The 103,622-nt window shown below is 69.9% G+C and carries 82 protein-coding genes, 3 tRNA genes and 4 pseudogenes; 34 read left to right on the plus strand and 55 right to left on the minus strand.

Annotated features, from left to right (window positions below):
* Positions 1 to 14: 14 nt before the first annotated feature.
* Positions 15 to 653: pseudogene (locus SPR02S_RS56450) on the plus strand (aldo/keto reductase).
* 6 nt (positions 654 to 659) lie between these two features.
* Here SPR02S_RS56450 and SPR02S_RS27265 read toward each other — a convergent pair.
* Positions 660 to 851, minus strand: coding sequence for a DUF397 domain-containing protein (locus SPR02S_RS27265; protein WP_019060188.1), 192 nt, complete (start codon positions 849 to 851; stop codon positions 660 to 662).
* A gap of 3 nt (positions 852 to 854) precedes the next feature.
* Positions 855 to 1,745: a helix-turn-helix domain-containing protein gene (locus tag SPR02S_RS27270; RefSeq protein ID WP_019060189.1), complete on the minus strand. Its 891-nt coding sequence runs from the start codon at positions 1,743 to 1,745 to the stop codon at positions 855 to 857.
* 194 nt (positions 1,746 to 1,939) lie between these two features.
* Here SPR02S_RS27270 and SPR02S_RS56455 point away from each other — a divergent pair, with 194 nt between their 5' ends.
* Positions 1,940 to 2,314: an ATP-binding protein gene (locus tag SPR02S_RS56455; RefSeq protein ID WP_306305745.1), complete on the plus strand. Its 375-nt coding sequence runs from the start codon at positions 1,940 to 1,942 to the stop codon at positions 2,312 to 2,314.
* A 37-nt stretch (positions 2,315 to 2,351) separates the two neighbouring features.
* Here SPR02S_RS56455 and SPR02S_RS27280 read toward each other — a convergent pair whose 3' ends face one another.
* Positions 2,352 to 2,852 carry a GNAT family N-acetyltransferase gene (locus SPR02S_RS27280; protein WP_019060190.1) on the minus strand — a complete coding sequence of 167 codons (501 nt, stop codon included), beginning with the start codon at positions 2,850 to 2,852 and terminating at the stop codon, positions 2,352 to 2,354.
* Between SPR02S_RS27280 and SPR02S_RS27285 the strand changes: the two genes are divergently transcribed.
* Entirely contained in the window at positions 2,841 to 3,584 is a 744-nt protein-coding gene (locus SPR02S_RS27285; RefSeq protein ID WP_158697880.1) for a hypothetical protein, read from the plus strand. The genes SPR02S_RS27280 and SPR02S_RS27285 overlap by 12 nt on opposite strands.
* Positions 3,585 to 3,587: 3 nt before the next feature.
* Here SPR02S_RS27285 and SPR02S_RS27290 read toward each other — a convergent pair whose 3' ends face one another.
* Positions 3,588 to 5,231 carry a M4 family metallopeptidase gene (locus tag SPR02S_RS27290; protein ID WP_019060192.1) on the minus strand — a complete coding sequence of 548 codons (1,644 nt, stop codon included), beginning with the start codon at positions 5,229 to 5,231 and terminating at the stop codon, positions 3,588 to 3,590.
* 154 nt (positions 5,232 to 5,385) lie between these two features.
* Here SPR02S_RS27290 and SPR02S_RS27295 point away from each other — a divergent pair, with 154 nt between their 5' ends.
* A complete protein-coding gene (locus tag SPR02S_RS27295) occupies positions 5,386 to 5,832 on the plus strand; it encodes a gamma-glutamylcyclotransferase family protein (protein WP_019060193.1) in 447 nt (148 codons plus the stop codon).
* A gap of 34 nt (positions 5,833 to 5,866) precedes the next feature.
* Here the strand turns inward: SPR02S_RS27295 and SPR02S_RS27300 are convergent, their stop codons facing one another.
* Positions 5,867 to 6,553 carry a SanA/YdcF family protein gene (locus tag SPR02S_RS27300; RefSeq protein WP_026150904.1) on the minus strand — a complete coding sequence of 229 codons (687 nt, stop codon included), beginning with the start codon at positions 6,551 to 6,553 and terminating at the stop codon, positions 5,867 to 5,869.
* 221 nt (positions 6,554 to 6,774) lie between these two features.
* Here SPR02S_RS27300 and SPR02S_RS56460 point away from each other — a divergent pair, with 221 nt between their 5' ends.
* The 5 genes from SPR02S_RS56460 to SPR02S_RS27325 all read left to right on the plus strand — a co-directional run bounded on the left by SPR02S_RS56460 (position 6,775) and on the right by SPR02S_RS27325 (position 13,754).
* Positions 6,775 to 7,644: a sirohydrochlorin chelatase gene (locus tag SPR02S_RS56460; RefSeq protein WP_019060195.1), complete on the plus strand. Its 870-nt coding sequence runs from the start codon at positions 6,775 to 6,777 to the stop codon at positions 7,642 to 7,644.
* Positions 7,645 to 7,692: 48 nt separating this feature from the next.
* Positions 7,693 to 9,048 carry a deoxyguanosinetriphosphate triphosphohydrolase gene (locus SPR02S_RS27310; protein ID WP_026150905.1) on the plus strand — a complete coding sequence of 452 codons (1,356 nt, stop codon included), beginning with the start codon at positions 7,693 to 7,695 and terminating at the stop codon, positions 9,046 to 9,048.
* Between the two features lie 93 nt (positions 9,049 to 9,141).
* Positions 9,142 to 10,407 carry an NAD(P)/FAD-dependent oxidoreductase gene (locus tag SPR02S_RS27315; RefSeq protein ID WP_019060197.1) on the plus strand — a complete coding sequence of 422 codons (1,266 nt, stop codon included), beginning with the start codon at positions 9,142 to 9,144 and terminating at the stop codon, positions 10,405 to 10,407.
* A gap of 47 nt (positions 10,408 to 10,454) precedes the next feature.
* Positions 10,455 to 12,362: a DNA primase gene (dnaG, locus tag SPR02S_RS27320; RefSeq protein WP_019060198.1), complete on the plus strand. Its 1,908-nt coding sequence runs from the start codon at positions 10,455 to 10,457 to the stop codon at positions 12,360 to 12,362.
* An 81-nt stretch (positions 12,363 to 12,443) separates the two neighbouring features.
* Positions 12,444 to 13,754 carry an RNA polymerase sigma factor gene (locus SPR02S_RS27325; protein ID WP_019060199.1) on the plus strand — a complete coding sequence of 437 codons (1,311 nt, stop codon included), beginning with the start codon at positions 12,444 to 12,446 and terminating at the stop codon, positions 13,752 to 13,754.
* 202 nt (positions 13,755 to 13,956) lie between these two features.
* Here SPR02S_RS27325 and SPR02S_RS27330 read toward each other — a convergent pair whose 3' ends face one another.
* The 4 genes from SPR02S_RS27330 to SPR02S_RS27345 all read right to left on the minus strand — a co-directional run bounded on the left by SPR02S_RS27330 (position 13,957) and on the right by SPR02S_RS27345 (position 19,596).
* Entirely contained in the window at positions 13,957 to 15,885 is a 1,929-nt protein-coding gene (locus tag SPR02S_RS27330; RefSeq protein ID WP_019060200.1) for an ABC transporter ATP-binding protein, read from the minus strand.
* A complete protein-coding gene (locus tag SPR02S_RS27335) occupies positions 15,885 to 17,618 on the minus strand; it encodes an ABC transporter ATP-binding protein (RefSeq protein WP_026150906.1) in 1,734 nt (577 codons plus the stop codon). Before SPR02S_RS27335 ends, SPR02S_RS27330 begins: the two co-directional genes overlap by 1 nt.
* A gap of 163 nt (positions 17,619 to 17,781) precedes the next feature.
* Entirely contained in the window at positions 17,782 to 19,239 is a 1,458-nt protein-coding gene (locus SPR02S_RS27340; RefSeq protein WP_026150907.1) for a xylulokinase, read from the minus strand.
* Between the two features lie 51 nt (positions 19,240 to 19,290).
* Entirely contained in the window at positions 19,291 to 19,596 is a 306-nt protein-coding gene (locus SPR02S_RS27345) for a hypothetical protein (RefSeq protein WP_020684218.1), read from the minus strand.
* Between the two features lie 178 nt (positions 19,597 to 19,774).
* Here SPR02S_RS27345 and SPR02S_RS27350 point away from each other — a divergent pair.
* The 3 genes from SPR02S_RS27350 (at position 19,775) to SPR02S_RS27360 (ending at position 20,178) form a co-directional block, all read left to right on the plus strand.
* Positions 19,775 to 19,847: transfer RNA gene (locus tag SPR02S_RS27350), tRNA-Asn, on the plus strand.
* Positions 19,848 to 19,853: 6 nt separating this feature from the next.
* Positions 19,854 to 19,926: transfer RNA gene (locus SPR02S_RS27355), tRNA-Asn, on the plus strand.
* 178 nt (positions 19,927 to 20,104) lie between these two features.
* Positions 20,105 to 20,178 (plus strand) — tRNA-Ile (locus SPR02S_RS27360).
* Between the two features lie 983 nt (positions 20,179 to 21,161).
* On the opposite strand, the gene SPR02S_RS27365 is transcribed toward SPR02S_RS27360, so the two are convergent.
* Positions 21,162 to 26,129, minus strand: coding sequence for a LamG-like jellyroll fold domain-containing protein (locus SPR02S_RS27365; protein WP_245607625.1), 4,968 nt, complete (start codon positions 26,127 to 26,129; stop codon positions 21,162 to 21,164).
* Positions 26,130 to 27,092: 963 nt separating this feature from the next.
* Here SPR02S_RS27365 and SPR02S_RS56465 point away from each other — a divergent pair.
* The 3 genes from SPR02S_RS56465 to SPR02S_RS27380 all read left to right on the plus strand — a co-directional run bounded on the left by SPR02S_RS56465 (position 27,093) and on the right by SPR02S_RS27380 (position 35,327).
* On the plus strand, positions 27,093 to 33,557 hold the full coding sequence (locus tag SPR02S_RS56465) for an RHS repeat domain-containing protein (RefSeq protein ID WP_052347059.1): 6,465 nt from the start codon (positions 27,093 to 27,095) through the stop codon (positions 33,555 to 33,557).
* A gap of 124 nt (positions 33,558 to 33,681) precedes the next feature.
* Complete coding sequence (locus SPR02S_RS27375; RefSeq protein WP_026150908.1) at positions 33,682 to 34,335, plus strand: hypothetical protein; 654 nt, start codon at positions 33,682 to 33,684, stop codon at positions 34,333 to 34,335.
* A 335-nt stretch (positions 34,336 to 34,670) separates the two neighbouring features.
* Positions 34,671 to 35,327, plus strand: coding sequence for a hypothetical protein (locus SPR02S_RS27380; protein ID WP_026150909.1), 657 nt, complete (start codon positions 34,671 to 34,673; stop codon positions 35,325 to 35,327).
* A 682-nt stretch (positions 35,328 to 36,009) separates the two neighbouring features.
* Here SPR02S_RS27380 and SPR02S_RS27385 read toward each other — a convergent pair.
* The 5 genes from SPR02S_RS27385 to SPR02S_RS56470 form a co-directional block, all read right to left on the minus strand.
* Positions 36,010 to 37,170, minus strand: coding sequence for an ImmA/IrrE family metallo-endopeptidase (locus SPR02S_RS27385; RefSeq protein ID WP_019060207.1), 1,161 nt, complete (start codon positions 37,168 to 37,170; stop codon positions 36,010 to 36,012).
* 33 nt (positions 37,171 to 37,203) lie between these two features.
* Positions 37,204 to 37,947, minus strand: coding sequence for a hypothetical protein (locus SPR02S_RS27390; protein ID WP_158697881.1), 744 nt, complete (start codon positions 37,945 to 37,947; stop codon positions 37,204 to 37,206).
* 321 nt (positions 37,948 to 38,268) lie between these two features.
* The gene (locus tag SPR02S_RS27395) at positions 38,269 to 39,924 is read right to left on the minus strand and encodes a S1 family peptidase (protein WP_078623009.1); all 1,656 of its coding nucleotides are present in this window, start codon (positions 39,922 to 39,924) and stop codon (positions 38,269 to 38,271) included.
* Positions 39,891 to 40,334 (minus strand): CU044_2847 family protein, encoded by a 444-nt coding sequence (locus SPR02S_RS66200; RefSeq protein WP_373283340.1) that lies wholly within the window; start codon positions 40,332 to 40,334, stop codon positions 39,891 to 39,893. The genes SPR02S_RS27395 and SPR02S_RS66200 overlap by 34 nt, the downstream gene beginning before the upstream one ends.
* Positions 40,261 to 41,883: an IS4 family transposase gene (locus tag SPR02S_RS56470; protein WP_078623010.1), complete on the minus strand. Its 1,623-nt coding sequence runs from the start codon at positions 41,881 to 41,883 to the stop codon at positions 40,261 to 40,263. Before SPR02S_RS56470 ends, SPR02S_RS66200 begins: the two co-directional genes overlap by 74 nt.
* A 143-nt stretch (positions 41,884 to 42,026) precedes the next feature.
* Here SPR02S_RS56470 and SPR02S_RS60485 point away from each other — a divergent pair, with 143 nt between their 5' ends.
* The 6 genes from SPR02S_RS60485 (at position 42,027) to SPR02S_RS27425 (ending at position 46,764) form a co-directional block, all read left to right on the plus strand.
* Positions 42,027 to 42,470 carry a transposase gene (locus tag SPR02S_RS60485; RefSeq protein ID WP_158697883.1) on the plus strand — a complete coding sequence of 148 codons (444 nt, stop codon included), beginning with the start codon at positions 42,027 to 42,029 and terminating at the stop codon, positions 42,468 to 42,470.
* Positions 42,392 to 43,276, plus strand: a complete 885-nt coding sequence (locus tag SPR02S_RS27405; RefSeq protein WP_019060211.1) for a hypothetical protein — start codon at positions 42,392 to 42,394, stop codon at positions 43,274 to 43,276. Before SPR02S_RS60485 ends, SPR02S_RS27405 begins: the two co-directional genes overlap by 79 nt.
* Before the next feature lie 2 nt (positions 43,277 to 43,278).
* The gene (locus SPR02S_RS27410; protein WP_043258527.1) at positions 43,279 to 44,499 is read left to right on the plus strand and encodes a hypothetical protein; all 1,221 of its coding nucleotides are present in this window, start codon (positions 43,279 to 43,281) and stop codon (positions 44,497 to 44,499) included.
* The gene (locus SPR02S_RS59045; protein ID WP_019060213.1) at positions 44,496 to 44,975 is read left to right on the plus strand and encodes an effector-associated constant component EACC1; all 480 of its coding nucleotides are present in this window, start codon (positions 44,496 to 44,498) and stop codon (positions 44,973 to 44,975) included. The genes SPR02S_RS27410 and SPR02S_RS59045 overlap by 4 nt, the downstream gene beginning before the upstream one ends.
* Complete coding sequence (locus SPR02S_RS27420; protein ID WP_026150910.1) at positions 44,972 to 46,126, plus strand: hypothetical protein; 1,155 nt, start codon at positions 44,972 to 44,974, stop codon at positions 46,124 to 46,126. Before SPR02S_RS59045 ends, SPR02S_RS27420 begins: the two co-directional genes overlap by 4 nt.
* Before the next feature lie 299 nt (positions 46,127 to 46,425).
* Positions 46,426 to 46,764: an XRE family transcriptional regulator gene (locus tag SPR02S_RS27425; RefSeq protein ID WP_026150911.1), complete on the plus strand. Its 339-nt coding sequence runs from the start codon at positions 46,426 to 46,428 to the stop codon at positions 46,762 to 46,764.
* Between the two features lie 523 nt (positions 46,765 to 47,287).
* On the opposite strand, the gene SPR02S_RS27430 is transcribed toward SPR02S_RS27425, so the two are convergent.
* A complete protein-coding gene (locus SPR02S_RS27430; RefSeq protein ID WP_019060215.1) occupies positions 47,288 to 47,719 on the minus strand; it encodes a hypothetical protein in 432 nt (143 codons plus the stop codon).
* On the opposite strand from SPR02S_RS27430, the gene SPR02S_RS27435 reads away from it, so the two are divergent.
* Positions 47,691 to 47,990, plus strand: coding sequence for a hypothetical protein (locus SPR02S_RS27435; protein ID WP_019060216.1), 300 nt, complete (start codon positions 47,691 to 47,693; stop codon positions 47,988 to 47,990). The two genes, SPR02S_RS27430 and SPR02S_RS27435, sit on opposite strands and share 29 nt — an antisense overlap.
* Positions 47,991 to 48,569: 579 nt before the next feature.
* Here SPR02S_RS27435 and SPR02S_RS66205 read toward each other — a convergent pair.
* The gene (locus SPR02S_RS66205; RefSeq protein ID WP_158697884.1) at positions 48,570 to 48,821 is read right to left on the minus strand and encodes a transposase; all 252 of its coding nucleotides are present in this window, start codon (positions 48,819 to 48,821) and stop codon (positions 48,570 to 48,572) included.
* Positions 48,822 to 48,960: 139 nt separating this feature from the next.
* On the opposite strand from SPR02S_RS66205, the gene SPR02S_RS27440 reads away from it, so the two are divergent.
* The 3 genes from SPR02S_RS27440 to SPR02S_RS27450 all read left to right on the plus strand — a co-directional run bounded on the left by SPR02S_RS27440 (position 48,961) and on the right by SPR02S_RS27450 (position 52,971).
* A complete protein-coding gene (locus tag SPR02S_RS27440) occupies positions 48,961 to 50,478 on the plus strand; it encodes a hypothetical protein (RefSeq protein WP_019060217.1) in 1,518 nt (505 codons plus the stop codon).
* A 98-nt stretch (positions 50,479 to 50,576) separates the two neighbouring features.
* The gene (locus tag SPR02S_RS27445; protein ID WP_019060218.1) at positions 50,577 to 51,266 is read left to right on the plus strand and encodes an HAD family hydrolase; all 690 of its coding nucleotides are present in this window, start codon (positions 50,577 to 50,579) and stop codon (positions 51,264 to 51,266) included.
* A gap of 166 nt (positions 51,267 to 51,432) precedes the next feature.
* The gene (locus tag SPR02S_RS27450; protein ID WP_106437019.1) at positions 51,433 to 52,971 is read left to right on the plus strand and encodes a hypothetical protein; all 1,539 of its coding nucleotides are present in this window, start codon (positions 51,433 to 51,435) and stop codon (positions 52,969 to 52,971) included.
* A gap of 190 nt (positions 52,972 to 53,161) precedes the next feature.
* On the opposite strand, the gene SPR02S_RS27455 is transcribed toward SPR02S_RS27450, so the two are convergent.
* The 12 genes and pseudogenes from SPR02S_RS27455 to SPR02S_RS27505 form a co-directional block, all read right to left on the minus strand.
* Positions 53,162 to 53,980: a universal stress protein gene (locus SPR02S_RS27455; protein WP_026150912.1), complete on the minus strand. Its 819-nt coding sequence runs from the start codon at positions 53,978 to 53,980 to the stop codon at positions 53,162 to 53,164.
* A 346-nt stretch (positions 53,981 to 54,326) separates the two neighbouring features.
* On the minus strand, positions 54,327 to 56,054 hold the full coding sequence (locus SPR02S_RS27460; RefSeq protein ID WP_019060221.1) for a GAF domain-containing sensor histidine kinase: 1,728 nt from the start codon (positions 56,052 to 56,054) through the stop codon (positions 54,327 to 54,329).
* 90 nt (positions 56,055 to 56,144) lie between these two features.
* Positions 56,145 to 56,267, minus strand: a pseudogene (locus tag SPR02S_RS60495) (universal stress protein); the annotation flags it as partial.
* A gap of 25 nt (positions 56,268 to 56,292) precedes the next feature.
* On the minus strand, positions 56,293 to 57,306 hold the full coding sequence (gap, locus tag SPR02S_RS27465; protein ID WP_019060222.1) for a type I glyceraldehyde-3-phosphate dehydrogenase: 1,014 nt from the start codon (positions 57,304 to 57,306) through the stop codon (positions 56,293 to 56,295).
* A gap of 47 nt (positions 57,307 to 57,353) precedes the next feature.
* Complete coding sequence (locus SPR02S_RS27470; protein ID WP_019060223.1) at positions 57,354 to 59,762, minus strand: phosphoketolase family protein; 2,409 nt, start codon at positions 59,760 to 59,762, stop codon at positions 57,354 to 57,356.
* 89 nt (positions 59,763 to 59,851) lie between these two features.
* The gene (locus tag SPR02S_RS27475) at positions 59,852 to 60,727 is read right to left on the minus strand and encodes a universal stress protein (protein WP_043258535.1); all 876 of its coding nucleotides are present in this window, start codon (positions 60,725 to 60,727) and stop codon (positions 59,852 to 59,854) included.
* A gap of 5 nt (positions 60,728 to 60,732) precedes the next feature.
* Positions 60,733 to 61,758: a zinc-dependent alcohol dehydrogenase gene (locus tag SPR02S_RS27480; RefSeq protein WP_019060225.1), complete on the minus strand. Its 1,026-nt coding sequence runs from the start codon at positions 61,756 to 61,758 to the stop codon at positions 60,733 to 60,735.
* Between the two features lie 31 nt (positions 61,759 to 61,789).
* The gene (locus SPR02S_RS27485; protein WP_026150913.1) at positions 61,790 to 62,722 is read right to left on the minus strand and encodes a universal stress protein; all 933 of its coding nucleotides are present in this window, start codon (positions 62,720 to 62,722) and stop codon (positions 61,790 to 61,792) included.
* A 216-nt stretch (positions 62,723 to 62,938) separates the two neighbouring features.
* Positions 62,939 to 63,568 carry a membrane protein gene (locus SPR02S_RS27490; RefSeq protein ID WP_019060227.1) on the minus strand — a complete coding sequence of 210 codons (630 nt, stop codon included), beginning with the start codon at positions 63,566 to 63,568 and terminating at the stop codon, positions 62,939 to 62,941.
* A 195-nt stretch (positions 63,569 to 63,763) separates the two neighbouring features.
* Positions 63,764 to 64,510 (minus strand): pyruvate formate-lyase-activating protein, encoded by a 747-nt coding sequence (gene pflA / locus SPR02S_RS27495; RefSeq protein ID WP_019060228.1) that lies wholly within the window; start codon positions 64,508 to 64,510, stop codon positions 63,764 to 63,766.
* Entirely contained in the window at positions 64,507 to 66,765 is a 2,259-nt protein-coding gene (gene pflB, locus SPR02S_RS27500; protein WP_019060229.1) for a formate C-acetyltransferase, read from the minus strand. The genes pflA and pflB overlap by 4 nt, the downstream gene beginning before the upstream one ends.
* A 150-nt stretch (positions 66,766 to 66,915) precedes the next feature.
* Positions 66,916 to 67,839, minus strand: a complete 924-nt coding sequence (locus SPR02S_RS27505) for a carbamate kinase (RefSeq protein ID WP_026150914.1) — start codon at positions 67,837 to 67,839, stop codon at positions 66,916 to 66,918.
* Positions 67,840 to 68,143: 304 nt separating this feature from the next.
* Between SPR02S_RS27505 and SPR02S_RS27510 the strand changes: the two genes are divergently transcribed.
* From SPR02S_RS27510 to SPR02S_RS27535, 6 genes are all read left to right on the plus strand, one after another.
* On the plus strand, positions 68,144 to 68,608 hold the full coding sequence (locus tag SPR02S_RS27510; protein WP_019060231.1) for a Crp/Fnr family transcriptional regulator: 465 nt from the start codon (positions 68,144 to 68,146) through the stop codon (positions 68,606 to 68,608).
* A gap of 187 nt (positions 68,609 to 68,795) precedes the next feature.
* On the plus strand, positions 68,796 to 69,497 hold the full coding sequence (locus tag SPR02S_RS27515) for a response regulator (protein WP_019060232.1): 702 nt from the start codon (positions 68,796 to 68,798) through the stop codon (positions 69,495 to 69,497).
* A 196-nt stretch (positions 69,498 to 69,693) separates the two neighbouring features.
* Entirely contained in the window at positions 69,694 to 70,743 is a 1,050-nt protein-coding gene (locus tag SPR02S_RS27520) for an Acg family FMN-binding oxidoreductase (protein WP_019060233.1), read from the plus strand.
* Positions 70,744 to 71,076: 333 nt separating this feature from the next.
* On the plus strand, positions 71,077 to 71,694 hold the full coding sequence (locus tag SPR02S_RS27525; RefSeq protein ID WP_019060234.1) for a VOC family protein: 618 nt from the start codon (positions 71,077 to 71,079) through the stop codon (positions 71,692 to 71,694).
* A 112-nt stretch (positions 71,695 to 71,806) separates the two neighbouring features.
* A complete protein-coding gene (locus tag SPR02S_RS27530; RefSeq protein WP_019060235.1) occupies positions 71,807 to 72,316 on the plus strand; it encodes an oxidoreductase dimerization domain-containing protein in 510 nt (169 codons plus the stop codon).
* Between the two features lie 342 nt (positions 72,317 to 72,658).
* A complete protein-coding gene (locus SPR02S_RS27535) occupies positions 72,659 to 73,369 on the plus strand; it encodes an SDR family NAD(P)-dependent oxidoreductase (protein WP_026150915.1) in 711 nt (236 codons plus the stop codon).
* 60 nt (positions 73,370 to 73,429) lie between these two features.
* On the opposite strand, the gene SPR02S_RS65000 is transcribed toward SPR02S_RS27535, so the two are convergent.
* Positions 73,430 to 73,639, minus strand: a complete 210-nt coding sequence (locus tag SPR02S_RS65000; protein ID WP_019060237.1) for a hypothetical protein — start codon at positions 73,637 to 73,639, stop codon at positions 73,430 to 73,432.
* A gap of 63 nt (positions 73,640 to 73,702) precedes the next feature.
* The gene (locus SPR02S_RS56480) at positions 73,703 to 74,218 is read right to left on the minus strand and encodes an FHA domain-containing protein (protein ID WP_019060238.1); all 516 of its coding nucleotides are present in this window, start codon (positions 74,216 to 74,218) and stop codon (positions 73,703 to 73,705) included.
* A 136-nt stretch (positions 74,219 to 74,354) separates the two neighbouring features.
* Here SPR02S_RS56480 and SPR02S_RS65005 point away from each other — a divergent pair, with 136 nt between their 5' ends.
* A complete protein-coding gene (locus SPR02S_RS65005) occupies positions 74,355 to 74,570 on the plus strand; it encodes a hypothetical protein (RefSeq protein ID WP_245607627.1) in 216 nt (71 codons plus the stop codon).
* Here SPR02S_RS65005 and SPR02S_RS60505 read toward each other — a convergent pair.
* From SPR02S_RS60505 to SPR02S_RS56495, 10 genes and pseudogenes are all read right to left on the minus strand, one after another.
* Positions 74,514 to 74,789: pseudogene (locus SPR02S_RS60505) on the minus strand (protein kinase domain-containing protein); the annotation flags it as partial. The gene SPR02S_RS65005 and the pseudogene SPR02S_RS60505 sit on opposite strands and share 57 nt — an antisense overlap.
* 183 nt (positions 74,790 to 74,972) lie before the next feature.
* Positions 74,973 to 75,590, minus strand: coding sequence for a hypothetical protein (locus SPR02S_RS59050; RefSeq protein WP_019060242.1), 618 nt, complete (start codon positions 75,588 to 75,590; stop codon positions 74,973 to 74,975).
* Positions 75,591 to 75,710: 120 nt separating this feature from the next.
* On the minus strand, positions 75,711 to 76,739 hold the full coding sequence (locus SPR02S_RS27565; protein ID WP_019060243.1) for an SDR family oxidoreductase: 1,029 nt from the start codon (positions 76,737 to 76,739) through the stop codon (positions 75,711 to 75,713).
* A 44-nt stretch (positions 76,740 to 76,783) separates the two neighbouring features.
* Entirely contained in the window at positions 76,784 to 78,043 is a 1,260-nt protein-coding gene (locus tag SPR02S_RS27570) for a beta-ketoacyl-[acyl-carrier-protein] synthase family protein (RefSeq protein ID WP_019060244.1), read from the minus strand.
* Positions 78,040 to 78,366: an acyl carrier protein gene (locus SPR02S_RS56490; RefSeq protein WP_019060245.1), complete on the minus strand. Its 327-nt coding sequence runs from the start codon at positions 78,364 to 78,366 to the stop codon at positions 78,040 to 78,042. Before SPR02S_RS56490 ends, SPR02S_RS27570 begins: the two co-directional genes overlap by 4 nt.
* Before the next feature lie 44 nt (positions 78,367 to 78,410).
* Complete coding sequence (locus tag SPR02S_RS27580) at positions 78,411 to 79,655, minus strand: aspartate aminotransferase family protein (protein ID WP_019060246.1); 1,245 nt, start codon at positions 79,653 to 79,655, stop codon at positions 78,411 to 78,413.
* On the minus strand, positions 79,652 to 80,179 hold the full coding sequence (locus SPR02S_RS27585) for a type II toxin-antitoxin system RatA family toxin (RefSeq protein WP_019060247.1): 528 nt from the start codon (positions 80,177 to 80,179) through the stop codon (positions 79,652 to 79,654). The genes SPR02S_RS27580 and SPR02S_RS27585 overlap by 4 nt, the downstream gene beginning before the upstream one ends.
* Positions 80,167 to 81,393 carry a GNAT family N-acetyltransferase gene (locus tag SPR02S_RS27590; RefSeq protein ID WP_019060248.1) on the minus strand — a complete coding sequence of 409 codons (1,227 nt, stop codon included), beginning with the start codon at positions 81,391 to 81,393 and terminating at the stop codon, positions 80,167 to 80,169. Before SPR02S_RS27590 ends, SPR02S_RS27585 begins: the two co-directional genes overlap by 13 nt.
* Positions 81,394 to 81,428: 35 nt before the next feature.
* Positions 81,429 to 82,571: an acyl-CoA dehydrogenase family protein gene (locus SPR02S_RS27595; RefSeq protein WP_019060249.1), complete on the minus strand. Its 1,143-nt coding sequence runs from the start codon at positions 82,569 to 82,571 to the stop codon at positions 81,429 to 81,431.
* A 278-nt stretch (positions 82,572 to 82,849) separates the two neighbouring features.
* Entirely contained in the window at positions 82,850 to 84,199 is a 1,350-nt protein-coding gene (locus SPR02S_RS56495) for a cytochrome P450 (protein WP_019060250.1), read from the minus strand.
* A 245-nt stretch (positions 84,200 to 84,444) separates the two neighbouring features.
* Between SPR02S_RS56495 and SPR02S_RS27605 the strand changes: the two genes are divergently transcribed.
* On the plus strand, positions 84,445 to 84,936 hold the full coding sequence (locus SPR02S_RS27605) for a hypothetical protein (protein WP_019060251.1): 492 nt from the start codon (positions 84,445 to 84,447) through the stop codon (positions 84,934 to 84,936).
* 1 nt (position 84,937) lies between these two features.
* Here the strand turns inward: SPR02S_RS27605 and SPR02S_RS27610 are convergent, their stop codons facing one another.
* From SPR02S_RS27610 to SPR02S_RS27635, 6 genes are all read right to left on the minus strand, one after another.
* Positions 84,938 to 85,780 (minus strand): NAD(P)-dependent oxidoreductase, encoded by an 843-nt coding sequence (locus SPR02S_RS27610; RefSeq protein WP_019060252.1) that lies wholly within the window; start codon positions 85,778 to 85,780, stop codon positions 84,938 to 84,940.
* A gap of 263 nt (positions 85,781 to 86,043) precedes the next feature.
* The gene (locus SPR02S_RS27615) at positions 86,044 to 87,483 is read right to left on the minus strand and encodes a sensor histidine kinase (RefSeq protein WP_026150916.1); all 1,440 of its coding nucleotides are present in this window, start codon (positions 87,481 to 87,483) and stop codon (positions 86,044 to 86,046) included.
* A complete protein-coding gene (locus SPR02S_RS27620; protein ID WP_019060254.1) occupies positions 87,480 to 88,520 on the minus strand; it encodes a rod shape-determining protein in 1,041 nt (346 codons plus the stop codon). Before SPR02S_RS27620 ends, SPR02S_RS27615 begins: the two co-directional genes overlap by 4 nt.
* A 184-nt stretch (positions 88,521 to 88,704) precedes the next feature.
* Entirely contained in the window at positions 88,705 to 90,324 is a 1,620-nt protein-coding gene (locus SPR02S_RS27625) for a carboxyl transferase domain-containing protein (RefSeq protein ID WP_019060255.1), read from the minus strand.
* Complete coding sequence (locus SPR02S_RS27630; RefSeq protein ID WP_019060256.1) at positions 90,317 to 91,771, minus strand: acyl-CoA synthetase; 1,455 nt, start codon at positions 91,769 to 91,771, stop codon at positions 90,317 to 90,319. Before SPR02S_RS27630 ends, SPR02S_RS27625 begins: the two co-directional genes overlap by 8 nt.
* Before the next feature lie 60 nt (positions 91,772 to 91,831).
* A complete protein-coding gene (locus tag SPR02S_RS27635) occupies positions 91,832 to 92,890 on the minus strand; it encodes a MerR family transcriptional regulator (RefSeq protein WP_019060257.1) in 1,059 nt (352 codons plus the stop codon).
* A 137-nt stretch (positions 92,891 to 93,027) separates the two neighbouring features.
* Between SPR02S_RS27635 and SPR02S_RS27640 the strand changes: the two genes are divergently transcribed.
* Positions 93,028 to 93,906, plus strand: a complete 879-nt coding sequence (locus tag SPR02S_RS27640; protein ID WP_019060258.1) for an ATP-grasp domain-containing protein — start codon at positions 93,028 to 93,030, stop codon at positions 93,904 to 93,906.
* Here the strand turns inward: SPR02S_RS27640 and SPR02S_RS27645 are convergent.
* The 8 genes and pseudogenes from SPR02S_RS27645 to SPR02S_RS27680 all read right to left on the minus strand — a co-directional run bounded on the left by SPR02S_RS27645 (position 93,896) and on the right by SPR02S_RS27680 (position 103,611).
* A complete protein-coding gene (locus tag SPR02S_RS27645) occupies positions 93,896 to 94,486 on the minus strand; it encodes a hypothetical protein (RefSeq protein WP_078623014.1) in 591 nt (196 codons plus the stop codon). The genes SPR02S_RS27640 and SPR02S_RS27645 overlap by 11 nt on opposite strands.
* The gene (locus tag SPR02S_RS27650; RefSeq protein ID WP_019060260.1) at positions 94,374 to 95,357 is read right to left on the minus strand and encodes an FkbM family methyltransferase; all 984 of its coding nucleotides are present in this window, start codon (positions 95,355 to 95,357) and stop codon (positions 94,374 to 94,376) included. The genes SPR02S_RS27645 and SPR02S_RS27650 overlap by 113 nt, the downstream gene beginning before the upstream one ends.
* A gap of 32 nt (positions 95,358 to 95,389) precedes the next feature.
* Entirely contained in the window at positions 95,390 to 95,599 is a 210-nt protein-coding gene (locus SPR02S_RS27655) for a Trm112 family protein (protein ID WP_019060261.1), read from the minus strand.
* Positions 95,596 to 96,501: a DMT family protein gene (locus tag SPR02S_RS27660; RefSeq protein WP_019060262.1), complete on the minus strand. Its 906-nt coding sequence runs from the start codon at positions 96,499 to 96,501 to the stop codon at positions 95,596 to 95,598. Before SPR02S_RS27660 ends, SPR02S_RS27655 begins: the two co-directional genes overlap by 4 nt.
* 23 nt (positions 96,502 to 96,524) lie before the next feature.
* A complete protein-coding gene (locus SPR02S_RS27665; protein ID WP_019060263.1) occupies positions 96,525 to 97,265 on the minus strand; it encodes a class I SAM-dependent methyltransferase in 741 nt (246 codons plus the stop codon).
* Positions 97,262 to 98,555: pseudogene (locus tag SPR02S_RS56500) on the minus strand (condensation protein). Before SPR02S_RS56500 ends, SPR02S_RS27665 begins: the two are co-directional and overlap by 4 nt.
* Positions 98,552 to 102,841, minus strand: a complete 4,290-nt coding sequence (locus SPR02S_RS27675; protein ID WP_019060265.1) for a DUF3367 domain-containing protein — start codon at positions 102,839 to 102,841, stop codon at positions 98,552 to 98,554. The pseudogene SPR02S_RS56500 and the gene SPR02S_RS27675 overlap by 4 nt, the downstream one beginning before the upstream one ends.
* Positions 102,838 to 103,611, minus strand: coding sequence for a class I SAM-dependent methyltransferase (locus SPR02S_RS27680; RefSeq protein ID WP_063746273.1), 774 nt, complete (start codon positions 103,609 to 103,611; stop codon positions 102,838 to 102,840). The genes SPR02S_RS27675 and SPR02S_RS27680 overlap by 4 nt, the downstream gene beginning before the upstream one ends.
* Positions 103,612 to 103,622: the final 11 nt, after the last annotated feature.

Genomic DNA, 103,622 nt, shown 5'->3' on the forward strand with positions numbered 1-103,622 from the left:
CTAGGTTCGGAAGCATGCGACACATCAAACTCGGCACGACCGGGCTGGAAGTCTCCGCCATCGCCCTCGGCTCGGCTGCATGAGCTTCGGCGAGCCGGACCGGGGCGGCGCGCCCTGGTCGCTGGATGCGGATGCGCTCCGGCCCGAACGGCGCCGGGCTGTCCCGCAAGGCGATCTTCGCCGAGCTCGACGCCTCCCTGAAGCGACTGGGGACCGACTGCATCGACCTGTACCAGGTCCACCGCTGGGACTACGACACCCCGATCGAGGAAACCCTGGAGGCGCTGCACGACGCGGTCAGGTCCGGGAAGGTCCGCTACATCGGAGCCTCTTCCATGCACGCCTGGCAGTTCGCCAAGGCCCTGTACCTGGCTGACCTGAACGGCTGGACCCGGCATCGGCGTGATCCCGTGGAGCCCGCTGGCGCGGGGCAGGCTGACCCGGGCCCGGGCAAGCGGGGTCTGTCCCCGGCCCAGGTCGCCCTGGCCTGGGTCATGCGCAACCCGGTGGTGACCTCACCCATCGTCGGGGTCACCAAGCCGGCCCAGCTGGCCGACGCGGTCGCCGCGGTGGACGTCGAACTCGACGAGGACGAGGCCGCCTACCTGGAGGATTCCTTCTACAAGCGGCAGCCTGTGGCGGGCTCCCGGTAGTCCGGGCTACCGGCACGACTCCCCTGCGGGCAGGGAGGATTGGAAGGCTCTCCAGGTGGTGGGGTGGAGGCGGAGGGAGGGGCCGTTGGGGTTCTTGGAGTCACGTACGGCGACGGTGGTGGGGATGTTGGTGGCTATCTCGACGCACTCGGCCTTGTCGTTGCTGTAGCTGGACTTGCGGTACTCGAACGTGGGCATGGTTCACAGTCTCTTGCGCAGCTCGTGGAGGAACGAAATGGATTCCCGTTCGCTGAGGGAGCGTTCAGTGATCGTCTCGAACAACTCGGCGTAGGCGGCTGCGAATTCTCCGCCCTCCACCCAGCGTTCGACGAACGGTGCCTCCACGTAGACGACATCCATGGCGCCGGGCTCGGCGAACGACATGATGTTGAACGATCCGTTGAGGCCCGGGTGCGTACCGGCGTCGAACGGGAAGACCCGGAGGCTGATGTTCGACTGGTCGGCCACCTTGATCAGCCCGTCGAGTTGGCTGACGGCTGTGGCCTCGCCGCCGGGAAAGTTGCGGAGGGTCGCCTCGTAGATCACCGTCTCCAGCGACAGTGGAGAGGCGTCGGACAGGCGGCCTTGTCGGGCGAGCCGTGCCGCGATGAACTTTTCGTCGGCCTGGGAACCTCTGATGGTCTCCGTGGCCGCCGGTTCAGTCCTCAACGCCCTTACGTACTCGGGCGTTTGGAGGAGTCCGGGGATGAACGCGGGTTGCCATGCCTTGATGGCCGTCGCGGCGCTCTCCAGTGCGACGTACTCCTGCATGACACCCGGGATGTCGAAGTCGTCCCACCAGCCTTTGGCCTTCCGGCGCTCCCGGTCGACCCTCGCCAGTTCGAGGAGGCCACCGATCTTTCCGAGATCACGGACGCCGTACAGCTCGCACAAGGCCCGGATGTCCGGATCGCGCACGGGAACCCAGCCGCCCTCCAGCTTGGCGACCTTGGCCGTCGAAGCGGAGAGCGCCTTCGCGGCCTGCGGCTGAGTGAGGCCGGCCGTCGTGCGGAGCTGGAGGAGTTCGGCTCCGAGCCTGCGCCCCAGAACGCTGGTCGTGCTGTTGCCCTGACGGGCCTGACTCGCTGTCACCCGGCTGCTCCTTCGGTGCTGTGCGCGGTCAGTTTGCTCGGTGGGGGACCGGGCTGGCAAACACGATTGGTGGATATCTTCCGGGAAGAGCTTGAAAGCCTTGACGCCGCGCCGCTACCTTCGGTGGCGAACCGATCGCAGAGTGGCGCCAGTTGATTCGCGGCGCGACTCGCCCACGCCCGGAGGTGAGCGACATGGTCGCCCCTGAAGTCCCCCTCCATCACGACCGCCTCGACTACACCCCGCTCCCCAAGAGCGTCACCCTCGCCCGTCGCCGAGCCCACCGCCTCCTCACCGAGTGGGGTCACCCCGAACTCGCCCCCGACACCGCCCTGTTGGTCTCCGAGTTGGGCGGCAACGCCGTACTGCACGGATGTCTGCGTGACCGGCTCTTCCGAGTCGAACTCACCCTCACGGAACGCGCCGTACGCATCGCGGTGTCCGACCCGAAGGGTGAGTTACGGCCGAACCTCCGTGAGGTCACCGAGGGCGACATGTTCGGGCGGGGACTGCTGATCGTCGGTCAGATCGCGGACCGGTTGGGGCGTGCGCGAGCTCACCGTGGGTAAGTCGGTGTGGTGCGAGTTGGACGTCGTACGGCAGCACTCACAAGGCCCGCTCCATGCAGACCAGTTGATCCCGCTCGTCCCATGACTCGGTGACGGCGAAGCCGAACCGTTCGTACAGGGCGATGGCTCCGGTCCGCCACTTCCACACCGACAGCCGCACGGTGTCCGCGCCACTCTCCGCCGCGTGCGCAATCGCCGCATCCAGCAGGCCCGAGGCAACTCCCCGACCCCGGAACGCGGGGTCCGTCCAGAGCCTCTTGATCTCCAACTGCCCGTCGGCGGGGGCGGTCACCACCAGACACCCCACCGCGGCGCTCCCGCTGCGAGCCACCAGCACGACATCGTCGGCGAATGCGGTCCGCGGGTCCGAGATCTCCGCCCGGTACCGATCCGGCAGCGCGTCCGCATCGGCAATGGGCTGCCCCTTCTCGGCCTCCGTTCGCAGGTGGTACGCCGTCAGCAGCGCGCCCAGCCCGTCCTCGGCGGAGAGGGTCCGGCCTGGCCGGCGGACGATGGAAACCTCACGTTGATCAGCCATGACGTCAAGTATCCAGAGAATCCAGGAACGGCAAGACCCACCCCAGGCTCGTCCAGGACCCGCCCGATCTCCAACCACCTGCACCGGGTTCCGCTTCCGCTTGTCCGGCACGGTCTGGCGGAGATCTACGCCACGCAGGGCCGGAGCGAGGAGTTGCGGACACTCGCCGGGTCCGAGAACGAGGGCCTGGCGCTCCTGCTGGCCGACACGCTGGCCGGGCAGGACGATCTCGAAGCCAAGGTCGCGGTGATGAAGGTGCGCCTTCAGGTCGATGAGGAGGACGCCCGCGACGAGTTGATCGAGCTGCTGCGCGCGCAGGACCGCATCGATCAGGCCATCACTTTCCTCCAGCGGTACACGCACGAATACGTCGAATGGAACCTGCTGGTCCGTCTGCTTCTCCTCCAAGGCCGTGTCAAGGACGTCCAGTTGATGGCCTACGAGGAAAGTGGCCCCCGTCGCGACGCGCGCTCCATGGTGGCGTACCACTTCGCCGAGCAGGGACGGATCGACGAGCTGCGGAGACTCGTCACGCCTGGCAGCTCTACGGGTCTCGCTCTCCTGCTGGCCCGCGCACTGGTCGCTCGGGGGCGCGTCGACGAGGCGGTCCGGGCCCTCGACCGGGCCGTTGAAGACACGGATGCGAGGTACCCGGCTGCCATCGAACGGCTCACCAAGGCCGAGGCCGACCTGCTGGCCGAGTACGACCGGCCAGATCAGAACAGGAACTGATCGTCACCCCACGCCGACCGCGCTCCACGCCGCGCCCACCGCGCCGTACTCCGAACTCCCCGCCCCGTAAAGGTCCTTGGTCGCGTTGAGGGTCGCCGTCCGGGCCCCCGCGTAGTTCGTCGAGGACGTCATGTAGACCGTCAACGCCCGGTACCAGATGGCCCCGAGCTTGTCCCGGCCGATTCCGCTCACCGAAGAGCTGTTGCACGTGGGCGAGTTGTAGCTCACGCCGTTGATGGTCTTCGCGCCGCTGCCCTCCGCGAGGAGATACGCGAAGTGGTTGGCGACGCCCGACGAGTAGTGGACGTCGAGGTTGCCGACCGACGAGCTCCAACAGTCCGCCGAATTACCGTCCTTGGACGGCTGGTCCATGAACCGCAGCGCCGCCTTGCCGAAGCCCGACCGCACGATCTTCTCGCCGATCAAGTAGTCCCCGGGATCGGAGGAGTTGTTGGCGTACCACTCCACCAGCGTGCCCATGATGTCCGAGGTCGCCTCATTCAGCCCGCCGGACTCGCCCGAGTACGTCAGCGCCGCCGTCTTGGACGTCACGCCGTGCGTCATCTCGTGCCCGGCGACATCCAGCGCCACCAGCGGACCGAGCTGCGTCCCGTCACCGTCGCCGTACGTCATGCAGAAGCAACTGTCGTCCCAGAAAGCGTTGTTGTAGCTGTTGCCGTAGTGGACGCGGTTGTACGACCCCTTGCCGTCGCCCGCGATGCCGTTGCGGCCATGGACGTTCTTGTAGTAGTCCCAGGTCTCGTTCGTGCCGTACTGCGCGTCCACCGCCGCCGATGAACGGTCCGAACTCACCCCCGTTCCCCAGTGGTTGTCGGTGTCCGTGAACACCGTGGACGGGGCGCGGCTGATGCAGATGCCGAGGATGCACAGGTCGGTCTTGTTCGCCGCGTCACCGGTGTAAGTCCCGCCGCGCGTCGCGTCCTTGAGCTGATACGTCGATCCCGACAGCGTCGTCTCCAACGGCACGGTCCCGCTGTACAGCGACTTCCCGTCGCCGGTCGCCGTCTCCACGCTGTCCCAGGCGTCGATCTGGGTGCCGCTGCGGGCGTCGGTCAGCACCGTGCGGGCGACCGGGTTGCCGAGCGAGTCCTTGGCGACCACGTTCGTCCGCCAGGCGAGCTTCGGGGTGCCGTGCAGGGCGTCAACTATCAGCTGGGGCTTGGCGGTCACCCCCTTCAGCACTTCACCGAGATTCGCCGCCCGCAACGCGTTCACCGCCAGGTCCGCCGCCTTCGGAGCGGCCACCTTCGGCGTCACGGACGACAGGGATATGGCGCTCCGGGTCGCGCGGTCGGCGCTCCGGTAACTGCCGTTCGGGGCCAGATGGACCACGAAGTCGCCGCCCAGGACGGGGAGTTGGCGGTACGTACGGTCGTAGCGGACGTGCTGGGTGCCATCCGCGTCGACGATCACGTCACGAACCGACGTGTCCTCCGCGGCCGTCAGGCCCAAGCCCGCCGCATGGGCCACCAACGCCGACGCGGCGTTCGCGATCGCGGTGGTCCGGGACGGCCGGTCGGCCGCGTGGGCGGTGGGGGCGAGGGTGGCGGCCAACAGGGTCGCGGCGCCGGCCGCGACACCGGCCGTGGCGAGACGGGAACCTCGAATGTGCCGTGTCCGACTCATGGCTCTCCTCAAGAACGCAAGTGGGGGGCGTGGGGGCTGCGTTGATGTTGAATGAGATTTAAAGGGGCCATGACATGTCATGTCCATAGCGCGTGCAAAGACTTCAGGGATCAGAGACTTCCGGGATCAAAGCCTTCCGGGATCAAGGAGAGCGATGACGACCCCCTCGACGCCCCTCCCCTTCTTCGTCTACGGCACGCTCCGCCCCGGCGAGCCCAACCACGACCGCTTCCTGCGCGGCCGTACGGAGTCGGAGGAGCCGGGACGCCTCCACGGCGCCGCCCTCTACGACGGCCCCGGCTACCCGTACGCCGTCGAGGCCCCCGGCGCGGTGATCGTCGGCGAACTCGTCACCACGCGCCCCGAGGCCTACCCCCAACTCCTCATCGCCCTCGACCGACTTGAGGACTACGCCCCCGGCGACCCGGCCAACCTCTACGAACGCGTCGAACTCCGGGTCACCCGCGATGCCGATGCCGATGCCGACACCGACGGCACGTCCGTACGCGCCTGGGTGTACCTCGCCGCCCCCACCGTCACCGCCCGCCTCCGCACCCACGGCAAGCTGATCGAGGGCGGCGACTGGATCAACCGCCGCTGAACCACCCCTGAAGGGGCCTCAGTTGCCGCGGGCCTCAGTTGCCGGAGGCCAACGCCCGCGTGATGCCCTTCTCCTTCGGCCCGAGGAAGTGCGGATCGGGGTGGAACATCAGGTCCAGCGCCGCCTTGCCCGCCGCGAAGACCTCGCGGGTGCCGCCGTAGTACCAGGTCGCGTCGTGCGTGTCGTCGACACCGACGCCGTACGAGTCGACCCCCGCCGCGTCGCACAGCGCGACCGCCCGCCGGATGTGGAAGTTCTGGCTGATCAGTACGGCCTTGTCGACGCCGAAGATCTTCTTGGCGCGGACACAGGAGTCCCAGGTGTCGAAACCGGCGTAATCGGTCACCACGCGCGCGCGTGGCACCCCGTGCTTCGCCAGGTAGACACGCATCGCGTCCGGCTCGTCGTAGTCCTTGCGGCTGTTGTCGCCGGTCACCAGGACGACCTTCACCCGGCCCTCCCGGTACAGCGCCGCCGCCGCGTCCAGCCGGTGCGCGAGATACGGCGACGGCTCGCCGTCCCACAGCCCCGCACCGAAGACCACGGCCACATCGGTGCGTGGCGCGTCCTGAAGGGTCCGCAACCGGTCGGCCGTGGACACCCACAGCCAGGTCGCGGGAAGCAGCGCGAGGACACAACCGGCGGCCACCACCTGGACGAACTGCCGCCACCCGGCACGCGTGCGTGGCAGCCGCGGCCGACGAAGTCTCAGGCGGCGCATCAGACGTATCAACGGGGGCCCCTCCGCGTTCGGTTTCGACAGTCACAGACGCGCCGTAACGCCCTCCGGTTCGCCGCCCGCAGTGTGACCGGCTTCACTGTGAACCCGGAAACGGCAGGTCACATCGCCTCACACACCCCGGCACCCCACCGTGAACCCCCCGAAAAGACCCGTGATTCCAGTGCAACGGGGTGGCAACCTCCCCCTGCCACCATCACTTCATGACGGCGTTGATCCCACCTCGCGAGGAACCCACCTTCGGCAGTACGCCCGCCCTCGTCCTGGTGGCCCACGGCAGCCGCGACCCGCGCGCCCTGAGCACCGTACGAGCCCTCATGGCCCGCGTCCGCGAACTCCGCCCGGGTCTCCCCGTCCACCTGGGCCACATCGAACTCAACGAGCCCCGCCTCCAGGACACCCTCACCGAACTGGGCCCCGCGGAAGCCGTCCTGGTCCCCCTCCTCCTGTCCCGCGGCTACCACGTCAAGCAGGACATCCCCGAGCTGGCCGCGAAGGCGAAGACCCCGGCACGCACGCGCGTGGCACCCCCTTTGGGCCCGCACCCCCTCCTAGTAGAGACCCTCTACGACCGCTTGGTGGAGGCGGGTTGGCGCACGCGGATGGACGACAGGACTCGCAGGGCGAGCGCCGTGGTCCTGGCCGCAGCGGGCTCCCGAGACCCGGACTCAAGGCTCGACACCACCCGCACAGCCAACCTCCTGGCCGCCCGCCTGGGCGTCCCCGTGATCCCGGCCTACGCCTCCGCAGCGACCCCCACGGTCCCCGAGGCGATCCGCGCCCTCAGGGCCCGAGGCCACCACAGGGTGGCAGTGGCATCCTGCTTCACAGCCCCGGGTCGCTTCGCAACCCAGTGCGCGGAACAGGCCCCCTGGATCGCATCGGCCCCCCTGGGAGCCCACCCCGCGATGACGAGGCTGATCCTCCACCGCTACGACCAGACCCTGGCAACCAACGGCGCGGTCATCTCCCTAAGGGGCGCGGGGCTGTATCGATGTGCGGCTCCGCCGCGTGAGCGCGACCAGTACAACGCACCCGCACTCGCCCCCAAACCGCACCCGGCAAACGCATAGGCGCCCCGCAACTCCCGAATTGTCACTACCGCCGCTTACTGTCGAAGCATGGAAGGCACCGCAGGCACACGCACAGCAGCACCCCACCCCTACGACCCGACGTCAGTCGACCGCTGGGCAACAGAGCCCGACAAACGCCCCGGCCGCACCGCCTTCCAACGCGACCGCGCCCGCATTCTCCACTCCGCCGCCCTACGCCGCCTCGCAGGCAAAACCCAGGTGGTCACCCCAGGAACCCGCAGTCAGGCCTGGGACGCCAGCCCCCGCACCCGCCTCACCCACTCCTTGGAGTGCGCCCAGGTGGGCCGAGAGCTGGGCGCAGCCCTGGGTTGCGATCCGGACCTGGTCGAAGCGGCTTGCCTCTCCCACGACCTGGGCCATCCCCCCTTCGGCCACAACGGCGAACAGGCACTGAACGAATTCGCGGACGACTGCGGCGGTTTCGAGGGCAACGCCCAGTCCCTCAGACTCCTCACCCGCATCGAACCGAAGCGCTTCGTAAGAAGAGACACGACAGGCGACGGAAGCGCGACGACCGGCGACATGGTGAGCGTGGGCCTCAACCTCACCCGTGCCACCCTCGACGCCGCCACCAAGTACCCCTGGCCGCGCGGAGCGCACCCCATTGACCCCAAGTCCCCGAAGTTCGGTGTCTACGACGACGACCGGCCCGTCTTCGACTGGGTCCGCAAGGGCGCCCCCGGCACCCGCACCTGCTTCGAGGCCCAGGTCATGGATTGGTCGGACGACGTGGCGTACTCCGTGCACGACGTCGAGGACGGCCTGCACGCGGGCCACATCGACCCCAACTGCCTGCACGCCGAACCGGAACGCCAGGAGATCTTCAAGGTGGCCATCGGCCGCTACGTCCCCGCGGACACGGCCCCCGAGGAACTCGCCGAGGCGCTGGACCGGCTCCAGAACGAGCCGTGGTGGCCGCACGGTTACGACGGTTCGGCGGTGGCGCAGGCCCGCCTCAAGGACGCCACCAGCCAACTCATCGGCCGCTTCTGCCTGGCCGCCGAGTCCGCCACGCGCGCGGCGTACGGCACCGGCCGCCTCACCCGCTACGACGCCGAACTCGTCGTACCGCACGAGGCACGGCTGGAATGCGCGGTCCTCAAGGCGGTCGCCGACCGATACGTGATGCAGCGCGCGGAGCAGGAGCGCATCCGCGCCGACGAGCGCATCGTGGTCGCCGAGCTCGCCGAGGTGCTCACGACCCGCGCGCCCGACGGGCTGGAGCCGCAGTTCCGCGCGCAGTTCGACGAGGCGCCCGACGACCGCGCCCGCAAGCGGGTGATCGTCGATCAGATCGCGTCACTCACCGACGCGTCGGCGCGGTCTCTTCACGCGCATCTCACGTCGCTGGGGCACAGTGACGCGAAACAAGCCCGAATGTGACCCTCCGTGGCCTGATCGGGCCACACCCCCTTCCCGCATCACACTGCGTGCGGGAGGCTCGCCTATGGCGGCACCATCACGAGGAGGCATCAAGTGGTCGACGCGGATCAGACGTTCGTCATCATCGGAGGAGGCCTGGCCGGCGCGAAGGCGGCCGAGACGCTCCGAGCGGAGGGCTTCACCGGCCGCGTGATACTGATCTGCGACGAACGCGACCACCCGTACGAGCGCCCGCCGCTGTCCAAGGGCTACCTCCTCGGTAAAGAGGAGCGCGACAGCGTCTTCGTCCACGAACCCGCCTGGTACGCACAGAACGACATCGAGCTGCACCTCGGCCAGACCGTCGACGCCATCGACCGTACGGCGAAGACGGTGCGCTTCGGAGACGACGGCACCCTGGTCCGCTACGACAAGTTGCTCATCGCCACCGGCTCCGAGCCCCGCCGCCTCGACATCCCGGGCACGGACCTCGCGGGCGTCCACCACCTGCGCCGCCTCTCGCACGCCGAGCGCCTCAAGAACGTCCTGGCGTCCCTGGGCCGGGACAACGGCCATCTGGTGATCGCCGGCGGCGGCTGGATCGGCCTGGAGGTCGCCGCGGCGGCCCGCGAGTACGGCGCCGAGGTCACCGTCGTAGAACCGTCCCAGACGCCGCTGCACGGCGTCCTCGGCCCCGAACTGGGCCAGCTCTTCGCCGACCTGCACGCCGAGCACGGGGTGCGTTTCCACTTCGGCGCCCGGCTCACCGAGATCGTCGGCCAGGACGGCATGGTGCTGGCCGCCCGTACGGACGACGGCGAGGAGCACCCGGCGCACGACGTCCTCGCGGCGATCGGCGCGGCCCCGCGCACCGCGCTCGCCGAGGCGGCGGGCCTGGAGCTGGCCGACCGCGCGCACGGCGGCGGCATCGCGGTCGACGAACGGCTGCGCACCTCCGACCCCGACATCTACGCGGCCGGTGACGTGGCCGCCTTCCACCACGCCCTCTTCGACATCCGCCTCCGGGTGGAGCACTGGGCGAACGCCCTGAACGGCGGCCCGGCGGCGGCCCGCGCGATGCTCGGCAAGGACGTCACCTACGACCGCGTGCCCTATTTCTTCTCCGACCAGTACGACTTGGGTATGGAGTACTCCGGCTGGGCGCCCCCGGGCTCCTACGACGAAGTGGTGATCCGGGGAGACGCGGGCAAGCGGGAGTTCATCGCCTTCTGGCTGAAGGAGGGACGCGTGCTGGCCGGGATGAATGTGAATGTGTGGGACGTCACAGAGCCCATCCAGCAGCTCATCCGCTCCCGCGCGCGCGTGGACACCCACGCCCTCGCGGACCCACACGTTCCACTGGACAGCCTGGGCGTCTAGCGGTCCTCGTCGTCACTGGTGTCAGTCCGGCCCCGTAGAATTCACGCGTGGCAGGACGGATCAACGACGAGGACGTGAAGGCGGTTCGGGACGCGGTCCCGATCGACGCCGTGGTGTCCGAGTACCTCCAGCTGCGGAACGCGGGCGGCGGCAACCTCAAGGGTCTCTGCCCGTTCCACGACGAGAAGTCGCCGTCCTTCCAGGTCAGCCCCAGCAAGGGTCTCTTCCACTGCTTCGGCTGCCAGGAGGGCGGCGACACCATCACGTTCGTGATGAAGGTCGACCACCTCACGTTCTCCGAGTCGGTCGAGCGTCTGGCCGCCCAGGCCGGCATCACGCTGCGGTACGAGGAGGGCGGGTACAACCCCGCCAACCAGCGCGGCGAGCGCATCCGCCTGGTGGAGGCCCACAAGGTCGCCGCCGACTTCTACGTGGAGCAGCTCGCCGTCAGCCCCGAGGCGGACACCGGCCGCAAGTTCCTCGCCGAGCGCGGCTTCGACCAGTCCGCCGCCGAGCACTTCTCCGTCGGCTACAGCCCGCAGGGCTGGGACCACCTCACCAAATACCTCCGCGGCAAGGGCTTCACCGACAAGGAGATCCTCCTCTCCGGCCTCGCCCAGGAGGGCCGCCGCGGCCCCATCGACCGCTTCCGCGGCCGCCTCATGTGGCCGATCCGCGACATCGGCGGCGAGGTCGTCGGCTTCGGCGCGAGGAAGCTCTACGAGTCGGACAACGGCCCGAAGTACCTCAACACGCCCGACACCGCGATCTACAAGAAGTCGCAGGTCCTCTACGGCATCGACCTCGCGAAGAAGGACATCGCCAAGTCCTCCCGCGCGGTCGTCGTCGAGGGCTACACCGACGTCATGGCCTGCCATCTGGCAGGAGTGACGACGGCCATCGCAACCTGCGGTACGGCCTTCGGCACCGACCACATCAAGATCCTCCGCAGGCTCCTGATGGACAACGGCTCGGCCCGCGTGATCTTCACCTTCGACGGCGACGCCGCCGGCCAGAAGGCGGCCCTGCGCGCCTTCGAGGACGACCAGAAGTTCGCCGCCGAGACATACATCGCCATCGCGCCCGACAACATGGACCCCTGCGAACTCCGCCTCGCCAAGGGTGACGAAGCGGTCGCCGACCTGGTCCAACCCCGCACCCCGCTCTTCGAGTTCGCGCTCCGCCAGATCGTCGTCCGCTACGACCTCGACACCCCCGCGGGCCGAGCCTCCGCCCTGGACGAGGCGGCCCCGATCGTCGCCCACATCAAGAACAGCGGCGCCCAGCACGAGGTCGCCGTCCAGCTCGCCGGCATGCTCGGCATCCTGGACACCCAGTTCGTGGTCAAGCGCGTTGCCCAGCTGGCCCGTTGGGCCCGTGACCGAGGAGGCAAGGGCCCGGCGCCGACCCGAGGCGGACAACAGCAGCAGCCGTACGACACCACCCCCCGCACCCCCACCGGCGGCCCCGCCCTCACCCTGCGCAACCCGGTCTTCGCCACCGAGCGCGAACTCCTCAAACTCGCCCTCCAGCGCCCCGACTTGGTCTCCCCGGCCTTCGACGCGTACGGCGTCGACGAGTTCACCGCCGCGCCCTACGCGGCCGTACGCGAGGCGATCATCGAGGCGGGCGGCGCCGAGTACGGCCTTCAGGACGCGCAGGACTATCTGGTCCGGGTCCGCGAGGCGGCACCGGACGACGCGGTCCGCGCGATGGTCACCGAGCTGGCCGTCGAGGCGATCATGCGCCGCACGGTCGACGAGAACTACGCCGGCGAGCAGCTGGTCACGGTCCGCCGAAGAGCCGTGGTACGCCGCATCGGCGACATCCAGGGCGCGCTCACCCGCCTCGGCAGCCACGGAGACTCGGCCGAACTGGCCGCCGTACAGAACGAGTTGTGGGTACTTCAGCAGTACGACCAGGCACTCCAGGTGCACGGCGCCTCAGCGCTCTGAGCACGTAGTCACGGAACGGACTCAAAAAGTCACCGCACGCCCCTCGTGGCGGCGATGTGTCGTACTCCACACTGGGTTCCGGTGCCTGAGTCCTCGGAGCGCGGCCGATCCGTCCCCAGCGGGTCCTTCACCCCCGCGGTTCCGCTCATCGAGTACGGGACGGATTGCGGCGAGGCCGCCCACTCCGCCCCTGAAGTACCGCTGCCGTACCCTCTGGCAGCGATCATCCTGGAGGTCGCCCCCGTGCAGACCCAGACCCTCGACCAGACCGAGACCAGCACGACGGACGGCGCGGAACCGGAAGCGGAGACCGATGTCCTCGCGACCGTCCCTCCGCAGAACCGTGCCGCGCACCACCCCGAAACCGTGGAGGCGGAGAGCCCGCCCGAGCTCGAAGAACCGACGGCCGAAGCGGTGGAGACCGCCGAGGCCCCCGAGCCCGAGGCACGGCCCCGCGGCCGGGTCGCCGCCGACAACGGCGCGCCCTCCTCGGACCTGTTCCGCCAGTACCTGCGCGAGATCGGCCGCATCCCGCTGCTCACCGCGGCCGAGGAGGTCGACCTCGCCCGCCGCGTCGAGGCCGGCCTGTTCGCCGAGGAGAAGCTCGGCGGCGCGTCCGACCTGGACAGCCAACTCGCTCTCGACCTGGACAAGTTGGTCGTCATGGGCCGGATGGCCAAGCGCCGCCTGATCGAGGCGAACCTGCGGCTCGTCGTGTCCGTCGCCAAGCGGTACGTCGGGCGCGGGCTGACCATGCTCGACCTCGTCCAGGAGGGAAACCTCGGCCTGATCAGGGCAGTTGAGAAATTCGACTACGCTCGCGGCTACAAGTTCTCGACGTACGCGACCTGGTGGATCCGCCAGGCCATGTCCCGCGCCCTCGCCGACCAGGCCCGCACGATTCGCGTCCCGGTGCATGTCGTCGAACTCATCAACCGGGTCGTCCGGGTCCAGCGCAGAATGCTCCAGGAGCGCGGCTACGAGCCGACGCCGGAGGAGGTCGCCGACCACCTGGACCTCGCGCCCGAGCGCGTCAGCGAGGTGCTCCGCCTTGCCCAGGAGCCGGTTTCGCTGCACGCGCCGGTGGGGGAGGAGGACGACGTTGCCCTCGGTGACCTGATCGAGGACGGCGATGCCACCAGCCCTGTGGAGTCGGCCGCGTTCATCCTCCTCAGGCAGCACCTGGAGGCGGTCCTGTCGACGCTGGGGGAGCGGGAGCGGAAGGTCGTACAGCTCAGGTATGGGCTTGCGGACGGGCGTCCACGCACGCTGGAGGAGATCGGCCGGATCTTCGGGGTGACCCGGGAGCGGATACGGCAGATCGAGTCGAAGACGCTCAACAAGCTGCGGGATCACGCTTTTGCGGATCAGCTGAGGGGCTATCTGGACTGATGCCGTCTGCGGGCCCGGTGGGGGCTGGTCGCGCAGTTCCCCGCGCCCCTGAAGACTCGGGCGCGCCCAGTTCTTTAGGGGATCCCCGCGCCCCTGAAAAGACCTCAGCCGAGGGGCTTTTAGGGGCGCGGGGAACTGCGCGACCAGCCACGACGGGCCGTCACACACACGACGACCCCCCGTGGCACTCTCTATGGATCTTTTAGTCGACCTCGGCCACAGCCTGCGCGAACTGTGCCTTGTACAGCCGCGCATACGCCCCGTCCGCCGCCAACAGCTGCGCGTGCCCGCCCTGTTCGACGATCGCCCCGTTCTCCATGACCAGGATCGTGTCCGCGTCCCGGATCGTGGAGAGGCGGTGTGCGATCACGAACGACGTACGGCCATGGGCGAGTTTGGCCATCGCCTTCTGGATCAACACCTCCGTACGGGTGTCGACCGAAGACGTCGCCTCGTCGAGGACCAGGATCGTCGGGTCGGACAGGAATGCCCGCGCGATGGTGATGAGCTGCTTCTCACCGGCGCTGACCCCCGTACCCTCGTCGTCGATCACCGTGTCGTAGCCGTCGGGCAGCGTACGGACGAACCGGTCGGCGTGCGCCGCCCGCGCCGCCTCCTCGATCTCACCCCGGGTGACCTCGCGAGAGGCCCCGTACGCGATGTTGTCCGCGATGGAGCCGCCGAACAGCCAGGTGTCCTGGAGCACCATGCCGATCCCGGACCGGAGTTCGTCCCGGGACATGCGCGCGATGTCGACACCGTCGAGGGTGATACGGCCGCCGGAGACCTCGTAGAACCGCATGAGGAGGTTGACGAGGGTGGTCTTGCCGGCGCCGGTCGGGCCGACGATCGCGACCGTGTGGCCCGGTGACACCGTCAGCGAGAGGTCCTCGATGAGCGGCTTGTCGGGGTCGTAGCGGAAGGAGACGTGCTCCAGGGAGACCAGGCCGCGGAGTTCCTCCGGGCGTTCGCTCGGCATCGGATCGGGCTGCTGCTCCTCGGCGTCGAGGAGTTCGAAGATCCGTTCCGCCGAGGCGACGCCGGACTGCACCAGGTTCGCCATCGACGCGACCTGAGTCAGCGGCATCGAGAACTGGCGCGAGTACTGGACGAACGCCTGCACGTCACCGATCGAGAGCGAGCCGGACGCGACCCGTAGGCCGCCGACCACGGCCACCAGCACGTAGTTGAGGTTCGACACGAACATCATCAGCGGCTGCATGACCCCGCTGTTGAACTGCGCCTTGAAGCCCGCCTCGTAGAGCGCGTTGTTCTGCTCCGCGAACAGCTCCGCGGACTCGTCCTGGCGGCCGAACACCTTCACCAGGGTGTGGCCGGTGTACATCTCCTCGACGTGCGCGTTGAGCTTGCCGGTCGAGCGCCACTGCTGCACGAAGTGCGGCTGCGAGCGCTTGCCGATGCGGGTGGCGACGAGGAACGACAGCGGCACGGTCACCAGCGCGACCAGGGCCAGCAGCCAGGACACCCAGAACATCATCGCGAGGACGCCGATGATCGTGAGCAGCGAGTTGATGAGCTGGCCCATCGACTGCTGGAGGGTCTGGCCGATGTTGTCGATGTCGTTGGTCGCGCGGGAGAGGACCTCACCGCGCTGGCGCTTGTCGAAGTACGACAGCGGGAGGCGCGACATCTTCGTCTGCACGCTCTCGCGCAGCCGGAACATGGTGCGGTTGACCGCCCGGTTGACCATCCGGGTCGCCACCGCCATCAGCAGCCCGGCCACCAGGAACGTGCCCAGCGCGAGCAGCAGCACATGACCCACCGAGGTGAAGTCGATGCCCTTGCCCGGGGTGAAGTCCGTGCTCTTGAGCATGTCCGCGACCGAACCCTGGCCGCGGTCGCGCATCGCCTGGAGGGCCTGCGCCTTGGTCGTCCCGGCCGGCATCTGCCGCCCGATGATGCCCGCGAAGACCAGGTCGGTGGCGTTGCCGAGGATCTTCGGCCCCACCACGTTCAGCCCGACGCTGATCACCACGCACACCAGCAGGATGCCGATGGTCAGCCGCTCCGGCCTGAACTGGCCGATCAGCCGCTTGCCGGACACCTTGAATTCCATCGAACGGGCGTCGGGGCCCGTCCCGGCCATCATCCGCCCCATGGGCCCGGCCATCAGGCGGCCTCCGCTTCCGTCAGCTGGGAGAGCACGATCTCCCGATACGTCTCATTGCCCGCCATCAGTTCGTGATGGCGCCCCGTCCCCACGACCCGTCCCTCGTCGAGTACGACGATCCGGTCCGCGTCCCTGATCGTCGCCACCCGCTGCGCCACGATCACCACGGTCGCCTCGGCGGTCTCCCGCGAGAGCGCCGCCCGCAGCGCCGCGTCGGTCGCGTAGTCGAGGGCGGAGAAGGAGTCGTCGAAGAGGTAGATCTCCGGCCGCTGTACGAGTGTCCGCGCGATCGCGAGCCGCTGCCGCTGACCGCCGGACACGTTCGTGCCGCCCTGCGAGATGGGGGAGTCGAGCCCGTTCTCCAGCCCCTCGACGAAGCCCTTGGCCTGCGCCACCTCCAGCGCGTGCCACAACTCCTCGTCCGTCGCGTCGGGATTGCCGTAGCGAAGATTGGTCGCCACCGTGCCCGCGAAGAGGTACGGCTTCTGCGGGACCAGGCCGACCGTCTTGGCGAGCAGGACCGGGTCGATGGTCGACACGTCGACTCCGTCGACGAGGACCTCGCCGTCGGTCGCGTCAACCAGGCGCGGGACCAGACTCAGAAGGGTGGACTTTCCACTGCCGGTCGAGCCGATCACGGCCGTCGTCTCGCCCGGGCGGGCCACCAGGTCGATGGACTTCAGTACGGGTTCCTCGGCACCCGGGTAACAGAAGCCGACCCCGCGGACCTCCAGATGCCCGTGCCGGCGCAGCTCGGTGACGGGCGCGAGCGGCGGCACGACACTGGACTCCGTGTCGAGGACCTCCTCGATGCGCTCGGCACAGACCTCCGCGCGCGGCACCATCATGAACATGAAGGTGGCCATCATCACGGACATCACGATCTGCATCAGATAGGCGAGGAACGCGGTCAGATCGCCGATCTGCATCCCGCCACTGGCGATCCGGTGCGCGCCGAACCACACGACCGCGATCGACGACAGGTTCACGGTCGTCATGACCACGGGGAACATGAGCGCGAGCAGGTTGCCGGTCTTCAACTGCATCTCGGTGAGATCGCTGTTGGCCTTGCGGAACCGGTCCTTCTCGTACTCGTCCCGGACGAAGGCGCGGATCACGCGGTTGCCGGTGATCTGCTCGCGCAGCACCCGGTTCACCGCGTCGAGGCGCACCTGCATCGACCGGAACAGCGGCCGCAGCCGTCGCACGATGATCGTCACGCAGATGGTCAGCGTCGGCACCACCGCGATCAGCACCCCGGACAGCGGCACGTCCAGGCCGAGCGCCAGGATGATCCCGCCGACGCACATGATCGGCGCCGACACGAGCAGCGTGAACGTCATCAGGGTCAGCATCTGGACCTGCTGGACGTCATTGGTCGTCCGGGTGATCAGCGAGGGCGCGCCGAACTGGCCGACCTCGCGGGCCGAGAACGACTGCACCCGGTCGAAGATGGCAGCCCGGATGTCCCGGCCGACGGCGGAGGCGGTGCGCGCGCCGTAGTAGACGGCGCCCGTGTTGCACACGACCTGGACCAGCGAGATCCCGATCATCAGGGCGCCGAACGACAGGATGTAACCGGTGTCCCCCTTCACCACACCGTTGTCGATGATGTGCGCGTTCAGGGTGGGCAGGTAGAGGGTGGCGCAGGTCTGCAGGAACTGCAGCAGCACCAGCAGAGTGATGGGTTTCCTGTAGGGCCTGAGATAGGTCCGCAGAAGTCGTATGAGCACGCTGGGTCTCTCGGAGTCGGCGGGTGGAGGGCGGGCGGTGTGCCCCTCGCCCCCATCGTCGGACACTCCACCCGCGTTACCTCAACCGATTAAGCCAACAGCAGTGCCCTACGGCCCCTTATGCACCCTTAAGTGCCTTATTGGCGCCGTCGACTGTGCGTCCCTACGAGCGGAACGCGCCCGGATGGGTCTGTTCCCGTACGGACACGTACTGCTGCCGCACGGCCTGCCCTACGGCCAACTCGTCGCCGGGCTCGAAGACCTGGGCGACCGGTCCCTGCCAGGGCGGCGGGTTGCGCGGGTCGAGGGTGCCCTGGGAGACCCCGAGCGCCCAGGCGGCCTGCCGGGCGGCGCCGAGCGCGGCGTAGTCGGCGGGCTGCGGTACGACGATCTGGGTCCCGAAGAGCGCGGGCGCCGCGGCCTGCACGGCGGGCAGCTCGGCGGCCGACCCGAGCAGGAAGAGCCGCCGTACGGCCACACCCCGCCCGCGCAGCACGTCCAGCGCGTCGGCGAGCCCGCACAGCATGCCCTCGAACGCGGCCCGCGCCAGATGCTCCGCCTTCATCGACTCCCGTCGCAGCCCGGCCAACGTCCCGGCGGTGTGCGGCAGATTGGGTGTCCGCTCACCCTCCAGATACGGCAGGAACACCAGCCCGTGCGCCCCGGGCGTCGACTTCATCGCCAGCTCGGACAGGCTCTCCAGGTCGGACAGCCCGAGCAGTTCGGCGGCGCCCCGCAGGGTCCGTACGGCGTTCAGCGTGGTGACGACCGGCAGATGCATCCCGGTCGCGTCGGCCAGCGAGGTGATCATCCCGCTCTGGTCGACGAGCGCCTCGTGGTGCACGGCCATCACGGACCCGGAAGCGCCGAGCGACACGACCGCGTCCCCGAACCCGATGCCGAGCCCGAAGGCGGCGGCCATGGTCTCGCCGGTGCCGGCGGAGATCAGCAGCCCCTCCGGGGTCGTACCGGCCGCGTCGGAGGGACCGATCACCTCGGGGAGCATGGCCTGGTGGCCGAGGGCGAGTTCGACGAGATCGGGCCGGTAACCACCACTGGCGGCGGACCAATAGCCCGTCCCTGAAGCCCCACCCCGGTCGGTCGTCCTCCGCACGGGCCGCCCGAGAAGCTGCCACACGAGCCAGTCATGGGCTTGTAGCAGCGCGGTCGTCCGCCGGGCGTTGTCGGGCTCGGTCCGGTTCAGCCAGCGGAGCTTGGTGACGGGCTGCGCGGCCTGCGGTACGGAACCCACCGCCTGCGCCCACGCCTCGCGCCCGCCGAGCGCGTCGATCAGATCGGCCGCCGCGACCTGCGCCCGCTTGTCACCGCCGACCATCGCGGGCCGCACGGTGTTGCCCTGCGAGTCCAGCGGCACCAGCGCGTTCTGCTGCGCGGAGACGCCGATGGCCTGCACGCCTTCGAGCAGCCCCCCGCCGGCCGCCTCGCCGAGCGACAACAGCCAGGCCTGTGGATCGACATCGGAGGGCCGCCCGCCGCCCTCGGTCTCGGTTTCGACCGGATGCGGCGCATATCCCTGCCTGAGCACGGACCCCGTGTCCGTGTCACAGACGACGATACGAGTGAAATCGGGCGAACTGTCCAACCCGGCGACTATCCCCATGGCGGAAATTCTGCCGTACGACGGGAGGTGACGGCGCCGGGTCGGGACTCCCTAGGTGTTGCTGGTGCCCCAGTCGTCCTCGCCCGTACCGTTCGCGTTGCGCTCACGCAGAGAACGTACGCGCTGGGCGACCGAGTCGGGGACCCGGTCGCCGACCTTGTCACTGACCGCGTGGTACGCCTTGCCCGCGTACTGGCGCCCCTGCTGTGCCGCCGTCTCGGCGGTGTTGCGGACGGCGGGGTTCTGCGCGACCTGACGCGCCGACTTCTTCAGCTGCTCGTAGCGCTCGCGTCCGGCCCGCGTGCCGAGCACGTAACCCAGAGCCAGTCCGACGACGAACGTGAGCTTGTAGCGCATGACGGCCATCCTTCCCTTGCGTAGGTTCCCCTGCGTGGGCTCCGGGGCTCCGGCGCGGCATCGGTGCCGGGGGAACCGATTGGCGGAGCACCCCCCTGCTTGCGCTAATGTATGTGTCGCAGCGAGCGCACGCCCCCTGGCGAATACCCAGGGAGGTAGGTTCGATGCAACGAGGCATTCCCCTGTAGCTCAATTGGCAGAGCAGCCGGCTGTTAACCGGCAGGTTACTGGTTCGAGTCCAGTCGGGGGAGCTTCGATCTTCCGTAGCTCAATTGGCAGAGCAGCCGGCTGTTAACCGGCAGGTTACTGGTTCGAGTCCAGTCGGGAGAGCGCAGTGAGGAAGCAGTGATGAGGACCCCGTTGGGGTCCTTTTTCATGTCCCCCGGAACCGCTCGTGACGTGCCGCAGTCCTCATGGTCGTGCGAAGTCGACCATCCGAAGCAGGAGATCGTATGAGCGGCTATGCTGCGGCAGACGGCGCGTACAAATGTGCGCGACGCGCCGTAATGGGGCGGTAGCTCAGCCGGTTAGAGCAGCGGACTCATAATCCGTCGGCCGTGGGTTCGAGTCCCACCCGCCCCACCTGTGCAGGCTTCTGACCTGCGGAAACGTTCATTTTGTCCTGTCGGATCGTCAACTTTGCCTGAACGGGCTGAATCCGCTGCTCGCGAGTTCGGCCTCGTTGCCGGTGTCGGTAGTGTGAATGCTCCTGACCTGCACGAATGTTCCAGTTTGCAGTGGTTGACCTTGCGGTACATGGCTCCTGTGGCTGGTTGGGCATTGGATTCTGGACGCTGGCTGGACGCGGGGAAACCGGAAGCATTCGCTCCGGTGCCGAGTCATCCACTCTGCCCGGCGGGTAGCGGAGTGGGCGTGGTGTGGTGGCAACTGGGCTCGCCTGGATCCTGCCGTTGCCGACGTGGCCCGGTCGGCGTGGGGGAGAAACGGCCCGTACTGAAAACGGCCCCAGATCGCACCACCGAGTCGTCCCCCCCCGTGTCTCACGGTTTCGGCGGGGCATGTAAGCCAAGGGGTGCCGACGTACCCCGTTCGGCTGCTCGGACTACGGACTGCCGGTAGCTGAGTTTGTTCCGACGCCCGTTCACCGCCTACGGGAGGCGTGTTCCAGGTACGACTTTGCTTGGCGAGGGAGTGTCTCAGGTGGCGATGAAAAAGGGTGGCCCACCGGGTGTTGCGGGCGGCCTGGCTGAAGATGCCGTTCTGAAGGAGAGCGCCACGATGTGGTCCTCCCCGCGGCCGTGTCCTGCCATAAGTAGCTGTTGTCGTTCCGATCTTGAGGGGCATGCGTCGAACGGGAGTCTCGATCGGGTGGTTGGTGCAGGCTGCGGGCATGAAGACAGGGCCTCTCGGTAGCTCGGGGTTGCGAAGCCAACCGAGATTCGGGAGACCCTGTTGCCGCAGTTGTACGTGCTCACGCCGGTGGTGCTCAACCCGGCTGCACCGACATGTGATTGTGTCGCTACTCAGCAGGTCTTGGGGCTCATGTGGTGCGCCGCCGTGGGTGCTCCTGCCTGTCGGGTTGGAAGCACCCACGGCGGGAGGGATCAGGGGATTTGCTGGTAGAGGGCGGTGACCTGGTTGGGGGTGAGGGTGTAGTTCCAGGCCTGGACGGTGCTGATCAGGCCGGGGAAGAAGTCGTTGTTGGTGCCGTTGTGGAGACTGCGGCCGATGGTGAAGGCGTTGGCGGCGTTCCAGGAGGTGACACCTGTGGCGGTGGCGGCGAGGCTGCCGTTGAGGTAGAGCTGGGCGGTTTTCGTGGTGGCGTCGTAGGTGCCGACCAGGTGGGTCCAGGTGTTGGCGGTGGCCGCCGTTGTTGAGTCGGCGACTGTGAGGGCAGGGTCGGCGGTGTCGGTGTTCGCGAAGGCGAGGGCCCAGCGTGGGCTGCCGGGGTCCGCGTAGTCGTACTGGAGGTAGAAGGGGCTGTTCTGGGTGCCGTCCTGGGCGGCGACGGTGGCGTTCCTGGTGGGCAGTGAGGAGAGTTTCACCCACGCGGAAACGGAGTAGCTGCCGGCCGTGTTGAGCGCCGGCCCGCTGCCGGCGGCGTAGCCGGTGGTGCCGTCGAAGGAGAGGGTTTCGCCGCGGGTGGTGTCGTTGGTCCAGGTGGTGGTGCCGTTGAGGGTGAGGGTGTTGCTGCCGACGCCGGTGGTGTCGTTGACGGTGTAGGGGGTGTCGGTGGGGGCGGTGTCGTTGGCGATGGTGAATCCGTCGCCGTCGTCGAGGGCCCAGGTGTCGTGGGGGGAGAGGATGGCGAGGCCCTCGGCGGCGTACCCGGCGTTGGTGAGGTTGACATGGTCGCCGGCGTCGGCGGCGGTGGCGAGTTTGTCCTCGCCGTTGCCGGTGTCGGGTACGGCGAGGGCGGTGTTGAAGTCGGCGTAGTAGACCGGCGGGGTGGACCAGGGGCTGCCGAGGTCCATGTCGTCGAGCCAGTCGTTGACGTCGGTGCGGTTGGCGTCGACCGTGCTGGTGCAGGGGTCGTTGGCGGTGGCGCCGTCGCCGGTGAAGCCGTCGCAGGGGGTGAGGGAGGTCAGCGTGGTGGAGATGCCCCAGCCTTGGAGTTGTTGGACGAGGGCGGTGTAGCCGTTGGCTTCCAACTCGTCCGGGGTGCTGCCGCCGAGGAGGTCTTCGAGGCCTTCGTAGACCACGACGTTGCTGATGCCGGGCTGGTCGAGGATGTCGCGGTCGATGCGGGAGAGGGCTGAGGGGCCGCCGAGGATCTTGGAGTTGTAGAGCTGCGGGTTGTCGGTCATGAGGTCGTTGGATTCGATGCCCTCGGCGATGGTGCCGTAGGGGGTGGGGGTGGTGGGTTCGGCGCCTTCCAGAGTGTCGGAGACGCGGTTTCCGCTGGTGATGGGGGTGGTGTTGGGCTGGAAGGCGTCGATGAGTCCGTCACCGAGCACCGCTTCGGTCGGGATGTGGCCGGTGGTGACGTCGACGTTGGTGACGAGGTCGGTGAAATAGCCCTGCAGGGTTCCGGTGGTGCCGGCGAAGGGCGTGCCGGTGGTGTCCGTGGTCTTGTCCCCGGCGCCGCTGACGGTGACGTACTGGTAGGCGTTGTTGGCGAAGGAGTGCTGGACCAGGTACGGCACGGAGTTGGTCAGCTGATAGGAGACGAGGAGGTAGTGGTTGGCGGTGACGGGGAAGGTGAGCGGGTCGCTGTAGACGGAACCGCCCTCTGGGATGGCCACCGCCTGGCTGCCGCCGAAGGTGAGGGTGGTGGGGGTGGCGGCGGGCACGGCGGAGATGACACCGGACCCGGAGGCCTGGGCGATGGTGGCGTGGCCGATGGACAGCAGGCTGGAGCCGATGGCGTTGTCGAGCTTGATGCGGACGGTGTTGCCGGAGATCGAGGCGGGCAGGGCGATACGGAAGGTCTGGTTGGAGAAGTTGGCGCCCTGGAAGTTGTACTGGCCCTCGTTGGGGTTGGCCCAGGCGCCGGTCCAGCTCTGGCCGGCCGGTGCGGCGGCTGTGGCGCCTTTGGCCTCGGGTGTGCCTGTGGTGGTGTTGCGGGTGGCCATGCCGAAGATGTGCAGGGACTGGGTGTGGTAGCCGATGTGGTTGCCCACGTCGGGCAGCGTCACCGAGGCGATGGTCTTGGCCGGGTCGATGGGTACGGAGAAGGCGTAGAGCCGGTGCGGGGTGGTGGTCTGCCCGGAGGTGTTGTTGCGATGGGGCAGGACCACGGCGGCGATGGAGTCGGCGCTGACGGTCCAGCCGGGAACGGTCAGGTCGTATGTCGCGGTGGTGCCGTCGGTGTAGGTGACGGTGCCGGTGGCCGCGCAGGCTCCCGTCGGGTCGGTGCCCGAGAAGCAGTACGAGCCGCTCACCGGGGTGTCGGCCGGGACGTAGGGCGCGGTGTCGTCGTTGGCGATGGCTCCGGGGGTGGACAGCCCCGACCAGGTGGAGGTGGCCAGGAACTCCAGCGCGTTTCCGGAGCCGTTGTAGGTGATGGTCTGGTTGGCGGCCAGGACGTTGTCCTTCTGTCCGGCTCCGTAGGCGGGCAAGGTGAAGGTCGCTCCGTCGACCGTGACTTTGCCGGCGCTGGCCCAGCCTGCGGTGGCGAGGTCGGTGGCGGAGTAGCTGTCGCCGCTGCCGTCCAGGTCGGCCTGGGCGGGGGTGGCGTCGGCGCTGATGCCGGTGTTGTTGAAACACGCGGACAGGCTCGTGCAGGTGGTGTTCGGGTCCCCGGCGGCCAGGAACGGGTAGCCGGTGGTGCCGGAGTCGTCGCCCGCGGCGTCCACGGCATACACCCAAAGGGTGTGCGGACCGGGGGAGTAGGGAGTGATGGTCACCGCGGCGGCGTTGCTCGTGGCGGTGACGATCTGGGAAGCGGGCGGGTTGCTGGTGGCGGGCGGTACGTCGACGGAGTAGACGAACTTCGTCGCGCTGGCCCCGCCGCTGGTGGACACGTTGAAGGTGCCGGCGGTGCCGGCCGCGGCGCCTGTGACCCCGTCGTTGTCGGTGTTGGGGTAGAGGTTGTTCTTCGAGGTGACGGTGGGGGCGCTCGGCGCGGTGGGTTCGGCCACGAAGTGGCAGGTCGGGGACTGGGTGTAGGCGGTGGAGTCCTCACCGTCGGTGACCTTGACCTGCCAGTCCACGATCTGGCCGCTGGTCAGCGAGCTGATAAAGCTCGCCGGCAGGCTGTAGGCGGCGTTGGAGCCGCTGGCCAGGTTGTCGCCGCTGAGCCCGGTGTGCAGGGTGGTGGAGCCGTTGATCCAGTACTGGAAGGTCGCCTGCAACTTGTCACTGTCGGCGTCGGAGACCTTCGCCCTCAGCACGGGCGGGGTGCTGGCGATGGTCTTGCCCATGTACGGGTAGTCGGGGCCGGTGGTGTCGCAGGCCGCGTCGTCCGCGCCGGCTACCGCTGCCATCGTCGCTTTGGAGGGGGCAGAGGGAGGGCGGTTGTAGAAGATCTCCAGGCTGGGGTTGTGCGAGAAGCGGGAGAAACCGCCGTCGTCGTGGCCGGCCTCGGCGGAGTCCTCGCTGAGTGTGGCGGTGAAGGTGGCCGAGTGACCGGCGGCGTTGTGCTTGATGGGGGTGAGCACGTTCAGACCGTGGGTCACCGAACCATTCGAGGGGCAGTATGTCGGGTTGTAGGCGCGAGCGAAGGCGACGGAGGTGGAGTAGCTGTTGTAGCCGGGCCGGTTGTTCCAGTCGGTGCCCGATCCGATGCCTCCGGACCAGTGCAGATTGACGGTGTAGGAGCTGGAACAGGACGCGGAGTAGATCTCCGTGGCGTTCACGGTCGCGGTGTTGATGTGCGCGCCGAAAAGGGTGGAGGACAGCTTCCACTGGTAGATCGCATGTTCCTTGCCGGTGTAACAGGCGCCCTCCTGCCAGCCGTTGTAGCCGACCCCCAGGTATCCGTTGTCGGCGAGCGAGCCAGTCTGGTTGTAAAAGGACTTGCTGGGACAACCCTGTTTGACCTCGTCGAAGGCCGGGGCGGCGGGATCGTACGGGTGCCAGTTGAACGTGGGGTCGATGTAGACCGGGAATACCGTGGAGCGGGCCGTCAGCATCCGCGAGTCCGGAACGAGGGACAGCTGTGAGGCGGACACCTTCGTACCCACCGGTGCCTCACGCGCGGCCAACCCGGGGTGCGCGGCGTCCGAGGAGTCCGCGGCGACCTTGGCCGTGCTCGCCGTATGCGCCTTCTTGGCTGCCGAAGTTGGCAGCACGGTGTTGGAGTCCCACATCATCGGGCTGGCCGCGTCCATGAGGTCCCGGCCACGGATGTCACGCAGTGCGAGATCGTCCGAGTTGCCCCGGGCCAGGCGGCCGCCGGTCACCTGGGTACCCAGACGGAGGGTGGCCAGCGCCGGGTTCCGCGCGGCGGCAGGGGACTTGACAACCAGCGTGTCGGTGAAGCCGCCGGCGGCGGTGGCCGAGACCACCAGGTCCACCGAGGGCAGCACGGACCGGTAGGTCGCGGATCCACCCTTGACGACGGGGGCGGGCAGCGTCCCTGGCCAGGAGACGGCCATGCTCACGCCGCCGTAATGGGTGGTGACCAACGGGGCGTGACCACCACCGGAGAAGGACACCGTGCCGTACGCGGTTGCGGCCGGGGACCAGGTGCCGTCGCTGTTGTGGTGCAGTGTCATGTCGACAGCGACCCAGCTTCCGTGCTGCTTTACGCGCACGGGCTCGGGGTTGGCCGACAGTTGGAATCCGCCGCCGGGACTGGCGGTCACCTGCTGGACGGGGGTTGTCAACGAGCTGATCGTGACGGCTTTCCCGGTCTTCTGTGCTGTCGCCGCAGCGGTCTCCATCGCCTCAAGCTGGGGGGCCGACGGACCATAGCCGTTCGACAGCTGAGGCAGATCCGATTGCTCGGACGTGTCGTCGGCGACTGGGGCGGAGGCGCCAGAGGAGTAGAGGGCCGCGCCCCCAGGAGTGTCGGCATAGGCGGGGGGCAGGCTCGCTGTGGCGGCGAGCAGGGCAAGCGTGGCGGTGACGGCGGCTCTGCTCCGGCCGGTGGTTCTGCGTGCGCCGGGTATGCGGTGCCTTCGCATGGGGACATCCACCTCTGTCTGAGACCTGAAGATCCAGTAGTTCACGACGCTAGGAGTACGCCGCTGTCCGTGACCAGAGGGGCACGGTGGGTGGAGGCGATCATTCCGCCCGATTGACGGGGAAACGTTGTCATGTAGGTGACGTAAAGGTCTGGTCATGCCTGCATCGGAGGGTTCATCGAGCGTCAAGGGGTGGGTAGCGTCCGCTCGGATCGAGTGATCGTTATGGACGCAGAGGGGCGGGGCGCTGTGGTTTCTGGTAGACACCGGGGCGGCAAGGCTGCCCCGAACGGGCCGGGCCGCAAGTGCCTGGCCGAGCCGGATTGCACTGCCCGCTCCCACTGTGGCTCTCGCCGCGATGGTCTTATGCGCCGAACTCTTACTGGCAACGCCGGACGCTGTGGCCGTTCAGCACCAGGCGCCAACCCCTGCCTATGACGAGCCGGTACCGGTCTCCGCTGTCGCCTCGCACTGCCACCAGCCCAAGCCCATGCCGGCCTACCGGCCCACGCACGTCTCACGGCCCTCCGGTGCGGCGAAGGTCGCCCTGAGGGGAATTGGGGCGACGACGAAGCAGGCATCCGGTACCGCGATGCGCGCCGGATCGGCCAGGCGAAGACCTCAGCGAAGCGCAACGTCGCGTGAGGTATGTCATCGGATTCCTGTCTCCAGGTCTCGGTCCAAGGGCTGGCCCGGCGGCGAATACAAGTGGCCGTCCGGGACCCCGCAAAGATCAATTCGGCACGCTGACGCCCTATGTGACCAGCCATCCGAAAGTAGCGACATGCCCATGTCGTAAATCTGACGCGAGATTCCCGAGCGGCAATTCCTGGACGGTTGTCCTGGGTGCGTTCCGTTGCGACTTCAAGATCGACTTCATCGACTTCCATCGGCATCCGAAGGAGCAAGTTCTTGCCAAGGACGATAGGTTCACGCGCCCGGACGGGCGGCCGAGTGAGACCCGTGGGCCCCCTGATACGCGGGCTGACCGCCATGACGGCGGCGATCTCCGTGATCGTGGGCCTCACCGGTACGGCCGAAGCGGTCTCGAACCACCGGCAACCCGGCCTAACCCAGGTCAAGCCGGTCCCGGTGACCGCCGTACGCTCCCACTACGGCCCGGTCCGGCACCTGGCCAACTCGCCCTCACCGAAGGTGAAGTGGCCCAGCGGTACCGCTGTCTTCGCTGCCACCGCGATGACCGCTGCGGCCCCGACAGCAACGGGCGGCACTGCCGCGAACACGCATGCGGCATCCGGCGCCCGGCTCCGGGCGGGCAGCCTCCCGGTCTGGCTGGCACCCTCCGCCGGCCTCTCCCTCGGCCACGCCGCGGTGCGTATCCTGCCGCAGCGGACCGGGCAGTCGGCCGGTGTCGACGGAGTGCTGCTCAAGTTGTCCGGGCTGCCGAGCGGCAGCCACGGAAAAGTGAAAGTCGGCCTGGACTACCGGGACTTCTCCGCCGCGTTCGGCGCCGACTGGGGCTCGCGGCTGCGGCTCGTGAAGCTGCCCGACTGTGCCCTGACCACGCCGCGACTCGCCTCCTGCCGCACGCAGACCCCCGTTGCCTCGGCCAACAGCGCCACGGCGCATACCCTTTCGGCCCCGCTCACCCTCGCCAAGAACAGCGTGGTCCTGGCGGCCACCGCCGCGCCGAGCGGAGGTGGTGGTGACTTCGCCGCCACCTCGCTGAAGCCCTCCGGCTCCTGGCAGGCCGGCGGCAGCACCGACGCGTTCACCTGGTCCTACCCGATCACCGGGCCCAGCGTTCCCGGCGGGCTGACTCCCAATCTCTCACTGGGCTACGACTCCCAGAGCGTGGACGGCCTGACCTCGTCCACCAACAACCAGGCCTCGGTCGTCGGCGACGGCTTCTCGCTGCCGAGCAACTACATCGAGCGTTCCTACGGCTCCTGCCACGACAATCCCACCGGCGCCACAAAGACTTGGGACAACTGCTGGTCGTCCGACAACCAGCTCACCCTCTCGCTCAACGGCACCACCACCACCCTGATCAAGGACGACACCACAGGGACCTTTCGGGCCCAGGGCGACTCCGACGAGCGCGTCGAGCGGCTGACCGGCGCGACCAACGGCGCCCAGAGCGGCGAATACTTCCGGGTGACCACGTCGGACGGCACCCAGTACACGTTCGGCCTGAACAGGCTGCCGGGGTGGGCGTCAGGGAACGCGACCACCAACTCGGTGCTGACCGAGCCCGTCTACAGCACCGACTCGACCCAGCCCTGCTACAACGCCACCTGGGCCAACTCCTGGTGCCAGCAGGGCTACCGCTGGATGCTCGACTACGTCAAGGACACCCACGGCGACGTGATGTCCTCCTTCTACACGCCGACCACTGCCTACTACGCGCGCAACCTCGGCAAGACCGCCGACACCCCCTACGTGCGCGACGCGGTGCTCGCGAAGATCCAGTACGGCCAGCGCGACGGCTCGGTGTACTCCACCAGCCCCGCCGCTCAGGTCACCTTCGCCTACAACGGCCGCTGCAACACCTCCGCCACCGGGTGTGCCACCTCCACGCTGACCAGTTCCACCGCGTCCCATTGGCCGGACGTACCGTTCGACCTGAACTGCGCCAGCGGCGCCACCTGCTCGGCCAACTCCCCGACGTTCTGGAGTGAGAACGAGCTGACGGGCGTTCAGACCCAGGCGTTGGTCGGCTCCACCGAGACGAACGTCGACTCCTGGGCGTTCACCTACTCCTTCCCCGCCACCGGGGACGCGACCACGCCCTCGCTGTGGCTGAATTCGGTCACCCGCGCCGGCCAGGACACCTCCGCCGGCGGTTCCACGTCGGCGCTCGCCATGCCGAAGGTGACCTTCTCCGGCGCGCCGTTGTCGAACCGGGTGGACGTGACCGACGGCTACCCGCCGATCACCCGTTACCGGCTCAACACCATCACCACCGAGTCCGGCGGCATCATCAGCGTCGGCTACTCAACCGCCGCCTGCGCGAGCGGCACCCCGAGCGACGCCGGCCAGAACACCTCTCTGTGCTACCCCGGTTACTGGACTCCCACCGGGCAGACCAGCCCGATGCTGGACTGGTTCAACAAGTACGTCGTCACCGCGGTCACCCAGCAGGACCCGACCGGCGGCGGCGTCAACGACACCATCACCACCCGCTACCTCCCCGTGGGCACCCCCGCCTGGCACTACGACGACAATCCGCTGACCCCCACGGCCCAGCGCACCTGGGACCAGTGGCGAGGCTACGGTGGCATGAAGGTCACCACGGGCACCGCGCCCGACCCGGTCACCGAGACCGACTACACCTACTTCCGCGGCATGGACGGGGACACCCTGTCCGGTGGCAAGACCCGCTCGGCGGCCGTCACCGACTCCCGCGGCGATCCGCCGGTGACCGACTCGGCCCAGTACGCCGGTCTGACCTACGAGACGATCCTCTACAACGGGCTGAACAGCGGAAAGGTCGTCAACGACACGATCGCCGCACCCTGGAGCAGCAGCGCTACCGCCGTCCACGCGCTGTCCGGCGGGCTGCCGGCGCAGAAGGCGTTCCTGACCGGCCAGAACGCGGTCAATGTCTTCACGCCGCTGGCGTCCGGGGCCACCCGGGAGACCGAGACCGACTACACCCGCGACTCCCACGGCCGCGTCACCAGGGTCGACGACAAGGGCGACGTATCCACCGCGACCGACGACCTGTGCACCACGGCGAGCTACGCGGACAACACCTCCACAGGGATCTTCGACCTGGTGGACGAGACGAAGACGGTGTCCGTCAACTGCTCGGCCACCCCGACGCTTCCGGACGACGCCGTCAGCGACAAGCGGGTCTACTACGACGGCTCCGGCACTCTGGGCGCCGCACCCACGGTCGGTGACCCCACCTCGACCCAGCAGGCCACCTCGTACAAGGGGTCCACCCCGGTCTACTCGACCATGTCGTCGCTCACCACGGACGTCTACGGTCGGACGCTGACCAGCACCGACGCCGACCAGCGGACCGCCACGACCGTCTACACCCCGACCACCGGCGCCGCACCCACCGCCATCGTCTCCACGGACCCGCTGCAACAGACGCTCAGTCAGACCTACGACCCGCTTCGCGGGTTGATGCTGACGCAGACCACCGCGGCCGGCTACGTCACCAAGGCGCAGTACGACGCGCTGGGGCGGATCACCGCCGTGTTCCGGCCCGGCATCACCGACGCCACGACCAAGTACAGCTACACGCTCGCCGCCGACAAGCCGAGTTCCGTCATCACGCAGACCCTGAATGACGACGGCAGCTACCGCAGCAGCGAACTGCTGATGGACGCGCTGCTTCGGCCTCGCGAGACGCAGATCACCACCGTCGACGGCGGCCGGGACGTCACCGACACCGTCTACGACACCAACGGCTGGGTGGTCAAGTCCACAGCCCCTTACTACACCACTGGCGCCCCCAGCTCCACGCTGGTGCAGGCGCAGGACGGTGACATCCCCTCAGAAAGTGGCTTCACCTACGACGGTGCCGGACGCAAGACCGTGGCCACCGCCTATGCGCTGGGCACCGCCACCTGGAACACCACCACCGTCTTCGGCGGCAACTTCACCACCACCGTGCCCCCGAAGGGCGGCGTGGCCGAAACCACGATCACCGACGCCCGGGGACGCCAGACCGACCTGTACCAGTACCACGCCGGCGCCGCGGCCGACCCGGTCCACGCCGCCGCCTCGGACTACTCCGACACGCACTACACGTACTACCCGGACGGCCACCAGGCCGGCCAGACCGACCCGGCAGGCAACACCTGGACCTGGACCTACAACCTCCTCGGCGACCAGGTCGCGGCGACCGACCCCGACTCCGGTGCCTCCTCGGCGACCTATGACAACGCGGGCCAACTGCTCACCACGACCGACGCCCGGGGCGACCAGGCCCAGTACGACTACGACAAGGACGGCCGCAGGACCGCGGCCTACGACATCACCGGCAACGCCACCGCGTCCACCGCCAACCAGATCGCCGCCTGGACGTACGACACGCTGAAGAAGGGGTACCTCACCTCTTCCACCTCCTACCAGCTGGGCACCACCAGGGCCTCGGTCACCAACACGGTGCTCGCCTACACCGGCATGGGCGAGGTCGCTGCCTCGAAGACCACGCTGGCCAACCTGCCGAGCAACCTGGCACCGCTGGCGCCGTCCGCCGGCTACACGGAGGCCTACACGTACAAGATCACCGGTACGCTGTCGGGCCGGCAGGACCCGGCGGGCGGCGGACTGCCCGCTGAATCCGTCAACTACGGCTACGACCAGTACGGTCAGGTCACCAGCGTCGGCAGCACCGGCACCGCCGCCTGGACGTACGTCTCCGCCATCGGCTACGACGAGTACGGCGACCCGCTCCAGTACTCCATGGGCCCGACCACCAGCTGGGTCGATCTGACCCTGAAGTACGACCCGCAGACCGGCCAGCCCACCGACGCCAAGACCACCGATTCCACCAGCGCCACGGTTGTCGACGACACCAGCTACACCTGGGGGAACTCGGGCGTCTCCAAGGGCGCAGGACTGCTCACCTCGACCACCGACAGCCAGAACGGCGGCTCGGTCACGGACACCCAGTGCTACGGCTACGACTGGGCAGCCCGCCTGACCTCGGCTTGGACCGCCACCGACAACTGCGCCGCCACACCCGACACCGGCAGCAGCGCCACCGTCGGCGGCACCAACCCCTACTGGCAGACGTGGAGCTACGCCGCCGACGGCCAGCGCCAGACACAGACCGACCACGACACCTCCGGCAACAGCGCCGACGACACCACCACGACCTACCACTACCCGGACCCGGGCTCCGCGACCGACCAGCCGCACACGCTCGGCAGCACCACCGCCACCGGCCCGGCGACCGCCGCGAACACGGCGTCATACCACTACGACGCATCCGGCAACACCACCTCGATCCAGGGCGGCGCACTGGGCGACCAGACCCTGACCTGGAACCACCAGAACCGGCTGGACACCGACACCACGTCGGCCGGCGCCACCAGCTACCTCTACGGCCTCGACGGCGGCCTGGTGCTGCGCACCGACCCGACCCAGGCCACGCTCTACCTGGGCGACGAGGAGCTGGTGGAGAACACCGCCACCAAGGCGGTGACCGGCACCCGCTACTACTCCGTCAACGGCACCACCGTGGCCGCCCGCTCCAGCAGCGGGAACGTCCAGTACCTGATCCCCAACCGGCAGGGTACCGACTACCTGTCCGTCGACTACCAGACCCAGGCGGTGACACGGCGCCAGTACCTGCCGTTCGGCGGGACCCGCGGCGCGGCCCCGGCCTCCTGGCTCGGCGACAAGGGGTATGTGGGCGGCACCACCGACACCGCCACCAGCCTGGTGAACCTCGGTCTGCGCGAGTACGACACGCAGACCGGCCGCTTCGTCAGCCGAGACCCGCAACTGGAGGCCACCGACCCCTCGCAGCTGACGGGCTACGACTACGCCGCCAACAATCCGGTGACCGGCAGCGACCCGACCGGACAGAGCTGGTTCAGCTCCCTCTCCAACGCGGTCTCCAGCTTCGCCGACACTGCCCAGCAGGTCATCGACCGGACCAACGGTCCCATGGCCGCACTCGGCGTCGGGCAGCTGCTGCTCGGCGGAGCTGCGGACGGCCTGGGCGGCGCGCTCATGGCGTCCGGCATCGGGGCGCTCGGACCGGGCGAGGCCCTGATCTGGGCGGGCTCCGCACTCGCCGTCACTGGCTCCGCCACGGTGGCCACCGCTGTCGCAGCGCCGAATATCGCGTTTGCCGTCCGGAACGGTGATGGCGGCGGGGGCGGCGACGACGGGGGTGGGTCCGACGGCTCGTCCGCCGAGGATTCGAGCCGGGACGCGGATGCGCAGTCCTTGGTCGGTGAGCACAAGAATCAAGGGCGGACCTCGCAGCTCACCCTGGACAACGCCTACCGCTCGCTGGACGGCGCCCCGGAGGGGACCCGGTCCCAGCTTCTGCCCGAAGAACATGAATACAAGAACATGCCGGGTTATAAGAACCCTGACCTCGAGTACCTCGACCAGCAGGGCAACGTCGTCGGCTATGGCGAGGTCAAGACGGTTGGGGATGCCGATCAGGGAGTCTTCAACAAGCAGCTCGCCAAGGCCGTCCAGCAGCTGCGCGTTCGCGAGGACGTGGAGGGGGAGATGGACGTCAACGAGATCTTCGTTCAGGTCCCCGACCTGGTCGATGCTCGGGAGGTCAAAGGGTGGGTCCGCGCCTATCAAAAAGGCCGCCTGCATCATGGGAGCGACCTCGAAAAGATCCGCGGATACCATGTGCGGGTCTACACCGAAAGCGGTAGCAAATTGGCTGACTTCGACCTCGGGATCGACGCCGACGAAGGCCACGTCGTGGACCACACCTACTATTCGCCGAACGGGTACTCCTACTGATCCGCCTGTTGCGGCTGTCTGACACCAGGCTGTAGCCCGGAGCAGGAGCGGATGCGTACCGTCAGGACGCGTCCGCCCCTGCCTGTTCGAAAGGCGCGTTTCCTTGTCCTCGACGCTTTACCGCGTGCGTGAACCGTTTCCAGACGCTTTGAGCGCGCTGTCGCGGGCGCGCGCGATCATGCGCGACCTGACCGACTGGACGGCCGAGCCCTGGCCTCAGCTGGACAAGGTCACCACGGTCGAGCAATTCACCTACGCACTTCGCACTTTCGACACCGCCCGGTTCACCGCGGACCGGGTACCTCACGTCTTCCCTTTCATGGACGAGTTGCGGCGCCGGGGAGTCGTCACGTTCGACGCCCGGCAGATGAAGTCCTGGTTCAGCGGCGACGTGCGGCTGGGCCCGGACCTGGCGGATCTTTGGCCCCTTCCCGAGAGCGTGGACCTCTCCCTGGCTGCGACTCCGCCCTTCGGCGCGCCCGGGGGTGAACCTGAGGACACCTGCACCGAGGAGGAACTGGACCGGATGGTCTCGGTGCTTGGCCCGCTGACCATGAGCGTCATCTGGGACTGCGCCTGGCGTGGTCTCCCGGAGGCCAAGGGCTGCGGCGTGCTGCTCTGCCTGAACAGCGTCTGGCTGCGGCAGCACGACGAGCCGTCCCCCGGCGAGTTCGGCGTCTGGATCTCCCTCGGCCCCCGCGTCGCCTGGACGCCTGAGGGCCAAACCTGGGTCCGCGACTCCGGACTCCCGCTGGGTCAACCCGAGGAAGGCTGGTGACCCGGACGCCACGCGCCCCCTTACACGCCAGTGCAGGCAAGGCGTGCGAGCCACTTGCGCGGGGTGGCGTCAAGTCGATCCGAGGGTTCCGTCTGCGGGTCTTCAGCGAAAGCGGCAACAGTCTGGGGACCTTCGACTTGGGCGCCAATGCTGACGAAGGCCGTGTCGAGGGACGTACCTACTATTCGTCGAACGGGTACCTCTACTGATCCGCCTGCTGCCGCTGTCCGACATCAGGCTGAAGTCCGGGACAGGGGCGGATGCGTACCCGTGAGGGCACGTCCGCCCCTGGCCCTGTTCGAAAGGCACGTTCCTTGTCCTCGACGCTCTACCGAGTGCGTGAATCCTTTCTCGACGCCCCGAGCGCGCTGGGCCGCGCGCGAGCGATCTCGCGCGATCTCGCCGACTGGACCTCTTGCCCGACGCCCCGCATGGAGCCGGTCACCACAGCCGAGCAATACGCCTACGTCCTCTCTGCCTTCGACACCGCCCGCATCTACGGGAACCGGAGAGAACCCGGCGTCGGCCTCTCTCTGGAGGAACTGCGGCGTCGCACCGTCGTCACGTTCGACAACGACGAGCCGAACTCCTGGTTCGCCGGGTACGTGAGACTCTGCCCCGACCTGACCGACCTCTGGCCGCTGCCCGCGGGGCTGACCCTCACTCTGGACTCGACCTCGCCCTTCGGTGATCCTTACAGCGAGCCCGACCCCGACTGCACCGAGGACGAACTGGATCACATGGTTTCCGTTCTCGGACCGTTGGCTCTGAACGCAAGCTGGGACTGCGGCTGGCGCGGTCTCGCCGAGTCCAAGGACTGCGGCGTGCAACTCTGCGCCAACAGCGTCTGGACGCGCCAGATCGCCGAACCGTCCCCCGGCGAGTTCGGCGTCTGGATCTCCCTCGGCAACCGCATCGCCTGGACGACCGAAGGCGAGAGCTGGCGCCGCGACTGCGGACTTTCGCTGGGCGAACCCCAGCAAGGCTGGTGACTTGGACGCCCGGAGCTTTACGCCCCGGTGGAGGCGAGGCGTGGGGGGTGACGCCGGGGTGGGGCGGAACACGTGGGCGAAGCAATGGAGGTCGGGCAGGCTGCCCGGCAGTCTTCCCCGGCGACCGGCAGGCAGGTGCCGGTCAGCAGCCAGCCAGCCTCGCTGGACTCAGGGGTCCCCTCTGCGGGTCTACACGAAAGCGCCGACAGCCTGGGCGACCTCGACCTCGGCAGCAACGCCGACCAAGGTCACGTCGAGGTACATACCTGCTGTCTGCTGAACAGTTGCTCCTGCTGAACCGCTGGCTACCGCTGTCTGACTTCAGGCTGTAATCCGGGATGGGGCGGATGCGTACTGTGAGGACGAGTCCGCCCCTGGTCCCGTCCGAAAGGCACGTTCCTTGCCCTCGACGCTCTACCGAGTACGCGAACCCTTTCTCGACGCAGTGAGCGCGCTGTCGCAGGCACGGGCGATCATGCGTGACCTGACCGACTGGACGGCCGAGCCCTGGCCTCAGCTGGACAATCGTCCCAAGTAGTTACCAATCAAGCTGGGATTGGAGTGGTCCACTACGGCGTATCTCTGTACAGCGAGCTTTCTGTGCAAGCCTTCCAGGCTCATATGGTGCTGTCTCTCCTTCTTATGAAGGGTTACGCGGTTGAGGCTGTAAAACCTGTTCAGTTCAGGCTCGACGTAGTGTGACGACGTTGCTGGGGAGCGAGGACTGTGCTGTCTTGGCATGCTCCTGGACTACTGCCGGGGCTTCCCTCAGGCCAGAGGTGATCTGTTCCATCAGGTCGGGGGCCCAGCCGCCGGTGAGGGTGGTGAAGAGGTCTGGGGTAGGCCGTTGCTCCAGGCCGCGTTCAGCCATTACGGCGAGCAGACGTGGCCGCTCGGGTTCCAGATCGGCCCATCCGGGTTCCTGGATCCTCCAGGTGACTCCCGTGTGGGGATCGCGGCGTGCGGAGAGCTGCTTGAAGAGGCCCGTGGCGCGGTGTTCCTCAACGAGACCGAGGTGCTTGCCGTGCGTGATGATCGCCGCGAGTGACATCTTCCAACGCTGCTTCAGCGGCATCAGGGACGTGAGTGTGACGGCACCGGGCCACTCCTCGCGGAGCATGTCAGCGGGAAACAGGAACTCGTTGGCGAAGCGGTTGGCGGCATCTTCGTCTACCTCGCCTGTGGTTCCACGATGCAGGATCAGGTGGCCGGCCTCGTGGGCGATCGACCAACGCGTGCGCTCCCACGAGTTCACCGGCCGCGCGACGATCAGAGGTTGTTCGTGAAAGTCCCCACCCCATACGGAGAAGGCGTCGTGTCTGGCGTCTGGCATGTCGACGTCGGCGACGGCAACGGGTACGCCGGCGCGTTCCAGCGTGTGGATGACATGGGGGATCGGCTCGGATTCGGGAAGGTCGAGTGCCTGACGGGTCTGCCGGGCAGCTTCTTCGGGACTGATGTCCTGGCGTAGCGCCATCGGCAGACGGAGAGGGGGCTGCGTGGCGTGTTCGCCGAGGGCGGTCACGAGCTCAACGATCATCTCGGCCAAGGTGGTGAGGGCGTCGATCTGCGCCACCTTGATCGACTTCTTGCTGCGGAACAGCAGCGAACCGCGGTGAATGGGTAGCCCCGGAGGCTGGGAGAAGAACTCGGCGGGAAACCTCAAGCGGGTCGCGAGAGTTCTGAGCTTGAGACGCGGCATGTCCGTGGACGTCGAGCGTTCGAGCGCGGTCCACGCCGAGGGGGACATGTCCAGCATCTGCGCGAGAGGCTTGATGGGGCTTTGGCGGATCGTCCGTGCCTGACGGACGCGATATCCGTAGACGGCGATCGTGTCAGCCACAGCAGCCCATCTCCATTGTCTATCTGTGAGGGGCTACGCCTGAGTTGGTGTATCCCCTGTTCCGTCGGCTTCCCGAGGGTGGCGCCGGTCGACCAGGTCGTCGAAGTCGTCGTTCACCGCGCTGGCGACGGTCGCAACGTTAGCGTGCTTCAGAGTGGCGAGAAGAGGCACCTCCGTCGACGCGCAGACAGTCATCGGAGAGCGGTTGAGCTCCTCGAGGTCGTCCACGATGACGGCCCTGAAGTCGGCCATGAGATCACTCGGGTCGATGTGCCATACAAGAACGGGGGTCAGGCCGACGTCCAGACCGTCGCCGTCGGCGTCGAAGATCGGGGGTTGATGGACGTCAGGAGGGCGGTACGCCGCTGCGTTGAGCACGGGCGGCTCCTTGGCCTTGCGGACGCGTATTTCGTGGCCGGTGCGCTTCTCACGGAGACACACTGAGCGGTTCGGCTTCTCCACGAGGGTGAACTTGCCCGACCCGAACACCGGGTTGTCGGCGGCGAGCAGGACGCGGTCCCGCATCTCCATGGCCACCACCGCCCCCTGCACCTTCTTGGGGACCGGGCGCTTCTTCCGCTCGACCTCCATGGCGACAGCGAGGCTCTGTTCGCAGTACTCACGCATCCGCGCCAGATCCACCGCATTGCGCTCCACGAACGCATCGAGCCACGACTGTGGGTTCATGCCTGAAATTTTCGCGGTGAACCCACATGGTGTCAACTCGTTTTCGAAAGAGTCGAGTTGGCGCAGGGGGTGGCTGCCGTAGTCCGACATGAGTTTCCGCAGGCCAGACAGGAGCGGTGCTCGCCAGGTCCTCCCTGAAGAATCTTGTGATACCCAACTGTGCCCCGTCGTCCGAAAGTGACCGGGCATGGGGAGCCGACTACACGCCGTGATTCGAGGTCAGGCAGGCCGTCGTCGGCCCAGCGGGAGTGGTGACCGCGGCGGGAAGGGTCTGTCGGATGGGCGGGTGGCGACTCCTGGCGGACGGTCAGGAGTCGCCACCCGGTCGCACTCCGGTGTGCCCAAGATTTCCGTAGGCTGCATTGCTGGCAAGCAAAGCGATGAGCTGGTGAACCGCCGCCCGGTTCCTGTTCAGAGGGGCTCGACTCCGAGTACTTTCTGCAACAACCACTGTTGCGCGTCGCTGAGTTCGTCCCAGTCACGCTGCTGTTGCATCAGCCAGGTGTCCAGTTCCTCGCTCTCACTACCCGGAGTCCTTGGGGTGGCGAGAGAGTAAGACTGCACCCCCGTCAGATCGCTGCCGATACGGCGTTGCGCCTGAGCGCGGCGGAAACACCGCTGCCACTGTACAGAGGACCACTTCGGGCTCCAGTCCGGTGCGATCTCCTGCGGTTGCTCGTTCGTGTAGCTGACGGAGAACGGGTGGAAGTCCGCCCAGGACAGGGGTGCGCCACTGCCCTTGCCCGTTTCCCAGAAGTCCTGGAGACGTTTGATGATGAAGGTACCCGCATGTGTCGAACCCAGGGTTCGTGTGAAAGAGGCGGCCAGAGTGGTGAGCAGCTCCGCTGCCCGCTGAGGCTTGCCGGCTGCCCCGACGCATTGGGCCTGATAACCGCGGGCTTCCAGGGAGTCAGGGTGTTCTCTTCCCAACACCCGATCGAAATCAGGGATCAGAGCCGTGTACAGCTCCACTGCCCGGTCCGGATTGCCGGACGCGGCTATGTCAAGGGCCTGACGCTTTCGCGCGGTGAGCACCGTAACGTCGTCTGCGCCAGCTGCGCTTATGAGGCTCGGGATCAAGCATTCATACAGCCATGCTGCTTCGGCCGCGTGCCCTGCCTCTCCGAGCCAGTAGGCGTGCTGGTGGCGGATGGCGAACGTCTCGGCCCCTTCGCCGTGCATGAGAGTCATGTCCTGGACCAGGCCGGCGTACAGAGTCGCGGCCTTCAGCGGCTTTTTACCGGTCTGGCCGACGTGCTGGGCATGATTGCTCCGACCGATCAGGACGTTCTTTCCACCCCATCCCTGGATTGGGAACCACGTGCGGATGTCCTCGGCTATCTGAAGAGCCATCGCCCCGTCGTCAGGCTCGGACTGCAGGATCCACTCGATGTCATGTCGCGGCAGCATGTCTGCAGGCACGCCTCGGACACCGGCCAGCAACTGAGCGAGGTTCTCAGTGCGAGTGGTCCAGGCCACATTTCGGAGCCACTTGTCGGGACTGTTGTAGCGGGCAGAAAGCACGCCTATCACCCGGTCATCGTGGACACGGCGGACCGGCGCTCCACTCATGCCGGGAAGAGCAGCTCCGCTCTCGACTCGGCCCAGGCTGACCGTGCCGTCACGGAGAACGTTGCCTGCGCACGTGCCGTACGCGTCAAGGAACCGGTACTCATGCCTGTCGTCGACCTTCGGTGTCCCGGTAATCACGATGGGAGTGCCGGGCGATTGCGTGTCGGTGGGAAGCCATCCGGACACTGTGGCGGGCAGTTCCCTGTGGGAACGGATCACGGCCAGGTCGTGGTCCATGTCAAATGTCTCCACGACCCCGTCAAAGGCGTCACCCCCCACGAGCGGTTCAATGCATATCTGTGCCCCGGCCACCCCCGCCTTCAGATGGTTGAGGACATGCCACGCGGTTACAAGCCAACCGGGTGCGACTTGGAAACACGTCCCGAAGGGCACTCCGTGGAGATCTAAGATCCGCCCGAGGTATCCCGGTACCGGCGCCGGACCGGTTACCTCCGCCCTTCTCATGCAGCTGCCGATGCAGTCGGCTCCGAGCATGCACCCTGACTGCTGGACGGAGTGGGAGTGCGGTTGTACGTGAGCTTCACCCGCAGGGTGGCCTCACTGGTCGACCCCGCCACGATGAGACTTCCTTCTGCGCTGAACCGCAGTCCAAATTCCACCTCCAGTGCATCCGGCCGGGCTGCGCGTCGACCGGTTTCTTCGATCATCCTCGCTGTGGACGTTGCTACCTCCACGATGGCCGTCTGCGCTCGGTTGAAGGCATCCTGCACCCTCTGCGTCGCATCACCGATCCGCGAGAGCTCCTCTGTGCCACTGACTTGAGCTGTTTCCACCAACAACTCCGCCTCACCAACCCGAACAGCGATCGTTCTAGCTGTCATACGAAACTCCAATCCCAGTGCTGACCTCGCTAGTGACTTCGCGGGGTGGAGCACGGTTGCCATTCCAGGACGGCGCTCGGTTGCATGTGAGGGCGCCTGTTGATCCGTGCACCACCTGCCCTCGCGACATGGCTCGATCCGCCCTCGATGTGATGGGCAGGGAGAACGGGATGCCGCAGTCGCTGAAGCCGTCGCTTGCGCGCGTCTCGACGCGATTCATTGCACCGGCTGGCCTAGCTACCTTCCATCGCTTCATCCTTGGAAAGGTGCCACTCAAAACGTGTTTGACCTTGCGGGTGCTGACCCGTTGCCGCCGGCGCGGGAGCAGGCCGGCCAGAATCCGGATACCGACCGTGCCGAGGAGAGCGTCCCGGTCGGTGTCCGGGGTGATGATGCCGTTGGCTTGGATCACCTGGTTGCGGGCGGTGTGTAGCGCGATGCTGAAACTGCAGCGGTCCGGGTCGGTGCCGGGGAGGGACTCGGCGGCGTCGACCATCACGGTGCGTAGAGCCTGGTAGAGCGTGAGCAGGGACCACATCTCCTGCTCGATGCCTGCCAGGTCGCCCGAGCGCAGATTGCGCCCGTTCATGATCGTGTGGCGGAGTGCGTAGTACCCGGATTCGTGTTCCCACCGCTGGTGATAGAGACCCACCAGCGCGGTGGCGGGGTAACAGCGGGCGTCGGTCAGGGTCGTGACCAGTCGGTAGGACCCGGTGAAGGACGTGCCGTCCGCGCAGGCCACGGCAATCTGGACGTCGATGATCCGCACTTTCACGGTGCCGATCACCGACAGATAGGACCCGTCAGCGAGGAGGGTGAGGACCGGTGTGCGTCGGTTGCTGCGGAGCCGGCCCAACACCTGAGCGCCGGTGTTGGTGACCTGCGCGAGGAAGGCATTGCTGTCGAATCCTTTGTCCCACAGCACCAGCATGTCCGGCCGCAGCAGATGTAGCAGCCGGCCCGCGTAGCTTGTCTCGCCCTCGGCGGTGGGACCGAACACCGCGCCGACCACAGCCCGGGTGCCGGTCTCGACCAAAGTCATCAACTCCAGTGTCGGATAGCCATGATGCGAAGTCCTGCCCAGCCAGGCCCGGTTCCGCCCGGAGTCGGGGACCCTAAGCGAACTGCAGCCGTCGAACGACACCGTCCGGTACGAACCGAAACGCACTCCGGGCGTCGTCGGCCGAGCCAGCAACCCGGCCAGCACCTCGAACAACGCCCGCACCGGCGTGCTGCCGATCCGCCGGCGCAGGTCACGCAACGCCTTCGCCGACGGACAGACCACCGGCATCCCGGACAGACCCGCGGTCAGCTTGTCCCAGGCGAGGCGATAGCCGACCTCGGGGAACAGGCACATCGCCAGCAAGAAGTAGACCCCGGCCCGCGACGGGAGATCACGCAACCGCTGCTGCACCGTCCCCGTCTCCGCAGGGACCGCGTCCACCAGCTCAAAGGGCACGACGGCGGTCAGTTCCCCAGATGCCCGAGAGCGAACCGGCCCGCGGCCACGGTGACCGTTCGGGTGATGGCCGTCAGCGCAGACGGCAGGACACAATGACGGGGCAACGGAGCTCCTTCGGGACAAGCTGTCTTGGTCGACTGCCTGTACCAACGAGCTCCGTTGCTCTGTGTCGGGAATCCTTCAACTCACTTGCGTGACCTGCGAAAACGCTAACTACCCGGCCTTGGGCTTTTGCCCCTATTTATGGACATCTCTTGAAGATCGGTCGCGGGGTCCGAGGAGGAAGTGTCCAGGTGGGTGCCGCCCGGTATCCGAAGGAGTTCAAGGGGAACGCGGTCGCGCTGGTGTTGTTCAGCGGCCGGTCGGTGGGCTCGGTCACCAAGGAGCTCGGGGGAAACATCGAATCGCTGCGGCAATGGGTCCGCAGGGCCCGGCCCGCGACCATCGGCGGGGACGGTGACGCGGTGACACCGGTCGAGCGGGAGGGGCTGAAGCGGCTGCCGAGGCATGAGCTGGAGAAGGAAATCCTGCGGAATGGCGCACATGTTCGCATTTCCGAAATTCCGCTTATCGGTTCCAAACTGGCCGGCTCTTTTCGGTCAATACTGTGCCAACCTGACGGTCTATATGTGGACAAGGGCGGCGAGGGGGACGACCAATGTTCGCGGCAGACACCAATCCGCTGCCGGGCTGGCGCGGGGGCGACGGGAACGCCGCCTATCTCGACAAGACCTTGAAGTTCGGGGAGATCGAGACACAGCTCAACGAGAGTACGCATTTCGGATTCCTGGTGGGGCTGGTGCTCCAGGGGCTTCTGACCGCATTCCTGTTTTACATGGTGTGCTCGGTGATCGGCCTGTTCCTGCTAGTCGTCGCGGGCATCGTGGGTCTGCTCTGGTTCGTGGTGTCTGGTTTCCTGTCGGTAGCGCTCTTCTGGGTCGTCCTGCTCTTCGCCCGGGTACCTGAACCGATCGCCGAGTGGCGGGTATTGCTCGCCGAGCGGTACGGCCGCCGGGAGAGCGTCTATCACGGCATCCGGCAGGTGCTGCACACCCGCGGCTACCCTGTGCGGGTGGAGGAGCAGGAAGGACGGATGATCCTCAGGGAGAACACCTACTCCGTCTACATCTCCGTCTTCGCCTACGGCAGCAGCCTGTACCTCGGCTGGATGATGTGGCGTTCGCGCCGGGGGTACCAGTTCATCGGGCAGTACCTCCGCGACATGATGCAGGGCATCCAGGGCCGTAACCAGGTCGAGTGGCAGATGCTGCGCAGTGAACGCGCCCGCGCCCTGCGCGAGGCCGCCCACATCGCGTGCCGGGAGGGACTGGCCGTGGCACTCTCCGACACCACCCCGCTCGTCCCGCCCGCCCAGCTCACCGGGCCACAGCCTTCGTACGGCAGTGGCATCCCCGGTCCGGTGCAGGGAGGCTACGGCGTGCCGGGCACCGGGATGCCCGCCGCCGTACCGCAGATGCCGGCCACCCCGCCCCAGATGCCGTACGGCGGTGGCACTCAGGGCGGACCGGGCTGGCAGGGGTGACCATGGCCCCGGACGGCTTCCTCGACCTGGCCGGACCGGAGGTGGCCTGGTGCGTCACCGGGGTCCGGCTGGAACCGGACCCCACCCTCGCCCGGGGCTCCGGGGCTCTGGGCCTGCCCGCCGAGGAACACCGCCGCCGCGCCGTCCAGTTGGAGCGGGCCTGGCTCACCGAGGCCTGGGCCCCGGACGGCCGCTGCTGGGAACTGCGGTACGGCCCCAGCGGGCGCGGCGACGGCCGGCTCGGGTGCGTGCTGCTGGCGCGTGCGGCCGGGCCCACGTCCCAGGCGGCCCGCGCCGGGGCGCACCTGCTGCGCGAGCAACTCGGCAGACTGCCCGGCTCGGTCCGGCTCGTCCCGCTGGACGCCGGGCAGCTCATGGACGCCCTGCGGCCTTGGGAACCGGCCGGGATGGTGGAGATCCGGCCCCGGGTGCACTGGAGCGCAATCCCGCGCAAGGACGCGGCCTTCCCGTACGGCCTGTACGTGGACGCGCTCACGGCCGAGCCGGTCGCCTGGGAACCGCTGTGGACCGAACTCACCCGGATCGACGGCCGGTTCAGCCTCGGCGTACGGCTCGAACCGCTGATGTGGCGGCAGCAGGACACGGCGATGGTGGAACGGCTCCTCGTCGAGTACACGGCGCTGGGACGGCCCGGCCGGTTCAACCCGGCCACAGGGTGGCAGGAGGCGGCCGTGCCCTTCGCGGAGGAGGCCGCGGTCCGCTACGCGCGGCTTCGGCAGGTGGTGGACACCGGCCCCGCATACCGGCTGCGGACCGCCCTGGCCTGCGCGGATCCGGCCGCGCTGGCGTCCGTCGCGCAGGCCGCACAGGTGCTGGCCGCCGCGGTCGGCGGGGCGGGCGGGGCCGGGGCGGCCGTCGTCCGGCCGGTCCGGGATCCGGGCGAACACCAGGCCGCCTGGCGGGCGTTCGCCCATCTGCACGACGAGTGGCTGCCCCAGGTGCGGCAGCAGGAGTTCCCGTACGGCCTGGGCGACTTCGAGCGGATGCTGGTCGACCGGGTCATGGTCACCGAGGCGTCGGCCGCGTTCCGGCTGCCCGCCGAGACAGGTGGTCATCTGCCCCTGTTCTCCGTCTTCGCCGCCGGCCCGCGGGGCGGCACTCCGACTCGCCCCGCAGGGCCGCCCCCGTCCTCCGCCGGGCTGCCGCTGCCGCCGCCCGGATTCGGCGGGCCGCCCGAGCCTCGGCAAGGAAGGACCCCGTGATCCACCTCGCCCTCACCTTCGACGAAACCCCGGAAGCGGCGAGCGAGCTGCACCGGTCGCTCGCCGCGTGGTTGCGCAGGGACGAACGGCTGCGCCGGTCCACCCGGCTGGTTGAGGAACCCCCACCGCCCGGTGCGCTCGGCGGTCTCGCCACCGCGGTCGAACTGGTCACCGCCGCGGGGCCGGTGCTCAGCGCGGCCGTCGGAGCCTTCGGCTACTGGCTGGGCCAGCGGATGACCGGCCACCCCATCAGCTTTGCGGTCACCCTCGCGGACGGCACCTCGCGGTCCTTCACGGCCGACCGGCGCGATCGGGAGCTGGTGCTCGTGGAGTTGGAGCGGTTTGTGAGGCGCGAGCAGGCGGGGCAGGCCGAAGCCGGGACCGGACCGACACCGGATCCGGATTCCGGTGTCGGTCCGGGTGCTGAGCCCGGTCCCGGCTCCGCCCCCGGCCCTGCGTCCCCCACCATCTCGTGACCCCGCCCCCCGCCTTCCGGCCCGCCTCCGAGAACGCGCTCGCCGTGCTCGTCGGTACCGCCACCCACGTCCACCCGAGCGAGCTGCCCGCCGTGCCGCAGGCCGCCCGGAGCGTGCTGGCGCTGCATGACGCGCTTGCTGCCCCGCGGGGGAGCTTCGGGTACCCCGCGGGGCTCCGTACGGTCGTCGACCCGCGTGACGCCGACAAGGTCGTCGATGCCTTGGTCCGGCCCCGGGACGACGCTCCTCCGGACCGGCGGGAGCCGGATCTCCTGCTCTTCTACTACGCCGGACACGGCTTCGCCGACGCCGATGAGCGGCAGCTGCGCCTCGCGCTGCCCGCGACCCTCTCCACCCGGCGCGGCGACGGCCCCTCGCTGCCCATCCGTGAGGTCTTCGCGGCGATGACCGCGAGCGGTGCCCGGCAGTGCGTCGCTGTGCTCGACTGCTGTTTCGCCGGGCTGGCCCTGCACGCACCGGAAGCCGCCCGGATGCATCTGCTGACCGCCGCGGGCGAGGGCTACCAGGCGGGCTTCCTCGACGGCCGCCCCGACCTCCCGACCGCGTTCACCGGCAGTCTGCTGGACCTCCTGCACGCCGGCGTTCCCGATGAAGGCCGCCACCTGCGCCTGGGCACCCTCTACCGACGGCTCGCCGTCATCCTGCCCGCGTCCGACCCGACCCGTCCCGACCCTACCCAGCGGATCGTTGACGACAGCGCAGACCTCGCCCTCGCCGTGAACCCCGCGCACGGCACCGCCCACACCCGCACCGGCTTGTGCTGCCGCCGTGACTTCGCCCTGCTGGCTCGGAAGGCGGGCCGCCGCGCCGCTGACTTCGACGACCGGAGCCGGGCCGCGAGACACCTGACCCAGGCCGTCCATGAAGTATGGGCACTGACCGCCGACGCGACGGCAGCCCTGGGCAGGACCGACCCCGACACCCTCTACTACCGGGAGCTTCTGGGCGTCCTGCTCGGCGAGTCCGGCGACTCGGAGTCCGCGCGGGCGGTACTCACGGAACTCGCCACCGACCTTGAGGCCGAACCCGACCACGTGGAGCGCCTCGAGTCGGTACGAGCGCGCCTGGCCCGTCGGATCACTGAGGAGCCTTCTAATCCAGGGGGACGAGACCGTCTCTCGGTGGAATGAGAATCGGCGCACAGCATGCTCTCAACTCACCGCCCAGGCAGGCATCTTGAGTGTCGTTGAACACCCCAGGCCACAGCTGAACACGCCGGAACAGCCTTCCATGAGGAACCGGCGCGGAAGATCGATTGGTTGTGCGTAGCCGCCCAGACGCCGGAAAGGTAAGCAGGGACAAGGCGCCCATTACCTTCCTTGTAGAGCCCGGTTCGGGCAACTGGTCCGACTGGTACCGCGTCGCTGTGCCTCAGGCGAGCAGGCATGCGTGGAGCATCTGAAGCGAATCGATGGAGAAGACGGGCGCGATGACTGATCACCTCAAGGACCCGCAGGTCGTCTCCTGGGGAGACCTGGCCGAGGATTTCGCTTTCACCGATACCGAAAAGGACCAGATCCAGAAGGGGGCGCAGGCGATGGTCCTGGCCTCCCGTGTGCACCGCCTCGCCGAGTTGCGGAAGCGGCAGCACACCACACAGGTCCAGGTCGCCGAAGCCGTGGGCGTCACCCAGCCTCGCGTCTCGCGCATCGAGAAGGGGCAACTGGAGCGCAGCGAGGTCGAGACCCTCGCCGCCTACGTCAAGGCGCTCGGCGGCAAGCTGAAGATCGTCGCTGACTTCGGCGATGAGAGCTACGCCCTCGGCTGACCCGATCGACAGACTGAGGTCCAGGATCATGCGCAGCCCGGCAGACGAACTCGTCAGGGACGATGCTCCACCTGGGACGAGGGGGAGCATCGTCTCGTCGGTAAGGAAATCCGCCGCGCATGGTTTCGAGACCCTCTCCCCAACTGGGGAGAGGGTCTTTGAACCAGGTGCGCGTGTCCATCGGGGGACGCGTTCTGGACGATGGTTGGACACAAGGATCGGGAAAGACCGACAAGGGTTGAGAAGGAGCGAGGCGCCAACCCTCACCTGACCTGGTAAAACAGCCAAGATTGGCATTGATCGACAAGGGTCGCCAAGATCCTCAAAGGACTCATAATCCGTCGGCCGTGGGTTCGAGTCCCACCCGCCCCACCTTCGCCTCTCCCAGGAGAACCGTTTCTACCTGCGGAAACGTCGGAACGGGTGCCGTCACTCGAAGGTGGTGACACCCGTTCAGCTATTCGGACCAAGATTCAGTGGACGTGTAGTGGACGCGGGGACGATCCGGTGGACAGGGACTGCCTCAGGCCGCCTTACGGCGCCTCTTCGCAGCCCCACGAGCCGTCCTGGACCGGGTGGTTGGTAGACCTGTCGGCAGCTCCCAGCCGTCAGGTCCGGGATCCTCGGCGCGGCCGACGGTGAAGCGCGTGAGCGAGAAGTCCGGCCGCTGCTCCTCGGGGTGGCGGTCGTTGAAGTTCTCGACCCGGACCAGCTCCAGGTCGTTCGCGGCGCAGTGCTCGCGTATCCATCGCACGGCCGCGTTGGCGGCGTCCTTCTGGCCCCGGCCGACGAGCGTGACCATGCCCAGGAGCTCAGCGTCCGGCCGGGGCTGTGCGCCGACGGCCCACGTGTTGTCGGGCTGTCGTGCGCCGTGGGCGAAGAGGACGGCGAGGTCGTCCTGCCAGATGGTGCCGGGGAGCTCCAGCGTGGTGTGTACGGAGGAACTGGGTGCCAAGAAGCCCGAGGACCTGGCCGTCGTCCTCGGCGACGACCTCGACCGCTACGTGCGCGCCGTCGGCAAGATCCACAGCCAGGTGCTGCAGGTGTGGAACCTGCTGAGCAAGGCCCAGGGCATCCAGCGCGCCATGCGGACCGACTTCAACAAGGCGGCCGTTGAGGTCCAGCAAGAGGCCGCAGAGCAGAAGACGACCAGAGGGTTGAGGGAGCCGGATGCCGGTTCCCTCAGCTCCTTCAACAGTCAACGCCCGGACCATTCCGGGCGTTGACGCATGATGTGCAACCCACGGGACGCAGCTTGCTTACCCTCTTCACGAACCGGTTCCAGGCGTTCCGGCATCCACAGGGGGTGTCGGTGCGCATCACCCTGGGCGGGGTCCGCTTCAAGCTCCCTTACTCCCTCCCTCCCTCCCTCCCTCCCTCACTCACTCGGTGCGGGAGGGCGTGCCGCGTCGGGACTGCCTTTCCCAGCCTGAGCCTGAATTTACGGCGGCATGCCGGGCCGACCTCGACCAGCTCGGGCCCGAGCGGATCGCCGCGCGACTTCGGCGGATTGCGGAGGCCGAGGGGGATCACCGTCTCGTTCTGCTGTGCTTCGAGGACCTGGCGAAGCCGGGACTGTGGTGCCATCGACGGGTGTTCGAGCCACCGGGGACGAGGTGAGGGAGCTGTCTCCGATGGGGGCGATCACTACCAGCAGGGCATCAAGAAGCACCTCAGCGGCTGCCGCGTGAACTACACGCAAGGCAGCACCAAGTACACCCAGAAGGTGCACTGCGAATACGTGCTCGACATGAAGTAGCCACCGACACAACCAACAGGCCGGCAACCGCAGCAGGAGAGAGTCGTCAACGGTATGCCTCGGGTCCACGCGGTGAACCGGCGATGCGCCGTCGCCCGCGAGACACACCGAACGTCTCCGGCAGATGCCGCCAGGCGCACCCGCTGGTCAGCACATGCACGACTGCCGTGAACGCAGCCCGCTCGTCACACGGAGCGGTCCCGCTGCCCTGCGGACGGGAGTTGAGCGACGGCAACAACGGAGCGACCAGCTTCCATAGACCATCAAGAACCAGCCGCTGCGACAGATCGACACCCACAAGCGGCAATGATGCCCCGGCTGTGACTGAGCGCTTCTTTCGCCAGGTATCGCGCTGAGCACCTGTCCTGGCGTCCCGCCGGCTCGTTGGTGTCAGAAAATCCCGAACTCATCATTCACACTCCGGGCAGGATGCCTCCGTGCATCACATCCTGTGCGGGCTCGCCGCCAATCCAGCCCTGTCGTCCGAGCTGGTCGACCGGCTGATAACCATCGCGGACGACGACATCGCCACGGACCTCGCCTGTCGCGCGGACCTCAGCCGCGCACAGGCGGTCGCGTTGGCCGAGCGCGTCGGCGGGAGCGCGGTGCGGCTCGCGTACGCGGGGCGGCTGACCGCCGCCGATGTCGATCCCGCTGTCTGGCCGGATGCCGCCCTCGCCCTGCTCGACCACGGTGTCGGCCGCCCGGAGTGGGCGCGTCTCCTCGCGGCGGACCCGGTCCGTGAGCGCCGGGAGAAGCTGGCAGCCTGCCCCGGCCTCCCGTCCGATGTGGTGGACACGCTCGCGGTGGACCCGGACGTACGTGTCGTCGCCGAACTCGCGTTGTGGACCACCCCCGACGTGGCCGCGAGGCTCGCCGTCCATCCGCACGCCGAGGTACGCCGCATGGTGGCGGGCAACGAGGCGACGCCCCCCGCCGTACTGGCGGCGTTGGTGACCGCAGAAGGGCTGCCTGCGGCGCGACGCTGCCTGGTCTGTGACCGCGAGGAGATTCCCTTCGTTCACGATCGGCACTGCCCACGGCTCGACTGCGATCTACCGCCGGGCGCCTCCTGCGACGGCTCCCACGAGTCCACCGTCCATGCCATGCGGGAGGCGGCACTGCGTAACCCTGCCACCCCCGTCGAAGCCGTCGTCGGCTTCGTGGACCATCCGTCGATGCTGTTGCGCTGGGCGCTCGCCGCCCGCCAGGACCTGCCCCGGCAGGCGTGTGCACGGCTCGCCTCGGACCCCGCTCCCGGTGTCCGCGCCGACCTTGCCGAGAATCCCGCGATCGACGATGCCCTGATCCGTGCGCTGGCCGGTGACCGTGACCCCGACGTGCGCCGCGGGCTTGCCCACCATCCCCGCGTGCCGCTCGACGTGCTCACCCACCTGGCCCGAACTGCCAAGATCGGCAACACCCTGCTGCCCCGTATCGCCGCCTCTTCCCCCGCCGAGGTCGAAGAACTGGCCAAGTCACCGGACCCGGCTGCCCGCATGCTCGTGGCCCAACTACGCAATCTGCCAAGCGGGATACGCGACCGGCTGGCCGACGACCCCGACGCGAAGGTGGTCAAGGCCCTCGCTCCGCACCCCGGTCTCACCGAAGCGCAGTTGCGCGCCATGGTCGACCGACACGGCGTCCGTGTCCTGGCCAAGGTGGCGACCAACCCGGACGCGCCCCCGGCACTGCTGGAGGAACTGGTCCGGCACGAACCAACGGTGCAGAAGGTGTTCCGTGCGGTTGCCCGACATCGCGGGGCAACGGCCTCGGCGCTGCTCGTCTGCCTCGCGGACAGACAGGCGAGACCCGTGGCCGCCGGCCATCCGGCGCTCCCGCCACCGGTCGTCGTAGAGCTGCTCGCCGACGCGGACCGGCAAGTAGCGGAAGCCGCCGCAGCCAACCCGTCCCTGCCGCCTGCCGTGCTGTCCGATCTGGTGTGCCTGCGGTGAGCGCCCCGCCCGCCGGGTCGACCGCTCACTGCAGGCGCACCAGATCCTGATCGTCCGGGGCTTGCGGGCGGCTCGTCGGCGCCGCCAGGATCGGCTGCATGATCAAGGGTGTGATGTTCGACTTCTCCGGGACCCTCTTCCGGATCGAATCGGCCGCGCAGTGGTTGCGCGCGGTGGCGACGAAGGCCGGTCTGGACGTGCCCGAGGGTGAACTCGACGCGTGCGTCAGCCGGTTGGAAGAGTTCGGGGCCCAGCCCGGAGGGGTTCCTCCGCGCAAGGTGCCGCCCCATCTGGAGGCGCTGTGGCGGGAGCGTGATCTGACCGCCGAACGACACCGGGCCGCCTTCACAGCCCTTGCCCGGGAAGCGAAACCGCCGGCGGCCGACCTGGCCGACGCCCTGTATGAACGTTCCCAGGTGCCCGGGGCATGGCTGCCTTATCCCGACACCGAGGAGACCCTCCGCGCCCTGCGCGGGCGAGGCATCCCGGTCGCTGTCGTCAGCAACATCGGCTGGGACATGCGCCCCGTCTTCCGCGACCACGGTGTCGATGACCTCGTGGACGCCTACTTCCTCTCCTTCGAGCGCGGGGTGAAGAAGCCCGATCCCCGGATCTTCCAGATGGCGTGCGACCAGCTCGGAGTGGCGCCCGGCGACGCACTCATGGTGGGCGACGAGCCTGTCGCGGACGTCGGAGCCGCCACGCTGGGATGCCGGGTCCACCTGGTCGATCCCCTGCCCGTTGACCAGCGTCCCGGCGCGCTGGCCGAGGTGCTCCAGCTCCTCTGACATGGCCCGACCGGGGCGACCTTCGGCCCGATGATGAGGGCCCGGCGACCGAACGCCGTCCAGCCCTCGGGCACAACCCTCCGGTGTTCTGGCGTGTCCACGTAGTGTGCTGACGATACGTAGAACATGGCGAAGAGCGGCGGCTGCCGCTTTCGTGGCCGCCGTCATGGCGGTCGCGACCCCGGCCGCGCACGCCGCCGGAACGACGCTCGTCCTGGACGCCCAGGAGAACTACTACCTCCCTACTGAGGGCGAGGGCCCGAACCTGAACCTCGGCATCACCGCCTCGGGCGGGGACGCCCATGACGTCTCGGTCGCGGTCGACGCGTCGTCCCTCGCGGGGAAGGCGACGATGGAGGTCACGGGGGACTGCGTGAGCACCGGCACCCTGAAGGTGAGGTGCGACGTGGGCCCGTTGTCGGGCAAGGAGTCGATCGACCCGTTCTTCCTGAAGCCCACCGCGGCCGCCAAGGCGGGCGACACCGGTGCCATCACCTACACCGCCACCGCCTCCGACGCGGCCACCGTGACGGGGAAGACGGACGTCCTGGTCGGCGGGCCCAAGCTCGTCGCCCGGCCCTACCCGGCGCTGAAGGGCATCGCGCCCGGCGCCGTCTTCGAGCGCATCCCGGCCTTCGCCGACACCGGCGCAGCCCCCGCCGACAAGGGCGTCATGCTGTGGGCGCAGGACTCGGACGGCGTCTCTCTGGCCCGTGACCACTCCAACTGCCACTACTCGGACCAGTCCGACATCGGCGCCTGGTGCCGGTTCGACACCCCGGTCGCGCCCGGCGCGGCCTACGAGACGGACGCGCCGCTGCGCTACACCGCCTCCAAGGACACGATGTACGGCTACAACACCTACCTCGCGTGGCCGGTCGGCGGCAGCGCGCCCGACTCCTTCGACCCGTCCGACTTCCCCGACACCGGCACCGGCGCGCCGCTCGGCCTGAAGTCCGTCGCCTCCGGCTCCGGATTCACCGGCTCCGGGTACGGCACCTTCGCCACCACCCAGCACGCCGACTACCAGGCGCTCGGTGACACGGTCGAGGGCAAGGTCGGCGAGACGGTGAGCATCACCGTGGGCGTGCGGAACAACGGTCCGGGCCGGATGGACTTCCGGTGGGGGGATGCCGACAACTCCGGCACGTTCGTGGTGACCCCGCCCGCCGGCACCACGATCACCGGCGCCCCCGGCCCCGGCGAGCAGGGCGACCCCGGGCCGCTGTGGAGCTGCACACCGGGCAAGGCCGGCGCGAAGAGCTACACCTGCGACATCGCCAGCACGGACTTCGGGCCGGGCGACTCCGTGACCCAGGAGTTCACGGTGCGGATCGACAAGGTCGTCCCCGACGCGCGGGGCAGCGTCCGGGCGGTGGAGAACCCCGAGTACCCCAATCGTGACGACGACGCGGCGAACGACACCGCTGCGGTCACGGTGAAGGCCACCGGCTCGGCGACGTCCAGCCCGTCGCCCAGTGCATCCGCATCGGCGTCCGCGTCCCCGTCGGCCACGGCCACCGCGAGCCCGTCCGGCTCCGGGGCGGGAACCAGCGGCGGGACGACGACCGGCGGCGGGCTCGCCGCCACGGGCGCGGACGGAGTCCTGCTGCGGGCGGGCATCGCCGTCCTGCTGGTGGCGGGCGGCGCGCTGGTGTTCCTGGCGGCGCGGAGGTCACGGCTGCAGGGCGTCAGCGGTCGATGAGGCATTCCGTCACCTCGCGAACCGCATTTCGTCAGTAGCCCGACCAACCCCGCGGGTGCGGGGAGCAGTTGCCGGAGCGGGACTTGCCAACCATGTTGACGGGACCAACCCCGCGCCCGCGAGGAGTTGGGCGAGCCACTGAATTCCACTCGTGCCCGCACGGTGCTGGAGAACCGTGCCGTCGCTGAGGTCACCTCTCCGCCGAGTGGATCACGGCGACAGGACAGTCCGCGCGGTGCAGGGCCACCATGCCGACCGGGGTCGGCAGCGCACCTGTCCGGCGGCCCCGGCCTCGCGTACCGACGACGATCAGCTGGGCCCGGGTGCTCGCCTCGACGAGCGCCCGGCTGAGCCCGCCTCGGGCGCGGGCACGGTGTGTGGTGACGTCCGGGTGCTTACCGCTCTGCACGGACAGGGCTTCGGCGAAGGCGTCGTGCGACCGGCCGTGCCACGCGGTCGTCCTCTCCAGCACGACCAGGTCCGTGTCACGCGCCGCCGCCTCGGCGTAGGCGAACTCCACCGCCTCCCGGACCTCCTGTGCGTGGCCGCCGACCAGCACGACGGGACCGGCCGGGTCCGGCCTGCCGCGTACCACCAGCATCGGCGTACGTCCGTGGGCCGCCAACTGCCCGGCGACCGAGCCACGTCGCAGCGACCCGGCCCCGCCCGGCGGACGGCCGCCGACCACGAGGAGGGACGCCTCTCGGGATGCGGACTCCAGCACCGCCACGGGGGAACCCATCAAGACCTCGTGCGTCACGCGGAGTTGGGGCGCGGCACCGACGGCCCATCGCTCGGCCTCGGTCAACGCGCCCTTCACCACACGGCACGCCCCCGCTCCACTCCGGTCCCAGGGCGGAACACCGGGCGACACCTGGGCTGTCGGCCACTCATAGGCGTACGCCAACCGGAGTTCCACCCCGCTGCGATCGGCCTCGTGCGCCGCGGCCTCCACCGAGGCCATGCCTGACTGCGAGCCATTGACTCCCACTACGACCGGGCCGCTCATGACGGTCCTCCCTTCACCACACGTCGTCTCGGAACCTCGGGCGCCTCGCGCGGCGTTCGCCGGCGGGCGACCGGGTGCTGCCGGATCCGTGACCTCGCGGTGTCGGCCCGGCAGCACCCGGCTTGCTCCCCGGGACTCAGACTTTCCCCGGCGCCGCGCACCCGACAGGGCCGGACGGGTACCCGAAGCGTGCCGTCCGGCCCTGACTCGGCTCCCTGCCACGGCAGGAGACGGAGGGGCAGCGGACGGAGGAGTGGTAAGGAGCGGCAGCGGACGGAGGAGCAGCAAGGAGGGGTGGAGGGCGGAGGGTCAGGAACGGGACGACTGGGGTGCGAGGGGCGTCCGGTCACTCCGTCGGTACCGGCACCCGCCACACCACCGTGCTGCCGCCGCCGTCGGGACTGCCCAACTCCAGCTCCCCGCCCAGCTGTTCGGCCCGCTCCGCGATGTTCCGCAGCCCGCTGCGGCGGCCGTCCGCCGGAATGCCGCAGCCGTTGTCGGTGACCGTCAGACGGACCTGGTGGGAGTCGGCGGTGAGGGAGATGTCGGCACGGCCGGCGTGAGCGTGCCGGGCGATGTTGGTGAGGGCCTCGGAGAGTACGGCCACCAGGTGGTCGGCGGTCTCGCGCGGCACCCGGGTCTCCACCAGTCCCTCCATCCGCACGCTCGGCGCGAAGCCCAGCACCGGAGCCGCCTCGCCCACGGCGCGCATCACCCGTGCCCGCAGGCCGTCCCCGCCGGTGCCTCCCCGTGAGCGCAGTCCGAAGATCGTCGACCTGATGATCTTGATGGTCTCGTCGAGGTCGTCCACCGCGCGGACGACACGTTCGGCCGCTTCGGGGTGGTCGATGAACCGGCTCGTGCTCTGGAGGGTCATGCCGGTGGCGAAGAGCCGTTGGATGGCGAGGTCGTGCAGGTCGCGGGCGATACGGTCGCGGTCTTGGAGCACCGCGATCTCCTGTGCGTCCAGGCGGCGTTCGGCCAGTTCCATCGCGATGGCCGCCTGCGCGGCGAAGGCCTGCAGGGTCTCGGTCTCCGTCGCCGTGAACGGCTGCCGCCCGGTTTCACGCGCCAGGAGGACGACGCCGCGCACGCCCGCCTCGCCGGTGCCGATGGGTACGGCCACGGCGGGGCCGAGTCCTCCGAAGCGGGGTGGTTCCAGGGTGATGCGTCCGTCGTGGCCGACGTCCGGGCTGGTGACCGGAGTGGCGCCGGAGAATGCCAGGCCCATCAGGCTGCGGTCCATGGGGAGTACGAGTCCTTTGTGGGCCTCGGCGTCCATACCGACGGCGATCTCCACGGCCAGCGACCCGGTGTCCTCCATCGGCAGGGCGACCGCCGCGAGGGCGGAGCCCGTGATCTCGCCGGCCCGCTCGGCGATCAGGGCGAGGACCTTGGTGCGGGAGTCGCCGGACATCAGGCTGTGGGTGATCTCCGCGTTCGCCCGCAGCCAGCGTTCCCGCAGCCGGGACTCCTCGTACAGGCGGGCGTTGTCGATCGCGACGCCGGCCGCCACGGCCAGGGTGGACAGGACCGACTCGTCCTCGTCGTCGAAGTGCGCTCCGGCCCGCTTCTCGGTCAGGTACAGGTTGCCGAAGATCTGGTCGCGTACCCGGATGGGGACCCCGAGGAAGGTGTTCATCGGCGGGTGGTTGGGCGGGAAGCCGTACGAGGCCTGGTGTTCGGAGAGCTTCACGAGGCGCAGCGGCTCGGGGTGGCGGATCAGCTCGCCGAGGATGCCGTGGCCCTCCGGATACGGGCCGATGCGGGCGATCTGCTCCTCGGTGACCCCGACCGTGTGGAAGGCGGACAGCCGCGTGCCGTCGGGGCCGATCACGCCGAGCGCCCCGTACTCGGCGTCCACGAGCACCGCGGCGGCCTCGACGATGCTGTGCAGGACCTGCTCCAGGTCCAGTTCCCGGCCGACGGAGAGCACCGCCTCCAGCAGGCTGTGCACCCGGTCGCGGGTGCCGCGGGCCGCGTCCAGCCGCGCCTGGAGCTCCTCCAGCAACTCGTCCAGCTTCAGCTGCGGCAGCCGTACGCGGGCCTCACGGGCCTCTTCGGGGCTTCCCACCTGTGTCTCCTCGGGCCTGGGCACCGGCGGCTCCGGACACAGGTCACGCTACCGGCGCGCAACGCGCGGCGGTATGGAATCGGCTTCCGATCAGCCCATGGGGACGAGGACCACGGGGCAGTGCGAGTGGTGCAGGAGGGTGTGCGCGACCGGGCTCAGGTGGCCGCTGTGCCGCCCGCGCGATCGAGGCGACCCGACGACCACCGCGGAGGCCTCCCGGGTGGCCTCTCGGGATGTGTCAGTCGTCGGCGACCAGTGCCGTCAGGTCGAGGAGGCGGTTGGTGTAGCCCCACTCGTTGTCGTACCAGCCGAAGACCTTGACCAGGGTGCCGCTCGCCTGGGTGAGGGCGGGGTCGAAGACGCAGGACGCGGGGTCGCCGATGACGTCGCGGGAGACGATCGGGGCCTTCGTCACGCGGATGATGCCGTTGAGCGGGCCGTCCGCCGCCTCGGCGAAGGCCGCGTTGACCTCCTCGGCCGTCGTCTCGCGGTTCAGGACGACGGCGAGGTCGGTGAGCGAGCCGTCCTCCACGGGCACGCGCACGGCGATGCCGTCCAGGGCGCCGGCCAGCTCCGGCAGCACCAGGCCCACGGCGCGCGCGGCACCCGTGCTGGTGGGGATGATGCTCAGGGCGGCCGAGCGGGCCCGGCGCAGGTCCTTGTGCGGGGCGTCGAGGAGGGACTGGTCGTTGGTGTAGCCGTGGATGGTGGTCATCATGCCGCGCTCGATGCCGAAGGTCTCGTGCAGCACCTTCACCATCGGGGCCACGCAGTTGGTGGTGCAGGACGCGGCCGAGACGATCCGGTCGCGGTGCCGGTCGTACGTCGTGTCGTTGACGCCCATCACGATGGTGGCGTCCGCGTTCCTGCCCGGGGCGGACAGCAGCACGGTGTGGGCGCCCGCCTTCAGGTGCAGGGCGGCGGAGTCGCGGTCGCGGAAGCGGCCGGTGGACTCGATGACGATGTCGGCGCCGTAGTCGGACCAGTGCAGGGCGGCCGGATCGCGTTCGGCGCTGATGGCGATGCGCCGGCCGTCGACGGTGATCGAGCTGTCGTCGTGGCTCACCTCGCGTCCGATGCGCCCGAACGTCGAGTCGTACTCCAGGAGATGGGCCAGGGTGGCGGGCGAGGTGATGTCGTTGATCGCGACCACCTCGACGTCCTGGGTGCCCGCCTCGGCGCGGTCGAGTGCCGCGCGCAGATAGGTGCGGCCGATCCGGCCGAAGCCGTTGATGCCGACACGTACGGTCATGACGGTGAACTCCTTTGCGGAGCAGGGGATTTACGGGGTCGGGGAGGTCAGGCGTTCCAGGTCCAGTCGGCGACCTCGGGGAGGTCGGTGCCGTGTTCGCGGATCCAGGCGTGGTGGCGGGTGCGGGCGTCGGCCATCTGCTGGCGTACGGCTGCGGCGCGGACGGCGAGGTGGGGGACGCGGTCGATGACGTCCATGACCAGGCGGTAGCGGTCGAGGTCGTTGCGGACGACCATGTCGAACGGGGTGGTCGTGGTGCCGGACTCCTTGTAGCCGCGCACGTGCAGGTTGGCGTGGCCGGTGCGGCGGTAGGCGAGGCGGTGGATGAGCCACGGGTAGCCGTGGTAGGCGAAGATGACCGGCCTGTCGGTGGTGAACAGGCCGTCGTACTCGAAGTCGCCCATGCCGTGCGGGTGTTCGTCGCGCGGCATGAGCCGCGTCATGTCGACGACGTTGACGACGCGGACGGCGAGGTCGGGCAGGTGGCGGCGCAGCAGCTGGGCGGCGGCCAGGACCTCCAGGGTGGGGACGTCACCGGCGCAGGCGAGGACGACATCGGGTTCGCCGCCGTTCTCGGTGCCCGCCCACTCCCAGATCCCGGCGCCGCGCGCGCAGTGGGAGCGGGCCTGGTCCAGGGAGAGCCAGTCGAAGCAGGGCTGCTTGCCGGCGACGACCACGTTGACGTAGTCGCGGCTGCGCAGGACGTGATCGGCCACCGAGAGAAGGGTGTTGGCGTCCGGCGGGAGGTAGACCCGGACGACTTCGGGGCTCTTGTTGAGGACGTGGTCGACGAAGCCGGGGTCCTGGTGCGAGAAGCCGTTGTGGTCCTGGCGCCAAACATGCGACGTCAGAAGGTAGTTGAGGGAGGCGATCGGCGCCCGCCACGCCAACTCCCGCGACGTCTTCAGCCACTTGATGTGCTGATTGACCATCGAGTCGACGATGTGCACGAAGGCCTCGTAGCAGGAGAACAGTCCGTGCCGGCCGGTCAGCAGATAGCCCTCCAGCCAGCCCTGGCAGGTGTGTTCGGAGAGGATCTCCATCACCCGGCCGTGCCGGTCCAGGTGTTCGTCGACCGGCAGGAACCCCGCCTGCCAGGCCTTGCCACTGGCGTTGAAGACGGCCTGGAGGCGGTTGGAAGCGGTCTCGTCCGGGCCCACGAGGCGGAAGTCGCGGCTCGCCGCGGTGTCGTGCATGACCTGTTCGAGGAGGTCGCCGAGGACGCGGGTCGGCTCGTGCAGGGTGCTGCCCGGCTTCTCGACGGGGACGGCGAAACGGTCCAGGGACGGGATCGGCAGATCGCGGACGAGGAGACCGCCGTTGGCGTACGGGCTGGAGCCGAGGCGCTTGGTGCCCTCGGGGACGCAGGCGAGGACGTCCGCGACGGGTCGGCCGTCCGGGCCGAACAGCTGCTCCGGGTGGTACGAGCGCAGCCACGCCTCCAACTGCCGTAGATGCTCCGGGTTTTCGCGTACCTCGGACAGCGGGACCTGGTGGGCGCGCCAGGTGCCCTCGACCGGGACGCCGTCGACCTCGGCGGGACCGGTCCAGCCCTTGGGCGTACGCAGCACGATCATCGGCCAGTGCACCCGCTCGCTCACGCCGTCCGCACGGGCGGACTGCTGCATCACGGCGATGCGGTCCAGCGCGTCGTCGAACGCGGCGGCCATGGCGCGGTGCACCTTGAGCGGGTCGTCGCCGGTGACGTGGATCGGGTCGTGGCCGTAGCCGCGCAGCAGCTCGTCGAGTTCGGACTCGGGGAGGCGGGACAGGACCGTCGGGTTGGCGATCTTGTAGCCGTTGAGGTGCAGGATCGGCAGGACCGCGCCGTCGTGGACCGGGTCGAGGAACTTGTTGGAGTGCCAGGCGGCGGCCAGCGGGCCGGTCTCCGCCTCGCCGTCGCCGATCACGCACGCGACCAGCAGGTCCGGGTGGTCGAAGGCGGCGCCGTAGGCGTGCGCGAGGGAGTAGCCGAGCTCGCCGCCCTCGTGGATCGAGCCGGGGGTCTCCGGCGCCACATGGCTCGGCACGCCGCCGGGGAAGGAGAACTGCTTGAACAGCCGCTCCATGCCGGCCCCGTCGCGCGAGACGTCCGGGTAGGTGTCGCTGTAGCTGCCCTCCAGCCAGGAGTTGGCGAGCACGGACGGGCCGCCGTGGCCGGGTCCCCACACGCACAGCGCGTCCAGGCCGCGCGCCTTGATCACCCGGTTGAGGTGGGTGTACACGAGGTTGAGACCGGGCGAGGTACCCCAGTGGCCCAGCAGCCGCGGCTTGATGTGCTCCGGCTTCAGGGGCTCGGTGAGCCGCGCGTTCGCCATCAGGTAGATCTGGCCCGCGGCAAGGTAGTTGGCGGCCCGCCAATGGGCGTCCAGGGTGCGCAGTTCGTCGTCGGAGAGTTCGGAGAGTTCGGAGAGTTCGGACAGGGCGGTCGCGTCCAGGTTTTCGGCCTTGTTCATCGGGGGCTCCGGAAGTCATCGGCGTGGTTCAACGGGGGCGTCGGAGGCGGAACTACTGCGTCAGCAGGCGGAGTTGAGGACGATCGTGCTCACGCGTGCTCGGGCACGACGGCCACCGGGCAGGTGGAGTGGTGCAGCACTCCGTGGGCCACGCGGCCCAGTTGGAGGCCGTAGTGCCCGGGGCGGCGCCTGGCTCCGACGATCAGGAGGTCGGCGTCGCGCGAGGCGTCCACGAGCACGGCCCGGGTGGGGCCCTCGACCGTACGGCGGCGTGACTCGACGTCGGCGGGGGCGTCCCGAAGCGCCGCGTCCAGCGCCTCGACCGCCTGCTGCTCGTGCAGCCGGGCCGGTTCGCCGGACATCAGGGGATGGTCGGTGGTCTCGTGCGCGGGCCAGCGCCAGGCCCGTACGACGTCCACCGCCGCTCCGCGTCGCCGCGCCTCCTCGAAGGCGAAGCGCACCGCCGCCGAGCCCGCCGGCTTCGCTCCTACGCCGACGACGACGCGGCCGTGCGTTCCGGTCCGGGCCCGGTTGTCGTGGTCGCCGCGGACGACGATCATCGGGCACTGCGCGTGCCCGGCCACGATCAGGCTCACCGAGCCCAGCAGCGCCTCGGCGATACCGCTGCGGCCGCGGGTGCCCGTCACCAGCATCGAGGCGTCGCGGCTCTCCCGCACCAACGCGTACTCGGGTTCCTCCACCAACACCTCGACGCGCACGTCGAGTTCGGGTTGGCGGCGGCGTGCCCGGCGTGCGGCGTTGTCGACGATGTCCTCGGCCCTCACCTGCTCGTCGGGCTTGGCGAGGTCTTCGGAGAGCGAGGTGCCCTCGTACCGCTCCCACAGTGACGCGTACACCAGCCGCAGAGGGAGTCCGCGCACGGCGGCCTCGTCGGCCGCCCAGTCGACGGCCCGCAGACTCGGCTCGGAACCGTCCACGCCCACGACCACGGGGAGTGTTGTCATCGTGGTCACCGCCCCGCACCGAGGAGGTCGAACACGATCCGGGCCTTGACCTCGCCGCGCAGCACCTCGTCGATGGACTCGTTGACGGAGGCCAGCGGGCGGGTCTCGGAGATGACCTTGGTGTGTCCGGCGGCGTGCAGCTGGAACACCTCGGCGAGATCCTGCCGGGTGCCGACGATCGAGCCGATCACCGAGGTGCCGTTCAGCACGGTGTCGAAGATCGGGACCTGGATGCTGCCGTGCGCGGGCAGGGCGACCATGACGAGCTTCCCGCCGCGCCGCAGGCCGGAGTTGACGGCGGCGAACGCGCCCTCGTTCACGGCGAGCGCGATGGCTGCGTGCGCGCCGCCGTGCCGCTTGAGGACTTCTCCTACGTCGTCCTTGCGGGCGTCGATGACGAGGTCGGCGCCGAGCGCGGTGGCGAGTTCGAGCTTCTCGTCGGTGACGTCGATCGCCGCGACCGTCGCCCCCGCGATCTTCGCGTACTGCACCGCCAGGTGGCCGAGCCCGCCGACACCGGAGATGGCGACGAGCTGCGCGGGCCGCACGCCGGCGACCTTGAGCGCCCTGTACGTCGTGACGCCCGCGCAGGTCAGCGGGGCGGCGTCGATCGCGCTCACGCCGTCGGGCACCGGCTGGGCGAAGTCGGCCCAGGCCAGCATCTTCTCCGCGTACCCGCCGTCACAGCCGTAGCCGGTGTTGATCTGCTGCTCGCACAGCGTCTCCCAGCCGGACAGGCAGTGCTCGCACCGCCCGCAGGCCTTGCCGAGCCACGGCACCGCGACCCGCTGTCCGACGGCCAGATGGGTGACGCCGTCGCCGAGCTGCTCGACCAGGCCGACGCCCTCGTGGCCGGGGACGAAGGGCGGGCTGGGCTTGACCGGCCAGTCGCCGTGTGCGGCGTGGATGTCGGTGTGGCACAGCCCGGACGCCTCGACACGCACGCGGACCTGGCCGGGGCCGGGCTCGGGGTCGGGGCGGTCCTCCATGACCAGGGGTTCACCGAAGGCTCGTACGACTGCTGCCTTCATGACTGCTGCTCCTCAAGGGGATCGGTGTGGATCAGTCGTGCGAGACGACGGCGACGGGGGCGGTGGAGTGATGCAGGACGCCGTGCGCGACCGGGCCGATGTGGGCGCCGAGCGCGCCGTGGCGGATCCGGCGGCCGATGACGACCAGGGAGGCCTCGCGGGAGGCGTCCACCAGGTGGTCGGCGGCGCTGCCGACGCGGGACTCCAGGGCGACCTCGACGGCGGGGTGCTTCAGCCGCCAGGGGCGCAGCGCCTCGGTGAGAGCCGCGGCCTCCCAGCGGAACAGCTCGTCGTTCAGGCCCGCGTCCATCCCGAGGCCGTAGGCGTAGTACGGCGGCAGGCTCCAGCCGTGGACGACCCGCAGCGCGGTGTCGCGCCGGGCGGCCTCGGCGAACGCGAACTCGAGCACCGCGTCGGCGGGGGCGCCGGCGTCGATGCCGAGGACCACGGGCCGGGACGGCGTGGCGGACGACGGGTTCGTCCCGTTCTCGGCGGCGGCCTGTTCGCCGGCCCGGACCAGGACCACGGGCAGTTCGGCGTGTGCGACCACGGAGAGGCCGACGGAACCGACGAGGAATCCGCCGACACCGCTCAGTCCACGCGAGCCGAGGACCAGCAGTTCGGAGTCCTTCGCCGCGTCCAGGAGGGTGTCCGCGGGCGCGCCGGTCAGCTGCTCCACGGTCACGTCCACGCCGGGGTGGCGCCGCCGGATGCCGTCGGCCGCCTCGCGGGGAATCCTCCCCCAGCCTTCGGCCGGGGGGACCCCCATCTCGCTTCGCTCGGTCCAGTGCTGCTGTGTCTCGGCGCCGAGCAGCGGTGCCTGCGCCATGGGTGCCGGCACGGGCTCCCAGACCTGGACCAGCTTCAGCGGCAGGCCGCGCAGCTGTGCCTCGTGGGCGGCCCAATCGGCCGCCGCGCGGCTCTCGGCGGAGCCGTCGAGGCCGACGGTGACGGTGCGGGTCATGATGTCCACCTTCTGGATCGGGGTCCTGCTGCGAGCTTCGTCGTCGTACGAGGCACCGGGCAGGGGCCGCAGGTCCCTGCCGGGGACCGAACGGCCCTGTCCGGTGTGCGGCACGGCCCTGTCCGGTGTGCGGCACGGCCCTGTCCGGTGTGCGGCACGGCCCTGTCCGGTTTCGGCACGGCGGGCCCACCGACGGGCCCGCCGCACCTCCCGCGGTCACCGCAGCCAGCGGCTGCGACGGATGAGCGGGAGCCTGGCCCAGACCTTGCCGAGGCCGAGGGTGTCGCCGGCGGCGACGGCGGCCAGGGCGATCAGGACGACGGCGTAGATGAGGTGGTAGTCCACGAACGGGTTCGGCGACATGCTCGGCGAGCCGTCCGAGAGGTGCCGGGCGGGCGGCCACTCGGCCAGCCACATGAACGCCATCATCATCGTGCCCGCGACGGCCGCGAAGCGCAGCGCGACGCCGGCGAGGAGCGCGACCCCGATCCCGGCCAGGCCGAGCATGAACAGCCAGTCGGCCGAGGTGGCACCGGCCCAGGAGTGGAACGTGGATTCCATCGGGCCGGCGGCCACGCCGCTCAGGAAGCCCTTGGTCGGCGAGCCGCCGTCGATCCAGCCCTTGCCGGAGGGGGTGGCGTAGCCGAGGCCGAAGGTCTTGTCGAGGAAGGCCCACAGGAAGACGAACCCGGTGAGCAGCCGCAGGGACGCGAAGGCGTAGGCCCGCACGGTGTACGTGTCGCTGTGTGCCGACACGGCGGACTCGGATGCGGAGGCGGTCCGGTTCCTGCGGATGGACGGCAGGTGGAAGCCCTGACTGTGGCGAGGGTGCTCGTGCACGGCCATGGTGGTGATCCTTTCGGGGAGGAGTGGGGCTGTCTGTTCGGTGCCTGACGTCCCTGACTCTCGTCCTGTGGGGCGGCTGCCGCCGGATGCCGAAGGTCGGTGGCCATGGGGCTGAACGGCCCTGTCCGCAGGGACCGTTGGGGTGCACGGCCGGCGCTTCGCAGCTGCCGAAGGGCAGTTCGCCGAGGTTGTCGCTCAGTAGGCCGACAGGCCGTGCGCCCGGAACTGGTCACGGACGCGCTCTGTCGGTTCGGGAGCGGGAACGGGGTTGTCGCGCAACCGGAACGGAACCCCGAGTGCCGCGTACTTCGCCGCGCCCAGTCTGTGGAACGGCAGGACGTCCACGCGGTCGACCGTGCCGAGTCCCGCGACGAAGCCGGCCAGGGCGTCCACGGATTCCGCGTCGTCCGTCCAGCCCGGCACCAGGACGTACCGGATCCACATCGGGACGCCGAGGCGGTCGAGGCGGGTGGCGAAGGTGAGGGTGGGGGCGAGTTCGCCGCCGGTCAGTTTCCGGTAGGTGGTGACGTCGAAGGACTTGATGTCGAGGAGTACCAGGTCGGTGTCGGCGAGGAGTTGGTCGGTGGCGCGGGTGCCGAGGAAGCCGGAGGTGTCGAGCGCGGTGTGCAGGCCGGCTTCCTTGCAGCGGCGCAGGACTTCGGCGGTGAACGCGGGCTGGAGCAGTGGTTCGCCGCCCGTGACCGTCACTCCGCCGCCGGCCGTCGTGATGAAGGCGCGGTACTTCTCGATCTCCGCCAGCACCTCGTCGACCGTCGCCTCCCGGCCGTCGCGCATGTGCCAGGTGTCGGGGTTGGCGCAGTACAGGCAGCGCAGCGGGCAGCCGTTGACGAAGAGGACGAACCGGGTCCCGGGGCCGTCCACGCCGGTGGACAGGTCCCAGGAGTGGATCCGGCCCGTGGTCGCGGTGGGCACGGTCCTCACAGCGATCCGTGGAAGGTGCGGCTGATCACGTCGAGCTGTTGCTCGCGGGTCAGCCGGACGAAGTTGACGGCGTAGCCGGAGACGCGGATCGTCAAGTCCGGGTATGCGTCGGGGTGTTGCATGGCGTCTTCCAGCGTGGCCCGGTCCAGCACGTTGACGTTCATGTGGAAGCCGCCCGCCGATGTGTAGGCGTCGAGGATGCCCACCAGGTGCCCGGCCCGCTCGTCGGGCGCGTGTCCCAGTCCCTCGGGCGTGATCGTCGTCGTCAACGAGATGCCGTCCCGGGCCTGTTCGTACGGCAGCTTGGCCACCGACAGCGCGGAGGCGGCGACCCCGTGCCGGTCGCGGCCGTTCATCGGGTTGGCGCCGGGGGCGAAGGGCGCTCCGGCGAGGCGGCCGTCGGGGGTGTTGCCGGTGTGCTTGCCGTAGACGACGTTCGAGGTGATGGTGAGGACCGACTGGGTGTGTTCGGCGCCCCGGTGGGTGGGGTACTGGCGCACCTTCGCCATGAAGGACTCCACCAGGCCTACGGCGATGCTGTCGGCGCGGTCGTCGTTGTTGCCGTAGGCCGGGAAGTCGCCCTCGGTGCGGAAGTCGACGGCGAGGCCGGTGGCGTCCCGGAACACCTTCACCCGGGCGTACTTGACGGCGGAGAGGCTGTCGGCGGCGACGGACAGGCCGGCGATGCCGCAGGCCATGAAGCGGTGCACGGGGTAGTCGTGCAGCGCCATCTCGATGCGTTCGTAGGCGTACTTGTCGTGCATGTGGTGGATGACGTTGAGCGCGTTGACGTACGTCCGGGCCAGCCAGTCCAGGACGTGGTCGTACGCCGCCGACAGCTCGTCGTAGTCGAGGTACTCGCCGGTCAGCGGAGGCGTCGGTGTCGCGATCTGTTCGCCGGTCATCTCGTCGCGGCCGCCGTTGACCGCGTACAGCAGGGCCTTGGCGAGGTTGACCCGGGCGCCGAAGAACTGCATCTGCCTGCCGACCCGCATCGCCGACACGCAGCAGGCGATCGCGGTGTCGTCGCCGGTGCACGGGCGGAGCAGCTCGTCGGACTCGTACTGGACGGCACTGGTGTCGATCGAGACCTGGGCGCAGAACTCCCGGAACGCGAAGGGGAGTTGGGGCGACCACAGGACCGTCAGGTTGGGTTCGGGGGCGGGGCCGAGGTTGTAGAGGGTCTGGAGGAAGCGGAAGGACGTGCGGGTGACCAGGGTGCGTCCGTCCTCGCCCATGCCGCCGATGGACTCCGTCACCCAGGTCGGGTCGCCGGAGAACAGGGCGTCGTACTCGGGGGTGCGCAGGAACCGTACGATCCGCAGCTTGACCACGAAGTCGTCGATCAGTTCCTGGGCACCGGACTCGTCCAACACGCCTTCGTTCAGGTCGCGTTGGAGGTAGATGTCGAGGAAGGTGGAGGTGCGGCCGAGGGACATCGCGGCGCCGTTCTGCTCCTTCACGGCGGCCAGGTAGCCGAGGTAGAGCCACTGCACGGCCTCGTGGGCGGTCGCGGCGGGGCGCGAGACGTCACAGCCGTACGTCGTCGCCATTCGCGTCAGCTCGCCCAACGCCCGTATCTGCTCGGCGAGTTCCTCCCGGTCCCGGATGACCTCGGTGGAGGACGCGCAGGCGTCGAGGAGGGCACGCTCGGCCTTCTTGGCCTCGATCAGCCGGTCCGTGCCGTACAGCGCCACGCGCCGGTAGTCGCCGATGATCCGGCCGCGGCCGTAGGCGTCGGGCAGTCCGGTGATGATGCCGGCCTTGCGGGCCGCCCGCATTTCGGGCGTGTAGGCGTCGAAGACACCGTCGTTGTGGGTCTTGCGGTAGGTGCCGAAGACGCGTGTGACGAAGGGGTCGGGCTCGTAGCCGTAGGCCTTCAGGCTGTTCTCGACCATGCGCAGGCCGCCGTTGGGCATGATCGCGCGCTTCAGCGGGGCGTCGGTCTGCAGGCCGACGATCAACTCCCGTTCCCTGTCGATGTATCCGGGGGCGTGCGAGGTGATCGTGGAGGGGGTCGTCGCGTCGACGTCGAGGATGCCCTTGCGCCGCTCCTCCGGGAACAGGGCGCTGACCTTCCCCCACACGGCGCGCGTGCGGTCGGTGGGGCCGGTCAGGAAGGTCGCGTCGCCTTCGTAGGGCGTGTAGTTGGCCTGGATGAAGTCGCGTACGTCGACGTGGTCGCGCCAGCCGGTTCCCGCGAACTCCCGCCAGGCGTCGGCCGTCCGGTGCTCTGCTGCCGCGGTGATGGTCATCGCCGGTTCCCTCTCGTGGTCGTTCCCGCGCGGGTGCGCCTTCCGCTTCCGATCCTGGTCAGCGGCCGTGCCGGAGGGGAGTGCCGACCGGAGTCCGGGGGCGGGGCCGTACGGCCCTCGCCCACCGGCCGGGCGGCCCTGCGACCGCCCTCACACGACGGTGAGATCCGGGCGGACCAGCGTCCCCGACCGGCCGTGGACGATCTCGTACGCCGCGTCCAGGGCACCGATCGCGGCCAGGCCTCCGGTGCGTTCGACGAAGCGGGCGGCGGCCTCTGTCTTGGGGCCCATCGAGCCCTCGGGGAAGCCGCCCCGGCGCAGCTCGGCGGGCGTGGCACCGAGCACGGGCTGCTGGGCGGGGGTGCCGTAGCCGGAGTAGACGCAGGGCACGTCCGTGAGGATGAGCAGGAAGTCGGCCTTCAGGTGCTCGGCGAGCAGCGCCGCCGTGAGGTCCTTGTCGACGACGGCCTCCGCCCCGGAGAGCGCGCCGGTGTCGGAGTCGGCAGTGACGGGGATGCCTCCGCCGCCCGCGCAGATGACGAGCGTGCCGCTGTTGAGCAGTTCATGGATGGTGTCGGTCTCCAGGATCCGCTCGGGTGCCGGGGAGGGGACGACGCGGCGCCGGCCGGTGGTGTCGGCGCCGATGTGCCAGCCGCGTTCGCGGGCGAGTGCGGACGCCACGTCGAGGGAGTACACCTGGCCGACGAACTTCGTGGGGTGCGCGAAGGCCGGATCGTCCGCCCGTACGAGGGTGTGGGTCACGAGCGCGGCGATCCCGCGGCCGGGCAGCGCGTCGTGCAGGGTGCGGGCCAACAGGGAACCGATCATGCCCTGGGTCTGGGCACCGAGCAGGTGCAGCGGGTACGGGGCGCCGAGGGCGGGGTCGGTCGCGCTCTCCATGGCGAGCAGACCGATCTGGGGGCCGTTGCCGTGGGTGATGACCAGCTCGTGGTCGTGGGCCAGCGCCGCGAGCGCGGTGGCGACCCGGTCGACGTTCGCCTGCTGGACGGCGGCGTCGGGGCGTTCGCCGCGGTGCAGCAGGGCGTTGCCGCCGAGGGCGACGACGATACGCATGACTCGGACCTCCGGGGTGGCGATGAGTACGGCAGTGGCGACGAGTACGGCCTTGATGCTCGGGTGCGGACGCGTGGCGGGCGGGCGGCGCTGCCTGCCGTAGCCGTACGACCGGTGATACGACCGGTGCGTCGAGCGCGGCACACCTCATCGAACCGCCGGATCGGCGTGGCCGCAGGGTGCCGGAAGTCTCCTGATCGGAGCCGAATGGCCCGGCCGACGGACCGGGTGGCCCATGGTCTGTCGCGGGGCGCCGGACACACGCTGGTCATGGCAGTTCCCCTACTCCGTCGGGAGGCAGGCCATGATCACCACCCCCACCCCCAGCATGCTGCGCGCGTTGCCCGCCGAGGACCGGCAGCGGCTGCTGCGCACCGCCCACGAGGTGTCCTTCGCGCAAGGGACGCGCCTGTTCGAGGAGGGCGGCCGGGCCGACCGGTTCTGGATCATCCGCACGGGCACGATCGAGCTCGACATGCGTGTGCCGGGCCGTCGCCCGGCCGTCATCGAGATCCTTCGGCACGACGAACTCGTCGGCTGGTCCTGGCTGTTCGCCCCGCACGCCTGGCATCTCGGCGCCGAAGCGACGACCCCCGTGCGGGCGTACGAGTTCGACGCCACGGCCGTCCGCCTGATGTGCCGGGAAGACCCGGCCCTGGGCAGCGCCGTCGCCCAGTGGGTCGGCGACGTGCTCGCCCACCGCCTGCGCTCCGCCCGGACCCGGCTGCTGGACCTGTACGCCCCGTACGGCGCCGGCACCACCCTCTGACACTGTCCGACACGGTCCGACCGGGCCCAAGGAGGAGGTCCGCGACAGCGTCTCCACCGACGCACGGTGCGGGCGTGTTTCCGAGCCGACTGGGGCCGGTCGGCCCTAGTGCGATCGGGCCCGGCGCGTGATGATCGTCCTCACGGGAAGCCCGCAGCCCGTCCGCCACCGGGAACAAGGGGTCGTCATGGCCGAGCCACGCACCTTCACGGAGCAGAACCCGATCCGTGTCTTCCTGCTGGACGACCACGAGGTCGTACGACGTGGCATCACCGACCTGCTGGACACCGAACCGGACATCTCGGTGGTCGGCGACGCGGACACCGTCGAGCACGCCCTCGCCCGCTGCCCGGCGGTGCGCCCGGACGTCGCCGTGCTCGACGTGCGTCTCCCGGACGGTGACGGCATCACGGTCTGCCGCGAGCTGCGCAGCCGGCTGCCGGAGCTGGCCTGTCTGATGCTGACCTCGTTCGACGAGGAGGACGCCCTGCTCGACGCCATCATGGCCGGGGCCGCGGGCTACGTCCTCAAGCAGATCAGGGGCTCCGACCTGGTCTCGGCGGTACGGACGGTCGCCTCGGGCCAGTCGATGCTGGACGCCGCGACCACGGCCCGCCTGATGCGCTCGCTGCGCGCCGAGCCCGCCGAGACCCCGGCGCTGTCGCCCGAACTGGCGAGCCTGTCCCCGCGTGAGCGGGACATCCTCGCCCTGATCGGGGACGGACTGACCAACCGCGAGATCGGCAAGCGGCTCTACCTCTCGGAGAAGACCATCAAGAACCACATCTCCCGGCTGCTGGCCAAACTCGGCGTCCAGCGCCGGGTCCAGGCCGCGGTCCTGGCCTCGCAGTTGGAGCAGCCGCAGACGGGCGACCGCCCCGCGAAGTGAGCCCGTCCGGACCGACCGGACACCCGTCCGGACCGACCGGACCCCCGACCGGACCGACCGGACCCCCGACCGGACCGATCGGACCCTCGCCCGGGCCGGACGGCCCCTGCCCCTCCCGCACCGCCCGGCGCCACGCTGGACCGGTCACCGGAAAGCCCGACCGCCGCCATCGGCGCAGGGCGGGCAGGAGGCCCCGATGCGTACCGCAGCCCTCGACGGGACGACGCTGGAAAGGCTGCTCTCCGCGGCCGTAGCCGCTCCCTCGATCCACAACACCCAGCCCTGGCGCTTCCGCCTGGCCCCGGAGACCCTCACGGTCGAGATCCGCGCGGCCACGCACCGCGGCCTGCGCCACATCGACCCGACGGGCCGCGCCCTGCACCTGTCCGTCGGCTGCGCCGTACTGAACCTGCGGGTCGCGGTCGAGCACTTCGGCTGGGAACCGGTGACCCGGCTCCTCCCACGCCCGGACGAGCCGGACCTGCTCGCCACCGTACGTCTCGGCGGCACCACCAGGACGTCCTCGCACACTTCGCTCTACGACGCCGTGTGGCGCCGGCACAGCAGCCGATTCCCCTTCTCGGGACGGCCGTTGCCCACCGCCCTGCGCACCGAACTGGCCGAAGCGGCACACCTGGAAGGGGCGCGGCTGCACTGCCTCCCGCCCCGTCGGGCCGACGGTGTGCTGTCCCTCACCAGGGAGGCGGAGCACCGCAACACCACTGACGCGGACCGTGCCACGGACAGCCGCCGCTGGGTGGCGGAGACGCACGACAGCGGACTGGGCATACCGGCGGAGGCGCTCGGTCTCCAGGACTCCCTGGAACGCATGCCGATGCGCGACTTCGGCGCCCACCGCCACCGGAACGGCCTCACCGCGCGCCCCTTCGAGCAGCGGCCCTCGATCGCGGTGCTGTCCACCGCGCACGACCGCCGGGCCGACTGGCTGCGCGCAGGACAGGCCCTCGAACGGGTCCTGCTCATCGCGACCGCGCACGGGGTACGGGCATCGCTCCTGCACCAGGCACTGGAATGGTCCGACCTGCGCGAGCAGCTCACGGCACCGACCGACGCCCGCCCCTCCCACGCACAGATGGTGATCCGCCTCGGATACGGCCCTGAGGGACCGGCTTCACCGCGTCGTGACGAAGCCCTGCTGTCGGCCCCGCCCGGCACACCGCTCGCCCTCCTGCCTCCGGCGCCTGAAGCGGATGGGCCTTGCAACGGTCGGACGTCCGACCTGTGAGTCGTTGTGCGTGTGGCGGGCGCCTGACCGGTGGCGGTGCGGCGAACACGAGTCTTCGTGGGGTGGTCGAGCCTGCCTCCCACCGTTCGCGCGTGCCCCGTGACGACGACCAGGGTGTTCCACCGGTGCGACCGGGCGGCGGCTCGCCGGAGAGCGGCGGCAGGTGGCGGTTCCGCGGTGCGAACGCGGGCGCCGGGCCCTTGACGGCAGGAGTGATGGAGATGGCGAAGCTGCTTTTCGTGCTCACCGCCTGCGGCCGAGTTGGCGCGAACCGGGGCCGTAGGGGCCAGTCTGGTGGTGTCGGAAGTTCGTCCGAGAACGGAGGAGCACCCCATGGACATGAAGCTCGAAGTCGTCGTGGTGCCGGTCGGGGACGTGGACCGGGCCAAGGCCTTCTATACGGCGTTGGGCTGGCGGCTCGACGCCGATGTCGCCACCGGCGAGGACTTCCGGGTGGTGCAGGTGACCCCGCCGGGTTCGCCGGCCTCCGTCATCTTCGGCACCTCGGTCTCGTCCCAGGCACCGGGCTCGGCCCAGGGACTGCACCTGATCGTGGACGACATCGCCGCCGCCCGCGACGAGCTCAAGCGGGCCGGTGCCGACCCGAGCGACGTGTTCCACGACGAGGGCGGTGTCTTCCACCACGCGGGGACCGACGCCCGGGTGCCCGGGCCGGATCCGCAGCGCAGCAGCTACGGCTCGTTCCTGTCGTTCGGCGATCCGGACGGCAACGGCTGGATCCTCCAGGAGATCACCACCCGGCTCCCGGGCCGCGTGGACCCGGCGGCCACGACGTTCGCCTCCGCCGAGGACCTGGCGAGCGCGCTGCGCCGGGCCGCCGCGGCACACGGCGAGCACGAGGCGCGTACCGGCGAGGAGGACCCGGACTGGCCCGACTGGTACGCGCGGTACATGGTCGGCGAGCAGGCCGGTACCGAGCTGCCGTCGTGAGCACGTCGGCCGGGCGGGCGGCTGCGCCCGTTCGGTACCTCGGCCGGGGCTCGAAGCGCCCGACGGCCTCGGTTTCCGCCGCGTCCTCGACGCGAGGGAAAGTGAGCCGGCCATGTCCGGGAAACCGCCGGCCGGAGCCGTCGCGCTGGTCACCGGCGACGCCACCGGCCTCTGGATGCTCACCCACGTCGGCAAGTACCAGGGCGAGATCGTCGCCGCCAACATCCTCGGCGAACCCCGCGAGGCCGACTACACGGCCGTACCCCGCGTGGTCTACACCGACCCGCAGGCGGCGTCGGTCGGCGCGGACGAGGCACGGTTCGGCGCCACCGTCCCGATCTCCGGCGTGGCCAAGACCGCCGCCTACACCCGTGCCTACGCCGACGCCAACGGGTTCCTCACGCTGCTCAGCGACGGCCGGGTGATCACCGGCGCCCACGCCCTCGGCCCGGAGGCAGGGGAGTGGCTGCAACAGGCGACCCTCGCGATCCGCGCCCGCGTCCCGGTGGACGTGCTGCGCGACACGATCCAGCCGTTCCCCACGTTCTCGGAGATCTACGTCGCCGCGCTCAAGGACCTGCACGAGCAGATCGGGGCCGTAGCGGGGAAGACGTCGGCATGACGCGCTACCGCACACTCGAGGTCGACGACCTGCCGCCCATGAACCGGAGCTGCGGGAGAACTTCTTCTCCCCGGCGGCCACGCGGAACGGGCACCTCGGGACCGACCCCGCGACCGACCGCTACGCCCCCGACCTGTGGACGGACGAGTTCGCCTTCCTGAACCGGACACCTGTGCCGACGAGGCCGCCCGGCGAATGGCTTTCCTGACCAACGGAAAGGTCACCTCGGGCGGGGTGCCGCCGCACGACGACCTGCTGCCCGAGTTCCCCCACCTCGGACCTCCGCACCGCTGGCCGACAAACCATCGGTCCGCACCACCACCGCCACTTCAAAGGGCCACCATGGACAGTCCCGTCAAGCGGGTCGCCGTCATCACCGGCGCGTCACAGGGCATCGGCGCCGGCCTGGTCGAGGCGTACCGCAAGCTCGGCCACGCGGTCGTCGCGACCTCGCGCCGCATCACCCCCTCCGAGGACCCGGACGTGCTCACCGTCCAGGGCGACATCGCCGATCCCGGCACGGCCGGGCGCGTTACCGCCGCCGCGATCGAGCGCTTCGGCCGGATCGACACCCTCGTCAACAACGCGGGCCTCTACATCGCCAAGCCGTTCACCGACTACTCCCAGGAGGAGTACGAGACGGTCATCGGCGTCAACCTGACCGGCTTCTTCCACCTCACCCAGCTCGCCGTCCGGCAGATGTTGCGCCAGGGCAATGGCCACATCGTCCAGATCAGCACCAGCCTCGCCGACCACGCCAACTCCCGGATCCCCGCAGTGCTCGCATCCCTCACCAAGGGTGGGCTGCAGTCCGCCACCAGGGCGCTGGCGATCGAGTACGCCTCCCGCGGCATCCGCAGCAACGCGGTCGCGCTGGGCGTCATCAGAACCGCCATGAACCCGGAGGCGACCGAGAGCCTCGCCGCGCTGCACCCGCTCGGGCGGATGGGCGAGGTCGGTGACGTCGTCGACGCGATCCTCTTCCTGGAGAACGCGCCCTTCGTCACCGGCGAGATCCTCCACGTCGACGGCGGCCAGAGCGCCGGGCACTGAACTTCCGGTGCGGGTGGACGGGGACCGGTATCCGGAGGGGACGACGTGTCATTCCTTCAGTCACTCCTCCAGCAGGCGCAGGTGTGACCTGACGAGCGTCGTGGTGACCAGCAGGTCGGTGATGAGGTTGTGGTTGAGCGTGTTCCCGACCGGCGGGGGGACCTCCTCCTCCAGCAGCCCGGGAACGCCGTCCTTCTTGCTGAGCCGCGTGCGCACGTTGGCGACGAGGTGGGCGGCCCGACTCGTGGTCCACCGCTCTTCGGGCCGCAACTCGCCCAGTTCGAAAGCGACTTGAGTCCACGTCAGCGGCTGGGGCTGCGGTTCGAGCCGTAGCTAGCGCTGGGCGAGGCAGACGAGCACCAGCTTCTCCTCGGGGCTCAGGTCCCGTACCTCTCCGGGTGTCTCCTCCTCGTGCGCCCCCTGCCCGTTCGCCGAGCCGCGCGGCGTCGATGCCGCGATCCGGATCTCCAGGAGGTGCTCCTGTCGGGAGGAGACCACGAACAAGGGCGTGTACCCGGCCGGCAGCGGCGCCCGGTCTCCGCCGAGCAGTAGCCGCGACCCGGGGAAACGGATGGGTGGCCGGCCGGTGTTCCGCAGTGCCCAGCGGGAGGACTCCCGGACGATCAGACCCTGTTGCCGGCTGACCCGCGTGTCGCCCGGGCCGACGCAGACGTGGACCTCCGGCGCGTTACGGCCGAACAGCAGCGCGAAATCCGCGTCCGGCGCCACGCTCATGCCGCCGTTGGACCCCAGCACGTGCAGCGTGCCCGGCAGGCCCGGCGGAACCGTACTGCTGAGGCTGCCGATCTCCAGCGGCAGCAGGGTGACCTTGCTCGCCGAACCCGCCATGACTGCGTCCTCCTCGCACTCGGTGACGGCCGACCCGAGACACCGGCGCTCGGGAGGGGTCCCGCGACCGAACCGCCCGTGTCCACGTCGCAGGGGAACGTTCCGCAGCGTGGTGGGCCGGCCGTTCACCCAGTGGATGAGCTCGGACAGCGGTCCGTCGCCGGTGATCACGAACTCGACCGTGACGGGCTTCGCCGAGGGCGAGGAGGAGACGGTCGGTGAGGACGAGGAAGGGGTCCCGGTGAGCCGGGTCCGCCCGATGGATGTCGGCGAGCGCCTCGGCCAGGGCGCCGGCCGGCAGCCGCAGCGCCTTCGGCGGGAGCCCGCCGTAGGTCTCGACAGCCCTCCGTAGCGACAGCCCCGGCAGGTACTCCATGGCCGGCCAGGGCACCTCGGCCTCCGGGGCGGCCGTCGGCAGCGTGGCGGTGAACGTGCCGGTCACCGTACGGGCGGCCGCCACCTCGCGGCGGAAGCGGGCGCGGTAGCGGGCATCCTGGCCGAAGTGCTCCCGCACCACCTTGACCGCGACCTCCCGGCCGCGCGGCGCGCGTCCGAGGTGGACGGTGCCCATCCCGCCGGTGCCGAGCCGGGCCGGCAGCCGGTACTCGCCCACCCGCTCCGGATCATCCGGCTGCAACGGTTGTCGCACGGTCGTACCTCTCCGCCGTCACCGTGATGAGAGCGGTCGCGCCCGGCCGCCGAGGGTGCGAGCGCAGGGATCCGCTTCCTCCTGGAACATGCTCCGGCCACCCGCTCAGCCCGACACCAGCCGCAGCACCGCGGCGTCGTCGGAGTCCCACCCCGCCAGTTGCAGAGACAGGGCGCCCGGTGCGGGCGAGGGCGGAGCCGGGGTGCTGTCGGCGTTGCCGCAGGTGATCAACGAGGTGGAGCCCGGGTAGAAGCGAACGATGGTGCCGCAGGTGCCCTTCATCGTGCCGGAGCCCCCGCCACCGCCGGCGAGGGTCACCTCGAAGTCGACGCTGTCCCCCGGCTTCACCTTGGTCACGGAGAACGTGCCCCCGTTCACGGCGATGTCGACCGGCCGGGACACGGCCACCTCGCAGGTGCCGTCCGCGCATGCCGCGTACCGCCTGCCGTCGGAGGCGGTCGGCGCGGGCGGGGGCGGAGCGGAGGCGGCGGGCGTGGTGGGAGTGGCGGGCGCTTTGCCGGTGGCCGTTGCGGCGGGCCGAGAAGCGGCGGATCCACCGTGCGCCGATGTGGCGGCGGATCCACCGTGCTCCGCTGTGGCGGTGGACCCACCGCGCTCCGGCGTCGCGGAGCCGCACCCCGCCAGGAGCAGCCCGGCGACGAGCACGACCGCGGTCGGCCAGTGCTGTCGCGGAGGCAGGAGAGGGGCGGCGGGATCGTTCATGGGGAGGGCTCCAGGGTCTGCGGATCGGGCGGCCGGACCGATGTCTATCGCCGGGCGCCCGGGACCCCTCCCGAGCGCCGAGCCGGACAACGCGGGCGCCGTGCCTGCGCTCGGCCCCCCTTACGTCGCGAGCAGGGTCCACGGATTCGGCCGGGCCAGTGCCAGCCGGGGCTTGCGCGCGGCCCAGTGCCGTACCGCCGTCTCCATGACCGTCCCCGGGTCGTGGACCGTCCGCGTCGGTTCGAAGGGGGAGGACATGCTGGTGTAGCTCTGGAACATGGCCAGCAGCTGGACCGCGTGATGCTGGAACGGCGACAGGTACTGGTCCGCGAGGGGCAGGAAGAAGCGGTTCCAGGTGGCGGGCGGGACGAACGGCGGCTGCTCGATGGGAGCGACGCCGTGGTGCGCGCGGAACTCGTTGAGGGTCCGGCAGGCGATGCCGATCATCGCGGAGAGGCGCAGACTGCCGCCGCCGCCCGCGATCACCTCGACGCGCGGAGCGGCCGGGGGAGCGGCGAGCACCGCCGAGGCGACGGCCTCCGCCACCTCGTCGACCGGGCTGATCTCCGCGTAGCCGTCCGGGTCGCCGACGACGACGGCGGCGAGGCCGGAGACCAGGGCGTGGATGATCGTGTACGGCCCGGAGAAACGGGCGATCCGCCCGTCGTCGCGCCGGCCCACGATCAGCGGTGGCCGCACGATCGTCAGCGGCCCGCCGTGCTCCTCGCGCACCACGGACTCGCAGGCGGCCTTCGACCACTCGTAGCCGTTGCGGTATCCCTCGAACTCCGCGCCCCGCAGATCCTCCGGGGCCCGCACCCCGCCCACGTACGCCGTCGAGACGTGGACGACATGGGTGTCCCGGTCGGCCAGCGCGAGCACCGCCCGCAGCGGGTCCACGTTGGCCGCCCGCGCCTCCGCCCTGCTCATCGTCCAGCGGGTGGAGGCGGCGGTGTGCACGATCACGTCCCAGTGCCCCGACAGTTCCTGGGGTGGCGGCTCGTTGCCGATGTTCCAGGTCGTCACCTCGGCGTCCGGCGCCCGCCTGGCCACCCCGGTGAGCGGTCCGGGACCGGAGGGATCCGCGCGCAGCCGGTCGACGACTTCGGTGCCCACCACACCGGTCGCGCCGGTGACAAGGGTTCGCATGGTGTTGGCCGTTCCGTGAGGAGAGGGTGTCCGGTGGTGGCGGGTCACGCCGGTGGGGTCAGGACCAGGCACGCGTTCTGCCCGCCGAAACCGAAGGAGTTGGACAGCACCGGCCCGCGCGCGATCGTGCGGCGGCTGCCGATCACCACGTCCACCAGGTCCGCCTCCGGACTGCCGAGCGTGTTCGCGACCGCCGGGACCACACCCCGGTCGGCGCACAGCAGACCCAGCAACGCCTCCAACGCGCCTGATCCGCCGATGAGATGACCACTCACGCCCTTCACGGCGGTCAGCGGCGGTGACTGTCCCGCGAAGCACCGGTGGACCGCGGTCGCCTCCGCCCTGTCGTTGAGCACCGTCGACGTACCGTGCGCGCTGATGTGCCCGATGTCGCCCGGCGAGAGCCCGGCGTCCGCGACGGCCAGCCGCATGCACTCGGCAGCCGTCACCGCCTCGGGATCCGGCGCGGCGATGTGAAAGGCGTCGCAGTTGGCCGCGTAGCCGGTGATCTCGCCGTAGATCCTGGCTCCCCTGGCGAGGGCCAAGTCCCGCCGCTCCAGGACGAGTACGGCGGCTCCCTCGCCCATCACGAAGCCGTCGCGGTCGGTGTCGAAGGGGCGGCTGGCCCGGTCCGGTTCGTCGCAACGCCGGGACAGGGCCCGCATCTTGGCGAAGGCGCCCACGATGGTGGTCGTGACGGGCGCGTCGACACCGCCCGCCACCGCCGCGTCCAACTCGCCGTACCGGATCCGGCGGGCGGCCTCACCGATCGCGGTGGTGCCGCTCGCGCAGGCGGTGGCGTAGGTGGCGCAGTTGCCGCGGAAGCCGTAGCGCATCGCCACCCGGCAGGCCGGCGAGTTCGCCATGGTCCTGGGGACGGTGTGCACCGGCATCGTCATCGGGTGCGCCCCGTAGTCGAACGTGGTGCCCTCCATCGTCCCCAGGCCACCCATCCCCGTACCGACCTGCACACCCACCCGCGAGGACGGCAGGTCGACGAGGGCCAACTCGCCCGCGTCGGACACCGCGTCCACGGCGGCACAGAGCAACAGCTCGGCCGCCCGGTCGAGTTGCCGCCGCTCCCGCCGCGTGATGTACGGCTCGACCTCGAACTCCGGTACCAGACACGCCATTTCGACGGCGAGGTCGCGCTCCGCCTCCACCAGGTGCTTCGCTACGACAGCTGTCGACTCGGCGGCGAGCAGCCGCGCGTAAGCCGCCTCGACGTCGTTGCCCGCGGGCGACTTGACCCCGAGGCCGGTGACGACGACCCGGACCCGCCCGGAAGGAGAAGCGCCCTTCATGCGGCCCTCCCCATGCGCCGCGCCAGCAGGTCGACGGCGTCGCCGACGGTCCTGGCCTCCAGGAGATCGGAGACCGGGATCTTGACCCGTAAGGCGTTCTCCAGGCGGCTGCCGACATCCATCAACTCCAGGCTGTCGATGCCGAAGTCGTTGCCGAGGTCGGTCGCCTCGTCGATGTCGCCCACCTCGGTACCGAGGACGTCCGACACGGCGGTCCTGACGGTGAGGGACAACTCCGCCCGGCTGAGGGCCGGTTCGGTGGCGGTCTCCGTGCCGCCCGGGTCCAGCGGTGTGCTCAGGTCCAGCGGTGTGCTCAGGTCCATGGGTGTCTCTTTCCTGTGCGGTGTGGGGGTGGCGATACGGCCGGTCACTCGGCGCGCTGCCCCGCCACGCCGATCGCCGTGTCGAGGATGTCGGCCGCCTCCGCGATGTCCGCCTCGGTGCTGACCAGCGGCGGCAGCAGCCGTACGGTGCCCGGGCGGCCCAGGCACGGCGACACCAGCAGTCCCGCACCGGCGAGTTCGACCACCACCGAGCCGGCCACCCCGGGTGAGGTGAAGTCGATACCGCGCAGCAGCCCCCTGCCGCGGATCCCGGCGATCAACTCACCGTGCCTGCCCGCGAGTTCGGCCAGGGCGCGGTCCAGTACGGCGGCGAGTCGTGCGCCGTGTTCGGCCGCTCCCTCGATCGCCGTGAGCGCGGCGGGCAGCGCAGCGCAGCTGAGCGGATGGCCCCCGAAGGTCGCCGAGTGGAGGAAGGGATCGGCGCTCAGCGGGGCGTACAACTCCTCGGAGCAGACCAGCGCCGACAGCGGTACGACCCCTCCGCCCAGCGGCTTGCCGACCAGGACGGCGTCGACGGGCAGCCCGGCCGCGAGCGCGACGGAACGCTCCCCGCACCGGCGCAGCCCGCACTGGATCTCGTCGGCGATGGTGAACGTGCCGTACCGCGCGGCGTCGGCGCACCACTGGCGCAGGACGTCGACGGACAGTACGGCCGCGCCGTTCTCACCCTGGACGGGTTCGAAGACGACCGCGGCGACCTCCCCGCCCCGGACCTCCCGCAGGACCGCGCCGGGGTCGTCGGGCGCGACGTGGACGACGTCGACGGACGTGCCCAGCAGACCCCGCCGGAACAGTGGGCTGTGGGTGAGCGCCAGTGCGCCGAGCGACTTGCCGTGGAAGCCGCCCTCCACCGCCACGACCCGGCCGCGTCCGGTGGCGAGGCGCGCGAGTTTGCCGGCGACCTCGACGGCGTCGGCGCCGTTCAGCCCGAAGTACACCTTGGGCAGGGCCTGTTGGAAGTACTCCGCGAGCTGCGCGGCGGCGCGGGCGGCCGTCGGGTTGGCGAGGCTGCGGGTCGAGGTGGGCATCGTGTCGAGCTGCGCGCGTACGGCGGCGAGCACGTCCGGGTGCCGGTGGCCGAGCAGCGTGACGGCGTACGAACCGAAGTCGAGTGCCGTACGCCCGTCGGACAGCGTCACCCGGCAGCCCTCGCCGGACACCTCGGTCGCGCCCCGGCCTGCGAACGAACCGGTCAGGGCGAGCCCGGGGGAGAGGTGACGCCGGATCAGATCGAAGGTGTCGGAGGGGGCTCCGATGGTCGTGGTCATACGAGGTCGGGTTCCTCTTCGGCTGCACGGGTGGGCGGCAGGACACTCGCCGGGTCGCTCACCGGGGTGCTCAACTGGGCATCATTGGCCAGCAGTTGGCGTTCCAGCGCCGACAGCATCTGGGCGGCGTTCTCCCGCAGGGCGTCCGCCGCGACCGGGTTGAGCAGGTCGGCCAGGAGCGGGATGCCGATGTCGAAGGTGACATCGAGGGAGACCGTGCTGTGCCCGCCAGGCGCCGGCCGTACGGCCCAGTGGCCCTCGAACTCACCGAGATCGCCGGTGACTTGGCGGAAGTCGAAGCGTCGGGCGACCGGGTCGAGGACCTCGTCCTCGGTCCACTGGAGCACGGAACCCTTCAGCCGCACCGCCCAGGCGCTCGTCCGGTGTCGGTCGTCGGTCCGCCGGGTGATCGTGACGGAGTCCACGCTGTCCATGCACGCGGGGAAGGCCTCCACGTCCACGACGGCGGCCCACGCGGTCTCCGGCGGTACGGCGATGGGGAGTTCGACCTCTACTCGGGGCATGCGGAGGGGGCGCCTTTCTGGTCGGGGCGGCTCGGGGAACGCGTGGCCCGCGCGGGCAGATGCGGGCCGAGCGCCTGGGTCCGTGCCGCCGCGAGGGCCGCGGGCAGCAGCCGGCGCAACACCGCGCGCGGCAGCGGACGTAGATGGGTGATCGCGTACGACTGCGGGAGCAGCCGGCAGCCGAGCTCGACCTTGGGGGTGTACGCGGTCTGCGCGAAGCGGATGTGGTGGCTGCCCGCGTCGAGCGCGAGGCGGATCGCCGCGTAGTGCACGTTGTGGTAGAGGCGGGCCTCGTGCGCCAGCGCGTAGTCGAGGCCGATGCGCGCGCCGGTGACGCCGGAGCCGCTGAACAGGCAGAGCAGGAAGGCGACGAGCCGGTCCCCGTGCTCGCCGTCGAAGCAGGCCACCAGCCGCCGGTCCGGCCCGGGGGAGGCCGCGAGGGCGGTCAGGAAACCGGCGTCGAGGACGTCGAGCCGCTGGTCCGCCCGGTCCATGACCTGCCGGTAGAGGCCGAGCATCTGCGGTACGAGCGGGCGGAAGTCCTCGACGGTCTCCATCCGCAGCCCCGGACGGGCGGCGAACTTACGGAGGTTGCTGCGCGCGTTGCGCCGTGGTTTGGCGGGGAGTTGCTCGACGTACTCGTCGAACGAGGCTGCGGACAAGGGGAGTTCGGTGTCGGGCATGCTCTGCGCGGGAAAGAAGCCCGCCGAACTGAGGGCGGTGCGCAGCGGGTTGAGGTCGGCGGGGGCGAAGTCCTTGAAGACGACGGTGCCGAGGCGCTCGGTCCGCGCGAATCGGAGTACACCGTCGACCAGCAACCGGCTGACCTCGTCGGTGAGCGGTCGGGAGGTGAGGACGTGCCCTTGGCCGAGGAAGTTCCCGCAGAAGAGCATCGGCACCCGCAGCAGGCGGGGAGCCAACTTCCGCACGGGAGACAGGAATTGGCGTTCGTGCGGGCCGACGATGTCGTCGAGGCGCAGGTTCCGGAAGAGCGCCAGGGGCAGTACGGCCTCGGTGCGCGGGCCTCTGCGGACCACCAAGTAGGCATAGCTGTCCGGGCCGATGGCGCCGTCCTCCATGGCCGCGAAGACGGCGCGGGACCACATCGGGTCGTCCGGCGGGGCGAGTTGGTGCCAGACCGACTCCGGCAGGAAGTCGATGGAGCGCAGTACCTCGACACGGCAGGCGGCGTCGTCGTCGGCGGCGGGCTCCATGGGCAGCCCGCTCCTGTTCGTCGTCAGCACCGCGCTCAGCCGATCCGCAAGGGAGCGCCGTTCAGGAACTCCCGCAGAGGGGCGCCCATGCGGGCCCGGGACGGCGGGTGGAAGGTGAGCCCGGTGGCGGCGGAGGCGAGGTACGTGCTGTCGGGCGCGGTGATGAACGCCATGCCGCCGAGTGCCGCCTGGCAGGCCGTGGTGGTCCGGGCGATGGCGTCCTGCGCCGCGTACCGGGCGGCCAGGGCGTCGACGAGCAGCGCGTCGCTCCACGCCTCCGTGTCCATGGCCCGGGCGACCGACTCGACGCCCAGCATCGCGGCCTCGATGTCGATCAGGAAGGGCGTCGGGTCCTGCGGGCCGCCCGGCTTGTCGAGGACCCGCTCGACGAGGGCGCTGGCGATCCCGATGTACCCGGCGGTCAGCAGCAGTTCGAACCACAGGAAGCCCGCGATGTTCAGCTCGTCGGGGACGGCGTCGGCGGTGACCTGGGTGAACACCACCATCGCGGGGTCGAGTTCGACGTCGGTGAGCACGACCTGGTCGCTCTCGGCGCCCGCGAGGACCGGGGACTTCCAGAAGGGGCGCACCTCAAGTCCCGGTGATCCGGCCGGGATCAGGGCGACGGCGAGCCGGTCGACCCCGTCGTCGTCCTTCATCATCACGGACGCGGTCAGCAGATCCATCGAACGGGACAGACTGCACGGCATCTTGCTGCCGTTCAGCACGATGCTCCCGCTGTCCGTACGGCGGGCGGTGATGTGCGGACCCAGGATGTTCTGTCCGGTGTTGCCCTCGGCGAACCCGGAGGCGAGCAACAGCCCCTCCTTGGCGATGGCTTCGAGCAGCAGCCCTTCCGCGCCGCTGCTATTGCCGTTGCCGTACGCGGCGGCCTGCACGAGCCCGGCGATCGAGAAGTGGTGCATGGTGGTCGCCACCGCGAGCGAGGGACAGCGGGAGCCGACGGCACGCTGCACCCGTACGGCCTGGAGGGGTCCGGCGCCGATGCCCGCGTTCTCGGTGGGCACCAGCAGCGCGGGACCGCCCGCCGCGCGGAACTCGGCGATGGCGGGACTCGGCGCGCTCTCCAGCGCGGCCAGCGGATGCCGGGCGAGCGCCGCGTCCAGCCCCGGCAACAGGGCTTCTACGGTGGCGCGTTCATGGTGCAGGAACTTCACGGGGTGGTGCCTCTCGTCCGGCGGGGGCCGGTGGGGTGGGTGGCCTGTACACGCGGGTGGGCGCGGCTCAACAAGGAATGCGAAAGGGGTGAGGACCGCCTGACGGTCCGCGAATCGCGTCAAGAAAGAGGAGAAAGAAATGAAGCGTTATGTGGCCTATTGGCGCATTGCAGCTTAACTATCCGCCAAACGCGCTCTGGGTGTTCTGTCGGCTTAGGTGTGATTTGGGCGGCAATGCTTACCCGTAACGAAGGAAGTGGGGAACATCGGTACGAATGTCAGCCGAGCGCGACGGGCAGTTTCTCGTAGCCGCGCAGCATGAGTCCGTACCGCCTGGCGGGCTCACCGGCCGGACGCAGCCGGGGGAAGCGCTTCAGCAGCGCGGGCAGCGCGATGCTCGCCTCCAGCCTGGCGAGCGGGGCGCCCAGACAGAAGTGGGCGCCACCGCCGAAGGCCAGCGGCTGCGGGCCGGTGCGCAGGGGGTCGAACTCCGCCGGACGGTCGTACTGCCTCGGGTCGCGGTTGGCGGCACCGAGGAACACCAGCGCGACCGTGCCGAGAGGCGCGGGCACCCCTCCGACATCGAGCCCTTCGGTGAGCGGTACGCGGGCCGCGTACTGGACGGGGGCTTCCAGCCGCAGCACCTCATCGAGGAATCCGAGGAGGGGAGTCGTGCCGTCACGCAACCCGGCCGCCGCCAGGGGGTGTTGGAAGGAGAGCGCGAGGGCGTTGCCGAGCAGACTGGCGGTGGTCTCGAACCCGGACACGAGCAGCAGGACGAACATGGACAGCATCTCGTCTTCGCTGAGCCGAGCGTCCGCTCCTTCCGCTCCCGCCGCTCCCTCCGCCGCCGTGGCCAGCGCGCTCACGAGATCGTCCTGTGGATCCGCGCGGCGCCGGGCGGTCAAGTCCGAGAAATAATCGACGAGTTCGGCCGCTGCGGCATCGGCCGCCAGGACCGCCTCGGGAGGCTGGGCGATCTCCAGCGTGACGGTGAGCGCGGACGAGAGAGCGCGGAACCTGTGCCGGTCCTCTTTCGGTACGCCCATCAGCTCGCAGATCACACTCATCGGCAGCCGGGAGGCGAAGACCTCCATGAAGTCGAGGGTGCCGGGGCCGAGGATGCTGGAGTCGGGAGTGCCGGGGCCAAGGGTGCCGGAGTCGGGAGTGCCGGCATGGCCCGCTTGGCCCGCCATCTCATCCAGCAGGTCGTCCACCGCCGCCGCGATCAGTGGTTCGAGCGCGGGAATCCTGCGGGCCGCGAAGAACGACGAGACCAGGGACCGGAGACGGGTGTGCCGGGGCGGGTCGGTCTCCAGGAGGGAGGCGCTGATGATCCGCTGCGCGAGATGTTCGGTGCCGCCGGGGCCGGTCGCCTGGCCCGCCTCCGTACGCCGGATCCCGAAGGCGCGGTCGCGCGTCAGCCGTTCCGCTTCCTCGTAGCCGGTCACCAGTAGGACCCCGTCCCCGGTCGGCAGCACGGGCCCGAGCGTCCGGGCCCGCTCGAACAGCGGAAAAGGGTCGGCCGAGCCTTCCTGGGTGAGCAGCCCTTCGAGGACCGCGGTGGCGGTTGTGGTGTCCGTATCCGTATCCGTATCCGTGGCGGGGTCCGTCGTCCGATGCGTCATGAATTCCTTCCCGCAGCCGGAACTGTTTTGACCGGCAGCTACGGGCCACTATCTGTCGGCCGACAAACCGCGCCCGACGCATTTCCCCGGAACGCCCCGGACGACAGCGGGGAAATCAAGGAAGCGGGCGGAAAGGAGCACGAGGTACGAAGGGGCGCACGGCCGGAGAACAAGGCGCCAGCGCACTACGGGTATGCGCGTCCGCGGCTTTGAACGGCCGCAGCGGCACCCCCGTACCCCCTGACATGACCCACCAGACTCACCAGACCCGTCGGCCCACCCGAGGACACACTTTCGCCTCCCGCCTGCGCCGAGGTGCCGCCCTCGCCCTGCTCCCGCTGGCCGTGGCCTGCGGCGGGGGCGAGGACAGCGCGGAGGAGAAACGCAAGTCGGCCACGGCCGCCGTAACCGCCGCTCCAGAAGCCGGAGTTGTGGCTCCCGCGAAGGTCGAGGTGATCGCCGGGCTGACCGGTTGCACCGCCGATATCCGGGTCGAGGCGGAGGAGCTGCGCGAGGGGTTGTGCCGTACGAAGCAGGGGGAGTACCGGATCACCACGTTTCCCGAGGAGCGGTTCAAGGTGACCTGGCTCGACAGTGCCGCCATGTACGGCGGCAAGTACCTCGTCGGCACCCGCTGGGTGGTCAGCGCGACGCCGGAGCTGTTGGAGGGGTTCCGTTCCCGGCTCGGCGGGACCGTGCAGGAGCTGCGCTCGATCGCGCCCACCACGGGGTCCTGAGTCACCCCTCCGTACGGAGGTGAGCCAGTACCTCCTCCAACGGCAGGTCGAACCTGTCCTTGTCCCCTGCCCACTGGCCCAGCACCGTCGCCGCCCCCTCCGCCATCTCCGGCGGTAGTCCCGCCGTGCGCAGGGTCGCCGCGATCTCCTCCAACTCCGGTGCCCAGCGCCAGGCCCGGGCGGCCACGCTGGGGAGCTGGTCGGTCTGGGCGAGGATGCTGGACGTCAACGAGCCTGCCTCGCGGGCGAGTTCATCGGCCACGCCGTGGTGCGCGGCGAGGGCGTGCGACACGGCGGCCAGGACGCGGGCCGACTTCTGGAACGAGGCGTACGCCATCTTCAGTGCCGACGCGGCACCGATCTCCGCGTCCAGCGGGCGGGCCACGACCTGCGTGTCCTTGAACGCCCGCGCAACTCGGGCGACTTGCTCCCCGTCACCGCTCAGATACAGGCGCGGGGCGCTGCCCGGTCCCGGCGGGCCGCCGACGATCGAGCCGTCGAGCATCGGCACGCCACGCTCCGCGCATGCCACCGCGATGCGCCTCGTACGGTCCGGGTTGATCGCGTTGGCCTCGACGTACACGCCCCGGAAGGGGTGCGCGAGGACCTCGTGCGCCACGTCCTCCGCCGCGTGCGGCGGGCAGACCGACAGCACGAAGTCGCTGGCGGCCAGGGCGGATTCGAGGGACTCGGCGGGCTCCAGGCCCGCCTCACGGGCGCGTTGGAGGCTGGCGGGGCCGCGGCCCGTCGGGACGTACAGCACTCGGGTGCCCGTGCGGGTCGCCTCGCCGCCGACTTTCGCGCCCATGGCGCCGGGATGCAGCAGCGTGAAGGTGGTCGTCATGGGCCTCACCGTACGGACTTGATGTTGTTGGGAGTCGCGAGGACGAGTGTGGGGCATAGGAGAGGGGCATAGGAGATATGAGCCTCGGGAGGGCGCCATGAACCGACAGATCCGCGTTCGCGTCAGTCGCCGGCCCATCACGCCCCGCGACGACACCATCGACCGCAGGACGCCGTCGGGGCGGATCCTGCCTTACTGACCCCCCGCCTCCTGCCTTACCGACACCTGCCTTCTGCCCTACCGACACCCCTCCGGCGCCGCTCTCACAGGGGCGATTGCCAACGGACCGTCGTGCCGCCACCGTCGCCGGCACCGGTCCCTCCGTCGTCGTACACCTTCAGTCGTACGGCATCCCTGCCGTCCGGCAGGGGCGTCGTCGTGTCGATCGTGATCTCCAGGCGGGACACATCGGCGCGGCCCGACGCGGCGGCGAGGGCGCGGCGGAGGACGGCGACGAGGTGGGTCGCCACCTGGTCGGGGACGACGGTGTCCACCGGGCCCCTGAAATGGGTCGAGGGCTGGAAGCCGAGCACGGCCGATGCGCCGACCGTCTCCCGAAGTACCCTGCCTCGCAAGCTCGTTGGGGCCTCCGCCGGAGGCTGTTGCAGGGCGAAGATCGCCGTGCGGACCTCCTGGATCGTCGACTGGAGTTCGTCCACCGCGCGGCCGAGGAGCTCGTGCGCCGGGTCCTTGCCCTCGGTTCTGCGCTGCGTGGACTCCAGCAACATGCCCGTGGCGAACAGGCGTTGGACGACCAGGTCGTGCAGATCGCGGGCGATACGGTCACGGTCCTCGTACACCGCGAGGCGTTCACGGCTGTGCTGCGCGTCGGCCAGGACCAGGGCGAGCGCGGCCTGGGACGCGAACTGCGTCGCCAGCAGGCGTTCTACGGCCGTGTAGGGGCGGTCGCCCGGGCGGCGCGGGAGAGCCAGGGTGCCGATGAGGCGGCCGTCCGCCTGGAGCGGGAGCATCATGCTGGGGCCGAACCGGTGCCGTACATGCGTCGTCATGCGCGGGTCGGTCGCCGAGTCGTCGATGAACACCGGTTCGCCGCCCAGGAGTTGGACCAGGACGGGGCTGCCGGGCTCGATGGTCGTACCGACGACGTCACCCGGGTCCTCGTAGATCGAGGCCGTGACGATCTCCATGCCGCCCGCAGCCGTGCGCTGCAGGATCACGCCCGCCGCCGCGTCGGCGAGGGCCCGGGCGCCCTCCGCGACCGTCTTCAGCGCGTCGGCCGCAGCCTCGCCGGTGAGCAGTGCGGTGGTGACGGCCGCCGCGCCCTCGATCCAGCGCTCGCGCTGCCGGGCCGTCTCGTACAGGCGGGCGTTGCCGATCGCGATGCCGGCCTGGGCGGCGAGCACGTGCAGGAGCTGCTCGTCCTCGGCGGTGAAGGGGGCGTCGTGCCGCTTTCCGGCGAGGTGGAGGTGGCCGAACACCTCGTCGTGGACGTGGATCGGCACGCTGAGCACCCCGGTGGGCGGCGGCTCGGCACCGCCGGTGCGGATCTCGGTGAGGCCGTCCTGCCCGGGGTCCGTGGTCCCGAGCGCCGCGTACCGCGCGCCGGTCAGCTCGGCCGCGCCGTCCACGATGTGCTGGAGCGTGGTGCGCAGTTCGAGCTCGGAACCGACGCTCAGGACGGCTTCGAGGAGGCGGGAGAGGTCGGGGACGCCGTCGCCCGCCTCGGCCGGGCCGGGGCTCAGGTGGTCGCCAGCGGGGCCAGGACCAGCGGCTCGATCTTGCCCTCCAGCATGTAACCCAGGCCCTGTACGGCACACACGTCCGGCCGCTCCGCGATGTGCACCGGCATACCGGTCGCCGCGCGCAGCATCTGGTCGAAGCCGGGGAGCAGCGCGCTGCCGCCGACCATCATGATCCCGCGGTCGGCGAGGTCGGCCACCAGGTCGGGCGGGCAGTTGCGCAGCACCCGGCCGATCCCGTCGAGCACGGCGGTCAGCGGGGTCTCGATCGCGTCCCGTACGGCCGCGGTGTCGACCCGTACGGAACGGGCGAGACCGCTCGCCACGTCCCGCCCGTGGATCTCGGTGGTGGTCGGCCCGTGCGGGGTGAGACCGTTGCCGGACAGGGCGACCTGCAGCGGCCGTACGGACTGACTCGGCAGCATCAACTCGTGCTCGTGGCGCAGGTGTTGGACGATCGCGTGGTCCACGGCCTCACCGCCCACCGGAATCCGTTCGGCGGTGACGATGGAACCGAGGGACAGCACGGCGACCTGGGTCGCGGCAGCCCCGCACACCATGATCATGGTCGCCTCGGGCCGCTCGACGGGCAGCCCGCAGCCCACGGCGGCGGCGATCAGCGTGTCCACCAGCTCCACGCGGCGCGCGCCGAGCCCGACCAGCGTCTCGATCGCGGCCCGCTGGGCCAGCGGATCGGCGTCGTGCGGCGTGCAGGCGGCGGCCCGCAGCCGGGGCTTGCGGCGCAGCGCGCGGCGGACCTTGTCGCCGATCAGGTGCCGCAGCATGCGCTGCGCCATCTCGATGTCGACGACGGTCCCACCGGACACGGGCCGCACGACCCGGATGTAGTCGGGCGTACGGCCGGTCATCTTCTCCGCGAACTCTCCTACGGCGATCAGCGCGCCGGTCCGCGTGTTCACGGCGGCGGCGGACGGCTGGTCGACGACGAGCCCGGCTCCCTTGACGTAGACGCGGGTACGGGCGGCACCCAGGTCGACGGCGAAATGGCAGCGTCGCAACTGCTCCAGACTGACGGTCATGGCAGGGTCTCCCGAGAGCGCGGACCGGGGCGTCGCCGGGCGGCGGGCCTCTTTCGCATCGTGCGGGGGCGGTGGAGCGGGCGCGTCTTGTGGTGGGCCGGGTGGGGTGCCGCTAAATGGGGGTATTTGTCTGTTATGCCCGAAGTAAAGAACAAGTAAGGGACAGCTGGTGAGGTGCCGTCACTCACCCGGGCCACGTCGTCCGGATCACCCCCAGCTCCGCCAAGTCCTGTGGCCGGACGCGGAGTTGATCGGCCGTCGCTTCCGTCTCCTCCGGTGGCCGCTTGAGGATCGCGGCGGCAGCCTCCGGGGCGATGACCGAGAAGTAACTGTCCGGCGTGGCCCAGGTGTTGCCCGGCGCGGCCAGCGCCAACGCGCCGCCGGAGCCGCCCTCGCCGATCAGCAGTGTGGTGAGCGGGGTACGGGCGCCGGCCACCGCGCCGAACAGGTCGGCGATCGCGGCGCCCGCGCCCTCCCGCTCCGCCTCGGCGTCGTTCGCCGCGCCCGGGGTGTCCACCAACGTCAGCACCGGGACACCGAGCCGCTCCGCGAGCCGGATCAGCCGGGCGGCGGTGCGATACCCGGCCGGACGGGTCGCCGTCCCGGCCTGCGCGGCATACGCGACCGTCCGCCCCGCCCGCTCCCCGAACCCGCACAACATCCCCGCGTCGACGCCCCCGCACCGATCCCCGCTGATCGCCACCCGGTAGGTGAAGTAGGCGTCCAAGTATCGCTCGGCACGCGGACGTTGAGGTGAGCGGGCGCGCTGCACGGCTTCCCAGCCGGTGGCTGGCAGGCTGACCGGCGTGAGCTGACCCGGCTGGGCGGGGTGCGCGGTCTCCTGGGCGGTCACTGGTGGGGCGGGCGCGGTGTGCGGAGCCGAGGGGGCGTCGTGCGCGGCCTCGGGTGGGTCGGCCGCACTGTGCTGAGCTGGTCCCGAGTCCTGCGCAGCCTCGCGTGCGGTCACCGGCGGATCCGCCGCCGTACCCCGAGCTGACAGCGCGCCCCGCGCGTCCTCCCGTGCTGCTGCCGCCGACCGGTCGGACGCGCCGAGCGCGTCCCGCCCCGTGGCCGGCGGGCCGCTCGCGCCGAGCGCCGCAGGCACCGGTGCCTGGCCCGACCACGGCGTGGTCAGCAGCCGTAGCCACCTCCCCAGGGTCTCCTTCAGCTCCTCCTGTCGTACGACCGCGTCGGCCGCGCCCGCTGCCACCTGGGCCTCGGCCGTGTACGCCGTCGGGTCCGCGTCCGGCGGCCGGACCCGGGAGCCCGCGAAGCCGACCTGGGCGCCGGGCAGGGCCAGGATCACATCGGCGCCCGCGCCGAGCGTGGCCCAGCCGCCGCCCGTGGTGGGGTCGCGCAGTACCGCGATCTGTGGGAGGCCGGCCTCCCTGGTGAGCACCGACTGGCGTGCCACGCGCTGGAGTTGGGTGAGGGCGATCATGCCCTCCTGCATCCTGCTGCCGCCGGTGGCGACCAACGGCACGACGGGCAGCCGGTGTTCACGGGCGTATGTGTACGCCGACTCCAGGCGGTCCCCGGTGCGTTCGCCGAGCGAGCCGCCGAGGAAGCCGAACTCGAAGGCGATCAGCACCGCCCGCGTGCCCTCCACCGTCGCCGTGCCGCACACCACCGACTCCGACTCGCCGGTGCGGTCGGCGGCACGGGCGCGCGAGGCGTCGTAGCCCTGCCAGGCGAGGGGCCCGTCGGGCTTGGACTCCCGTGCCGGGTACCGGAGTTCGGTGAAGGTGGTGTCGTCCGTGACCAGGGCGAGGAACTCGCGGGCGGACAGGCGGCGCTCAGGCATCTCGGTCAGCGGTCAGGGAGCGCTTGAGGATCTTGCCCATGTCGTTGCGGGGGAGCGCGGAGAGGTGGTGGACGACGCGGGGGCGCTTGTGCGGGGCGAGGCGGCGAGCCACATGATCGGCCAACTCGACCAGCTCCGGAGGGGATTGAGGATCCGTCGGCACGATCCAGGCCACCACCCGCTCGCCCAGGTCGGGGTCCGGTTCACCGGTGACGGCGGCCTCGCGGACCCCGGGGTGTTCCAGGAGCGCGTTCTCGATCTCACCCGCGCCGATCTTGTAACCCCCGCTCTTGATCAGGTCGGTGGCCTTGCGGCCGACGATCCTGACGTAGCCGTCGGGGTCGCGCACGGCCATGTCGCCGGTGCGGAACCAGCCGTCGGCGGTGAAGGCGGCGGCCGTGGCGTCGGGCCGGTTGAGGTACTCGGTGAAGAGGTTCGGGCCGCGCACCTGGATCTCGCCCACGCTCTCGCCGTCGTACCCGGACAGCGGCGTGCCGTCCTCCTCGACAAGCCGCAACTCCACGCCGGGCAACGGGACTCCCACCGTCCCGGCGCGCGGCTCACCGTCCGCCCGCACGCTGGTGTTCATGAGGGTCTCCGTCATGCCGTAGCGCTCGATGACCCGGCGTCCGGTCGCGGACGTGATCCGCTCGTGGTCGTGGACCGGCAGCGCGGCCGAGCCGGAGACCAACAGGCGTGCCCGGCCGAGGGACTTGGCGAGCCCGGGGTCGTCGGGGAGGGTCTCCGCGATGCGGTGGTACATCGTCGGCACGCCGAACATCATGGTCGCGCCGTCGTTCAACTCCCGTGCCACGCCCTCCGTACTGAACCGGCCCAGGTGCCGCACCGACCCGCCGCGCCGCAACGGGCCCAGGATGCCCAGCACCAGCCCGTGCACATGGAACAACGGCAGCCCGTGCACGAGCACGTCGTCACCGGTCCACTGCCAGGCGTCGGCGAGCGCGTCCAACGTCGCGGCGATCGCCCGGCGCGGGATGACGGCACCCTTCGGCGGGCCGGTGGTGCCCGAGGTGTAGACGACGAGGGCGGGATCCTCGTCACCGGGGGAGACGTCCGGACCGTCGCCCCCGACACCCCGCACCTCGACATCGACGCGCTCCAAGTGCCGTAGAGGAGACGGAAGTTCGTCACCTGGAGCCGCCAGCACCAGCGTCGGGGCGCTGTCCGCCAGGATGTGGCCGAGTTCCTTCTCGCCCGACTTCGGGTTGAGCGGGACGGCCGCGACTCCCGCCCGCAGCACGGCGACCACGGCGACGGCCGTCTCCAGCGAGGGGGTGGCCCAGACGGCGACCCGGCCGGTGCCCGCGCACCGGGCCGCGAGGGCGTCCGCCGCCGCGCCCAGCTCCGCGTAGGTCAGGGGCCGGTCGCCGAACCGGAGGGCGGGCTGCTCGCCCGGGTTGGTCAGGGCCGGGAAGAGGGTGGACACGCGGCGGGCTCCTTGGTTGTCGGGGACACAGGTCCCCAGGCAGCGGGGACACCCCCGTTCCTACACCACGTCCGCCACCACACAGCTGATGTTGTCCGGACCCCCGGCCTCGTTCGCCGCGTCGACCAGGGACCGTACCGCCTCCTCCGGGTCCGGGCCCGCGGTGAGGAGTTCGCGGATCCGGTACTCCGGGACGACCGCGGTCAGGCCGTCCGAGCACAGGAGATAGCGGTCGCCGCGACGGGAGTCGTGGAGTTTCAGGTCGGGGGCGCCGGTCGCCAACGCCTTTAGCAGCATGGTGCGTTGGGGGTGCGAGCCGGCCTCCTCCGGGGTCAGCCGGCCCTCGTCGATCAGCGACTGGACGACCGAGTGGTCGTGCGTGATCCGGAACAGCCCGCCGTCGCGCAGCAGATATGCGCGCGAGTCCCCTATATGCACGAGTGCCAGCTTCGAGCCCGTCCACAGCAGCGCGGTCAGGGTCGTGCCGTTGTCGTCGGGATCGGCCACGTCACGGACGGCGTCGGTGGCGCCCCGTACCGCCTCCTCCAGGAGGTTGAGCACGTTGCCCGCCGGTACCTCCTCGGTGTCCAGGAAGCGCAGCGCCTCCACCGCCGCGCCGCTCGCGGGCGCGCCCGCCGGGCCGAACCCGTCGGCGACCGCGAGCAGCCGCGTACCCGCGTACGCGGTGTCCTGGTTGGAGGGGCGGACCAGACCGCGGTCCGAGTGGGCGGAGTAACGCAGTTCCAGCATGGTGGTGTCCTTTCCCGGTACGGCCGGTCCGGCCGCGAGATGGTCGACGAGGAACCCGGCGAGATCCCGCCGCACCGCCGTCTCCGCCTCGACCCGCGCCCAGAAGACACGGATCTCGCGGGCGGCGGCGGCCGGTTCGAGCGCGCACACCTGACGGATCCCGGCCAGCGGCATACCCAGCCGCCGCAGCCACGCGACCAGCCGCGCCCGCTCCAGCTGTGCCACCGCGTAGTACCGGTATCCGCTGTCGGGGTCCACGCGCGCCGGCCGCAGCAACTCCAGCTCGTCGTACAGCCGCAGCGCCTTCGGCGACAGCCTGCACGCCCGCGAGAAGGCCCCGATCGTCAGCATGTCGCCCGTACCGCTCATGCGCGCCTCTGTCTCTCCCGGTTCCGCCACCGATGCTGGGGCTTCACCGAGGGGGAAGGTCAATCCGGTTGCCGCGGTTGCGGGGGCCATGGTTAACCTGCGGATCTGTCCACAGCCCGCACCCGGATGGAGACCCCGTGCCCCGTATCGCGCTCGCCACCTACGACCCCGGACCCAAGCCCAGCAAGGACCGTGACCTTCCGGTGCTGGTGGAGGCCTTGCGGGCGGCCGGGGCCGAGGTCGTTGCCGTGCCGTGGGACGACGCCGGGACCGACTGGGGCGCCTACGATCTCGTGCTCATCCGTTCCACCTGGGACTACAGCTGGCGGCCGGTCGAGTTCGTGGCGTGGGCCGAGCGGACCGCGAAGGTGACGCGGCTGGCGAATCCGGTGCAGGTCGTGCGGTGGAACACCGACAAGCGGTACCTCGGCGACCTCGCGGCGGCCGGCGTGCCCGTCGTGCCGACCCGGTATCTCGCCGCCGGTGATCCGGTCGACCTGCCCGACGACCACGAGTACGTCGTCAAGCCGACCTCCGGCGCGGGCGCCCGCTTCGCCGCCCGCTACACACCCGACGAGCACGAGACTGCCGTACGACAGCTGGAGCGCATGCATGCGGAGGGGCTCACCGCGATGGTGCAGCCGTATCTCACGCATGTGGACGTCAGTGGGGAGCGGGCGCTGCTGTTCTTCGGCGGGCGGTTCGTGCACGCCTCGCGGAAGGGGGCCGTGCTGGCGCGCGGGACGGCGTACGACGACGACAAGGTGTCCCACCCGGACCTGGAGCCGTGGACCGCGACCGAGGCCGAACTCTCCGTCGCCGAGCGGGCGTTGGCCGCCGTACCGGACGCACCGGAGCTGCTGTACGCGCGCGTGGACCTCGTCGACGGGCCGGACGGGGAGCCGTGTGTGATGGAGCTGGAACTCGTCGAGCCGAACCTCTTTCTCGATCTGCATCCGGAGTCGTCGTTGACCGCGGTGGTGGAGGCGGTGCTCGCGGCTGCCGCTAGTCGCTGAGCGCTGTTCTCTGGAGCAGGCCCCAGGTGAACTCGGCCGCGCACCTGTGGCGTACGCCCTGCGCGTCCGGGGCGGTGAAGGCCAGGCCCCAGCGGGTGGGGGCCGTGCCCTCCAGGGGGCGGGCGGGGGCGAAGGCGCGGGCCGCCTCGTCGACCGTGCAGGACCAGGGGGTCAGGTCGTCCAGGGTGTGGAGGGCGGGGCCTTCCGTGCCCGGGGCGCGGACCAGCCATTCGTTCCACACGGCGCCGTTCGGAGCGGTGAGCACCTCGAAGCGGAGGTCGGGCCAGAGGGGGACCGGCCACTGCCAGGCCTCGCAGTCCAGGTCGCCGATCCGGCGTTTCGCGGACGACTCCGGGGTGCCGAGGATCGAGCGGTAGCGGGACGCGGCGGCCCGGCCTCTCGGGGAGTGCAGCATCGCCTGCCAACGCTTGTTGGCCTCGCGCATGTCGGCGATCGAGACGCCCAGCTCATGACGGGCGTTCTCGACCAGGTCCGGGTTGTGGTCTGCCATGCGGCGCAGCAGGACCAGCTGGAAGTCGAGGGGACTGAAGGGGCGGGCGGGGCGGTTCGCTTCGGGCATGCGATCCATCGTCGCGCACGGCACTGACATCGGGCCTGATAGCGGGGCTGACACCGGGGGTGCGGCCTTCGGGGAGGAACAGGACCGAGTTGACGTAGCGGGGGCCGCGCGCGAAGGGCAGGACGCGGCGCAGCAGGCCCTGGGAGACGGCGTACGAGGTCCGGGCCTGATGCTCCTCCAGGGGAAAGGCCGCCAGCCTGACCCAGTCCCTGTTCCTGTTCCTGTTCCTGTTCCTGTTCCTGTCCGGGAGGACCCAGCCCTCGTAGCCGAGCAGCGACAGGTACTTCACCACCGGGGCGATCGGCTGAATACGGGATTCGAGTTCGACGAAGAGCGCGGGGTGGTCGCGGGTGATGAGGCCGGTCGCGCCGTGCAGGACGGCCAGTTCGCTGCCGTCGACGTCGATCTTGATGAAGCCGACGTCACGGAGGTTCAGCCCGTCGAGCGTGACGCACTGGACGTGCACGGCGCGGGCGTGGATGTCCCGGCGGACCAGCGAGGACACCCCTCGGTCGCCCTCGTCGTCCGGCGGCAGCCACAGGCGGGCGGTGCCGGGGCGGTCGGAGGCGGCGGCCGGGATCACCCGGGCGTGCGCGGGGGCGGCAGCGGCGAGCAGCCGGGCCAGGTGCGGGACCGGTTCTACGGTCACCACCTCGCGCGCGTGTCTCCAGAGGCGGTGCGTCCAGGGGCCGTACCAGCCGCCGACGTCGACCGCCGTGCCGCAGTCGGGCGGCAACAGGTCGGTCAGGCGGGCCAGTTCGGGTTCGAAGCGGGGGTAGACGGCGCGGGCGGTGGCGGCGACCAGGCGGGTGGGGAGGAGGGGCGCGAGGCGGGCGGTGAGGGTACGGGGAGTGGGAGGAGCGGGGTCCATGGGGCGTTGGGGATGCCCGGGGTCTGGGGGAGTCATGGCGCCATCCGTTTGAGGAGTTCCAAGTGCTCGGCGTCGTCGGTCACTTGCTCTCCGGACGAGGGCAGCAGCTGCGGGATGCCGTCGACGATGGGGTAACGGCGGCGCAGGCGCGGGTTGTACAGGGCGTCCGTGGGGAGCAGGTGCAGCGGGCCCTTGTCGAGCGGGCAGGCCAGGATCTTCAGCAGGGGGTCGTCCGGGTTCATGGGGGAGTCAACTCCTTGGCCTCGACCGGGGGTTGAGGCGCGTTGTCGTGCTTCGGCATGGTCAGCAGGACGGTGACGGCCAGGGCCGTGCCGCCGATGCGCAGGGCCAGGCGCAGCGGATCGTGCGGCAGGGCCTCGCCGAACGCGAGCGTGCCGAGCACCGCCGTGAACAGACTCGTCACCGTCGTGCAGACCGGCACGATCAGCGAGGCCCGGCAACGCTGCAGCGCCGCCTGCGACATGACCAGGCCGAACGCCCCGGTGAAGAGGAGGAGATACGGGTACGGGGACTTGAGCAGCCCAACCACCGCCCCTCCCAGGTCACTTGTCGTCAGATAGCTCGACACGCCCTTGATGGCGAGCGAGCTGACCCCGTACAACAGGCCCACCGCCACGCCGTATTCGACGCCCGTGGTGGGCCGTCGGTGCCGGTGGCCCGCGCCGCGTTCGGTGGAGCGGTACAGCCAGACGCCGGCGGCCAGCGAGGGCACGCAGACCAGCAGGATCAGCGGGTAGGGCGCGTTGCGGCTGACGTGGTCCGAGCCTTCTTTGAGGGACAGTACGACCATCAGCAGGGCGAGCAGGATCGCCCCGAGCGCGTACCGTTCGCGACCGCTGGTCTCCTCGCCGAGCATGCGTGCCGACAGCAGCACGAGCAGCACCAGGCCGGACACGAAGATGCCCTGCGCGGCGGCGATCGGCAGCGTCCGGTACACGGCGAGCTGCGCACCGAACCCGGACGCGAGCGCGAGAGACCCGCCGATCCACAACGGGCTGCCCAGCACCAGCCGCAGCAGCCTTGCCGGTTGACGGACCGTCACCTCGGGCAGGGCCGCGAGCGCGCGTTTCTCCAGGACGAAACCGGTGCTGTAGAGCACGTTCGCCAACAGGGCCGCAGCCACCCCCCACCACACGGCCGCGCCCCCTACGTCTTCCGCGCGTGCAGCAGCAGGATCGACGCCAACTGCGGTCTGACGCAGGCCAGTCGGTCGAGGGGGCGGAACGGTCGCGGTACGCCGTGGAAGGGTGCGCCCTTGAGTCCTACGACCTCGAAGCCGGCCGCCGTCACGAACTCCCGTAGCGCACGCGGGGTGTAGAGCCGCAGGTGTCCTACGACCTCCTTGCCCGGGCGGCCGTGGATCGCGCGCAGGCTCACCTCCGAGAACACGGGCTGGACTCCGGCGAGCAGCAGGGCGCGGTTGTACCAGGCGGCCAAGTTCGGTGTGGACAGCATGAGATGGCCTCCCGGGCGCAGGACGCGGTGGATCTCGGCGAGGGCGGTGTCCGGGTCGACGAGGTGCTCGATCACCTCGCTGAACAGGACGGCGTCGGCGGCGGCCGAGTGGAGTGGTAACGCGGTGAGTTCGCCTCGGACGGTGTACGGGAGGTGGGTGCGGGCTCGGGTGAGGGCGTCCTGGGACCAGTCGACGCCGATGACTCGGTGGCCGGTGAGGAGGGGGGCTGCGGTGGCGGCCGCGGTGCCGTCGCCGCAGCCGATGTCGAGGACGGTGCGGGGCTGTTCGGTGGGCGGGCCCAGGGCGGTGGCGAGGATGCGGGCCTGGCGGAGCGTGCGGGAGGGGCCGGAGGCGACGGGGACGGTGGGGTTCTCGTAGAAGTCGCGGAGGTCGTCGTGTGTAGTGGGGTGGCGCGGGGTCGTGGTCGTCATGCCGGGTGCTCCTCCGTCGTGTGCAGGTAGTGCTCGAAGAGGTCGCGGAGGTGGGCTCCGTCGCCGGGGCCGAGGAGGGTGCGGGACCAGCGGAGGGCCACGTGGAGTTTTCCTGCGGTGGACGCCGTCGTCACGGTGAGGCCTCGGGGCATGCGGGCGGGGGCGGAGAACCAGACCGCGTGCGCGCGGCCCGCCGGGGCGCCGAAGTCCAGGGTGTACGGGATGCGGCCGATGTTGCTGAGGAGGGTCGTCGAGGTCCAGGGGGCGGCTGCCTTGCGGAGGCCTCGGGTGAGGGTGGCTCGCCAGGCGACGGGGACGACCGGGGCGGTCAACAGGGTTGCTCCGTGGCCCAGTTGGGGGCGGGGGAGGGCTTTGAGGGCGCGGGTCCGGGTTGCCGTGCGGTGGAGCAGTTCGGCCATGGGGTGGGCGGGGGTGGTGGTCAACTCGCTTGGGGCGAAGGTGACTTCGACCAGTCGCGTGCCGTTGCCTATCGGCATGTCCGTGCCTCGGGGGCGGTCGTCCACGGGCATCGTGATGCGCATCGGGCGGGGGTGTGCGCCGTGTTCGCGGTTCCAGTGGGCGATCATCAGGGCGGTCGTGACCATGAGTTGGTCGTTCACCGTGTAGGGGGAGCCCTTGGGGCGGTGGGGGACGGGGAGTTCGGTGAGGAGGAGGCCGTTGCCGCCGGGGGTGGGGCGGGGTGCCGGGGGCTACTCGGGCGGGCGGGGTCCACACGGAGGGGGTGTCCGTGGGGGGTTCTGGCCTGTCCGGGGGGCGGGTTGGTGGGGCGGTCGGGGTGTTTTCCTTGCCGCCGTAGCGCTCCGCTGCGGTGGCGAGGACGCGGAGGCAGGCGGGGCCGTCGAGTGCGGTGTGGTTGACCGTGAGGATCAGGGCGGTTCCGTGGGGGAGTTCGATGGCTTCGAGGCGGATGGGTGGGGATGCGGTGAGGGGTGGGGTGTGGGTGAGGGAGCGGGTGCGGGCCTGTTTGAGGGCGTCTTTGGTGGGGGGTGGGAAGGTCACCACCTCCAGGTCCGGGGAGTTGGTCAGCTCCCATTCGTAGCGGCGGCGGTACCAGGGGCCGGGGGCCTCGCGCATGAGGATGCGGGGGTGGTGGTGGAGGGCCTCTGCGAAGGCGGTGCGGAGGCGTTCCGCGTTTACGGGACCTGGGAGGTGGACCTCTATGTGGACGGTTTCCGGTTCGGCGGATTGGTGGCAGTGGCGGGCGATCTCGTCGACTGTGGGGAAGGGGATGCGGGTGTTGGTACGGGGAGGTTGGTCGAGTGTGGTCATTCCGGCTCGTCCCTTGGCTGCGGGTCGGTGGGGGCTGGTCGCGCAGTTCCCCGCGCCCCTATAGGGGCGCTTCCCCTGGCCTGTGCTGAGATTGTTCGGCTTGACTCCTCGCCCAGGGCGCTCGTGCCTCGCGCTCTTTGAGGCAGGGGTGGGATCGGTGCTGGTTCCGGAGCGGAGCGCTCTCGTACGCTCACCAATGCCGCGAACAGGCCTATCAACGCCAGGAGTTGAGCCACGCGGCTGAACGCTCCCTCGCCTGCGCCCACCGGGTCTCCCGCTCCCGTCGCCGACACGATGCCCGCCCCCGCCGGCGCCACGAACGCGATCGGGACCAGGAGAGCGTGGCGGCGGTATGCGAGCAACGCCAATGCCGGGACCAGTAGGGCGAACCAGCCCGCTATCACCGCTCCGACCAGCGTCAGCGCCACCGTGCCGAGCCAGAGGCCGGGTAGGGGCGGGGGTGGTTGGAACTCGTCGGGGTTGGGCTCGTCGCGGCGCCAGATGACCAGGGCCAGGAGGGCGGCGACTGCGACTCCGCTGCCGATGAGGCCGGCCTCGTACGTCGTCGCCGGTTCATACGACAGCTTGATCGTGCCGCCCGCGCCTGCCGGGACTCGCCAGCCCTGTTGCCAGCCGTCCAGGCGGAGAGGGGTCAACTCCTTGCCGTTCAGGGTGGCTTTCCAGCCGTCGTTGAAGTTCTCGTACGTGGTGAAGTACGAGGCCGCGCCCGCGCCCACCGCCACCTCTCGGCGGTCGCCCAGCCAGTCCTGGACCGTCAACTCGCGTGTCTGGGCGGTGGGTTCGGTGACCGTTCCCCGGGTCAGCGTCACGCCCGTGAGGGTCAATGGGCCCGCGTTTCCCGCTTCCACCCGGTGTGTTCCCGACGTCAGCTCCAACGCCCCGTCCGTCTTGCCTTGCTGACAGAGCGTCACCTCCACCGAACGCCGTTCCGTGAGGTCCCGTACCGTCCCCGTCACGCTCGTCCCGTACAGCTCGCCGTCCACCGCCACCACCGGGCCCTTTCCGCAGGGCAGGGTGAAGGGGCGGGACGGGTTCGGCTGGGGGGTGCGGTACTGGTCCAGGGCTGGGATGTAGGCCTCCGTCAGGCCTACCGGTAGTTGGAGGTTCTCGTCCGCTATCGGGTTGTGGAGTGTGAGCGGGGCCGTCTTCGTGATCGTGATGGTCAGGCTGTCCGTGGTGATCGGGTCGAAGCGGGTCACGCCGTTCTCGTCCACGCCCGCGATCGTCGAACCGTCCGGTGACGTGATGTCCACCTCGGTCGGGCGCGTCGACAGGCCGCCCGCGGGGGCCAACACCACTTCGCCCACTGCCTGTTTGCCGGTCCAGGTGAGGTGGATCGTCGGGCGGTCGCCTGCCATCCAGCCCGTCGTCAGGTCGCCGTCCGTGAGGTTGCGGGCGGAGAGGCCCGTGCCAAGTGCCGCTGTGGAGTCGGCCGTTGCCGTGATGCGGTGTTGTTGGGCTGGGGCGACCTCGTAGAGGAGTTTGTCCAACTCCTCGCCCGGGGTCGCCACCGCCGTCGCCTTCATCTCGTACGTTCCCGCCGCCGACGTCGAGAACGTGCGGTGCAGGCCCGCCTCCGTGCCCGTCGGGGAGAGGCCCGTCGGGTCGGCCGTGCGGTGCAGGGAGATGATCTCGGCGGAGGCGTCGGTGGTGTTCGCGTCGGTGGGGAGTTTGAGGAGCCGGGTGACCTGGATGTGGGGGAGAGCGATCTCGGAGAAGCCCGCGCCGGTGAGGCCGGTGCGGCGGGCCACCGAGTCGACGATCGTCAGCTTCATCCAACTCGTGGAGCCCGAAGGCGCCTTGATGGTCTGAGGCATGCCGCTCGGCTGGAGATAGCTCGTCGCCGATCCCTTCGCCGTCTCCACCCGCACCTCCGTCGCCGCCGCCCGCACGCTCTCCTGCGGGAGCGGAGTCACCTTGAACGAACCCGGCATGTCGTACGACCCGCCCGTGAAGCCGATGCGCAGCCACTGGCCGTTCGCCGAGCCCGCCGCGCCCTCCGCCCACGCGGTGTCCGGGTCGCCGTCGAAGGCGTTCACCGGGTCGAACTGGGGGAGCGAGAACAGCCAGTTGCCGCTCGAAGACGCCGTCACCGAGCGGGCGCCGCGCAACTCCGCCACCGTCTGGTGGGCGATGCCCTTCGTCGGCAGGATCTGCTTCGGTTTCTTGCCCGCGTCCTGGACGGCGTCCGGCGCGTTGCGTTCGTCGGGGGTGTAGGTGTACGACGTGTTGGCGTCGACCAGGCCGAACCGGGTGTCGGCGCGACGCAGTCCGTCGCCCACCACCTGGAGCGGGGGTGAGCCCAGGCCCGGGTGGTTGTCGCCCGTCAACACCGTTGCCCTGCCCCTGAGTTCCGTGGCCAGGGGGAGGAGCGACTCCGGGCCGCCGGAGACGACCGCCGTGTCGGACACCGGCGTCAGGCCCGCCTGGCCGGGGCGGATCACGTCCTTGCTCGTCGGCTCGTAGATCTCCACCGCACGCTGGCGCGGGTAGAGGCCCTCGACCTGGAGCGGGGTGTCGTTCGCTATCCGGCCGCCGGTCATGATCGGGCCGAGGCCCGTCACCCGCTGGTAGCCGGACTGTTCCAGGGTGCGTTTGACGGTGGTCGTCGGGACGTAGCCGATCTGGTCGGGGTCGAGGTCGTTGCGGACGACGACGTAATAGACGCCCGCCCGGCTCAAGTAGTCGGCCAGGCCCGGGACTTCACCGCCGCTGGTCAGCGCCTGCTCCACCGCGTCCATCGCTCGGCGGTTGCCGGGGGTGCCCATGGGGACGTAATCCCGTTCCGCCCAGCGGGAGTTGGCGAGGACGTCGAGGGGCTCGTCGATGGGGGAGCCCCAGGTGTAGATGCCGTGCGCGGTCGCCGGGACGACCAGGGCGCGGGAGTCGGGGGAGTACTTGTGCAGCCAGTCCGCCGTGGACTGCCAGTACTTGGGGAGCTGCTGGAACGAACCCGGGTTCAGGATCGACCCGTTGAGATACGGCCACGCCAGACCGGGCAGGACGAGGATCGCCGCGATCAGCGGAGCGAGTCGGCGGCCCCGGACCGGACGGGCGCCGCGTGTCTCGGCGGCCACACCGACCAGGTGGGCCAGGCCCAGGACGAGTGCGAGGGCCAGGCCCGCCTGGAACTTGTAGATGTTGCGGAAGGGGACGAGCGGGCCGTTCAGCCAGTCCTGCACCAGCCCGTGGAAGGGCGCCCCGAACGAGCCGCCGTACCCGGCGAACAGGACCAGCGCGACCGACACCCCGATCAGCACCAGCCAACGCCGCTCCGGCATGTCCCGGCGGGCCAGCCCCGCGAGGCCGAGCCCCGCCGCCAGTGCCGAGCAGACGATCACGATCACCGAGGACGCGACCGTCCAGCCGGCCGGTATCCAGGCCTCCCCGAGGTGCAGATAGGCGACCCAGTCACCGGCCCCGCGCAGGCCCTCCGTCGCCGACATGGTCTCGGTCGTGGTCTGCGAAGTCTCCACGTAGGGAAGGAAGTTCTCGCCATAGACGCCGAGCATCAGCAGCGGGATCCACCACCACGCCGTCGCCAGGATCACCCCGGGCACCCACCACGCGATCAGCTTGCGCTGCCGCGGTCCTGATGGGCGGGAGAGCAGATACAGGCCGACGGGGAGGAGGGAGGCGAGGGTCGCCGCCGCGTTGACACCGCCCATGAACGGCACGATCAACGCCGACCGCAGGGCCGCGATCCGGGCCGTATAACGCTCGTTGGTGAGCGGCAGCAGGACCCAGGGGAGGAAGGCACCGGGGAGGGCCGCGGCGGACGTCGACCCCACGACGATCGTGAACACCGGCCACAACGCGTACGTCACGGCGGCGAGCAGCCGGGACGCGGAGTTGCCGACACGCAGCCGTTCGGCCAGCCGCAGCGCACCCCAGAAGGCGACCGAGACAACGAGGGACAACCACAGCCGTTCCGCCAGCCAGACCGGGAGGTGCACGGCGTGGGCCAGCCAGTAGAACGGCAGCATCGGCCAGAGGTAGCCCGCGTACTGGTCCTGGATACCGCCGAACGAACCCCGGTCGTGCCACAACTGCCCAAGGTCCGACAGGAATTGACCGGGGTCCACGGTGACGCCGAGCTTCGTGTCGAAGGTCTGCCGCCCCGGGTGCACGGCGAGGAACAGCACGAACACCACGGCCCAGAACCCCAGCAACCAGCGCCAGGACCTCGGGCCCTCCGGGGGACCCGCGATGGTCGTGGTGGGGTCGGCCGCCGGGGGCGGGGCCTGGACCGTGGTCGCCGTCATGGTGGACACCGCCGGAGGATGAGGAGGAGGTTCCAGGTGGCCAACTCCCTTATCCCGGGCACTTTTACGACGGCTCGGTCGAGGAAGGGCCAGTAGCGGGAACGCGCCGCGACGACCATCACGTCATCACGGGCGCGGACCTGCCGCAGGGTGGCACCGATGTGCACGGCGAACAGGTTCTCGCCGAGAGTGTGCTTGGCCGGCTTTCCGGTACGGCGCCGGTAGCGGGCGCGGGCCCGTTCGGCACCGAGGTAGTGCCAGGGCGCCCACTCGTGACCGCCCCACGGGGACAGCCAGTTGGTGAACGACACATAGATCAGCCCACCGGGCCGGGTCACCCGAGCCAGCTCACTGAGAAACGTCTCCGGATCGGCCACATGCTCAAGGACGTTGGAGGAGAACGTCACGTCCGCGACCCCGTCGGACAACGGCAACAAATACCCGTCCGCGATGACGGTCCCGTCCGGCGGCTTCCGCCCCAACTCCCGTACGTCCGGCTCGAAGAGGTAGGAGTGAGCGCCACGCCGCCGAAACTCCTCGGTGAAATACCCGCTCCCGCCACCGACGTCCACGACGGTGCGGCCGGCGACGGGCCCGTCATAGGCCTCAACTTGATCAACAGCGTCGGTGGCGAGCAACGAGTAACAGGATTCCGGGTCGTCCTGCTCATGCAGGAAGGCGCGAAACAGCGTGAGCGAGCGCTGGAGAGACGGGTCTTTGAATCGCCGGTGTGCTGGAGCGCCCCTAAAGGGGCGCGGGGCTGTATCTATATGCGGCTCCG

Source organism: Streptomyces prunicolor NBRC 13075 (assembly GCF_000367365.1).
GTDB lineage: Bacteria > Actinomycetota > Actinomycetes > Streptomycetales > Streptomycetaceae > Streptomyces > Streptomyces prunicolor.

Coding starts and splice junctions, on each gene's coding strand:
- SPR02S_RS27265 (WP_019060188.1), bottom strand. CDS start 851: ATGCCCACGTTCGAGTACCGCAAGTCCAGCTACAGCAACGACAAGGCC.
- SPR02S_RS56455 (WP_306305745.1), top strand. CDS start 1,940: ATGGTCGCCCCTGAAGTCCCCCTCCATCACGACCGCCTCGACTACACC.
- SPR02S_RS27280 (WP_019060190.1), bottom strand. CDS start 2,852: ATGGCTGATCAACGTGAGGTTTCCATCGTCCGCCGGCCAGGCCGGACC.
- SPR02S_RS27290 (WP_019060192.1), bottom strand. CDS start 5,231: ATGAGTCGGACACGGCACATTCGAGGTTCCCGTCTCGCCACGGCCGGT.
- SPR02S_RS27295 (WP_019060193.1), top strand. CDS start 5,386: ATGACGACCCCCTCGACGCCCCTCCCCTTCTTCGTCTACGGCACGCTC.
- SPR02S_RS27300 (WP_026150904.1), bottom strand. CDS start 6,553: ATGCGCCGCCTGAGACTTCGTCGGCCGCGGCTGCCACGCACGCGTGCC.
- SPR02S_RS56460 (WP_019060195.1), top strand. CDS start 6,775: ATGACGGCGTTGATCCCACCTCGCGAGGAACCCACCTTCGGCAGTACG.
- SPR02S_RS27310 (WP_026150905.1), top strand. CDS start 7,693: ATGGAAGGCACCGCAGGCACACGCACAGCAGCACCCCACCCCTACGAC.
- SPR02S_RS27330 (WP_019060200.1), bottom strand. CDS start 15,885: ATGGCCGGGCCCATGGGGCGGATGATGGCCGGGACGGGCCCCGACGCC.
- SPR02S_RS27340 (WP_026150907.1), bottom strand. CDS start 19,239: ATGGGGATAGTCGCCGGGTTGGACAGTTCGCCCGATTTCACTCGTATC.
- SPR02S_RS27345 (WP_020684218.1), bottom strand. CDS start 19,596: ATGCGCTACAAGCTCACGTTCGTCGTCGGACTGGCTCTGGGTTACGTG.
- SPR02S_RS27365 (WP_245607625.1), bottom strand. CDS start 26,129: ATGCGAAGGCACCGCATACCCGGCGCACGCAGAACCACCGGCCGGAGC.
- SPR02S_RS27390 (WP_158697881.1), bottom strand. CDS start 37,947: ATGTCGGACTACGGCAGCCACCCCCTGCGCCAACTCGACTCTTTCGAA.
- SPR02S_RS27395 (WP_078623009.1), bottom strand. CDS start 39,924: ATGCTCGGAGCCGACTGCATCGGCAGCTGCATGAGAAGGGCGGAGGTA.
- SPR02S_RS66200 (WP_373283340.1), bottom strand. CDS start 40,334: ATGGCAACCGTGCTCCACCCCGCGAAGTCACTAGCGAGGTCAGCACTG.
- SPR02S_RS27405 (WP_019060211.1), top strand. CDS start 42,392: ATGTTCGCGGCAGACACCAATCCGCTGCCGGGCTGGCGCGGGGGCGAC.
- SPR02S_RS27410 (WP_043258527.1), top strand. CDS start 43,279: ATGGCCCCGGACGGCTTCCTCGACCTGGCCGGACCGGAGGTGGCCTGG.
- SPR02S_RS27425 (WP_026150911.1), top strand. CDS start 46,426: ATGACTGATCACCTCAAGGACCCGCAGGTCGTCTCCTGGGGAGACCTG.
- SPR02S_RS27445 (WP_019060218.1), top strand. CDS start 50,577: ATGATCAAGGGTGTGATGTTCGACTTCTCCGGGACCCTCTTCCGGATC.
- SPR02S_RS27450 (WP_106437019.1), top strand. CDS start 51,433: ATGGCGGTCGCGACCCCGGCCGCGCACGCCGCCGGAACGACGCTCGTC.
- SPR02S_RS27455 (WP_026150912.1), bottom strand. CDS start 53,980: ATGAGCGGCCCGGTCGTAGTGGGAGTCAATGGCTCGCAGTCAGGCATG.
- gap (WP_019060222.1), bottom strand. CDS start 57,306: ATGACCGTACGTGTCGGCATCAACGGCTTCGGCCGGATCGGCCGCACC.
- SPR02S_RS27470 (WP_019060223.1), bottom strand. CDS start 59,762: ATGAACAAGGCCGAAAACCTGGACGCGACCGCCCTGTCCGAACTCTCC.
- SPR02S_RS27475 (WP_043258535.1), bottom strand. CDS start 60,727: ATGACAACACTCCCCGTGGTCGTGGGCGTGGACGGTTCCGAGCCGAGT.
- SPR02S_RS27480 (WP_019060225.1), bottom strand. CDS start 61,758: ATGAAGGCAGCAGTCGTACGAGCCTTCGGTGAACCCCTGGTCATGGAG.
- SPR02S_RS27485 (WP_026150913.1), bottom strand. CDS start 62,722: ATGACCCGCACCGTCACCGTCGGCCTCGACGGCTCCGCCGAGAGCCGC.
- SPR02S_RS27490 (WP_019060227.1), bottom strand. CDS start 63,568: ATGGCCGTGCACGAGCACCCTCGCCACAGTCAGGGCTTCCACCTGCCG.
- pflB (WP_019060229.1), bottom strand. CDS start 66,765: ATGACCATCACCGCGGCAGCAGAGCACCGGACGGCCGACGCCTGGCGG.
- SPR02S_RS27505 (WP_026150914.1), bottom strand. CDS start 67,839: ATGCGTATCGTCGTCGCCCTCGGCGGCAACGCCCTGCTGCACCGCGGC.
- SPR02S_RS27510 (WP_019060231.1), top strand. CDS start 68,144: ATGATCACCACCCCCACCCCCAGCATGCTGCGCGCGTTGCCCGCCGAG.
- SPR02S_RS27515 (WP_019060232.1), top strand. CDS start 68,796: ATGGCCGAGCCACGCACCTTCACGGAGCAGAACCCGATCCGTGTCTTC.
- SPR02S_RS27520 (WP_019060233.1), top strand. CDS start 69,694: ATGCGTACCGCAGCCCTCGACGGGACGACGCTGGAAAGGCTGCTCTCC.
- SPR02S_RS27525 (WP_019060234.1), top strand. CDS start 71,077: ATGGACATGAAGCTCGAAGTCGTCGTGGTGCCGGTCGGGGACGTGGAC.
- SPR02S_RS27530 (WP_019060235.1), top strand. CDS start 71,807: ATGTCCGGGAAACCGCCGGCCGGAGCCGTCGCGCTGGTCACCGGCGAC.
- SPR02S_RS27535 (WP_026150915.1), top strand. CDS start 72,659: ATGGACAGTCCCGTCAAGCGGGTCGCCGTCATCACCGGCGCGTCACAG.
- SPR02S_RS56480 (WP_019060238.1), bottom strand. CDS start 74,218: ATGGCGGGTTCGGCGAGCAAGGTCACCCTGCTGCCGCTGGAGATCGGC.
- SPR02S_RS65005 (WP_245607627.1), top strand. CDS start 74,355: ATGAGCTCGGACAGCGGTCCGTCGCCGGTGATCACGAACTCGACCGTG.
- SPR02S_RS59050 (WP_019060242.1), bottom strand. CDS start 75,590: ATGAACGATCCCGCCGCCCCTCTCCTGCCTCCGCGACAGCACTGGCCG.
- SPR02S_RS27565 (WP_019060243.1), bottom strand. CDS start 76,739: ATGCGAACCCTTGTCACCGGCGCGACCGGTGTGGTGGGCACCGAAGTC.
- SPR02S_RS27570 (WP_019060244.1), bottom strand. CDS start 78,043: ATGAAGGGCGCTTCTCCTTCCGGGCGGGTCCGGGTCGTCGTCACCGGC.
- SPR02S_RS56490 (WP_019060245.1), bottom strand. CDS start 78,366: ATGGACCTGAGCACACCGCTGGACCTGAGCACACCGCTGGACCCGGGC.
- SPR02S_RS27580 (WP_019060246.1), bottom strand. CDS start 79,655: ATGACCACGACCATCGGAGCCCCCTCCGACACCTTCGATCTGATCCGG.
- SPR02S_RS27585 (WP_019060247.1), bottom strand. CDS start 80,179: ATGCCCCGAGTAGAGGTCGAACTCCCCATCGCCGTACCGCCGGAGACC.
- SPR02S_RS27590 (WP_019060248.1), bottom strand. CDS start 81,393: ATGGAGCCCGCCGCCGACGACGACGCCGCCTGCCGTGTCGAGGTACTG.
- SPR02S_RS56495 (WP_019060250.1), bottom strand. CDS start 84,199: ATGACGCATCGGACGACGGACCCCGCCACGGATACGGATACGGATACG.
- SPR02S_RS27605 (WP_019060251.1), top strand. CDS start 84,445: ATGACCCACCAGACTCACCAGACCCGTCGGCCCACCCGAGGACACACT.
- SPR02S_RS27610 (WP_019060252.1), bottom strand. CDS start 85,780: ATGACGACCACCTTCACGCTGCTGCATCCCGGCGCCATGGGCGCGAAA.
- SPR02S_RS27620 (WP_019060254.1), bottom strand. CDS start 88,520: ATGACCGTCAGTCTGGAGCAGTTGCGACGCTGCCATTTCGCCGTCGAC.
- SPR02S_RS27625 (WP_019060255.1), bottom strand. CDS start 90,324: ATGCCTGAGCGCCGCCTGTCCGCCCGCGAGTTCCTCGCCCTGGTCACG.
- SPR02S_RS27635 (WP_019060257.1), bottom strand. CDS start 92,890: ATGAGCGGTACGGGCGACATGCTGACGATCGGGGCCTTCTCGCGGGCG.
- SPR02S_RS27645 (WP_078623014.1), bottom strand. CDS start 94,486: ATGCCCGAAGCGAACCGCCCCGCCCGCCCCTTCAGTCCCCTCGACTTC.
- SPR02S_RS27650 (WP_019060260.1), bottom strand. CDS start 95,357: ATGGACCCCGCTCCTCCCACTCCCCGTACCCTCACCGCCCGCCTCGCG.
- SPR02S_RS27655 (WP_019060261.1), bottom strand. CDS start 95,599: ATGAACCCGGACGACCCCCTGCTGAAGATCCTGGCCTGCCCGCTCGAC.
- SPR02S_RS27665 (WP_019060263.1), bottom strand. CDS start 97,265: ATGACGACCACGACCCCGCGCCACCCCACTACACACGACGACCTCCGC.
- SPR02S_RS27675 (WP_019060265.1), bottom strand. CDS start 102,841: ATGACGGCGACCACGGTCCAGGCCCCGCCCCCGGCGGCCGACCCCACC.